The following is a 115343-nucleotide window of genomic DNA, read 5'->3' as shown; positions in this document are numbered from 1 at the left end:
TAAAAATCTATGTAGTCAACGTCCAGTTTTTTTAGTTGTTCATTCAGGTATTTATCCATATCTTCTTTTTCATTAACAAGCCATGACGGAAGTTTTGTAGCTAAATACGTCTTTTCCCTGTATCCGTCTTTTAAAGCTTTGCCTACCACAATCTCACTTTGCCCATTGTGGTACGGATATGCAGTATCAACGTAGTTAACGCCATTATCTATAGCATATCTTATCATCTTTATAGCTTCTTCTTCATCGATCTTGCTGTTGTCTCCGCCTATTGTAGGCAATCTCATTGCGCCAAAACCCAATGCTGAAACCTTAACACCTGTATTGCCAAATTCTCTATACTGCATACAACCCCTCCGTATCTTAAAATTTAAATTTCTTATTTGATTATAACACCATTGCTTTAAATAACAAAATTCCCGTAATCGCATCTATTGCTTTAGCTTTTCAACAATGTTAATCTTAAATTAAGCTAATAGATAGGAGGTAATTGCATATGGAATACATCGATTTAAGAAGCGACACAGTCACGTTGCCAACTCAGGAAATGAGAGATGCCATGTACAAAGCTTTAGTAGGCGACGATGTTTATGGTGAAGATCCCACTGTAAAGAAGCTTGAAGAAATGGCAGCAGATATTATGGGAAAAGAAGATGCAATGTTTGTGACAAGCGGGACACAAGGAAACCAAGTATCTGTCATGACACATACACATCACGGCAACGAAATAATACTGGAAGAAAAATGCCATATAATTACGTATGAAGTCGGTGGAATAGGATATCTATCAGGGGTGCAAGCTAAAACTATACGAGGAATAAATGGTATTATGGACCCGAAAGATGTTCTAAACTCCATCAGGACAGATGACATCCATTTTCCAAAGACAAGTCTTATATGTCTGGAAAACACCCACAATAAAGCAGGTGGTACAGTTATACCACTAAGCAATATGAAGGAAATTTATGAGATAGCAAAAGAACACGATATACCTGTTCATTTAGACGGAGCAAGGATTTTCAACGCAGCCACATACCTAAATGTGGACGTAAAGGAAATAGCAAGATACGCTGACAGCGTAATGTTTTGTCTGTCAAAAGGACTTTGTGCACCCGTAGGTTCCATTGTGGCCGGCAGTAAAGATTTCATTAAAAAGGCCAGAAAGTACCGCAAAATGTTGGGTGGTGGTTTAAGACAAGCTGGGATTTTAGCTGCAGCAGGAATTGTAGCACTTGAAAAGATGACAAAGAGATTAGCAGAAGATCACGAAAACGCAAGGCTTTTAGCAGAAGGCTTAAATAACATAAAAGGCATAAAAGTTGACATGTCGACAGTTCAAACAAATATCGTCATGTCTGACATATCTGCAACAGGTCTTACAGGAGCACAATTATCCTCAAAACTTTTAAATTACGGGATTAAGGTAAACGGCGGCAATGACTACGCCGTAAGATTTGTAACACACTATTACATCAAAAAAGACCATATTGACAAGGTCCTTCACGCCATAAGCACAATATTAAAAGAGCAATAATCTTATTGCTCTTTTTTGCATTTATCTTCAATATCATCATCATCGTGAAGCTGCAGCGGCATGGTCGCAACGACGATGTGTTTGTGTTTTAACAGTTCTTTTTCTATATAAACTCTCGTCTTATTATGAAGAATGTTGTGCCACCTTTTCCTAACTACAAACTGCGGCAATATTACTGTTATCATATCTCCTTTTTTATAGTTGTACTCTTCCGATTCTATAAATTTAAGAAGCGGCTCAACGATTCTCCTAAATGGTGAATATTTGACAATAAGCGGTATGTCCGTATTAAGCATGGCATACCTCTTTTTAATTTTTTCACCGCTTTCCTCATCTATAGACACATTAAAAGCGATGACATGCTCAGATATCGTCCTGGCATACCTTAACGCTCTGATACTGGCCTTATTGATGCTCTCTATAGGCACTATTACTCTGTTTCGATAGTGACTTTCAGAGATCTTTATGCACTGAAGATCTTCTGGACTTACTCTAAGCTGTACAGCCACAGCCCTGTAATGCTTATTTATCTTAAGCATCATAAATACCAAAACAGGTATAACTATTATTACGATCCAAGCACCTTCTCTAAATTTGGTTATTCCTACAATTACGACAACTAAAGCCGTGACAATAGCACCTGTACCATTTATAATCGCCTTTATAACCCAATTTTTGCTTCTCGTTGTTATCCATCTCTTTGCCATGCCTGTCTGCGACAAAGTAAATGATATGAAAACGCCAATTGCATAAAGTCCTATCAAGGAAGTGACATTAGCCCTGAATGCCACAATAAGAACAGTAGCCAAAACTGAAAGCAATATTATGCCGTTTGAATAGCTTAGCCTGTCGCCTCTTTTGTTAAGCTGTCTCGGCATGTGTCCTTCTTTTGCCATTATCGCAAGTAAGAGTGGAAATCCTGAATAAGCAGTATTAGATGCCATTACCAATATGATAAATGTTGTTGCTGTAATGTAGTAGAACATGAAGCCTCTACCAAATATTTCGTTTGCTAACTGTATGATTACAGCTTTGTCTCCTGCAGTAACGTGATACATGCTTATAAGGACAGATATGCCGCCAAATGAAATCAAGACAATAGAAGATAGCAAAATCAAGACAGTAATTGCTCGTTTAACAGATGGCTCTTTAAAATTCGGCACCGCATTGCTTACAGCTTCAACGCCAGTCAAAGCAGAACATCCATTTGAAAAAGCTCTTAAAAGTAAGAACAGTGTGACTGGTTCAACGGCTTTTAAAGGTGTAGTAGGAGGCACATATCCTCCTTTTATCTTTACAATACCTGCAATAAGCATCGCAACTATGCCAAAAACAAAAGCATACGTAGGAACACCAAAAATTCTGGATGATTCACGTATACCTCTCAAATTGCCTATCATCAAAATCAGCACAATTGCGATACATATAAGTATTGAGTAAGGCCTTAAAAATAAAAATGCAGATGTTATCTGATCAACACCTGATGACACACTAACTGCCACTGTCAAAATATAGTCGACAGATAGTGCAGCACCAGCTACTACTCCTGCGGTCTTCCCTAAGTTATCAGACGCAACTATGTAGGCGCCTCCTCCATTTGGGTAGTTTTCTATCGTCTGTATGTAAGAAAAAGTAAGTATCAATAATAGACTGATAATAGCGGCAGAAATATAAAGCAGATTTTTATATGCCATAAAGCCTATTGCAGGCAGCAAAACTAATAAGATTTCCTCGCCGGCATAAGCCACAGAAGAAATCGCATCGCTGGACAGTATAGGAAGTCCCCATATTACGCCGTATTTCTCGTTTTTAATAGCCTTATTTGTCAGTGGTCTACCTATTAAAGCCCTCTTAAGTCTATTAAACATCATAACGCCTCCGCTTATTAATAATAACCTATTATAAATCATTATTAATTATTTATCAATATCAATTTATTTATATATTTTACTATTTTTACTGCCTTTCCTCTCTGTATTTATCCATTACGTGTGAAAATATCTCCGCATTTGTTGGGGGTGTGTACGAAATAGCATTTGCACCAGCTTCTATCGTCTCCATTATCGTCTCATCTGTAGGCCCTCCTGTAGCAATTATCGGTATATTTGGGCAAATGTCTCTTACCCTTTTCACAATCTGCGGCGTCTTTTTTGCGCCTGAAATATTTAAAATCGTTGCCCCTGCATCTACGCGGCCTTTTATGTCTTCATTTTCTGAGACGATGGTTACTATTATCGGTATGTCGATTGTAGCCCTTATCTTTTTGATTATATCATTTGCAGTAGGTGCATTGACGACAACACCCATAGCGCCTTGGAATTCCGCATCAAGTGCCAAATTGACCACTCTCTTGCCTTGTGTAAGTCCACCCCCGACACCGCTAAACACAGGAATGTCTGACGCCATAATTATAGCGTGTGTAATGACAGGCTGTGGTGTAAAAGGATAAACTGCTAATATGGCATTTGCATTTGTGTTTCTTATTATAGCTATGTCTGTAGTAAAAAGTATTGACTTTATAACTTTGCCATGTATTTTTATGCCTGAAACATTTTGTATAACCTCCGGAACTCTAACCATCTTCTGTCTCAAAGGCGACACTATCTCAGGTATTGACAAATTATCCATATATATCACCTCCAAAAATAAAGTTTTAAAGGGCATATTGTAGTATACCACAATATCGATGTCATTTAAACTGGTTTTTCCCGATCGTGTCAAGTATTTTTATGTTTTTTTGAAAAAAGACCTCACCATCGCTCTAAGAATGAGCATTGATAGCTATATAGTATCATTTCAAGCATATTACTGGTGTATATTTGTACATTGTTTCTTCTATCTTTTGACGCCGATGATATATCCCCCTCTCTCTTTAAATTCCATTTCTTGATTGAGCGGATAGCCTCTTTGTTGAGTTGTCTTAAGAACTGCATATCCCTCGCCAAAACCTCCTAATGTTCGGTCCTTCCTTATCTATTCATGACTAGACAAGTACTATGACCTCTGCTGACTTCTCAAGGTTCAGCCATACATCACTGCATGGGTTGTCATTTCAGAGTTCACTTTAATGACTTGTCCTTGAGAACTCCCCGGGTAAGAACGATAACCTTCATCTCATATATCTGCCAGATTTACTGTATGGGGTTCGGGTAGTGTTGGACTTCGTTTTGACTTGCAAACTCGTCCGCCCTAATTCAGCCTCTTATCTGGTTTTTGTTCATCAGACCGAGAGTTTGCCTACCGCTTCCTTCAGATTCCACCTCACGATGGACACGTGGTTCCCACTACCAAGCCCACAGCGGACTTTCCCTGCCAAGTTACCGCCCATGCCGGGCGCACAAAAAAGAGACGGCAAGAACCGTCTCCATAATTATATATAAAAAGGCCCGCAATGATCTTCGCTTCAGCCTATATAAATCTTTGCACACCTGTATTAAATCAAATCTTATGACTTAATACAAGCATCTCAAAACCCATATAGACCTTTGCTCGACCATTATAAATACCTTAGAAACCTAATATAATCTCTCGACCATATTAGACCTCCAGCCTAAGTACAACACTAAGCTATACATCTGGCCTGCGGAACTTATAATGATCTTAGCTCGACTATAATACATCTCTTTTAACCTTATATTAATCTATATGACTAATATAAAGCCTTACAAGACATATCACAGTCTGCCCGCCGACTGATATTGGACCACTTGATCCAATATCAATCTTTGGCCGATCATCTAAGAACTTTCGTCCTTAGATGATCTTGGCTCAACCATTGCGAACCTTACGATATTATATTGTCCCCATTACAACATAATATACCTAAAAATATATGGTAAATTTATGAATTTTCATAATTCAAAGCGACCACATCGCTTCTGCCTTCTAAATAATTTCTGTCAATTTCAATTTCATTAGACTGTACCTTCCGTCCGCCTGTCATCTTCAAGAAATTATCCTCCGTCTCAATTGGCAAATTAACGTTGCTTGTCCTAAAGTGCATTGCAATGGTCAACTTTGGTTTAAGCTGCTCAACTACTTTTACTGCCTGTCTATCATCAATCGTGTAATACCCACCAACTGGCACCATCAATACGTCAACATCTCCTACTTCTTTCACCATATCGTCTGTAAGTATGTGTCCAAGATCCCCTGCATGGCACACTTTCATGCCATCAGCCTCTATTACGAATATTATGTTCTTCCCTCTTTTAGCACCATGCTCGTCATCGTGAAATACACTTACTCCTTTTATGTGAACACCATCTACATCATGTTCACCAGGAGTATTCACGATTTTAAAGTCACCCTTTACAGCTTTAAAGTAATTGTGGTCAAAATGAGAATGAGATGATGTCACAATGTCGGCTTCTGTCTCAGGCAGCGGATATCCTACAGTCTGATCAAATGGATCTGTCACTATGCTTATACCATTTTCTAATGTTATCTTGAAGCATGAATGTCCAAAATACCGTATTTTCATATTAACACCTCCTATGCCATATTATAACACATTATCTTGTCCTATATTAATATCATTGGCACGATTCATAGCTTTATCATAAATTTCCTCCGGATAGCCTGACCTCCATAAAAATATTAGGCGGATAATCCGCCTTTACATTTTCTCTGGTGCTGTTATCTTCAACATATCCAGCACATTCTTTATTACAATTCTTGTAGCATCGATTAGGACTATCCTCGCTTTCATCAGTTCTTCATCAACACCTCTCACCCTGCAGCTATTGTAAAAAGTGTGAAACAATGATGATACATCGAGTATATACCGCGTGATTCTGTGAGGAGCCATGGTATTTGCTGCTATTGTAATTTCTTCAGGCAGATATGCCAGTTTTTTAATCAAACTAATCTCTGTATCTTCACTCAACAATTTTAAGTTGACTTCTTTTAAATTGTCTGTATCAATCCCATCTTCCTTTAATTGCCTCAATATAGAACATATTCTGGCATGGGCATATTGAACGTAAAAAACTGGATTTTCATTTGACTGCTCAACAGCTAAGTCCATATCAAAGTCAACAGCACTATCAGCAGAACGCATGTTAAAGAAAAATCTCGCGGCGTCTTTGCCGACTTCATCAATCAAATCTCTCAATGTCACCATTTTGCCTGTCCTTTTTGACATCCTCACTACTTCTTTGCCCTTCATAAGCCTTACAAGCTGCATCAAAAGCACATCAAGCCTATCAGGGTCAATACCCAGTGCTTTCATGGCACCCTTCATCGGTGCCACATGTCCATGATGATCGGCACCCCATATATCGATGACCCAATCAAAGCCACGAGTCACAAATTTATTCTTGTGGTAGGCTATATCAGATGCTAAATATGTAGGAAAACCATTTGCCCTTACTAATACGTCATCTTTTTCAGCACCAAAAAGCGTCTCTTTAAACCAAAGAGCACCATCTTTTTCATACGTATAACCTTTTTCCTTAAGTTCTTCTATGACTGATTGTACCTCACCGCTTTCATGCAGCGTATTTTCAGAAAACCATACGTCATACTCTATCCCGTACGCTTCAAGGTCCTCTTTAAGTTTAGCTATATTCTTTTTAAGTCCATACTGTATTAATGCTTTTCTCCTTTCTTCAGGATCTGCATCTTTGTACTTATCACCGTATAATTCTAAAAATTCTTTTGCCCTTTCAATTATATCATCGCCGTGATAACCGCCCTCAGGCACTTCGGCATCTTCACCTAATAATTGCAAATAGCGAGCTTCCAATGACAAGCCAAATTTTTCTATCTGGTTGCCTGCATCGTTTATGTAAAACTCTCTCGTGACATCGTATCCTGCATAGTCCAATATAGATGAAAGTGCATCGCCTAATGCACCACCTCTGGCATTTCCCATGTGCATGGGTCCAGTTGGATTTGCCGATACAAATTCTACTTGTACTCTCTTGCCATTTCCAATATTCACTCTGCCGTAATCTGGACCTTTTTCTTTTATAAGCATCAATGCTTCAACGTTATAATCATCATTCAAGTAAAAATTCATAAATCCTGGACCTGCTATTTCCACTTTTTCAATCATTGTACCTTCAAGCTTAAGTCCATCTTTAATTATCTCTGCGATCTTTCTTGGCGGCATCTTTGCAGGTTTTGCCATTATCATGGCTGTGTTTATAGCTAAATCTCCAAATTGTTTTTCCTTAGGTTCTTCTATTTCCACTGATGGAATTTCTTCAATATTTAAAAGGCCATTCTTTTTAGCTTCCTCTATAGAGTTTATCACCATTTCAGTTATCTGATTTTTTACCTTTTGTACAATATTATCCAAATCAATTAACCTCCCGCACCGTTAAATATAGTTCATTATCGCTTAATACTCTTTCATCTAAATCAATGGCATATTTGAGTTTCAACTCTCCACCATTTTCTGTCAAATTTACTTTGATTTCATCAGATTTTACGCCAAGCATTATATTTCCGTAAGGAGTCACATAGTTTGATTCATGCCTTGTGTTCTTTTCAAATACCATCTTTGATTGATTGTCTCCAAATCTCATTAATATTACTGAATCTTCACCAACTTTCAATGTAGTTGTCGTCTTGTCTAAGCCTGAAAGCTCCGATTCATCGTACTTTATATAGTAGTATTCACCTTTTTTCAAAAATTCACCCTCTGTTATAAGTTCTATCGTATCTGTTTCATTTTGAGCATTCTTCTGTGTGCCTTTAACTGTAATCAAAGCTTTTTTCAAGCTAAACTCCCCTTTACCAGTTTGTACATTTTTCATTGTGGACAGATAAAGCCAACTGTATAAGCTCATCAATCAGTTCGCTGTATGGTTTCCCCGATGCCTCCCAAAGCTTAGGATACATGCTGATTTGCGTAAATCCTGGGATCGTATTTAATTCATTCAAGTAGACTTTACCTGTATTTTTATCCATCAAAAAGTCTACTCTGGCCATTCCTCTCACGTCTAACGCCGTATACGCTTTTATGGCTAACTCCCTTATCTCCTCCATCTTAGCATCAGGTATAGGCGCTGGAATAAAAAGTTTTGATGCTTCATCAAAATATTTTGCATCATAATCGTAAAATTCATGTGCTGGAACAATCTCACCAGCGACAGATGCTTCAGGATTGTCATTGCCTAAAACGGAACACTCTATCTCCCTTGCATCAATACCTTCTTCCACAATAATCTTTCTATCATACTTTGCTGCAATTTTCAAGGCATCAATTAGCTCACCCTCATTGTGAACTTTTGATATCCCTACACTTGAACCCATATTTGCAGGTTTTACAAAGCAAGGATATCCAATCTTTTCTGATATTTCACTTCTTATCTTTTCATGTTTATCTACATCATTTAGATTTTTTCTGTATACTACCGTAAACTTCGGCGTCGGTATGCCAGACTCCAAAAATATCCTCTTTGAAAATACTTTATCCATACACAATGATGATGAAAGCACATTAGGTCCAACATACGGCATCTCCAAAAGCTCCATAAGGCCCTGTACTGTTCCATCTTCCCCATTGGGGCCATGCAAAACTGGAAAAACTACATCAATTGGATAAAATTCATAACTTTTGTCTTTAAATGCAATTATTCCTTTGTACATAGTTGAAGGCCCTATCAAAGCAGGCACAGCTTCTTTTTCCCATTCTCCTGTGGCAATCTTGTCAACATCGCCGCTGTATAAATACCATTGACCCCTTTTGGTTATGCCTACCATGTAAACTTCATATTTTTCTCTATCTATATTGTTAATTATAGAAGTGGCTGAAACCCTTGATACTTCATGCTCTCCAGACTGCCCCCCAAATAATACAGCTACTTTAAGCTTATCCATAGAAGAATTCATTCCTTTCAAATAGTATACATATAATTAATTATGTATCATTTATTAATTATATTCTAACCCTTTAGAAATATGGATTCAAGCTAAAGTTTTCAATATGGTAAAATATTAAGGCGGATAAATCCGCCTTCAATAAGTTAATTTGTCATTTCGCTTTTAAAAATTTCTTTGACCACTGTACTGCCTGCTTTTCTCACCAATACAAAAATTGTATTGTCACCGGCCACAGAGCCAACGATGTCATCGCACTTTAATAGATCTATCATCTCGGCTACGGCAGATGCCGCTCCAGACAATGTTTTTATGACAATGATATTCCCATTGCATTTAATATCGACTATGGATTTTAAAAAATTGTTTTGTGGAAGACTACAGTCTTCGTTAAAAGCATATTTGTATGATTTCATATCAGTGCTTGGAACTTTTATCAATCTTAGCTCTTTAATGTCCTGAGAAATCGTCGATTGTGTGGCTATAATTTTATTTAACTTAAGCTCTTCAATAAGCTGTTTCTGGTTTATTATTTCCTTTTCTCTTATTATCTCGATTATCTTTGATTGTCTTAAAGCCTTTTGATTATAAGCCATCATTATAAAAACCACCTTCGTAAGTATCCATAGCACTTTACAATCTTTTAAGCTTTTAAATCGGCAAGTTTTCTTTCGACAACAGGACTTAAGATTATGGAAGTTCCACTTCTACCCATTACTGCCAATTTCGCTTTGCTTAATGATGCTATTATCGACTTTCGTCCCGTCTTAGACTCTGCAAACATTATTGCCGCTTTGACCTTAGGCAACATTGAACCTTCTGCAAAATGTCCTTCTTCTATATATCTTTTGGCTTCTTCTACCGTCAACAGCGATAAGTCTTTCTGATCTGGCTTGTTGAAGTTTATCGCAACTTGTTCTACAGCCGTAAGTATCATGAGAATATCCGCATTTAAAATTTCAGCCAACTTTTCAGAAGCCAAATCCTTATCTATAACTGCTGGAACGCCTTTTAAGCTTCCATCTTCATTTTCAATTACTGGCACGCCACCACCGCCTACCGCAATAACCACATGTCCTGCATTGACAATCGTTTTTATCAATTCCTCTTCAACGATCTTTTTCGGCATTGGCGATGCGACAACTCTCCTATAACCTCTGCCAGCATCTTCTTTCATTACATATCCTTTCTCTTCCATTAATTTTTTAGCCTGTTCTTCAGTGAAGAATGAACCTACAGGTTTTGTCGGATTTTTAAACCCTGGATCATCTTTATCAACCACCACCTGTGTAACCACAGACGCAACGTCCTTATTGATGCCTCTTTTTATCATCTCGTCTCTAATCGCCTGTTGCAGGTGATAACCAATGTATCCTTGACTAAATGCACCGCATTCAGGAAAAGGCATAACAGGTATATTTTTATTTACAGAATTGGCGGTTTCATAGGTTGATACAATTTGTCCTACCTGCGGTCCATTGCCATGAGAAATGATAACCTCATGTCCATCTTCTATAAGATCCACAATTGCTTTTGCAGTGCTATGTGCTGTCTTAAGCTGTGCTTCTGCCGATGTATCTTTTGGATTTTCCTGAAGTGCATTTCCTCCAAGTGCTACAACAATTCTTGCCATGTTACTTTCTCCTCTCTACGGTGTTATTTTTCCTGTCGCAACTTCATAAATCATGATAATCGCTATTAAAATCATTATTATCATAGATATGACTTCAGCTTTACTGACTTTTTCTCCTCTTTCTCTTTTTGCTATATAATAAGGAATTATGCCTATTGCATACATAATGAATGCAAGACCTAAGTAGGATATGCCTACGGCATAAATTACGTATAAAGAATATATAGTAGCTATCAAAGAAATTACCGTATCAGCAACTATAGATTTATCTTCATTACATACTTTTAAAGAAAACAATGCTGAAAAAAGATATGGTACAAGTATCAATGTAGTTGCCATATAATACAATGTGTAGTATGCAGATTGTAATTTGTCAGATAACAATGACACCAAAAATATTTGAGTTAACACATTAGTCAAAATAAGAGAATTGATTGGAACTCCGTTTTTATTTTCCTTGGAAAACCACTTGGGCATTACTCCATCCTTTGCTGCTACATAAGGAATTTCTGCAGCTAACAGTATCCAGCTTAAAGTTGCCCCTAAAAGTGATACTATAAGACCAAGCTTTACGATAACTCCACCAGCGCCTCCTAATATTGTAGCTTGAAGTACATTTGCCAATGGAGTGCTGGCTTTTGCTAAAACCTTTGCAGGCACAACGCCCATTGCAATAGTCGATATAAGCATGTAAATCAAAAGTGTAATTAAAATGCTTAAAACTGTTGCTTTACCTACTATTTTTTGAGATTCAGCTCTTTCAGACAATACTGTTGCGGCTTCAACACCTATGAAGCACCACAATATGGTTCCCATTGCACCTTTTATTTGTCCTATTAAGCTGCTTGCACTGCCATCGGATGCAAGTGTTGTTGTCCAGTTGTGTACATTGAAAATTGGAACCTTGAAAACTATCAATCCAAATATGATGACTAAAATCAATGGAAGCAGTTTTGCAACTGTTACAATCGCATTTACAACGCCAGCATCTTTAATTCCTCTTGTAATAATATAATGTATTATCCAAAGTAAAATTGAAGCAACTATAAAAGTAACTACTGGTTTTAATTCATGTCCTTTTCCAAGCAAACTATTAAATGTTTTGAAAAGTAAAACCAAAAATGCAACATTACCAAGCCAAGCACTTAACCAGTAACCCCATGCAGAATTAAATCCTACAAATTCTCCAAAACCTGCTCTTGCGTAAGAATAAATTCCACCTGTTAAACTGGGCCTTTTATTGGCCAGCATCTGAAACACAAGCGCCAGCGACACTATGCCAATACCACCAATCAGCCATGCAATAAGAGCCGACTGCGGATTTGATACACCAATAAGATCAGTAGGGCTATTGAATATACCTCCACCAATCATCGAACCCACTCCTAATGCTATTAAAAGCATTAGCCCCAACTTTTTTTGCTTCCCAACACTGCCATCCATATATTTCCCTCCTATACATTTATTTTTACAATGGGATAGGTATATAACCTAACCCATTGTAAAATACATTATAGAGTAGCAACCATCACTGCTTTAATTGTATGCATTCTATTCTCTGCTTCATCGAAAACAACTGAATGTTTGCTTCTGAAAACCTCATCAGTAACTTCTCTAATATCAAGATTCATTTTCTCTTTTGCATCCTTAGCCATTTTCGTTTCAAAATCATGGAAAGATGGCAAGCAATGCATGAATATAACTTCTGGATTCTGTGTGGCTTCTAACATTTCCATATCAACTCTAAAAGGTGTAAGAAGTTTTACTCTATCAGCCAGTTTATCTTCTTCTCCCATTGAAGCCCATATATCTGTGTATATGACATCTGCACCTTTAATTTTTTCGATATCATCCGTAACTTCAAGTATAGCGCCCGTTTCCTCTGCAATTTTATTTGCCTCATCAAGAACAGATCTATCTGGCCACAGTTCTTTAGGTCCGTAAGCCACAAAATGCATTCCCATTTTTGCACATCCATACAGCCATGCATAAGACATGTTGTTTCTTGTATCACCTACAAAAACTATTTTTACTTTGTTAAGTGGTTTTGCTACATGTTCTTCTATTGTAAGCATATCTGCCAATATTTGTGTAGGATGATCCACATCTGTAAGCCCATTAAAAACAGGAACTCCAGAATATTTTGCGAGATCTTCAACAACTTTTTGTTCAAAACCTCTATACTCGATTCCATCATAGAATCTGCCAAGAACTTTTGCTGTATCTTCCAGCGATTCTTTCTTGCCCATCTGAGAGCTGTTCATATCCAAATACGTCACATGCGCTCCTTCATCTAATGCAGCCACTTCAAACGCACATCTTGTCCTCGTAGATGTCTTCTCAAACAAGAGAACTATATTTTTACCATCAAGAAGTTTATCTTTTAGTCCATTTCTCTTTTTTGCTTTTAGATCGTGCGATAGATCCAGCAAATACCTAATTTCCTCTGTTGTGAAATCCTTAAGTGTTAAAAAGCTTCTTCCTTTTAAATTTATTGGCATAACAATTCCTCCTTAAATTTTTTTAGTTTTTATCTTAAACTTTCTCTAACGAGAGGCATACTCATGCATCTTGGGCCACCTCTACCTCTTGAAAGCTCTGCACTTGGTATTCTTAGAACTTTTATACCTCTTTTCTCCAACAATTCGTTAGAAACATAATTTCTTTCGTATGTTACAACAACACCAGGTGCTATTGCCAGCGTATTAGATCCATCATTCCATTGCTCTCTCCCTGAGATTATTGGATCACCGCCACCGCATTTTATAAGTTCAACATAATCTAATCCTAATGCGTTGCTTAAAATGTTTTCAAGTGAATTTGTATCATTCCTGTACTTTAGAGTACCATCCATTCCATTTGAAATTTCATAAACACTGAGAGTTCCCTGTATACCTGAATGTATAGTAAATTTGTCGTAATCAACCATTGTAAATACAGTATCTAAATGCATAAAAGAGCGGGCTTTAGGAATTTCAAAGACTAATATTTTTTTAAAACTTGTGTTACCATTCAATAAATTTTTAGCTAAAATCTCAATTGCCTCCGACGATGTTCTTTCGCTGCATCCAATTGCCATCACTTCATCTGATAATATCAGTTCATCTCCTCCTTCGATGGAAAAAGGCATTGTTCTGTCGTACCAAAGAGGAATATTTGCATCTTTAAAAAGATCATGATATTTATGAATGTACTTTATAAAAAGCGTTTCTCTTCTTCTTGCTTCAGTTTTCATTCTGCTTATGGAAAGACCATTTCCAATTGAAGCACCAATGTCTCTGGTAAAATATAGATTTGGCATCGGATCAAGGTAAAACGGGTAATCATCTTTAATTATACCTGAAAGAGAATTGACATTTTTAAGCTTTACATCATCTTTTCGTATTCCAGCAATTATCGTGTCAATCATTTCTTCTGTATTCATGCTAAGAAGATATTCTTTCAAAGCATCCTTTAAAACAGGTAAAATTATGCCGCTTTCATTCAAAAATTCTTCAATGAATTCATTTTTGATATTATCGTCATTTAAGACATCTGCAATCAAATTTTCAACATATAATACCTCTACTCCATTTTCTCGCAATACGTCTGAAAATTTATCATGCTCTTGTTGAGCCACTTTGAGATATGGTATATCATCAAACAAAAGCCTTCCTAAATAGTCTGGAACTAGATTCTCAATTTCTTTCCCAGGTCTGTGTAGTAAAACTTTTTTTAATACGCCTATTTCAGAATAGACGTTTATGCTCAAAGAATCAATACTGACACAGGATTCCATATTGCTACCTCCATTTCTAAATTTATTTATCATCATCTGTTCATCGCAATTATACATCTAAAATGCTTATTCAATAAAGCAGCAATAATCTTAAAATATTTTAATTTTATATGATATGGTTTTCTCTGAGAGAAATAACGGTTTACCTCTTAAATATGCGTATATTCTCTGAAATTTATGTATTTATCCGATTTTTATAAAAAAATATGAATTTTTACTTGCATACTGATTGATTTTTATTCATAAATGTCTTTTAATGTCGCTAATTGTTACAAAATATACAAACCTATACAAACTTTTATACATTCACTGCATAAAATATTAATTCGAATTTTTTACAAAAAAATAACCAGGTTTTAAGCCCGGTTATTCTTATTCAGAAAAATTTGATTTTTAATGATCTTATCTTACATTTAAAGTGCTGTGATATCTGCTGTACGCGAAATAAATGATTAAGCCTACTATCATCCATATCACAAATCTCGCAAGGGTCACCATCGGAAGATTGATGATAAGGTACAAGCTAAATATCATCGTAAGAGGCGCTACAATCCACACGAACGGCACTTTAAACTTTCTTTCAGCATTTGGCATCTTTACTCTTAGCACCAATACGCCAATCGATACAATGATAAAAGCACTTAATGTACCGATGTTGGTAAGCTCAATTATTTCATCTAATGGAAGAAACCCAGCAATAATAGCAGTCAAAACACATGTAATCAATGTATTTATGTGAGGAGTTTTGTACTTTGGATGAACTTTTGAAAAAACCTCTGGCAAAAGACCATCACGTGCCATCACCATAAAAATTCTTATCTGACCATACAAAGTCACTAAAAGCGTCGAAACCATGCCTACAATAGCACCTGTAGCAACCAGTGCAGAACCCCAGTTAATCCCAACACTTAAAAGAGCACCAGGAAGTGCATTGTTTGGATCTATATGTTTGAAAGGTACCATCCCAACCAATGTTATAGCAACAGCCATATATATGACAAGAATCAATACCACCGCTACCATAAGTCCTAAAGGAACATCTCTTGTAGGATTTTTCGTCTCCTCTGCCGCAGTAGAAACAGCATCAAAGCCTACATATGCAAAAAATATGATAGCTGCTGCAGTCATTATTCCCTTAAATCCATACGGTGCAAATGGGGTAAAATTGGCTATCTTAATATGACTAAACCCTAAAAATACAAACAATCCTATGACAGCAATTTTTAGGAGAACTATCAAATTATTTACAGTGGCACTTTCCCTTACGCCAACGTACAAAATCCATGTCACAAACGCAGTAATCAAAATTGCAGGCAAATCCATGATACCGCCAGAAATTGGAGGTGTAGTTATGACTTTAGGCAATGTGATGCCAAGAGTTTTTAAAAATCCGATAAACGTGCCAGACCATCCTGACGCCACAGCGCTTGCAGATATAAGATATTCCAAGAGTAAATCCCATCCTATTATCCAAGCAATTATTTCACCAAAAGCAACATAAGAATAAGTATATGTGCTGCCAGCTACCGGAAACATTGTAACCAACTCAGCAAATATAAAAGCAGCTAATACAGCCGTCACGCCACCAATTATATAAGAGATAATCACTGCTGGACCCGCTTTTAAAGCACCTTCACCAGTTGACACAAACACTCCTGTTCCGACGACAGAACCAATGGCCAATGCAGCCAAATCAATGGCAGTAAGTTTTTTGTTTAAATTCGTCTTCTCAGCAGTCTCAAGCAGTTGATCTGCCGACTTCTTTCTGAATAAATTCATCTAATTTTGCCTCCTATATCGTTTTTAAAATCAGCCTAATTCTTTAATATTTTCCCCAATTTGTGTATCGACTATTTTTCTTAATCTATCTATTACCTCTTTTACATTATCATCTTTATCGATAAGCACAAAAATAGTATTATTTCCTGCAATAGTGCCTACGATTTCACTCCAATTCAATTCATCGATAGCTTCAGCAGCACTGGATGCAGCACCAGACAACGTTTTAATTGCAATTATATTGCCTGAATAATCTATATCTACAATTACTTTAGAAAGAAGCGATAAAAATTTATCCAACGTGATATTTTCATTTACGTCTCTGGTGGAATATTTGTATCTTTTCCCATCACTGCTTAATATTTTTACTAACTTCAATTCTTTTATATCTCTCGATATGGTTGCTTGAGTCACAATGAACCCTTCTTTTTGCAATTCATTGACTAATTCCTCTTGATTCTCAATATCTTTCTCTTTGATGATTTTTAATATTTTGTTGTGGCGATCCAGCTTTGTCATATAACTCACCTCAAATCTCTACAAATTTATTGATTATTTTTAAACATTTTTTACACAATAATTTTATCGCGTTTGCTATTAAATGTCTACAATTTTAGTTTAGCATTAAAAATTTTTTAAGTCATTATAAACGTTAAAAGGCCAGAGAAGAAATTTATCTTCCCCGGCCTTTCTGGGCTTTAAATGAGGAGACTTAGAAGTTATTGTTCTGTACCATGCTTTCCTCGGCTTTCTTGATAGCGAGTTTTACAAGATTGCCGCAGTCACGAGATGATACACTTCCCCAACCTTCAGTCTTTACAATGTCGTAAACGCCTAACTCTTTTGCCAATTCCTCTTTCAGGTTATCTGACATGAGGCTATTGCGACGTCTACTCATTTTCAATTCCTCCTTTTGGGCCCATTTATATTTTTCCTGCTAAACGCTTTTTTATTCTAAAAGAGATTACATCGTCAGATTGCCTTGATTTGTCTTTATGACTTTTAAAATCTTTTCTTCGACGCCATTTTCCGCGTTAATGTACACGTAAAATGTATCACCGCTGTAGGTTCCTTTAAATTCATAAGCCAAAACTTCTTTGCCACCATCTAATGGTATTATGCATAATCGGCTACTTTCAATCTTCAAATTTTTGCTAACTTTGCTTTGCGCTTCAGCTTCAGTAAGATTTGGTTTTTCTATTTTCCTATCAACGTGTGACATATAGTACGATGTAGCGTCAAAACCTACTATGTCGCCATTGTCCAATGCAATTTTTACTTTGACAATGTCAGGATATATTCTTACGTTATCCTGAACAGGAGTAAAATTAAATTGGACCGTTCCATTGGCCTTTATAGAATAAGTATTTTCCATATTGCTGAAACCATGTGATTTTAAAAACTTCGTAGCATAGTTTAGTGCTTGTGTCTCTGATATGTTCACTTTAGAAACTGCCCTTTGATCCATAAGCCATATTACATGCCCGCCCTTCTTGCTTACATTCACATATATAGAAGGAGCATTTTGAGTCAGCTTTAATTCTACTCCATACGCGTCTATCTTTCCATTGTTAGGACTGTATTTAATCGCAGACAATATTGGTTTTCCTAAAAACCTTTTTGCTATTGACACTGCGTTATCGTACGAAACATTGCTGCCAGTCAATCCTTTTGGCGTCAGCTTTGCTTGACTTTCAGAAAAAGGTCCATCGTATATAAGTGTTGGATAGTTAGACATCTGTTGATTTACAGTATTCATATTCACATTCAATATTTTGCTATCTATCTGGCTCATCTTCTGAGTGCCTTTTTTATTTAAATTGTCCAAATCGTACCCGCCTTGTATTTTGCTTCTTAAATCTTGCAAACTTTTGCCAAGATACACTGCGTAGTTGTGTAACTCTGATATTGTCTTTAAATCTTTGTCTGTCAATTTTTTGCCGTCAGCGACGTTTTTTGTAAGGCTGTAAGAATAATCGCCGATTTGAGACAAAAACTTTGAAGTGTTGTCTAATTCAGGCTGGCTTATGGGAAGCTGGCTTAAGTTTTCCTGTGCCTCAAAAGCCTGCCTCCATACATCGCTTAGAATTGGTATTGTAGTATTTTCCTGAGATGAAACCATCAACTTACCTGTTGATGTCTCTATATTTTCTATGCTGTTTACAAGCTGATAAAAAGACCTATCGTACTGTGCCTGTAAATATCTATGGTACGTTACTTTCTGCATGTACTGATTGTATCCCCATGCACCTACTACTAAAAGCAAAAGAAGCATCACGACTGTTGATACTCTCTTCATTTACATCACCTACCTTGCAAATATATGGTTGCCAATCTGAGTTATTATTGGCCTGTTAAAAATCCAGTAATTTTGTACTCTCGATGCATTGTAATAATATAGTGCTCCACCTGTTGGATCCCATCCTGCTATTGCATCCTGAGCAGCTCTTATGCAGTCCTGAGTGGGAGGAAGCCACATTTGCCCATCATCAACCGCAGAAAATGCTCCAGGTTGGAAAATCACGCCTGCAATTGTATGTGGAAACATCGGTGACCTTACTCTGTTCATCACAACCGCTCCAACGGCCACTTTGCCTATAAAAGGCTCACCTCTCGCTTCACCGTTTATAAGCATTGCCAAAAGGTATACATCGTCGTTTGTAGTAGTAGATGTCGTTGGAGTGTATGTACTTGATATTGAAGTGTATTGGCTAATATTAAATCCCAAAGCCACCTTCGTCTGATCGTCTACAATTCCAGTCACATTAAGTCCATTATTGGCCTGAAATTTTCTCACAGCCAGCCATGTTCTGACTCCGAAAAATCCATCTACAGGTCCGTCGTAATATCCCCAATCTTTTAACCTTGATTGGACTCTCGATACGTCTGAACCAGAATTGCCCCAATACAAATTCGCCATTGTCTTCATGGACATGTTTAATGTGCTTAGCTCGACGCAAAAAGTCGTAAATAATATTAATATAAGCAAAACTACTTTTATCCTTGAAATAGAATAGTTTTTCATCTCTTTCCTCCTCTACAAATTAGTATTTGTAGATATTTTTTGTAGAGAATCAAACTTTATACACGTGTCCCAAAACTTTTATATGATCTATGTTTGGATCTTCAGTACCCTGAAGCTGACAATGCTGCCTTTTAAGCAGCTTTACTCTTTCAATTATGTCTTTTGTTATCCTCTCACCTGGGCAAATCATTGGTATTCCCGGCGGATATGCCATAATCATCTCAGCACATATTTCACCCTCTGCATCATCCAAAAGAATTGACCTGCTTTTGCTGTAATACGCATCTCTCGGAGCAACGATGACTTCCGGCCTTATTATGTTTCCTGTTGTTATTTCACCGTTGTTTTTATTCATCTTGGCAAATTCCTTTAAACTGCGTATTAGATGCTCTACATCATCCTTTTCATCGCCAAGGCTTATTATTGCCATTATATTGCTAAGATCCGCCATCTCCAACTGGATGTGATATTTAAGCCTCAATTCTCTCATTATCTCGTATCCCGTCATGCCTGTCTTTGATACATTTATGACAAGTTTAGTTGGATCTAACATATATGGGCTCATTATATCTTTTTGAGTAATGGCTTTTAATCCATCTATCTTGTTGATTTCCTCACGAGCGTATTCTGAAAGTTCTATGACTTTCATGAGCATTTCTTCACCTTTAGTAGCCAACTGTTTTCTCGCCACATCCAGTGATGCCATCAAAACGTATGAAGCAGACGTAGACTGCAAAAGGTTTAAAATTGACTTTATTGAAGACACTTCTACTCTATTGCCCTTAGACAAAAGAAGAGAGCTTTGTGTCATTGAGCCACCCGTTTTATGTATACTAAGGGCACAAATGTCAGCGCCAAGTGTAATACCACCATGAGGCATGTCAGGATGAAAATAAAAATGGCTTCCATGCGCTTCATCGCACAAAACCGCCATATTATTCTCGTGTGCCACATTGATTATCTTTTCTAATTCTGACGTAATGCCGTAATACGTAGGATTCAATATGAGAACTGCTTTAGCGTCAGGGTTGGCTAAAATTGCCTCTTGTACCTTGTCGGCGCTAATTCCTAATGCTATATCCAAATCTTCATCTATTTCAGGATACAGGTAAACAGGTACTGCACCTGATAGAATGAGGGCTGAAAAAGCTGATTTGTGAGCATTCCTCGGCATGATTATCTTGTCACCCGGCTCTGTAGCCGCCATTATCATAGCCTGTATTCCAGACGTAGTGCCGTTGACCAAAAAATAGGCATAATCCGCACCAAAGGCCTTTGCTGCAAGTTTATGTGCTTCTTCTATTACACCTACTGGATTTGCAAGATTGTCCAAATCCTCCATGCTGTTGACGTCAATGCCCATCACTGCACTTCCAACGTATTGGGTAAATTCTCTATTTCCCTTCCCGTGCTTATGCCCTGGAACATGAAAGGCATACACATTTTCCTCTACATAATTTTTAAGCGCCTCAAATAAAGGCGCATCATTCTGTGTGTACTTCGTCATCTAAGTTTTCCTCCTAATCTTTTAATGCCATTCTTATTTCATTAAAATATCTTTCCAACACTTCCACAACTTTAAATTTTACCTGTGGTTTTTCTGTCTCTATCATGGACAATTCATCTTCTGACAAGAACCTGCTTAATTCCTTCTTCGTTTCTTCACTTGTAAGCCCATGTGTTATATCGATAAAACACAGTGGCGGAAACATCACACACCACCAATTTTTCCCCTCTCCTTTGCCTATAACAATCTTAAGTGCATTATAATTTCCTGCAGGCAGTGTGATTGTTCCGTAGTATTTTGTAGGAAAATCAAAGCGACCGTACATGACTTTGACACCATAATTTTTCCCATTGGCGTAAACAGCATCTTGCGCTATCTTTTGTATGTATGGTATGTTCTTCTTTATTATTTCTTCTGACTCCTTTAGATTCGTCACACCGATGAATTTATCGTTCATGCTTTTGATTACAGCATCTCTCACTTTTAGCTTTAGGCTTTGGTCCTCTTTAGAATCGCTGTTGGCTATAACGTGAAATCTGATAAGCTTATTTGAGATATCTTTTTTCATGGCGTATGTGTCATCGTTTTTACTTATCTCAAAGAGGAATACTGTAGAAATTATCAGAACAATTGCAAAAAAACGCTTCATTATGTATAATCCCCCAATTATTTTTATTTGACAATTGCAATTAAAATTGTCTTCGATTTCAATTATTGCCAAACAAAATGGGAATTATACAAAATTTATCTAAATAAACCTATCCGCCTAATGTGCGTAGTCACAATAGGCTCCACCACAACATCCGGAAATTTCTCATTCCAAGTTGGCCCAACTTTGCTCCAAAGCGAAGGATTGTACTTCTCAATGTAGTCTCCTACACCAATCATGTCGACTTTTAAGTCCTTCTGAAATTTTTTAAGTGACTCATTTATCATTTTTTTAATTACGCCGTCAGCTTTTTTCTCCATTGTGCTTAATACATTTGTGTCAAACATCTGTCCATGCTTTTGAAAGCTGTATTCTGTCACTTCTCCTTCAACATCGTATTTTAATTTGTATATTATTTTTCCATTTTGTTCAGTAACCTGTCTCTTCATAACTGTATTTGTGATGTTAAATGGCACCTTTACTTCCTTACCGTCAGTTGTAGGCATGTTAAACGTAATGTCTCCACCTTTTACAAAGCCCATAAGCCACATGTACCCCATGTTTTCCCCATCTGACAGCCATCCCGCCAGTCTGTAATTTTTTATGATGGCAGAACCAGCAATTTTTAGTTCATCTTTTCCCGCTGATATGACTGGAATTATGGCATTTCCATTTGTGTCATGCAACGATTTAGTTATTTTATTGTAATCTATATTAGGAAATATTGACGTCCTGTTGTACTGTTTAAATATATCATCAATATATGCACCAATATCTGGATCAAATTTGTAATTTTTAAGCAGTATATCTTGTGCCTTGCCATTTGTCACCAGCAACCTTAACTTCCTGCTTAATTCATAGCTTCTATCTAAAGTATCCAACACTTCAAGGAATTTATCCCTATTGCTGACTACATCCTTGCCTAATATTACAGCTTTCGTATGACCTAAAAAAAGCCTTTTATCAAGCCTTGTGCTTACATGACGGGATGCAGAAAAAACTGTATCCCCAATTTCTGAAATGGAAAAATTAGGCTGTCCACCACCGCCACCACCGCCACCTGCAGCACTGGACACCTGTTTTACATTTGGAAATTGGAAAGTCACTACGTAATTTTTGGCTTGATTCGACGTGTCAATCCCTATAGCCATCACAAATGCTCTGTCTTCTATTTCTACTTTGTCCCAGCATCCTGTCAAAATTAACGGTATAATCAGTATCAATGTGATAATGAGTTTCTTCATTGCTTTTCACCTCCATGCCTTATTTTCACTATAGCCCACATTAACAAAGGAAGGATGATCACAAAAAACAGAGCTAAATATATGGCGTATGATGCGTATCTGTATACCTCTACGATTGATTCAGGTATAAGTGCCATGAAGTATATGATGGGTATGAGCGGTATAACCAGATATGAATGTTCCCTCGCCTTTATAAGCTTTGACAAGCTCAGTGTAGCAGCATAATGAAAAGCCGATATAGATGTAAACACCGCAAACGTCCAGATACCCATTATAAGGCTTTCAAGATTTTCAATAAAAAAGCCCGGAAAATTTATGGATTTTATGACTGTAAGCAATGGCCATAATTGAACACTTGTTTCCTTGTATCCAAATATGCCTATGGTAAAAAACGTGATGTAAAGATAAAAAAATATTATAGAAAAAAATGATACATTTATGCTTTTTTTTAGCTTGTTTCCTAATTGAATATATGGAAATATGACGTACAATATTTCAAATCCGATAAAACTGTAGGTAGTCTGCAAAACACCTTTTGCAAGCCTTAAAGGTGAAATCCTAAGCACAGGCAAAAAATTGCTTAAATCTATATCTGTAATGGCTGGCAAAAGGATGATAATTGCAGGTATAACCATTATAGGGAAAAGTATCTCTGACATCCTTGCAATGGGTTCTATCCCATATCGCACAATGTACGCTGATGTGAAAAGCAAAGTTATCATTATAACCTCTATAGGGGTGCTATTCAGTAGGTATGACTTTGCAACTTCACCGAATATCCTTAAATTCAAACTGCAAAAAATCAAAAAATACACTATTAAGAATATTGTAAGCAAAATAGACACAGGCTTAGTCAGAAGCTTTTCGGAATACTCTACAAATGTCTCCGTCGGAAATCTTGACGCTACATAACTTATAATCCTGGCAAATACCAATGCCACAAGTCCCCCTAAAAGTATCACAATAAGACCATTGGGTCCTGCTGCTTTAGCCACGTCTGCAGGCAAGCTTAATACGCCAGCTCCCAACATAGTAGTAAAAAGCAATATAGAAAGCTGATTTTCTGAAATCTTGTCATTGTTTTTTATCATTATTATCCCTCCGGTCTACTTCTACGCTTTCGATCTTTTCCGGCCTTAAATCTTTCATCCGCTTCTTATCCTGAGTATCAAGTGTAGGGGGCCTCTTTTTAAAGACCATTAGCGGCGCTCTTATAATTGTGTCTGCCAAATCGCTTAAATTTATCTCTACAAATGGAGATAAATATGGTAGTCCAAAGCTTTTAAGCACAACTAAATGTGTCAGCATAATTATAAAGCCAAGCATTATGCCGTATAACCCCAATACAGCCGCTAATAGCATAAAAGCAAACCTTAAAAGTCTAAAGGCAATGGCAGCGCTGTAACTGGGTATAGAAAAAGACGAAACGGCAGTAACTGCTACCACTATTACCATCAGCGGGCTTACGATTCCTGCCATTACAGCAGCCTGACCGATGATCAAACCGCCTACTATACCTATCGTCTGACCTATTGGAACAGGAAGCCTTATTCCGGCTTCTCTTAAAAGTTCAAAAGTCGCTTCCATTATCAATGCTTCCATAAAGGCAGGAAATGGGACACCTTGCCTTGTTGACGCTATATAAAGAGCTAATTTTGTAGGTATCATGCCAGGATGGTATGATGTAAAAGCTATGTATATAGATGGACCTACAAGGGCAATGATTGCCGCCGTAAACCTTAGTATCCTGAGAAGTGAGGAAATCATCCATCTCTCAAAATAGTCTTCAGGCGATTGGAATAGTGTAGCCAACGTTGTAGGTATTATCAGGGCAAAGGGTGAATTATCTATTAGTATGGCAATCCTTCCCTCCAACACTGACGCAGCCACTTTATCAGGTCTTTCGGTGTTAAGCATCTGTGGAAATGGTGAATGCCAGTCTTCTTCTATAAGCTGCTCAATGTAGCCGCTTTCTAAAACACCGTCTATGTCTATCTGATTAAGCCTTTCTTTTATCAATGACAATAAATCTTTATTGACTATGTCATCTATGTAAAGTAAAGCAATATCCGTCTTAGACCTTTTTCCTATTTGCATCTGCTTTATCTTAAACTTTGGATCCCTTATCCACCTTCTGACAAGAGCTGTATTCACCCTCAAAGTCTCAGTAAAACCTTCTCTTGCTCCCCTTACAACCATTTCTGTCTCAGGAGGTGCAACAGATCTCATCTGCCATCCTCTGCTGGATATAATGACAACTTTAGAATGTCCATCTAAGAAAAGAGCAGTATCACCTGAAAGTATAGATGTTATACATTTGTCTAAATCGTCAATTTCCTTTATGTCGCCGCCAGTTATGGCTGCCTTTTTAATTACTTCGTATATGTTTTTTTTGATCTCATCAATTGAAGGTTTTGCCTGCCTTGAATCAAGCATAAGGGAATGCATCACGTGCTCGTTTATGATGCCTTTGTCCACAAGCCCATCCACAAATACTAACTCTAATTTGTGCTGGAATTCCTCCCCAACCCAAAATTCTCTGTAAATTATGTCATCAGAATCTTTTAACATATCCTTTATGTACTTTATATTTTCTTCAATATCTTCTTTAACCTTTGGACTTTCCACATCTTTGCCTTCCCTATTATCATTGTTTTTATTTTTAAAAAGTTTATTAAAAAATCCCAAAAAAAGCACCCCTTTCTCATCAAATCGGTGAAAATTTAATGATTATGTACATAACAGCATCAATTAAAAGATACGCTATGCCTATATTTCTGCAGATTTTTGAATCTTTATCAAGACCTTTTTTCTTCAAATCTTTAGGCTCAAACACCGATTCATAAAAACCTGTTATGAAAAGTACGGTAACCAGATACACGTTAAAAACTTGTTTCAAAAAAAGAAATACATTCATCATATCCACATCACCTTTTTTAAGTATTTCACAATAAAAAAAATATATACAAAAAAAATAGGCCTTCGCCTATTCTCATGCATATATATTAAGCTATATACTTATTTGCCATTTCCACGTCTTCGTCCTTATCTACATCATTGCCTATCTCAGGGTATTTAGATATTACGGCTTTTGCGTTAATATTGAAAAGCTCTGACACCTTTCTCTCAAGCTGGCTTATAGTTACACGCCCAAAAGCGAACAATATGAGAATCCTAAAGCCCAGCAACTGTCCTAACTTCCACGGTTTTTTTCTAAACGCTATAAATTGTTTTGCCGCTTCAATGCAGGCATCGACAATTTGAGGATTTATATAAAATATATTTCCACCGGTGAAAGTACCTTCTTTGATTTTAGCGTAGGTCCTCTTTGCATCTGGAAATTTCCTCTCGTTGTCCTCTCTTTTAACTATTGGATAACACAAATCCGCATTCAAGGCTTCAGACTGCTCTACAAAATCTATTACTGCTTCTTTTGTAAGCATAGGAATATCGCACGTCAATATCAATACACGCCTATCATTTTTAAAAGGTTCGATTCCCTTGACGACATTTTCTATTATGGAATTTCCTTGATCTATCAATATATCTATGCCATCTATACATTGGAGCTTCTCCCTGTCGCCTACTACAGCAATCTTATCTACTTTCCCAGAACCTCTTAATGCATCAATGACGTACGATATCATGTACCTATCCTTTATCTTAATAAGAGCCTTTTCCGGAAGCTTCTCATCGCCAGTGCTCCCAGCCAGTATTAAAGCATTCATAATTCATTCACTCTCCATTGCTAAAATGCTTCATATCTTTCACTAAATCATTTTGAAAATTCTGTATGTGTTTCTCCGCCCACTTTTGAGCATTGTCAGAACTACGCATCTCCAATGACTCCAGTATCTTCTTGTGCTCCTGATACAGCTTCTTTGATTTTTTAAAATCGCTTATATACCTTACTCTAAACCTATGAACATGCTCCTGAAGATTGTTCATTATTTGCACCAGTTTTTCATTTCTTGAAGCATTAAATATCAAATCGTGAAATTCCTGATCGTATTTAATCAACTTTTCTACGTCGTTTTCTTGTATCCCCTCATAAAATTTGTCCAATATTTCTTTTAGCTTTTTTAGTTCATCGTCTGTTATCCTTTCAGCAGCAAGTGATGCTGCAAGTCCTTCTAAAGACTGCCTGACTTCAAACGCATTGAGCAGATCCTTCGTACTAAGATCTGACACATATGCACCTTTTCTAGGCACCATGACGACAAGCCCGTCCAACTCCAGCTTTCTTATGGCTTCCCTTACAGGAGTCCTGCTAACTCCCAGTTTCTCCGCCAACTGTACCTCCATAAGCCTTTCTCCTGGCTTAAATTCGCCTGTTATAATAGCATTTTTCATGTAATCAAATACGATATCTCTAAGCGGTTTGTAATTTTCTAATGGCAAATAGTTATTCATAAAGTTCTATCCCCTTATCAATAGTATTAGAAATATATGCATAAAATCCATCAGCCACAAAAGAATCATAAGCAACCCCTAATTTTGCGCTATCATCAAAAACACCGAATACCGTTGGTCCACTGCCACTCATAAGAGTACCTAATGCACCTCTTTCAACCATCGTCTTTTTTATATCGCCTATAATAGGATATTTTTTGATGGTTATCCGCTCCAAGTCATTTCCTAGACTCATACATATATTCATGATACTTCCTGAGTTTATAGCATCAACCATATTTTTAGTATAATTATTTTCTATGAAAGAAAGATTATCATATTCAGTATATACATCCTTTGTCGATACAGATATATGAGGCTTTACTATTAGCAATTTCAAATTGGGCGTATGTAAGTCTTGAAGCACGTCGCCTATACCAGAAGCCACTTTAGTACCACCATCTATGCAAAAAGGAACGTCAGCCCCTAAAGAAACGGCCAAATCTTTTAAGACAGACAACTTTATATTGAGATTCCAAAGTTTGTTTAGAGCGACTAAAGTTGCCGCGGCATTTGAGCTGCCACCAGCAAGTCCTGCAGCAATTGGTATGTTTTTTTCAAGCCTAATGTGAACACCGTATCCACCAAATTCCCTTTTTAATAAATCTGCTGCTTTTATGATTAAATTAGATCTATCTGTAGGTATATCCTTCCTATCGCATTCGAGAAATATGTCATCACACATCTCAAATTCTAATTTATCATATAAATCTATCGATTGCAAAACCATCTCAACAAAGTGGTATCCATCATCTCTTTTCCCTTTGACATCAAGTGCCAAATTTATTTTTGCGTACGATTTCGCCTTTAATTTATCCATAACCAGTTCACTTCCACAAAAAATTTACGCTATATTATATATTATACATTATACACGAAAATCCTTCTACATATGTTTAAATCGACAAATAAATTTTCTCCATGAAATAAAATAAAGTTGGAATAAATCATAAATTCCAACTTTAGCTTAAGCCTCATATTTTATTAGGTATTATAAGCTTTGAGCCAGCCAAAATCCTCTCATCTTTTAATTCATTTACTTTAATTATTTCTTCTTTAGAAGTCCTGTACCTTTTAGCTATGTCCCAAAGCTCATCGTCTTTTTGAACCATGTATATCGTAATGCTGTGCCTATTTTCTTCGCTTCTTACATCTTCAGCTTCTTTTGCATCTATAAGCACATCGTACTTGCTAATTTTAAAGGCATCTACAGTCGCATCGACTACAAATTTAAGTTCTGCCTCTTTCATTGCCATAATGTCATAGGTAATATGCGTTACTTTTAGATCAACAAAAAGATCTCCGTCATCCATCGGTACATCTAAAAACGTCTTAAACTGTGCTTCATCTTTATATGACATCGGATTTCCATTATCGCCTATATATATGATATTATAATCAATCACACCCTCTAAGATGGCTTTTCCGTCTTTTAAAGCATAGTCTGAAAGGACAGGATATGCAACAACATCAATTATTCTACGGATATTGTTTTTAAACTCCACATTTTCTTTAAATATGGCTTGTGATTTAAAGCGCCCTTGCTGACTTATGGCTTCTATTTTCTCGATTACAGGCTCAACGTTTCTGTTGATGCCGTATATGTCTACTGGAATTTCAGTTTCATCTTTCTCTGTCACAATAGTATCAGTCTTTAAAACCAATTCTATGTCGATCATCCTGTTATCTCCGCTTTCATCAGGCAATATCTCTATGTTTTTCTCAATTATTCTTTCATAAGTATTGGCATTCATATAGCTTAATGCACCAGGCACGTCTATAAAATTAGCATAGTTTAGGTCACATTCTTCATAGCCGTACTCATCTTTCGAATCGCCTTCGTACACTATATAGACATGGACGCTGCCCTGTATTATGACGCGATTATCTGTTATTTTAGGCTCATCAGGCTTTATAACCATGTCAACTTTCAATACCTTAGAAACATTAGGTTCACCGTCAGAAATTTTAATTTGCTCTTTCAAGAAAGTCTCTGCGCTGTTTTGACCTACGATATTTGCCAATTTGATGGTCTTTTTCAAATATTCTACCCCTTCATCGCCTTGTATTCCCACTATGGCTTCTTTCTTTTCTTTTGCAAATGCCCTTCCGTATACGCTAACTATTGCCTTTACATTCATTTTTCGGCTATTGATAAGAGAAAAATCTACATGTTCTACCCGGCAGTTGACAATTGATTTGCACTTTGAATCAACACCGTCAATCTCTAAAAAATGCGTAAAATCCACCGACTTGTTAATTTTAGCGAGTTTTTTGTCTTTGTCAGCTACGTATATTATGTTCAGCTTAAGCTGCCCATCAACTTGAATCTTGCCGTCGCTTTCAACAACATCATTTATTACAGATTCTCCTAATACTGCAATAACATTTATAGCATCAGGCATGTCTTCCGGTACTATTACGTCGCTTTCTATAAGCGCCTGACTATCTTCCCCTCCTACAAATCTGTCATAGCTTATGGGGTTTGTCAATGCACCTTGTAACATTTTTTTACCTCCTCATATTAAATATATGATCAAATATAGAAGCTATATTTATCTAATATAATAATATAAAAGGAGGTCACAAAATATGCTAAAAACAAAAAACCGACGACAATCGGTTTTTTGTTACATGCATCGTATTTCCTTTTCACCTTTCATAAGTGTAAGCTCAACTGTATCTGTCAAAATGTCAGAATAACTATATGAGACCCTGCGGGTTGTTCCATGTCCATCTATGACAATAATAAAAATACTGGGATATGTTTTTTCTAAAAATCCTTCACGGATTATTGTCTTCTTTCTACCACCGTTAGTTTTTAGCCGGACTCTGGAGCCAACATGGTCATCCAGCTTCTTTTTAATCTCATGTAGGGCTAATCTATCGGCCAATTTTATCACTCCTTACAAAATTCTGAAAATATTATAACACATTTTTCATCTCCTGTCAAATAAAATATATTATTATACCAGTGAAAAAGTAGTTTGTCAACAAATCAATACATGCTTAAAAACACAAATAAATGCGCTAAATAGAGAAATATCCGATATATACCGAGAAAAATTAATAGCGAGTCAGTTGACTCGCTAAAATTTAGCCTTTGGAACGCCATATCTAAACTTTCCCATCGTCTGCAATCCGCCAATCCCTGCCGAACCTGTGATGGTATCCTGAATAAGTTCTTCAATTTTTACTATCTCATTTATATGAGCGTAAGCTACTTTTTCACACACCAAAACAGGATCAAGACAGTGTATCAGCACTCTTTCAGGTGAACTTGCATAATTTGCTCCTGATGATATTAACGCTTCGTAATTAGACTGGCAAGCACCTGCAAAAATCACCAAATCATCCAACGATGGCTCATAGCTTCTGGCTTTTTTTACAGCTTCTACAAAATACTTTGAGTTTCTATAGTTGTTTAGATCTGAATAGTTTCTGGTGTTTTTCACGCCATCATGTCCTGTCAGTACCAATATATCCGGTTTGTATTTATTTAGTAAAGCCACCACTTTATCAGGCTGCTCTTTTTCATCTACTATTTCTCCATAAGCTATTATATTTGCCTTCTTGTATGCATCTAAGCAAATATTTAGATATCCTTCATCGCCATCTATATGGAGAACCGTGCCAGGTTTGCCGTACGGCTCACTTCGGTTTGATCGCATCACATTTGATTTTCTAAAATCTTTTGATTGAGCAATCTTTTTAATTAGATAATTTGCTTTTTTCTGATATGGTTCATCGTATTCGTTAATCCTGGTCAATGAAGCCGGCATAAGATCATCTTCAGGTGCATCAGCAATAATGCGCATATTTAGTCCGTGTAACAGATAATGTCTCGTTCCTCTATTTTCTATGACATCTATAACTTTAAACAGCAAATCAAAACCGTGTGATTTCCTCACTACTATGTCATTGACTTTAAAAGGCATAAAGATCCCCCCACAACATTATAGTCATTTTCATATACTATAATATGCAGGGTTCTATATACTTGTTATATATTATTCTTCCATTTGTTTTCCTAAGAATGTAGCAGCAGTTTCAGCTATTTTAGCCTCAACATCAGTAAGAACAACGCCGCTTTCTCTCGTAAAGATTATTACAGTTCCAATCGTATCACCTCGTGAAATAATCGGAACTATAACCTGTGATACTGGCATAAATTCCTGTCCTTCTGCTATTGCAATAGTGCCTTTATCTTTGCCTTCGCCAAGTATAACAGTCCTCTTTTCCTCCATGTACTTTTCTAACTCTGGACTTATCGGTTTGTCAATCAATTCTTTTTTAGGCATCCCTGCAACAGCAATGACATTGTCACCATCTGTTATGCAAACAGGTTGTTTTGTTGATTGATATATGCTGTCTGCATATTCTTGTGCAAAGTCTCCAAGTTCACTTATAGGAGAGTACTTCTTTAATATTATTTCACCTTCTCTGTCAGTGAAAATCTCTAACGGATCACCTTCTCTAATCCTCAATGTTCTTCTTATTTCCTTTGGAATTACAACTCTTCCAAGGTCATCTATTCTTCTAACAATTCCAGTCGCTTTCAAATTATGTACCTCCATTTCCTGAAATTTTAAGTTCAAGATTAGTATTTATGCATTTCCATAATTTTATACATAAAAAAGACACTTCTTTAAGTGTCTTTTATATTGTTACTTTTATATTCTGAGGAAATTTCTCAATCTTAGCTGCTTTCTTTAAAGCTTCTGATTTCTGATTAAATATGTCTTGCTTTTTGTTGTTTTCCAAGTAGGATATTATGCTGCTTTTTGCTTCATCAAAAGACTTTGTGTACTTTGCTTCTGATTTTATTATGTGATATCCATACTGTGTCTTAACCGGCTTCGATATTTCTCCCGGCTTTAGAGCAAATGCAGCATCTTCAAATTCTTTTACCATTGTGCCTCTTGTAAACTCTCCAAGTTCACCGCCATTGTCCTTTGTGGAAGTATCTATCGAATATTGTTTTGCAAGATCCGCAAAGTTAGCGCCCTTCATAAGCTTATCGTATATTTCATTGGCAGTTTTCTCGTCAGAAACCAATATATGGCTGGCTTTAACAACCTCAAACTGACTTTTATTGTCGTTATAGTATTTTAAAGCTTCACTGTCAGTAACTTTTACATTTTTCGTCCAGCTATCTACAAGCTTATTTATAAGGACATTGTCTTTCGCCATCTCTTTGGTGACTTTGCTGTTTGTGGCTTTTTCCGCACTGTATTCATCGGTTATTTCTTTGTCTTTCGCTGTAAACTTCTCTTTTTCAGCTTCTTTCAGTAAAAGCTTCTCCAGAATCAGATTGTCCAATACAGAATTCTCAACTACGTCAATAAACTTTTGCTCATTGTAGTTTTGATTCCAGATATCTTTAGTGTACTGTGGATCGCTTTCTATCTGCGCCTTAACCTGATTAAATGAATCCTGATATTCTTTTAACGTTATGTCTTGACCATCAACTTTCGCAACAATGTTTTTGTTTACACCGCAAGAAGTCAGTGTAGTAAGGACCAACGTCAATGCTAAAAATGCTCCTAATCTTTTAAGCTTCAATGCATTCATCCTTTCACATTACTATTTATATACTCATTATATATCAGTTTTAATTTATCTGCAAACATTTAATCTTGCTGACCAAATCGATCAATTCCTTCAATAAGTCTTCCTTTTTGCCATATTTATAGGTGATGTATGGCGGAATTTGACCTGAAAACATTATTTTACCTTTAAATTCATTAACTAAAGCATCAACTATGCTTGAATTTATAGACTTATTGTCCTTAAACTTCAAGATTACGGAATTTCCTCTTTCAGTAATCTCCAATATGTTTGCATCTCTTGCCAGCGCTTTTAAATAAGCCACATCTATAAGAGCTTCTACGGCTTTCGGATACTCTTTAAACCTGTCAATAAGCTCGTCCTTTATATCTTCAACGTCTTTTTCGTTTTCGATAGAAGAAATCTTTTTATAAATCTCAAGCCTTTGATTTTCATCTTCAATATACTCTTTATCTATATAAGCGCTAACTTTAATGTCGATTGCTGTATTGGGCTTGTCTTCTTCAGATACCCCTTTTAAGTTTTTGATTGCCTCATCGAGAAGCCTCAGGTACATGTCATACCCTACAGCATCTATATGCCCATGTTGCTCAGCTCCCAAAAGATTTCCAGCACCTCTTATCTCTAAATCTCTCATGGCGATTTTAAACCCTGAGCCAAACTCCGTAAATTCCTTTATTGCCTCAAGCCTCTTTTCTGCCACTTCTGAAATAACTTTATCTTTCCTGTAAGTAAAATACGCATAAGCTAATCTATTAGACCTTCCAACTCTTCCTCTTAATTGATACAATTGCGAAAGCCCCATCTTATCCGAATCATACACTATTATGGTATTTACATTTGGTATGTCCAAGCCCGTTTCAATTATTGTAGTACACACTAATATGTCATATTCCCTGTTTAAGAATCCTATCATGATATCTTCCAGTTTTCCTTCATCCATCTGACCATGTGCAACAGCAATACGAGCTTCAGGCACTAACTCTTTTAAAATCGAAGCAATTCTTTCAATGCCATCAATTCTGTTGTAGACAAAGTAAACTTGTCCTCCACGCCCTAATTCCCTCAAAATTGCATCTCTTATGAGGTCTTCATTAAATTCTACCACATATGTCTGAACTGGATACCTATCTTCTGGAGGATTCTCCAATACGCTCATGTCTCTTATACCGATAAGGGACATGTGAAGTGTCCTTGGAATAGGTGTCGCAGAAAGAGATAATACATCGATGTTTTCCTTAAGTTTTTTAATCTTCTCCTTATGTTTTACACCAAATCTCTGCTCTTCATCTATGATTAAAAGTCCAAGGTCTTTAAACTTCACATCGTTTTGCAAAATCTTGTGTGTCCCCACCAGAATGTCTACGGTACCATCAGCTACCATTTTAATTATTTGCGATTGTTCCTTGTTGCTTCTAAAACGAGAAAGCATCTCAATCTTGACTGGAAAATCTTTAAACCTTTGTACAAAATTATTGTAGTGCTGTTCGGCTAATATCGTCGTGGGACATAAAAAAGCCACCTGCTTCCCATCTGCAACAGCTTTAAACGCAGCTCTAAGTGCTACTTCTGTCTTACCGTATCCTACATCACCGCAAAGCAATCTGTCCATAGGTTTATCGCTTTCCATATCTTTCTTTATTTCTTCTATGCACCTAAGCTGATCTTCTGTCTCTTCATACGGAAACTTTTCTTCGAAGTCTTTCTGCCACGGTGTATCCTTAGAAAAAGCATATCCTTTCATTGTCTGCCTTTTCGCATAAAGCTTAATCAAATCCTTCGCTATATCTTCAACAGCTTTTTTGGCCCTTTTCTTAAGCTTAGACCAATCACTGCTGCCTAACTTATTTAACTTTGGCGGTTTGTCCTCTGGTCCAATGTATTTTTGCACCAAATCCAACTGTTCAACAGGCACAAACAGCTTATCATCGCCAGCGTATTTTATCTTAAGGTAATCTTTCGTGACACCGTCGACAGTTATTTTCTCTATTCCTTCATATTTGCCTATGCCATAATTTACATGGACCACGTATGAACCAACAGTAAGCTCTGTAAAATTCTTAATCCTTCCATCACTTTTAACTTTAACGGATCTTTTAGGTCTCCTTGATTGGCCAAAAATCTCAACATCGCTTATTAAAGCAAATTTAGCATCTACGTACTCAAACCCTTTGCTGATTGTACCTGGATATATTAACACACCGCCTTCTGGTATGTCGTACTCTTCGTCTTCAATGATAGGAACCTCTAATCCATATCCTATAAGGGAATTTCTCAATAATTTTCCTCTCTCTAAATTGCTGGAAAGCATGACAACCTTGTAACCAGAACTTCTGTAAAACTTAAGGTCATCTGCCAAAAGATCCAATTTGCCGTGAAAAGGGTGCATCGTTCTTGATACAAAATTAACGATTTCTTTTGCCTGTATATTTTCATCAGACTTTACAATTGTGTTCATTAAAATCAGCGACTTACCCGAAAGCTTCCTAAGGATGTCATCATAACCAAACAAAAGATTTGACTGCTCAGGTATGACTTCACCAGACAAAAGCAACGACTTAAAATTCTCATTAAACTCTTTAAGAATATTTGAGGCCCTTTCTTTCACTCTCATATTTTCATCGACTATTATAAAAGCATCATCAAAATAATCAACGATGGAATAAAGATTATCGTAAAAGAAGCCTATCAATTCCCCTATATTTGTTATATTCCTGGTTTCAGAAATATTCTCCATTATCTCATCAAATTTCTTCTTGATCTTTTCTGCTCTGCCGCTTTGAGTCTCTTTTATTTTAGAGATGTACGAATTCACCTTACTGCTTAAATTGGAAAGCCCCTTTTTGATATTCTCATCTTCCAAAATAAACTCTCTGGCAGGAAACAACTCAACTTCGTCTACATTGTCCAAAGACCTTTGCGTGAATGTATCAAAGCTTCTTATAGAGTCAATTTCATCGTCAAAAAGCTCTATCCTAAAACCTTCTTCTTCCATGGGAGAAAAAAAGTCAATTATACCGCCACGTATGCTAAACTGCCCTTTCCCCTCCACCATAGGGACTCTTTCATATCCCATGGTGACAAAAAATGATGAAATCTCATTTAAGTCCACCTTATCGCCAATCTTGTAATTCCTTTTATACTTTAAAAACACGTCTTTAGGCGCAACTTTGTTTAGCACTCCATCTATTGAAGCAACAAATGCATAAGGCTTATCATCAATGATTCTCCTAATAGCAGCAAGTTTTTTGCCTGTGATGTCTAAACTGGACGCATCCACTTTGTAAAAAAGCGCATCTCTTGATGGAATCAAATATGCATCGCCATTTAACAGCGAACTTAAATCTTCATGCATCAATTTAGCTTCCACATCGTTGTATGTTATGAAAAGCACCTTCTTATTTAATTTCTTTACAATGTAGTGAGCAATGTGTGCTTTTTGAGAATCAGTTAATCCATATATTAAAAGCGGTAACCTCTCATCTGTGAGAGCCTCATTTATTTCTCCAACCTCTCTCAAATTTTCTATAGGCTTTATAAACAATGCAATCACCTCAACATAATCCAATTCCAGCACCCATGAATGACGGCTGTCATAAAAATAGCTGCATATATATTTACCTGTCTTAAAACGTAAAAAGCAACAACTCCAAAAACAAGGTGTGTGACAATGCTTAAAACTGATGCCTTAAAATTTATTTCTTTTGGTGATGCAACAAAATCCTTAAAGGCTTCCACAACCCCAAATACGAAATGAGCACCAATGACACTGCCAAAGATGTATCCCATGACAGTTTTAGACGATTCCTCAATAAGTGGCACGCCGTATATTATAGCTTTGTCACCGTACATATCTACAACAAGTTTATTCAAAAAGTACGCTAAAATGGCACTTATAAAGCCACCTACGATAAACATATATTGTTGCCATTGTACAAATTCATGGCATGTTCAACTCCATTCTCTATTATATCCAAGACGGCATTTGCGGCATTATCGATAGAATTTGCAACTATATCCATATCCCTTCCCTCAAATTTACCCAAAACATGCTGTATCATGTCGCCTTTAGGCTTTCCTATGCCTAATCGCACTCTTGGAAAGTCCTCGCTATTTAATATATATATAATCGATTTCATTCCATTATGCCCACCTGCACTGCCTTTCTTTCTCACTCTTATTTTACCCACATCAAGGTCTTTATCATCGTATACCACAATCAAATTAGAAAGTGGTAATTTGTAAAAATCAACTATATCGTAAACAGCTTCACCACTGGAATTCATAAATGTCTGAGGCTTCTGCAGCACTATTTTTTCTCCTTTATAAATACCTTCACCAATTAATGATTTGAATTTTATTTTATTTACAGCTATGTCTAACTTTTTAGAAAGACTATCTATCACTTCAAAACCTACATTGTGCCTCGTCTTTTCATACTCTTTTCCGGGATTTCCAAGTCCTACAACAATGTACATCATAACCCCTCCAGTCATGCTATTTTTTATTATATCACAAAAAACTGTGAAAAAAAGTTTAAGTTTAACAATAAAAAAAGTTCCTTACCAGCGGGAGGAGACTGGTAAAGAACTATTTAGCGTTATTTACATTTTATTGTGCATTTGAACTGCTCATAAGCTTTACTTTTGTACTCATTGTCCTGCCATTTCTCCAGAATGTAACAGTAATCGTGTCACCAACTTTATGCTTAGCTATTATGCTTTGCAGTGCATCAAAAGTCTGTACTTTTGTGCCATCTACTGCTGTTATCACATCACCTGGTTGAAGTCCAGCTTCATCAGCACCGCTTCCTTGCTGTACTTGCGCTATATAAAGTCCAACTGGTATATTGTACTGCGCTGCATCTTGTTGTGTTACTTCCTGTACGCTTACACCCATCATTGGTCTTTCTACATATCCGTGTTTTATCAAGTCATCTATTATAGGTTTTGCTTCATTTATCGGAATCGCAAATCCCATTCCTTCAACAGGCGTGCCTTGACTCTGGAACATTCCAAATGGATCTTGAGTATTCGAACCACCTGTAGATGTTAACTTTACACTTGTTATCCCGACAACTTCACCATTGCTATTTACTAAAGGTCCACCACTGTTTCCAGGATTTATAGCTGCATCTGTCTGAATGAGGTTAACCGGGCCATAATCGCTTTGAAGATTTCTGTTAAGACCACTTATTATACCTGCTGTAACCGTACCTGCAAAGCTTTCACCGAGAGGATTTCCTATAGCAACTGCCAGATCTCCCACTTCAAGTTTTGATGAATCACCTAATTTTGCCGGAACCAAATTCGTAGCATTTATCTTCAATACTGCCAAGTCAGTCTTTGAATCCTTTCCTATAAGTTGGGCAGGGAACTTTCTACCATCAGATAAATTTACTGTTATCTTAGAAGCACCATCCACAACATGGTTGTTTGTTACAATATAGCCTTGTGAATCGATGATTATTCCAGAACCACTGCCTTCAGGCACCAGTGCACTTCCAAATCCATTGGAGTATGATACGCTTGTATCTATTCCAACAACAGAAGGACTTACAATTTTAGCTATATTGGCAATCAAGTTAAAATTGCTATTGTCTGATGATGAAAGTGGCAAGTACCTATTTATAACCTGTGTCTGTTGCCCTAAATTAGTGTATTTCATGATTCCTGCGACAGTTCCACCACCGATAAGTGCTGCAATCAATGCAACAGATACAAATGAAACAAGCATCCTTCTTCTGAATCTTTTAACCATCTTGCCTAAGCTTTTTTTGTTGCTTCTAAATTCTACCCTTGGTGTCGTATAGGTTCCGCTTTCCGCGGCGCTATATGTTGCTGGAATTTCCTGAGTGTCATCTATATTTTCGCCTTTTATGTCATCAGAACCTAAGGCATCGTCAGCCTTGAAATTATCTATTTCATTTTCGCCTATATTTTTGTTTTGTTCATTTTCAAAATCCATATTCATCATCCTCCTTATCATCTCTCATGATTACATTATAAATTAGAATTTTTAATAAACTGTGAACATATTGTAAATTATTTTTAATAATTTCATGTCGATGGGTAAAATAAATGCAGCCCGAGGGGTGGCTCGAGCTGCTATAATAAGGGAGGTCAAGGAGAGGCTTTTCTCTCTCTCGATTATTATTATAACCTTAATTTATGAATAAAGTATGAACAAATTGTAAAAATTTTATTTTACTGCTTAACTTTTTTTGACTTAAGTGTAAAAGTAAATGTAGTACCGTCTGCATCGCTACTGGTAGCCCATATATCCTCATTATGAAGATTTATGATGCTTCTCACAATATAAAGCCCTAATCCGACACCGGGACTACCGCTTCTGGCCTTGTCAACTTTGTAAAACCTGTCCCATATATGGTCAATTTCATCAGGTGGTATCGTCTTGCCTTTATTTTGGACTCTTACATGAACTTTTTCTTTCACCTTCTCTGTAGATACGTGTATATAACCACCGGGATTTGAAAATTTAATTGCATTATCTATTAGATTAGTAAGCACTTGTTCTATTTTGTCTTTATCTGCCTCTACAATTTCTTTGTCGCTTTCAAAGTCCACCTTAACCATGAGATCTTTATCGCTTATCCTTGCTTCCATCTTTATTATGGTCAGCCTTATAAGCTCGTTTATATCAAATTCCGATATGTTTAACGGAAAAGCCCCTGATTCCATTTTCGTTATATCTAAAAGTTCAGATATTAATCGAGACATTCGTCTCGTCTCTTTTTGAGCTATCTCCAAATAAAATTTGGATTTCTCCGCAGGTATAGTCCCATCCACTACGCCATCTATATAACCTTGGATCGTTGACAAAGGCGAGCGAAGCTCATGTGAAACATTAGCCACAAACTCTTTCCTTGCATTATCCATCCTGCCCAATTCGCTTGACATTATATTGAAAGACTTAGCCAAATCTCCTATTTCATCGTCATCTACAACGTTTATCTTTGTTGAAAAATCACCTTTTGCCATTTTTTCTGTTGCAATGCTCATCTCTTTTAAAGGATTAGAGATTCTCTTTGATGTATAAGAAATAAGTATAAATGCTATTATTATGGATATGGCTATGGCTAAAAGCATTATAAAAAATATGTCCATCAAGGTTTTCTGCATCTCTACTATAGGAGCATGCATGAATATGGCACCTTGAATCTTCCCAGCCAGTACAAGCGGAAATCCAACAGTCAAAACAGGCTGCGTAAACCTGCCGCCAAAATATCCCCTTCTTACAATTGTCTCACCTTTTAAAATGCTTTTGATGTCATCTTTGCTTAATGTGACACCTGTCCAATTTTTTTCAAAATTCTTAGACTGTATATATATCCGTCCATCTGTACTTACAACCCATATCGATGCGTTTATAAGCCGGTCAATGACATTCAGATCCTGATTGAGTCTGTCGATATCTATATCTCCTATGAGGTAATCGTTCAACACGGTATTTATCTGCTTTCCTTCTTCTACCATTATCTTTTCTTTATCGCGAAAATAGTAATTTTCAAACATGATGTAAAAAAGGACGGAAAGTATCGACATTGTAAGCAGTATTATTGCAATATTTGTAAAAAGCAGCCTTCTAAAGAGCCTATTTCTGCTCAAATCATTTCACCTCGAATTTATATCCCACACCCCATACAGTAGTTAATTTCCAGTTTGGACCATCCCCTATTTTCTCTCTCAAACGTTTTATGTGCACATCGACAGTTCGGCTGTCCCCCATGTACTCGTATCCCCATACGTTTTCTAACAATTGATCTCTCGTAAACACTTTATTTGGATGAGTACACAAGAAGTAAAAAAGCTCCAATTCTTTCGGCGTAAGGTCAACATTTTCGCCTTTGTATTTCACCTTGTACTCGCTTAAGCTTATAGAAAGATCAGGATATGTGACACTGTCGCTGTCATTTTCCTCATGTTCATACCTTCTCAACACAGCTTTAACACGAGCAACCAATTCTTTCCCATCAAAAGGCTTTACGATGTAATCATCGGCGCCTATCTCCAGCCCCAATACCTTGTCAAATGTATCTCCTTTGGCTGTAAGCATTATAATAGGCACATTTGTGAATTTCCTCACCTCTTTGCACAATGTCATTCCATCAATGCCGGGAAGCATCAAATCAAGTATTATAAGCAAGGGGAGTTCCTCTTTTATTTTGTTCAATGCTGTAATCCCGTCACTGATCTTTACTGTTGCAAAACCTTCTTTTTCAAGATAAAGTGAAATTATTTCACATATATTTCTATCATCGTCAACTATATATATTTTTTTGTTTTCGCCCATATAAACACCCCTCTTTTTAAGACTATTATACATAATTGATTTAAAAACCGCAATGATGGATTGTGCATACAAAAAAAGGCACCTCAGTGCCTATACAAACAATTTGCTTACAGACATACCTTCATATATTCGCATTATGGCTTCGGCCAACAATGGAGCTACAGTCCTTACCTTTATCTTGCTTATCTTCTTCTCTTCAGGAAGCGGAATAGTATCTGTTATGACTAATTCTTTTATTGGAGAATCCATCAACCTTTCTATCGCAGGACCTGACAAAACACCGTGTGTAGCACATGCATATACCTCTTTTGCACCGTTGTCAATAAGTGCTTGCGCTCCTTGTTGCAGCGTCCCTGCTGTATCAATAAGGTCATCTACCAATATGGCTATTTTCCCTCTTACATCACCTATAAGGTTCATTATCTCTGCTACATTAGCTTTTGGCCTTCTCTTATCTATTATGGCTATAGGCGCATTAAGTTTTTCCGCAAAATTCCTTGCTCTTACTACACTTCCGTGATCTGGCGATACAACCACCACGTCTCCGCCCAAATCCTTTTCCATGAAATATTTCGCCAGTATTGGACCGCCAAGAAGATGATCAACTGGTATATTGAAATATCCTTGAATCTGTGCCGCGTGGAGATCCATTGTGAGAACTCTGTCGGCACCTGCAACTGTAATAAGGTCAGCTACCAATTTAGCCGTTATCGGATCTCTTGGTTTAGACTTCCTGTCTTGTCTGGCATAACCGTAATAAGGTATGACAGCAGTTATCTCGCCAGCAGATGCCCTTTTAAACGCATCTATCATTATGAGAAGTTCCATCAAATTATCATTTACTGGTGAACACGTGGATTGAACGACAAATACATTTGCACCTCTTATGCTTTCTTTGATCCTTACGCTTATCTCACCATCGCTAAATGTACCAACTTCTGAATCACCTAATGTAAGCCCTAAGTTTTCGGCAATCTCTCTCGCCAATTCAGGGTTTGAGTTGCCACTAAAAATCTTTATTGCTCCTCCGTGTCTTACCACTCCTATAGTCCTCCTTTTTTTCTTCTTTCTTCTACCCATCCTTCTTTGTTAGTCTGGCGACATCTTGCTATCGCCAATGCTCCCTCCGGCACTTCATCTGTTATGGTGGAGCCTGCAGCTATAAAAGCATTATCGTTGACTTTAAGAGGCGATACCAAATTTACATTGCATCCAACAAAAACATCGTCACCTATGATGGTCTTGTGCTTGTTTTTGCCATCGTAATTGACTACTATAGAACCACAGCCCATGTTTACGCGTTTCCCGACTTCTGCATCGCCTATATAAGTCAAATGAGGCACTTTTGTTCCTTCACCTATGACTGATTTCTTTATCTCTATGAAATTGCCAAGCTTAGCATTGTCGTGTATTACGCTTTCAGGCCTTATCTGAGCAAACGGTCCTAATTTTATATTGTTGTGAAGTTTTGATTCAGTGATCATAGAAAAAACTATTTTGCAGCCATTTCCTATTTCCGAATCGATGATGTATGAATTGGGTCCTATTTCACAGTCTTCTCCAATCGTAGTCTTGCCTTCTATTATAGTACCAGGATATATAATCGTGTCCATTCCTATCACGACATCAGGCCCGATGTAAGTGCTATCAGGGTCGATTATGGTAACTCCGTCTAACATAAACCTTTCATTTATCCTTTTTCTCATGACCTTTTCGGCATCTTTTAGCTGTACTCTTGTATTGACTCCCATTATCTCCTCACTTGAAGCTTGATATGCTCCAACTTTTCCACCTAATCTTATCACTATCTCTATGGCATCCGTCAGATAATATTCCCCTTGTGCATTGTTGTTGCCTATATGTTGAAGCGATTTCCTTAAATAGTCAGAATTAAAAATGTACATTCCGGAATTTATCTCATGGATACCTTTTTCCACATCATTGGCATCTTTGTCCTCAACAATTTTTAAAACATTACCATTTGAATCCCGTACAATTCTTCCATACCCATCTGGAACGTCAAAAAAAGAAGATAATATTGTGATAGAATTTTGCTCTCTTAAATGGAAGTCATAGAATTTCTTCAATGTCTCAGACGTTATAAGCGGTGTATCACCAGTCAAGATCATTACGTTGCCTGTATCAGGCAATAAATCCTTCGAAACCATGACAGCATGTCCAGTACCAAGCTGCTTTTCTTGATACGCATATTTAACACTGTCACCCAATACATTCTTTACCTCATTAGCACCGTGTCCTAAAACCACGACTACATCCTGTGAACCAGCTTCTTTGGCACTCCTTACAACCCACTCAACCATAGGCCTTCCACAGACTTTGTGAATCACTTTTGGATGCTTTGATTTCATCCTCTTTCCAAGTCCTGCAGCAAGTATTAGCGTAACAAAATTATCCATCGCGACACCTTCTAATACATTCTTAATATTTTAACTCTTTACTCCTATACTATTTTAACTATAAATTTGACAAAGTTCAACAAAAAAATAAAAAGGAGAAACCTCCTTTTTATTCCTGTCCTTGCGGCTTGTCCTGCTCTTTAGCTTTTTCGTATTCGCTAAGTATAGCAGATTGAATCTTTGCTCTTGTCTCTGAATTTATTGGATGTGCAATATCTTTAAACTCTCCTTCGGGTGTCTTGCGGCTAGGCATAGCTATAAACAAACCATTCTGTCCCTCAATAACCTTTATATCATGAACAACAAATTCATTATCGAAGGTTACAGAAACCACAGCTCTCATTTTGCCTTCCTCGTTTATTTTTCTCACCCTAACGTCTGTAATTTCCATAAGCTCACCACCTTCCTGCAATATAAGCCAATAATTTATGACTTTTAAACATAAGAAAAATTAAATAAAATTTCTTACCTTAATATTATTCGCCATTAAATCAAAATTTCCTCCATAAAAAATTAAAATTTAGAAAAATTTTGATAAAAAAATTCATTTTATGCCACCACACTATTATTTCCATTATTATGCATATTATACATTATTTTAACCAATCGCTTATCTCCATCTTCACAGTTTCTTTCTCTTCATTCATGTCTACAAGTGTAAATATGGAAAAATAGTTTTTCACAACCTTATTCTCAGGCTCTTTTGTAGATATCATGACACCAGCGCCTATCACTTCTGCATCAAACTCATTCATAAGCTCAATCATGCCCTTTATAGTGCCGCCCGCCTTCATGAAGTCATCTATCAAAACCACTTTTGAATTCCTCTCTAAAGATCTCCTTGAAAGAGACATAGCTTTTATCTGCTTTTGAGAACCTGAAACGTAGTTTATCGAAACAGATGAACCTTCAGTTACTCTATTGTCCTGCCTTATAATCACCAATGGAACGTTTAATGCTTTAGCGCACATGATAGCAATAGGTATCCCTTTTGTCTCAACTGTGACAACAGCATCGACATCTTTATCTTGAAATGGATACGATAGAATTTCGCCTATCTTACTGGCGTACTGTGGAGAATAAATAATGTCGGCAGTGTACAAAAAACCTCCTGGAATAATCCTTTTTGGATCTTGAAGCTTATTGCATATATCTATCATAAATTCGCGATAATTATCTATATTATTTATAGGAATGTACTTTATACCACCGCCAGCCCCTGCAACAGTCTTTATCTTGCCTAAGCCGAACTTTTCTAAGATACCTTGTAATATATCCATGTCTTCTGATGCAGTGGACTTTGCCACATTAAATAAGTCCATAAAATAATTCAAGTTATACAATTTATTGGGGTTTTCGGTCAATATCTTAAGTATGACACTGATCCTCTCGTACCTTTTGTATGAATTCATCGAAAAACCTCCAAAGACAAACTTTTAATTAACATTATATTTTAAAGTTCATTAATTTGCAATATGTGATATAATCTTTTTGTATAGTATTTTATCTTCATAAAGAGACCGTTTTTTGGCAATAATAATAACAAAATTTGAAAGAGGTGCTATATTAATGATAATAGACATCGAAAATTTTAAAAGAGTTCATTTCATAGGAATTGGTGGCATAAGCATGAGCGGCCTTGCACATATAATGCTAAATTCTGGACACATTGTAACAGGGTCAGACATAAAGGATTCTCATATAATAAAAAAATTAAGAAATGAAGGTGCAATAATTAATATCCCCCATAGCGCTTCAAATGTAGATGGAGCAGACTTAGTCGTATACACAGCAGCCGTAAAAGAAGACAATCCTGAAATGATAAGAGCGAGAGAGCTTAACATACCTACAATAGATAGGGCAACGCTTTTAGGTGAAATAATGAAAAAATACACGTACGGCGTCGGAGTCGCTGGAAGCCATGGCAAAACCACGACAACTTCGCTTATATCCGTTTTGCTGGAAGAGATGAATTACGATCCAACGGTCTTAGTTGGCGGTGAAGTCGACATAATCGGCGGAAATGTAAGAGTAGGCAATTCAGAATACTTCATAACAGAAGCGTGTGAATACACAGACAGTTTTTTAAAGTTCTATCCGTACATTGCGGTCATTTTAAATGTTGATTCAGACCACCTTGATTACTTTAAAAACATCGACAACATAAAGCAGTCATTCACGCAGTTTGCAAACCTCGTCCCAAATGATGGATTTGTAGTGGCATGTGGCGATGATCCTAATACAATGAGCGTGCTTAAAAATGTAAACCGCAATATCATCACGTTTGGACTTGACAGCAACTGTACATGGAATGCTAAAAATATAAAATTTGATGAAAAAGGATTTCCTTCATTTGATGTGTACCACAATGGTACATTTGTAGAACGTTTTGAGCTGTCCATTGTAGGAAAGCACAACATATTAAACGCATTGGCAACACTGTCAGTGTGTCACCTTTTAGGTGTAGACATAAAAAAGACTCCAGATATCATAAAAAAGTTTAAAGGCACCCACAGAAGATTTGAATTTAAAGGTACAATAGATGGAGCAGTAATAATCGACGACTATGCCCACCACCCAACAGAAATCAAAGCTACGTTATCTTCCGCATTAAATTACCCTCACAATAGAATAATATGCGTATTTCAGCCTCACACATATACGAGGACTTATTCGCTTTTGAATGACTTCGCTGCCTCTTTTGATGATGCCGATATTACGATAATAACAGATATATATGCTGCGAGGGAAAAGGATACAGGAATCGTACGGGCAGAAGATCTGGCCAACCTTATAAAAGATAGAGGAAACGAAGTATACTACATAAAGGAATTCTCTGACATAGTAGACTATCTCAAAGGCACTATAAAAAATGGCGATCTTGTAATAACAATTGGCGCAGGCGATGTTTACGAAATAGGAAACATGCTTTTAAACTTCAACAAAAAAGCGGCAATAGGCGCATAAAAATAAATAGGCATTTAGCCTATTTATCTTTTTATGCATGACTTTCTTTCGATCAATTTTACTGGTACAATTATGTGATCTGCAACAAAGTCTTTATTTTTAATGTTTTTAAGCAACAGCTCTGCAGATTTCACACCTAAATCAAAAGTAGAAATGTCTATCGTTGTAAGAGGCGGATTTGCATAAGCAGAAAGAGGAATATTGTTAAACCCGATAAGTGATACGTCTTGTGGCACCTTCAATCCATAATCTATAGCTGCCCTTATGACGCCAAATGACATTATATCGTCTGTCACAACAACTGCAGTAGGCTTCTTTTGCTTCAAAATCCTCATCATGGCATTGTAACCGCCATCTTCTGAAAATTCATCTTGAGCAACCAATTCTTTGTCAAACGGAATATTATTCTCCTCTAATGCTAATTTATATCCATCAAGTCTGTCTAAACTTACTACGAATTCCAGCGAACCACTTATAAATGCTATCTCTCTGTGACCATGTTTTATAAGGTAATTGGTAGCAAGCCTTGATGCTCCAATATTGTCGTTATCTACCCAGCATACACCCTTAGAATCTAAAGGCTTTCCTATTACAGTAAAAGGAAACTTCTCTTCCCTAAGCCAAGGTATTAGCTCATCTGTAGTCCTTGAACAAAGAAGCACGATGCCATCAACTCTTCTTCCTTTTACCATATCTATGACAGCCTGTTTTTCTTCCTCTTCATTGCCTGATGTCGATATAAGCAAATCGTACTTTTCGTTATGGGCGACGACGCTTATGCCTCTCATGACTTCAGGAAAGAAAGGATTGGAAAACGCATCTTCTGCAGAACGTGGCATTATAAGACCTATAGTATAAGTCATCTTGCTGGCTAAACTTCTCGCAATAGCATTGGGGTAATATCCCAACTCTTCCATCGCTTTAAAAACTCTTTCCTTCGTCTCTTTGCTTATCCTTGGATTATCCGCAATAACCCTTGACACAGTCGAAGGTGCAACATGTGCTCTTTGTGCAACATCTTTTATTGTTACATTCATTTTAACACCACCTTAGTGAAACCGATTGCAGTTACCTATATTTTATATCAATTTAGAATTGTTGTCAACTCGCAAAAGCCTCAATAGATGAACTTGACAATTCTTCCGTAATACTGAGATCCCGATATTCCCAATAGTTCCAAACCTATCATGGCTAAAAAGATAAATAAAGACAAAAAAAGAGGCCATTGAAGCAATATCTTAAGATCATCTTTTAAAGTTGTAGTGCTGTGAATAATGTATGGATCTGTAGTTTTCACGAGTTTTTCAAGAAGCATGTAAAGAATCGTACCTGCCGCTATAGCGATGAATCCATACACCACTACAGATAAAAATGGAATATTCATTTTTACCATGGTTCCAGGCTTAAGCCCTGCCGCACTTGAAACTTTATTTGACGCATATTGCAATATCAGTACCATAGTATTGTTTGTAAAATGTCCTAACATTGAAGCGTAAATTGAATCAGTCCTTTGAACGAGAAAACCCAATAAGCACCCTAAAAAGACTACACTTAAAAAATTCTGCACATTAAGATGCAATGCTGCAAACATTATACCTGATATGACGACAGCCTTTATAGAGCCTCTCATCTCATAACTTCTCAAAATAAGCCCTCTCGTAAGTATCTCCTCACATAAAGCTGCAGTACCTGAAATTATCAATATCTGTTTTATCAATCCTCCAACATCGCTGGCAGCATTTATAGGCGGTATAGGTATTTTCCCAAATTTACTTAGTATGTAATTTGTCAAGATGCTAAAAAAACTGGATACAAACATACCGCATATCATTATAGCTATTATTAAAAACACATGATTTAAGTTAAGTTTATTTAACCTTAATACGTATCTTATGTCGTACTTTTTATAAATCAAAAAAAGAACCACAGGCAGCAAAACAATACCAAACTCTGTTATGATAAGCCCCACGTACAATGATTTCCTTTGAACGTATGAGCCTACAAAAACAAACAGAACTAATATTAACAAGTAGATCTTATTAGCATCTTTTTCAGACGGCCTCATACCAAAACTCCTTTTCATCGTGTCTACAATAGATTTTACCATACATATACTAAAAATGTAAGAATAAAAAAACCTATTTTTCGCAAAATATTTTTGTAAAAATTTTTGGAGGTGTCATTTATGAGCTTGATAAAATGGCGCGGCAACGACATGTGGCCGGATTTTAATTTTGATTTTAACTTACCTGCTCTTTCAAATATATTTGCACGTCCCAGAATAGATATTATGGAATCTGAAACTGAAATTACAGCAACAGCCGAATTGCCCGGCGTTGACAAAAAAGATATAGAAATAAGCGTCCACGATGATGTACTTGAGATAAAAGGACAGACATCAAAAGAAACCGAAAGAAAAAACCAAAGCTATTATTTAAATGAAAGGTATTATGGTTCATTTGAAAGAAGAATAGGACTTCCCGCTGAAGTAGACTCAGAAAGGACGACTGCAAAATTTGAAAACGGCATATTGACCATCGTAATGCCAAAATTGCATCCAGATAAGCCAAAGGGCAGGAAAATAGATATACAGTAAAAAAATAAAGCCAGACGCAGGACACCTGTGTTTGGCTATAATATTATCTTCTTGCTTTCTCTTATAAAAGAATCATTGTGTTGATTAAAGTTATCCACATATTCTACAAGCTCTATATTGCACCCTCTACCAATTGTGACATTTTTACCTCTCACAGCTTTCGCCGTCGTATACTCCAGGTATATTTCATCACCTTCAATGACATCTGTTGTAAGGTTGCCTTTGCACACATCATAAATCATCGATTTGATAAGCTTAAGCCTCTTAAATATTGATTCAGAACCCCTTTTTATCATAATTTTCTCTCCGCCAATTTCTTTGACAAAATTATTGCCATAGATATAGATGTCTATGTCATCAGCGTTCAATAGTCCATTTAATTTCAGGACAATGCTATTTGATTTAAAAACATCAGAATTGCAATTTCCTTCTACTGTAAAATAACCATTTGCATCTATTTTTTCAGATGAAATATTTCCATTAATAGTCATGTTGCCGTGCGTTATTAAATTTTTAATAGATGTATTATCATCTACTGTCATGTTACCTGCAACTTTAAATATACCAGCAGATAAACTGCCTTTTATAGCTATACTTCCTGCAACTACCCCGGAAGCAGTTTTTAAGTCTCCATTTATTGTACAATCCCCGGTAGTTTTGATGTATGCACAGTCAACAGAGCTATTAAAAATCCCATTTCCTACTACCGAAACATGATTAAATAAGCCGCCTGCAGAAGTATTATCGCCAACAATCTTTATATCTTGCCTTTTCTCAAAATCCATGATAAGCACTCCTTTACATCTTTTTAAATTCCTTAACATTCGCATTATCATCTTTTTCAAATTTATCCTTGTATTCTACAATGTCGATATTTGAACCCGGGCCAATTTTGACGTTTTTACCTCTTACAATTTTTGCATTGGTGTACTCTATATAAATATCATCGCCTTCAACAGTGTCCACAATCAATCTTTGTGATGTAGAAAATGTCTCCAAGATTTTTCCAAAGAAATTTATATTGTTTGTATTGTCTTTGTAAACATTGATACTTTGACCACCAATTTCTCTCACTTTACATTTTGCAAAGAGGCTTATATCTATATTTTCCGCATTTAAAAGTCCGTTTATGGTAAAACCACCTCGTGAAATAAATATCTCTGAATTTAAGTCATCATTTACCTTAAGCACACCATATATCTTGACTTTTTCAGCATTTACACCATCAGCCACATTTAATGAGCCTTCGACAGTTAATTCTTGGCACTTAATATCTCCATTTACATTATTGACCCCACTTACAAGGATGCTATCTGCTTTTATGTTGCCATCTACTTTCGAAACACCACTGCATTTAAAATCTGTGCATTCTACATCGCCTTTTATTCCCATAACACCGCTGATTATGACGTTTCGATACTTACCACCAGCAGAGTCTCCTACGCCACTGCCAATTAAATCATTTAAGTTTTCACTACTCATTAAGCTCGCCCCCATTTACTAAATTTATTTTTAATTCTTCAATAATTCCCGCAACATTCAGCCTTTTAATGATTTTCGCACCTGACTCGAAATAAACTTCAGACCCACTTGATACCAAAAAACATGTAGATACTCCAAACTTTCTCACAAATAATAGATCACAATTCTTCCCATTGAATTTATTGTAATTTTCTTTCAAAGTTTCTAAAATAATTTTTCCTTCTTCAAGATTTATATCTCCTGCAATTATCATTTCATCAACAATGTAAATATATAGAATGGAGTTAAATGAAAACTCTTTTTCTTCTCCAAACGTCTTTATATACAGCTCCAAAGATATTAACGAAACAATGTTGCGTTTTTTTATCTCATCTAAGCTTAATACAATCTCTGCTGGATTAGGCGAAAGCATATTTGCAAGATCGTCCAATGATAAATCATCTTTCATGCTTAGAATTTTATTTACTCTTTCAAGAATCTTAGCTTTAGGGAAAAATGTCTCTTGTCCTGTAAATGTAGACTTTCTTATAAACCATTCCTCCGGAATAAGATTTTTTCTTTTCCACCTGTAAAGCTGCCCGTAGGAAATACCAGTAATCTCAAGCAACTCCTTTTTCGATATTAAATCATTGTTATCCACTAACACTCACCTCCACATAAATAGTGTAACATAACACTGTTACGTTGTAAATAGATTCGATAAAATTTTTAAACAAAACACCGATTGTAGTGTATTTTATATTATTGTATAATCAATCTAAAGAACGATACTTGGAGGCATATTATGAAATTAACTTTAGATGATAGAATAATAGATTCAATTAAATTTATAGGTGAAAAATATAATAATATTGATAAAATTGTAATATATGGTTCAAGAGCAAGAGGAGATAATAGAAAGACCAGTGATGTAGATATTGCTGTATACTGCAAAGATAATTCACATAAAGGTGCAATTTATTGCGATTTAGATGATATAAATACTCTGTTAAAACTTGATATAGTTTTTATAGATGATAATACTGACAAAAAGTTATTAGATAATATTAACCGGGATGGTGTTATTATATATGAAAAACAATAATAAACTTGAAAATTTTATAAAGGCATTAGATAGATTAAAAGAAGGCTTGTTACAATATGATGAGGAAGACGAACTTCAAAGGGATGGGATAATTCAAAGGTATGAATTTACTTTTGAACTTGCTTGGAAAACTTTAAAAGAAGTTTTTGAAGATGAAGGCTTAGTTGGATTAAATTCACCAAAAACCGTATTAAGAGAAGCATATTCATCAGGATTAATTGATGATGAAAAAATATGGCTTGATATGCTTGTAGACAGAAATGCTACATCGCACATATATAGTCAAAGTAATGCAATAGAAATATGTAAAAGAATAAATGAAATATATATCGACAAATTAGAAGAGCTAAAAGATAAAATACTTGAGAGGTTAAATCAAATATAGATATTTTGGATTCTACTCATTTGACAACAAAAACCTCAATCCGGTTTTAGAGAAATTTCGAAATTCAGCACATTTTCTTTAATAGGGGCCGAATTTCAGAACTGACATCCAGATGGTGTATCTATGTACAAATATGATTTACTATGAAAACTTATTATATAAGTAGCTAAAAAAGCGCAGACTTCCCCTACAGCTTTAAAAATAGACTTTTAAAGGGAATTAATGGTAATATTTATATTTATTGTGTGGCAATTTCAGGTTCCCATCCTAATGCATATAGTTTTTTTAGGTAGGAATTAATCTTTCGCTCCTTGTTAAACTGATTATAATAATCTTCTCCAAGCTCTTTATACGGTTTATTTTCTTTAAGCATATGGTAAATGGCAATCAACATTGAGTGAGCTACTGCTACAATTGCACGGTTCTTTCCGCGTCTTACAACTAAACGTTGATATTGTGCATAAAAGAATGTTCCTTCTTTTTTTACTGCAGATTTTGCACATTGAATTAGGGTGGTTTTTAATGTCTTATTCCCCTTCGTCGTTTTGCTGTTTCGTCGTTTGCCTGCACTTTCATTGTTGCCTGGGGAAAGCCCTGCCCAACTTGATATATGCGCATCACTCGGAAAGCGCTTCATTTCTAATCCAATTTCCGCTAGAATCGTTTCTGCACTTTGTATTCCTATGCCTGGAACTTCATCAATCTGTTTAATTGCTTTTTGATATTTGTCCAAGTAATTCGAAATTAGTTTATCCATATCTTCTATACGTCTACCCATATCATCTATATGGTCAATGATATTTTTAATTAATTGTTTCTGAAGGGGAGTAAGTACACCATCCACTGCTTTCATAATTTCAGGAATTTTTTTATGCATTGAACCGTGAAGCAATTCTTGAAGTTGTTCTTCATCTAATTTCTTGCCTTCTAAAAGAGCATTTAATATTCTCCTGGAGCTTTTGCCATTGATATCGGAAGTAAAGCTAGATAATTTGATATTAGCTCCTTCTAACATTTTTTGCAGTCGATTCAATTCACGTGCTCGTTCCTCAATTAGGCTTTTGCGATAGCGAGATGCTTCACGCAATTCTCTTTGCTCTCTATCAGGAACATAGCTAGCCTTGAGCAAACCATGCTGGAGAAGATCTGCAATCCATTCTGCGTCTTTTACATCTGTTTTCCGTCCAGGAACAGCTTTCATGTCTCTTGCATTTACTACTATAGCATCTAATCCGGAAAGCTCGAATATGTTGTATAATGGTTTCCAATAAGAAGCAGTGCTTTCCATAGCTATCATTTCACACTTTTCATTAAGTAGCCATGCAGTGAGTTCTCTTAATTCTGCTGTTGTTGTTCCGTACTCACGGATTTCCTGATCATTGCCACGTTTAAAGCAAGCAACTATCATTTTTTTGTGTACATCAATCCCACAACAACGCTCGTATAATCTATCCATAACCTTTCACCTCATAAAGGAAGATTTTACGGCGTGGCTCCCTTATATTTCCTTATTTTACTATGCGTCCTTTTGAACATTTTGTTCTGGACAGATGGTGGTACAAAAAGGAAGCCCGATCAGTTTATTTTACGGGTTTGAAAATCCCAAATAAAACTCGGTATCTGTGCCGTATAATCTAATTATATCACGATTACTGCTGTCTAACGTGATAGTTTTCGTTTATCGTGATGCTGTCAAAGCATGATGTTTATTTTCGATATATTCATGTATATTTTTGACTGGAAAGGCTATAATTATCATTGTGATACCTTTCTTGGGGTGGTAATTAATTTTACCGCCCCATTATTTTTTTCTATAATTGTAGGCAAGATTAACCAATCTTATACATGAATATGAAAATTAATTAACTTTACTATAGATGAGAAAAATTGATAACAAAATATTACCATCAAATAGATGCACTACACCTATGCTAACTGTAGTTCTGCTAAAATTTTATCAATAGATACATTATTATTAGCTCGCTCATACAGCCATTGAACACGCTGCTTTTGTACTTCTTTGCGTACTATTTTTATTCCTTGCCCAAATTTGCAATATTCGTCACCTGAAGTCGTACAATACAGGTATGTCAATGATATAAGCCATAATAATCTATCTATTGATTTTGTTGAGCGTACTTGATATGTATTTAGTCCAAGATTATTCTTTGTCTGCCTAAAGAATATTTCTATAGGCCATCTTTGACTGTAGTAATTTAGAATAGTCTCGGTATCTAATTCAGTATCAGTACAGATAAATGCATGTAGAGCATTCTGATTTTTAAAAGCTTTCTCAGGCCAACACAATACTACTACAGCATTATCTATTCCATTTAAGGCTCCTTCATAGCGATATACCCAGTAATTAGAACCGTTTACTGTAACGAGGCAAACTTCGTTCTTTTCGATATATTGGGCAAAATCTTTTATCTGAATTCTGATACCTTGTGGATAGATAATTCTGTTAGTTTTTAGTGCTCCTATGAGATGGTATCCTCTTTCGAAATGTGCTTCTATTACTTTTTTGTTTATGTACCATGAATCACATAGTCCATATGCTGGTCCTTTAGGTATTGGAAGCATAGATACCATTTCGCATATTCTTTCGATTTTGCTTTTGCCACCTTTTTCATAGCGCTCAATACAGTAAGGTAATACCACATTGCCGCAAGATAGCATCATGGTAAGAAGTTGATGTCCCCAAACTTGCTTCCCTTTTAAATGTGATTGATGGAATCCTGTTGCCTGGATAGTATGTTTAGCCTGTGACGAAGGCTTTGTCTTTTCAGCAATAGTATCATCAAAAATCACAAATATCGGCTTGTTGCTAGTTTGGGATAATTCAAATATAATGCGAATAACTTCTCGCCTTATTGCTCTCCATGCATACTCTATATTCCAAACACCTTGGCTTAAGAATTTGCCAAATGTAGTTCTATGGCAATTAGCAAGGCTTAAATTAACTATATCTGTAACAGTACCACTATAACCTTTTTGAGTGGCAGCAATTATAAATTCTACAATATGACGAATAACAGGTTTAGTAAAATATAATGCAAAATTTAATTTCATTAAGTACTGGATTATTGATGAATTTTCTGTTATTCTTTTATTATGAGACATTTGCTCCACTCCTATGATTAATATTGTTATAGGGTAACAACATATTAATACCATAGAAGCGAGCATTTGTCTCTATTTTTTATTAAATTTTTTCATGTAAGTTTATTATGGTAATTTATGTTAGTGAATTTTCTCATCTATAGTTCATTATATATATCTATGACTAATAATATATTTTGCACTTATGACAATTAAAATTGATAAAGACAAAATTATTAATACTATTAACGAGATTAATTTATCTTTATTTATTTTAATCACCCCATTATAACCCCAAACCCACCTTTTGAGAAGTTCCGAAATTCGGCACATTTTTATGAAATAGATACCGTTTTTCGGCACATCACCCTATAATATATTGCCACGCGTGTCTATAATGCCTATGTTTATGGCTGTCATTATTATTTTATCTACATCACTAATTTTTTCCCTTCATAAATATAAAACAACTTACACTGGATTCCGTTACAGTTTTTTAAAAAAATTTTTTTATCAATTTCAGTATATAAGATTTCATTTAAATATTGTCAATTTAAGAACGAAAATAACATTTTAAGGAACGAAAAAGCATTTTTAGCTCGTAATTTCCCCCCAACTATAATGAATATTCTCGGCAACTTCTGTTGCCTGATATATCTGAATTTCAGGAGACATATTTTAAATTTATCCCCCAAAATTTCATTCTGAAATCATTTTTCGATTTCCAATTCATTTACATCTTTATTTACATTGTAAGATTTTTTCTTTATATTTTCCTTTATTTAACATATATGGTTACATTCTATCTTGACTTTTTTAAATCGCCCCAATAATCGAAATGGATGGTGTTTTTACCATACTACTTGTTATTGAGGTGATTTTATGTTGGGCGCATGGCGTTCGCATTCTGATTATCAGTCTTTCCTTGTCGAAAATATTCAACCCATTTATGCTTCAGATAAAAATCGTGTCATTCAATTTTCTGAAGCTTTATCTAAACTCTATAATTTAGATCTTGATGTTCTTAAACTTGTACTGGAACCTTATTATTCTAATACTGGTTCTCCAGCCAAAAACCAGCCTGAAGTTTTTCGGTCTTTTGTACTTATGTCTCTTCTTAAATGTCACAGTATTACTAAATGGGTTTACACGCTTCATCATGATGACCTTTTGTGTTACATGATTGGCGTGTCTCCTGATAATATTCCTGGTGTTGGTACTCATTATGACTTGATTAACAGGTTATGGCTTGAGGATCCTGATATTGAAAAAGACCGACAGGATTCTCTCCATCCTTTTAAACGCAAACCACGTAAAAAACTTGCTAAAAATCAGAAGCTTCCACCACGCCACCCTGGTATTATACAGAAATTTGTTGATTTGGCTTTACAGGGTAAAATTTTTGAGTCAAGACCTGAGAAGCTTCTTCAACAAATTTTTGCCGATGTTGCTGTTAGGCCTTCCGCCAATGATGGCATCCTCGGTGATATTGAAAAACTTACTATCTCCGGTGACGGTACTTGCATTAAAACCGGCGGAAGTCCTTTCGGTATTAGAACTTGTGATTGTGCTAATAAGGGTATATTTAATTGTGACTGCCATCGCAAGTTCTCTGACCCCGATGCTCGCTATGGTTGGGATAGTTATCATGAGACATGGTTTTATGGTTATTCTGGTTATTTTTTAGTGACATACAACGAAGAGCTTAAATCTGATATTCCGATTTATCTTCGCTTGGTTGAGGCTCCTCGTTATGATGGTGTTACTGCTATTATTGCTTTGTCTGAAGCAAGGGCTTTGTATCCTGATTTCGTTTTTGATAAATTTATTGGTGATTGTGCTCATGATAATTACCCTACTTATCATCTTCTTAATAAGTGGAATATTAAACCTGTAATTCCGCTTAATAAGAAGAATAAAAACAACAGCAAGTACCAAGGTACTATTAAAATCAATGAAAATGGTATTCCTGTCTGTATGGCAGGATTATCTATGGTTTACAATGGTTTTATGAAAGACCGTAACAGAACTCAACCACCACCTGCTAAAGCAGGTGGGTTGGATATGCCGCTTAAGCAGCTTAAAACTCGCCTAAAGTAAAATTATCATTCTTTTGATTTTCTTCTATGTCTTGATTTTGTATATACTCTATTATCACTTCATCTGTTACATTGCCACTACTTGCTGCAAAATATCCTCGTGCCCATAAATGTTGTCCCCAAAATTGTTTGTTAAGCTCCTTATTCTCCATTAGCAGCTTTCTCGAACTATATCCTTTTATATATTGCACTAGCTTACTTACTGACAAATGTGGTGGTGCCGACACTAGTATATGTATATGATCTTTTGATACATGTCCTGATAATATTTCTACTTCATTATTTTTGCATACCATTCTTATTAGTTCTCTTGTCCTTTCAGCTATTTTCCCAACCAATACCGGTTTTCTATATTTTGTTATCCATACTATATGATATTTTAGATCATATGTAGCATGTGACGACTTTCTATAATTTTGCATATTTATCACCTCTAGTTTATTTTTTACTAGAAGTGATTATTTATTTTTATTCGTTGACCTAAAGGTTTCAGCTTAAGCTGAGGGATTTAACCCCATTATACAGACATTAAATGGCGCTGTCCTTTTGCGACTGGTAAAGTTGATTCATGTAATTGTAAAGATAAGTGCTCCTCTTCTGATTATGGTAGAACCGTTTATACGAAGCCTTCATCTGATCCTCGCTTGTTTACCGTCATTCCACGTGGTTCTGATGAATGGAAATGCGAGATGAAAAAGCGAACTTCTTCTGAGCGTGTTAACAAAAGGCTTCTTAATGACTATGAGTTGGAGCTATCTAAAACCAGAGGCAAAAAGCGTTGGTCTTTCTGGATTATGATACATTCTATTAATATCCATCTTGATGCTAGATTGAAAAAATCTAAGTTTGATTTTATTTCTATGCTTGATGGATTATTAGGTAGAGCAGCATAAATATTGAGATTCCATATACTGTTAATTTTTAAACCTATTTTATTAGGCTTTATTTCTTATACTCTTTTTTTAAATTGATTTTCATTATTTTACATTTTCTTTCCTCTTTTCAGTATTTTATCGCAAAGGCTTTGTTATTTTCTGTATCTAATTTTTAATTTATGCCATAGTATGACGTTGGAAATTAGTTTCCGAAATCACTCATAATACAAAGAAATAAGGACAGATTATTTTCTGTCCTTATTAAGAAAATTTTATCTTTATGGTCCTTGTCCAGGTAGATAATCACCTTTTCTTGAAGTTATTTTCCAAACTCCATCTTCTTTAGCTAAATTGTAGTAAAATCTCATCGTTCCTCCCGGAGTAAATGTAACTAATTTTTTGGGAGCATTCTTTATATCTTCTTGTAATTTTGCTTTCATTTCCGGCTTCATTTCTTCTTTTTTATCACTTGTTTTGTATTTGCTCATATCAATGCCTTCCGGAACTAATCCTAATGTTGTTGACTGTTTTGTTACATCAGCTATTACAGTTGCTGTATCACCACTTACATCAACACTGATAAAATTTATTTTTTTAACAAAATGATTTTTATCTCTATAATCTTTACTTTCTATTTCAGCTTTAACAGCCATTTGTAAAACCTGAATTCTGTCAGCCAGAATTCCAGACTTTGCACTATAATACTTTTCTGCTTCTGAAACAACTCTTTTATACATGGCATCTGCAACGTCACTTGGGACATCTATATCTGGTGAAGTTGTATACGCTTCTGGCAAAATATATACAGACGCTTCCATGTTTTCTGCATCACTAATTAATTACTATGAAAACTTATTATATAAGTAGCTAAAAAAGCGCAGACTTCCCCTACAGCTTTAAAAATAGACTTTTAAAGGGAATTAATGGTAATATTTATATTTATTGTGTGGCAATTTCAGGTTCCCATCCTAATGCATATAGTTTTTTTAGGTAGGAATTAATCTTTCGCTCCTTGTTAAACTGATTATAATAATCTTCTCCAAGCTCTTTATACGGTTTATTTTCTTTAAGCATATGGTAAATGGCAATCAACATTGAGTGAGCTACTGCTACAATTGCACGGTTCTTTCCGCGTCTTACAACTAAACGTTGATATTGTGCATAAAAGAATGTTCCTTCTTTTTTTACTGCAGATTTTGCACATTGAATTAGGGTGGTTTTTAATGTCTTATTCCCCTTCGTCGTTTTGCTGTTTCGTCGTTTGCCTGCACTTTCATTGTTGCCTGGGGAAAGCCCTGCCCAACTTGATATATGCGCATCACTCGGAAAGCGCTTCATTTCTAATCCAATTTCCGCTAGAATCGTTTCTGCACTTTGTATTCCTATGCCTGGAACTTCATCAATCTGTTTAATTGCTTTTTGATATTTGTCCAAGTAATTCGAAATTAGTTTATCCATATCTTCTATACGTCTACCCATATCATCTATATGGTCAATGATATTTTTAATTAATTGTTTCTGAAGGGGAGTAAGTACACCATCCACTGCTTTCATAATTTCAGGAATTTTTTTATGCATTGAACCGTGAAGCAATTCTTGAAGTTGTTCTTCATCTAATTTCTTGCCTTCTAAAAGAGCATTTAATATTCTCCTGGAGCTTTTGCCATTGATATCGGAAGTAAAGCTAGATAATTTGATATTAGCTCCTTCTAACATTTTTTGCAGTCGATTCAATTCACGTGCTCGTTCCTCAATTAGGCTTTTGCGATAGCGAGATGCTTCACGCAATTCTCTTTGCTCTCTATCAGGAACATAGCTAGCCTTGAGCAAACCATGCTGGAGAAGATCTGCAATCCATTCTGCGTCTTTTACATCTGTTTTCCGTCCAGGAACAGCTTTCATGTCTCTTGCATTTACTACTATAGCATCTAATCCGGAAAGCTCGAATATGTTGTATAATGGTTTCCAATAAGAAGCAGTGCTTTCCATAGCTATCATTTCACACTTTTCATTAAGTAGCCATGCAGTGAGTTCTCTTAATTCTGCTGTTGTTGTTCCGTACTCACGGATTTCCTGATCATTACCACGTTTAAAGCAAGCAACTATCATTTTTTTGTGTACATCAATCCCACAACAACGCTCGTATAATCTATCCATAACCTTTCACCTCATAAAGGAAGATTTTACGGCGTGGCTCCCTTATATTTCCTTATTTTACTATGCGTCCTTTTGAACATTTTGTTCTGGACAGATGGTGGTACAAAAAGGAAGCCCGATCAGTTTATTTTACGGGTTTGAAAATCCCAAATAAAACTCGGTCTCTGTGCCGTATAATCTAATTATATCACGATTACTGCTGTCTAACGTGATAGTTTTCGTTTATCGTGATGCTGTCAAAGCATGATGTTTGTTTTATTTTAATTATCTCATCATTTTTATTTTTATCCTGTAAGCCTGTCAATGACATGATTGCAATTACAGCAATCAATAATACTGCCAAGCTTATAAAAATGCTTTCTTTAGTTACCAACTTTTTATTCATCAATTTACACCTCCCTTAATTTGGTCTTATTACTTTATATATTATCACTATATCAACATCAAACATATAATGTAAAATACAATAATATATTTTGGAGGTATATATTATGTCAGATGGAGATAAACACTACCATGATTATTTTGGCACTACAAGTACAGTGTTAGAGCACAACCACGATTACAAAGGATGTACCAGCTATGCCATACCATATGGCACAAGTCATATACACTATTATTCTGGGTATACGTCTATAGCCAAAAATCACAAACACTATATAAATGGATACACAGGACCTGCCATAAGGACTAAAGACGGCCACGTCCACAAGATGGATGGTAGAACATCTTACGATAAAGACCACTATCATAATTACAGCAATTGCACTTCAAAGCAAATATACAATTAATGTACTCCCTCTTTTGAGGGAGTACATTAATTGTGAGATATATCACATAAAAATTTTCGATTTTATGATAAAATTTTGTTAAATAAATAACCATTAGCCATGAAAACAGCAATACGAGTGATATGATGGGTACTGAATTAGATGTAAAAAGTTTTGATGATGCCCTGAAAATATTAAGCAAAAATTACAAAATATTCGCTCCTATAAGGTTAAAAGGAAAAGGTGCATTTTCTGATACTGATCTTGTGACATACGGAGATATCTTCATATAAAGACATAGAATTAAAACCTGGAGATTTCTTGTTTATAAGAGGGCCATATGGCTACGGATTTCCTGTAGAATCCTTTAAAAATAAAAATGTAGTGATCGATGCTGGCGGTACAGGTCTCGCACCAGTCAAAAGCATAATAAATAGGTATTGCAAAAATCCTAAAGAAATAAAAAAACTCAATATTTTGGTAGGTTTTAAGTCTCCAAAAGACATACTTTTTGAAGATGAAATAAAAAAATGGAAGGAAAAATTTGATGTTTTATTGACCGTTGATAATGGCGATGAAACGTGGACAGGAAATATTGATTTAATCACAAAATTTATACCAGATTTAAATATCGAAAGCCCCGACGATACGATCGTAATTGTCGTAGGTCCACCTATGATGATGAAATTTACATGCCTTGAATTTTTAAAGCGAGGTATACCAGAGGTAAATATATGTGTATCATTCGAAAGAAAAATGTCATGTGGCATAGGAAAATGTCGCCATTGCAAGATAAATGAAACATACGTTTGTCTTGAAGGTCCTGTATTCAACTATACAAAATCTAAACAACTTCTCGATTAAAGGGGTGAAATCATGATTCTCGATATCGATACAAAACTTTTAAAGAAAAATGCATATAGAGTGACAAAGCAAAGAGGCATAACGGTCTGAGAATAAGAGTTCCCGGTGGAGATCTAAATATAAAGTATCTCGACATAATAAAAGAAGTAGCTGAAAAGTACGGCAATGGAACTGTTCACATTACTACACGCCAAGGCTTTGAAATACCAGGAATATCTATGGAAAAAATCGATAAGATAAATGAACTTATATCTCCTATTATAAAAGGACTTAAAGATGAAGGCGCCCAAATAGAAGGTGAAGAAGGAGGATACCCTGCCGCAGGCACAAGAAACGTGTCGGCTTGCATCGGTAATCGGGTATGCCCATTTGCCAACTACGATACAACAGCACTTGCATTAAAGATAGAAAAGCTAATATACCTAATGACTATCACGTAAAAATCGCAGTCACTGGTTGCCCCAATGACTGCATAAAAGCTCACATGCAAGACATGGGCATCATAGGTCAAGTTGAACCAGTTTACGATCCATTAAGATGTATCGGGTGTCAAGCATGTGTAAAGAATTGCAAAAGAAGAGTAACTGATGCCCTTACTTTCGAAAACTTCAAAGAAGAAGTCCTAAAAGACGTCAAACTGCCTAAAAAAGCTAAATTAGCAAATACCATAGATCACACAGGTTATAGATATGAAAGAAATACAATATATGATTAAGATAAGCCTCTTTCGGCTTATCTTTTTATCCATTTAGTATTGATATCGCTCCCTTTAAACCTTGATTTTAAATTGCCAACTAAATTGAACACACTATGTGATAAATTGTAAATAAATCCAATAGTCTTGTCATCGAATTCATAATTGTAGTTTAAAGAATTTCCCTTATACAAGCCTTTTTCTTTCATATCTCTTTCAACTTCTGTACCTGCTAAAGGCAAAAGTCTACTTACAGGATAATAGTCAAGCCTTTCCTTTCCTATCAATTTTACAGCATTGTTTATAAAAGAGATGTTTTCGCTAAGCTCTTTAAAATTTATATGCGGATCGAACATGATAAATCCCATCGATATATAAAGATCTAAATCATTTAAAATCTTTAAAGCATTTATATTGTCCTCAACCCTTACATCTTTTTTAAAACGGTCAAGTACTGTTTGCGATCCTGATTCGACGCCTAAAAATACCCTTTTAAGCCCTGCCTTTTTTAGAATAGAAAAAAGCTCCTTGTCTACATCGTTTACTCTGCACTGTATGCTAAAATTGATATTCATGCCACTTCGTATGATCTCCTCAGCCAATCTATATGCCCTTTCATAACTTTTACCTTTACCGCCTACAAACTCAGCATCGTTGAAAAATAAATTTCTTACATTGTATTTTTCATATAGTATTTTTATCTCATCAATGACATTCTCTACGCTTCTTTGCCTATATTTTTGACCAAACTGAGAAAAAAATGGTCCAACACTGCAAAAGCTGCATCTTCCATAGCATCCTCTTGATGTTAGTATAGAGGCAAAACCTGACTTTAAGATTACTATTGGAAGCGTATCTCTTTCAGGATACGGCATACTATCAAGGTCATCTATGAGAGGTCTTTTGTCATTTGCCTTTAAAGTATCGCCGTCTTTATAAACTATGCCTTCTAAGTCTTTCCATTCTTCATCATTTAGTATCTTTTTTGCAAGTTCTGTAAAGGTAAGCTCTCCTTCGCCTAAAACAACTGTGTCAATCTGAGGGCACTCCATCAATATCTCATCGTATGAAAAAGTGGGGTATATGCCACCTACAGATAAATGCCCCTTATAGCCCGTTTCCTTTATTTTTTTTATGAACCTTAAAGCTTCAATTGCACCATCCTGAAATGGTATGCTTACACCTATCAATTTTGGCTTGTTTTGCTTTATATCGTAGACAACATCGTCTGGAAATAAATCATAAAGTGGCATATCCACTATCTTTACACTGATGCGCTCTTTTCTTAAAAAAGCTGCTATATATGCAAGTCCTAAATGTTCGTATTTATCTTTCATACTTGACGATGGAGGATTTATAAGAAAAACATCGTACTGCTCCATTATATCAATTCCTTTCAAAGTTCCAACAATACACAACAAATATATATTTCTACACAAATCTTAAAAATCCTCCAAGCATATGTAACAATTTTATATATTTTGCAATTTTTCGTAATCCAATTCAGAAAATGAACGTATCTCCATGTCCGCCATACTTATGTCTTGATTACCTGAATTAGGATTTATAAATCCCACTACTTTCATGCCAGCACTTTTTGCAGCCAAAACTCCTTTATTTGAGTCCTCTATTACTATGCACCTTTCAGGTGCAACATTAAGTTTTTCTGCCGCATAAAGAAAAATATCAGGATATGGCTTACTTCTCTTTACAAAATCACCTGATACAAGCTCGTCAAAATAGTTTTCAAGCTTGAGTCTTTTTACAACAATTTCAATTACATCAATAGGTGATGATGAAGCAACTGCAAGTCTCATGTTTCTTTTATGCAATTCTTTTACAAGCTCGTCTACACCTACTATAGGCTTTACTGCATCATCGTGTTTTGATATATAATCAAAATACCTTTTTCTGTCCATCTCAACGAGTTCCTCTACTGTAAACGGTACGTTGCACTTATTCTTTACGTATTCCCACATATAGTGAGACGTTGTCCCCACAAACGAAATATGCTCCTCAAAAGATATATTGGCTCCTATTTCCTTGAAAATATCTTCTTCCAATTGTATGTGCAGCGTTTCACTGTCGATTAATACGCCATCCATATCAAAAATAACTGCCTCAAACACATTCAGCACTCCTTCTCCCTTTATTTGCTACACATATAGTATATAAATTATTTAATCTCTTGTGAAGCCCTCATATAATTCGAATTAAACCTTAGAATTCGCGTAAATTGTATATTTTTACTGAAATCGCATATGAAAGAGCATAAATGAGAAATGCCATTGTAATCAGTTCACTTGTTACAACTGTATTTGATTGATTCTTAAAAAACATGATTAAAGGATTTAATATTTTAAAAATTTTTTTCTTGACTCTCCATCAAAATAATGTTAGAGTAACTTTATAAAATCGAGTGATTTCGGAAACTAATTTCCAGCGTCATACTATGGCATAAATTAAAAATTAGATACAGAAAATAACAAAGCCTTTGCGATAAAATACTGAAAAGAGGAAAGAAAATGTAAAATAATGAAAATCAATTTAAAAAAAGAGTATAAGAAATAAAGCCTAATAAAATAGGTTTAAAAATTAACAGTATATGGAAACTCAATATTTATGCTACTCTACCTAATAATCCATCAAGCATAGAAATAAAATCAAACTTAGATTTTTTCAATCTAGCATCAAGATGGATATTAATAGAGTGTATCATAATCCAGAAAGACCAACGCTTTTTGCCTCTGGTTTTAGATAGCTCCAACTCATAGTCATTAAGAAGCCTTTTGTTAACACGCTCAGAAGAAGTTCGCTTTTTCATCTCGCCTTTCCATTCATCAGAACCACGTGGAATGACGGTAAACAAGCGAGGATAAGATGAAGGCTTCGTATAAACGGTTCTACCATAATCAGAAGAGGAGCACTTATCTTTACAATTACATGAATCAACTTTACCAGTCGCAAAAGGACAGCGCCATTTAATTCTGTTACGGTCTTTCATAAAACCATTGTAAACCATAGATAATCCTGCCATACAGACAGGAATACCATTTTCATTGATTTTAATAGTACCTTGGTACTTGCTGTTGTTTTTATTCTTCTTATTAAGCGGAATTACAGGTTTAATATTCCACTTATTAAGAAGATGATAAGTAGGGTAATTATCATGAGCACAATCACCAATAAATTTATCAAAAACGAAATCAGGATACAAAGCCCTTGCTTCAGACAAAGCAATAATAGCAGTAACACCATCATAACGAGGAGCCTCAACCAAGCGAAGATAAATCGGAATATCAGATTTAAGCTCTTCGTTGTATGTCACTAAAAAATAACCAGAATAACCATAAAACCATGTCTCATGATAACTATCCCAACCATAGCGAGCATCGGGGTCAGAGAACTTGCGATGGCAGTCACAATTAAATATACCCTTATTAGCACAATCACAAGTTCTAATACCGAAAGGACTTCCGCCGGTTTTAATGCAAGTACCGTCACCGGAGATAGTAAGTTTTTCAATATCACCGAGGATGCCATCATTGGCGGAAGGCCTAACAGCAACATCGGCAAAAATTTGTTGAAGAAGCTTCTCAGGTCTTGACTCAAAAATTTTACCCTGTAAAGCCAAATCAACAAATTTCTGTATAATACCAGGGTGGCGTGGTGGAAGCTTCTGATTTTTAGCAAGTTTTTTACGTGGTTTGCGTTTAAAAGGATGGAGAGAATCCTGTCGGTCTTTTTCAATATCAGGATCCTCAAGCCATAACCTGTTAATCAAGTCATAATGAGTACCAACACCAGGAATATTATCAGGAGACACGCCAATCATGTAACACAAAAGGTCATCATGATGAAGCGTGTAAACCCATTTAGTAATACTGTGACATTTAAGAAGAGACATAAGTACAAAAGACCGAAAAACTTCAGGCTGGTTTTTGGCTGGAGAACCAGTATTAGAATAATAAGGTTCCAGTACAAGTTTAAGAACATCAAGATCTAAATTATAGAGTTTAGATAAAGCTTCAGAAAATTGAATGACACGATTTTTATCTGAAGCATAAATGGGTTGAATATTTTCGACAAGGAAAGACTGATAATCAGAATGCGAACGCCATGCGCCCAACATAAAATCACCTCAATAACAAGTAGTATGGTAAAAACACCATCCATTTCGATTATTGGGGCGATTTAAAAAAGTCAAGATAGAATGTAACCATATATGTTAAATAAAGGAAAATATAAAGAAAAAATCTTACAATGTAAATAAAGATGTAAATGAATTGGAAATCGAAAAATGATTTCAGAATGAAATTTTGGGGGATAAATTTAAAATATGTCTCCTGAAATTCAGATATATCAGGCAACAGAAGTTGCCGAGAATATTCAAATCATATGAGGAGGAATTTACGATAGATATCAATATTAAAAGTTTAAAAATTGGCGATTTAGTAGCAAAATTGCCAATAATTCAAGGTGGCATGGGCGTAGGAGTGTCACTAAGCAATCTCGCTTCTGCCGTCGCCAATGAAGGTGGCATCGGTGTAATATCTGCAGCAGGTATCGGCATGCTGGAAAAAGATTTTGCTACAAATTACATTGAAGCAAATATAAGGGCACTTAGAAAGGAAATTAAAAAAGCCAGAGAGAAAACTAAAGGTATAATTGGCGTTAATATAATGGTGGCACTGTCAAATTTTGCTGACATGGTTAAAGCATCAATAGATGAAGGCATTGATATAATCTTTTCCGGCGCAGGACTCCCATTAAATCTCCCTAAATTTTTGAATAAAACATCTAAGACTAAATTAGTACCTATTGTTTCATCTGAAAGGGCATTCAATCTTATAGCAAAAAGATGGCTGCAAAAATACGATTATTTGCCAGATGCTGTTGTTGTTGAAGGTCCAATGGCTGGTGGTCATTTAGGATATTCAAGTGAGCAAATATCAAGTCCTGACTATTCTCTTGATAAAATACTAAAAAACGTATTAGAAGAAACAAGACAATATGAGAAAATCTCAGGAAGGCAAATACCTGTTATTGCCGCTGGTGGAATATATACAGGTGAAGACATATACAAATATCTAAAAATGGGTGCTGCTGGTGTACAAATGGCCACGCGTTTTGTCACAACCGATGAATGCGATGCGTCAGATGAATTTAAAAAGTCATATCTCAACTGCAAAAAAGAAGATATAGCTATAATAGAGAGTCCTGTCGGTATGCCAGGTAGAGCAATCATTAATAAGTTCCTTAATGATGTAAAATCAGGTGAAAGAAAACCATATAAATGTTTGTATCACTGCATTAAGACGTGTGACTATAAAAAAAGCCCTTACTGTATATCACAAGCACTCATAAACGCTCAAAAGGGGCTAATGGAAAATGGATTTGCATTTGCTGGAGCCAATGCCTATAGAGCGGATAAGATAATACCCGTCAAAGAATTAATTAGTACTCTCATGGATGAGTATAATAAATCACTTTATTTAAGCATATAACTAATTTAAAAGACTGCCATATTGGCAGTCTTTTAAATTAGTTTCTGGGCTTTGAAATCTCTACGTTTATTCTTTTACCATCGATTATCTTACCAGATAATTGGTCAATTATATTCTTTGCAACGCTTTTAGCCACATTTACAAACGAAAATTTTTCAAATATGTCTATATCCTGTATATCATTTTTTGAGATGCGGCAATCTGAAAAAAGCTTAATTGCCGTCCTCTTATTGAATTTGTCTTTTCTTCCTAAATTGATAAACAGCCTTAAATAATCCCGTTCAATATCATTTCTATATACATCTTCCCCATAATACATATCCATCAAAGCTGCCGCAACATCTACAAGATTGTATTCTTCGTCAAGCTCCATTGCCAATGGCACAAACCGTTTATAATCATTTTTCTCCAATGTCTTTTTGATTTCAGCTATCATTTTATTGTACTTGACTTCCAATATGTCATCTACAGTTGGCAGTTCTTTTCGCTTTATTTTGCATCGTGTAGCTTTTTCTATCCTCTTCAATGCTGGATATTCCCTTGATGTTACTAATGTATAAGCAACACCGCTTCTATTTGCTCTTCCCGTCCTGCCAATCCTGTGAACGTACGATTCTACATCTTGTGGCAGATTGTAATTTATGACATGTGTCACATTCTCAATATCTATGCCTCTTGCTGCTACATCAGTCGCTACCAAGAAATCCAAAATACCTTCTTTGAATTTCCTAAGCGTATTTATCCTTTGATTTTGGCTCATATCGCCGTGCATTCCCTCAACATTGTATCCTCTTGACTGCATATTTTCTGTAAGCTCATCAACTTCTTTTTTTGTCTTGCAGAAAATTATCGTGCTTGACGGCTCCTCAACATCTAATATTCTGCAAAGAGATTCAAACCTTTCTTGGTTTTTTACCTCGTAATAAAAATGCTGGACTGTTGAAACAGTCATAGTCTTTTTTACGATAGAAATAAATTTCGCATCGCTTTTCATGTATTTCTTTGCAAGATTTTTTATTTCATCTGGCATCGTAGCAGAAAACATCATTGTCTGTCTTTCTTTATTTGTATGGTTTATAATTTCTTTAATATCGTCTATAAACCCCATATCCATCATTTCATCTGCTTCATCTATGACAAGGTACCTTACACTCTTTAAGTCAAGCACATTCCTCTTTATAAGGTCCAAAACTCTCCCAGGCGTACCTACAACGATGTCTACACCTCTTTTTATTGCTTTAATCTGCCTATCTATTTGCACGCCACCATAGACAGGAAGCAATCTCACTTTAGAATACTTCCCAATGCGGGCCAATTCATCATTTACTTGTATTGCGAGCTCCCTAGTAGGAGTCAAAACAAGGCAAAACACTTTCCCATCATTTGAACTAAAATTGTTTATGATAGGTGCACCGTACGCCAGCGTCTTGCCGGTACCTGTCTCTGCCTGTCCTATTACATCTAAACCTTCTAACAAAACAGGTATTACTTCCGACTGTATTTTGGATGGCTCCTCGAATCCCATATCGTCGATAGCTTTTAAAATTTTTTCATTTAAATGTAGTTCCTTAAAATCCATTAATCTTTTGTCTCCTTAATATTTTTTATTTACCTGGTATTATTTTTTACAAAATCAACTGCAATATGTGAATATCCAGGTATCTATTAAACTTGTAACCTAATTCCTTTAATGTGCCAACAATTTTAAAGCCGTACTTTTCGTGTAAATGAATGCTTACATCGTTACCTTCAGATATTCTGGCTACTATAGTGTGAAATTCATTTTCCTTTGCGTGCTCTATAATCTTCTTGATTAATTTATCCCCAATGCCACGTCCCTTGTACGACTTATCAATGTAAATCGAGTCTTCCGCTACAGCCCTATATCCGCATTTTTCAGACCAAATGGATAAAGATGCCCAACCTACAACAATGTCGTCTTCTATTGCCACAAAAACAGCATATCTGTCATTGTGTGCCTCAAACCACTTTTTATGATACTCTAATGGCCTTGGTTCAGTATCAATTGTTGCCGTAGTGTTTAATACAGCTTGATTGTATATATCATTTATTCTTTTAATATCATCTATATTAGCTTTTCGAATGATCATAAAGACCGTTCCTTTCAATTAAATTGGCTTTAAAAGAATTCGATATAAATACTTTATCACATAATATTGAAATTGCATATATATAATCAAAATAATTTTTAAAAATTCTTATTAAGAAAGCAGGGCAATGCCCTGCTTTTATTTTCAGCATATTCTCGGGAGAAGCTCGCCAATTGGTCTATCAATGATTCTATTTGTGCCATAGACTGTTTCTATCGTTACAAGACCAGAATCATCGATTTCACCTATAATAGCCGCATCTTTGCCGTATTTATCACCTTTCATTATTTCCAATGCCTTATAAGCAAAATCTTTATCAACTACACATATAAGCTTTCCTTCATTTGCAAGATGTAAAAAGTCAATACCTAACATACTGCAAGCCGATTTCACACTTTCTTTCACAGGCAGCTTATCTTCATGTATTTTAATTCCCACATTACTCATGCTGGCAATCTCGTACAGAACTTCTGCGACACCACCCCTTGTAGGATCTCTTAAGATTTTCACAGCATCTTTAAGAGTCATAAGCTTCTGTACCATCTTATTTAAAGGCGACACATCAGAAAAAAGAGGAGGATCAAAGTCAAGCCCTTCTCTGGCACCCATTACCGCCATTCCATGATCTCCAATTGTCCCAGAGACTATCACCACATCTCCAGGTTCCCCGTTTTTAATAGACACATAAGCTCCATCAGGCAAAATGCCTATTCCTGCAGTGTTTATGAAGATGCCATCTGCGCTATTTTTCTCTACAACTTTTGTATCACCTGTCACAATTTGTACACCAGCTTCATTAGCAGCATCTACCATAGAGTCGACTATCTTTTTAATGTCATCAACCGGAAATCCCTCTTCAATTATAAATGATGCACTCAAGAAAAGCGGCTTTGCACCACGCATGGAGATGTCATTTACAGTACCGCATATTGCCAACCTTCCAATGTCACCACCTGGAAAGAAAACAGGTTTTACTACAAAGCTGTCTGTTGTAAAAACAGTCTTACCCGGCAGCAATGCTGCATCTTCCATCTGATTTAGATATTCGTTATTGAACTTTTCTATGAATATTTCGCTTATGAAGCTTTGCATCATCGAACCGCCGCCACCGTGTGACATAAGTACCTTGTCCATATACCGTTCCTCCTCGATTTTACTCACCATACTTGTAGTACGCCGCACACGATCCTTCTGATGAAACCATGCATGGCCCAACAGGATTCAAAGGTGTGCAAGCTTTGCCAAACAAGGGGCATTGTTTTGGCGTTATAATCCCTTTCAGCACATCACCGCACCGACAACCCTTTATCTCTGTGCTGCTATTAGGCTTTTTAATGTTAAATTTTTTTTCTGCATCATATTCACTGTACTTTTCACGTATCTTAAGCCCAGACCCTTCTATCATACCAAGACCTCTCCACTCAGCATCGCTTTCTTCAAAGACTTCTTCGATTAAACTTTGTGCATCAGTATTACCTTCCTCTTTTACAACCCTTTTATACTGAATTTCTATCTTAGGATCTCTTAGGTTTTTTAAAATCATTACGACGCTCATCAATATGTCTGATGCTTCAAATCCAGACACAACACCGCCAATCTTGTATTTGTCAACTAAAAAATTATATATAGTACTTCCTGTTATAGCAGCTACATGACCCGGAAGTAGAAATCCCTGAATGTCTGATCCATTTACAACAAGTGCCTCCAATGCCTTTGGCATTGTCTTATGAAGACAATACACACTGTAATTCTTGATTTTTTTTGTGTATGCTTCTTTTATGGTAAGTGCAACAGACGGGATTGTCGTCTCAAATCCTATCCCAATAAAAACTACCTCTTTACTTGGATTTGCTATAGCATAATCCAGCGCATCAAGTGGTGAGTAAAACACCCTGACATTTCTGCCTTTTGCCCTTTCCTCTTGCAGCGAAGAATTGTTACCAGGCACTCTTACCAAATCTCCAAATGTGGCAATAGTCACTCCTTGACTTGCCAAAGATATTGAAGCATCAATCTCATTTTGTGCCGTCACACAGACAGGACATCCTGGCCCCGATATTAGCTTTATATTTGGCGGCAATATCTGCCTTAAGCCGTATTTCGATATAGCCATAGTGTGAGAACCGCAGACTTCCATTATTTTAATAGATTCTCCAATATTATACCTATCTATAAGCTCTTTGGCTGTATTTATAATGCCTTGCATAGAAATACCTTTCCTTTCTTAATTTTGTTTGAAGCTTTCTCTCAAAGCTTCCTCCATTTCTTCCCAAAGCCTTAGATCTTCTTCAGCCGTTTCTTTATCTACAATGCTTATTGCTACACCTGCATGAACCATCACGTAATCTCCAATCTTCACATCAGGTACCATGGATATAGATACCCTTCTTTTTAGTCCGTTTAATTCAGTCTCTGCCACATCTCCCTCGATTTTTACCACCTTTTGTGCGACAGCAATACACATAATCACACCTCCATCCTATAGTTTGCTATGACTGCTTGACCTAAGGAAATACCACCGTCATTGCAAGGTATCTTGCTATTGGAATAAACAAGAAATCCTTCTTTTGATAATCTATCAATGATATTTTCCAATAAATATTTGTTCTGAAAGCTTCCACCGCTTAAAACCACTTTATCTATATTGTACTTTTCGCCAAGTTTCAATGCTACATAAGCAGTAAACTCTACGATGGTATTGTGAAATCTGGCGGATATTATTCCCTTGCTTACTCCTTTTTTATAGTCAGAATAAACTTGCCTTAAAATATCCGATGTATCCACCACATACTGGTCATCACTTGATACTGTGAAGTCATAATACGATTGATCCTTTTCTATGATGCTTTCAAGCTCCATAGCCGCTTGTCCTTCATATATGACAGTGTCTTTAACACCAATCAGTGATGCAACTGCATCAAACAATCTGCCCATGCTGGACACCAATGGTGCGTTTATTTTTTTGTCTATCTGCGCTTTTATGATCTCCAATTCCTTTGCATCAAACCTTTTAAGATAGTCTTTATAAAAATTCATATCTTCATTTATAAAACCTATTGCAGTTCTGTATATCCTTTTTATAGCAAGTTCCCCGCCCGGAAGCGGATTGTACTTTACATGGCCTGCCCTTACGAAGTCTTTTAAATCAGCTATCAAAAATTCAGCTCCCCAAACATTTCCATCCAATCCGTATCCAGTACCGTCGTATGAAAAGCCTATTACTTTGTCTTCTATGCCGTACTCCGCCATACAGCTTACTACGTGTGCATGATGGTGCTGCGTGTATATTACAGGCAAGCCCAGTGTTTTTGCAAACTGCGTCGACAAGTAGCCTTGATGCATGTCACATGCCACAAATTGCGGCTGGACTTTAAAAAGTCTCATGTACTTCTTTATTTCTTCTACATAGTACATGTACGTCTTGCTGCTATCCAGATCTCCTATGTGATGGCTTAGAAATGCGTAATTGCCTTTAGTCAAGCAAAACGTGTTTTTGTAATACCCTCCGACAGCAAGTATCGGTTTAAAGTCCATTTTAAACACCATAGGCTCTGGTGCATATCCTCTTGATCGCCTTATGACTCTTTCACTTTTACCTTTCCAAGATGTAACCGTATCATCGATCCTATTTACAATGTCTCTATCATTTAGAAGGAAACTGTCTGCTATGTCTTTAAGCCTCTTTAATGCTTCGTCGTTGTCTTTGCACAGAGGCTCTTCACTGATATTGCCGCTGGTCATGACAACTGGAAAATCTATATATTTAAACAAAAGATAATGTATTGGGGCGTAAGGAAGCATCACACCCACGCTGTCAAGGCCATCGCTTACACCTTCAAACTCGTATTTCTTTTTAAGAAGAACTATAGGCCTTCTTTGACTATTTAATAGCTCTATTTCTTCAGGGCTTACATGACAATGCCTTTTTACATCTTCTACATCTTTCATCATAAGCGCCAGTGGCTTCCCATACCTGTTTTTCCTATCTCTAAGCCTTAATACAGCCTCATGGGATAATGCATTTACAGCCAGATGAAAGCCGCCTATCCCCTTTATAGCAACGATTTTCCCTTTTCTTAAATCTTCAGCAACCGCCATAATGGGATCAATATTCGTGCTTTCGCCAACATATTTAAGGGACGGTCCGCAATCATAACATGCCACAGGCTGTGCATGAAACCTTCTATCCAACGGATTTTCATACTCATCATTACATAATTTGCACATGGGGAATTTTTTCATGGACGTCTTTGGCCTGTCGTATGGTATATCCTCAATGATGGAAAATCTTGGACCACAGTTTGTGCAATTTATGAACGGGTAGTTATATCTCCTGTTTTTTTCGTCCATCATCTCACTTACGCATTCGTCGCATACACCCATATCAGGAGAAATCGGCACAAATCCCTCATCCGCTTTGCTTGATTTTATGCTAAAACCTTTATATCCTACGACATCACAATCTTCTATGGATATCTCGTCTATCTTCGAAAGCTTTGGAGGATTTTCTTTTAATTCTGATAAAAACGCATCTATGTCATCCTCATAGCCCTCCACATTAATAGAAACACCAGACGATGTGTTGTAAACAATGCCTGACAAACTGTATCTCAACGCCAAATTGTACACAAACGGTCTAAATCCTACACCTTGGACAATCCCTTTAATATTTATTTGCCTTGCACGTATTCGTCGTATTTCTCTTTCAGCCATTTTGCCAGCACCTCAAAGCCTTCTCCCGTCCTTGCTGATACTTCAAAAATCTCAGCTTCATCATTAAGCGTCTTTACACCATCGTAAAAATACTGCTTATTGAAGTCAAAATACGGCAGTAAATCTATCTTATTTATGACGACCGCTTTCGCCTTTGAGAACAAAAGAGGATATTTGTATGGCTTATCATCGCCTTCTGCAACATTTGCCATAGCCAATTTGAAGTCTTCACCAAGTTCAAAATCTGAAGGGCATATTAGATTTCCTATATTCTCTATGAACAATATGCCGCCTTCAAAATCAAGCGTAGACAATGCTTTGTTTATTGAATTTGCATTTAGATGGCAAGCACCTCCTGTATTTATCTGCACCACCGGTATATTCCTTTCGGCCATCTTGCGAGCATCTATATCTGATGCCACATCGCCTTCTATGACACCACAAGGAATATCCATGTTTTCTATAAGCTTCAATATGAAACTTGTTTTGCCTGTACCAGGTGAACCGATTATGTTTACCATCATGATTTTTCTTCCATCTTTTATGCTTTTGTTTTCTTCTGCAATGTTGTTGTTGGCTTCAAGCACATCTTTAATAATCTTAATTTCCATTTATAATAACACTCCTTATTCAACATCTATGCTATCTATATAAAGTTCTTTGCCTTTCTCAATCAAAACACCGCTGCTACCGCAATATGGGCACTTAAAAGTGAAATTGCCTCTATTATAAATCATGCCGCAACTGCGGCATTTAAACTCTGCTTTTACTTTTTTAAAATCAAGTTTAGCACCGTATAATGGCGTTCCTTCGCTTAAAACATCAAAATAAAACTTTATGCTTTCTTCTTCAAACCCGGTTAATTCGCCAAGCACAATGTTTATTTTGGTGACCTTATTGACATTTCTTTTTTTAACTTCATCAGAAACCATGTTTACAATGCTTTCAGTTATTGACAATTCATGCATTTAAGCACCGGCTTTCTCAGAATCATCGTGTTTTTCCAAGTGAATGTTGTACTTTTTGTCTGTGCAGCTTCTGTAATGCACATCAAGCTTTAAACATTTTTTAGGACACTTTTCTACGCATACGCCACACAAGACACATTCAAACGGATTGTACTCCCAAACACTTGTTTTTCTATCAACACTTATGCAGTTTGATGGGCACACTCTCTGGCACATGCCGCAAAAAATGCATTCATCAATGTTGTTTTCCAAATGGCCCCTGTTTATATCAAAGGGTTTTCTCTCTTCAAAGGGATACATTCGAGTCACTGGCTTCTTTGACAGATTAGAAAAAACGTTTTTAAGCATATCTAACATCTCAATAACACCTCTTCCCTGACAGATTATCTTTCCGTACAACTAATGCAAGGATCGATCGTCAGTATGAGTACAGGGACATCTTGCAGATGAGATCCAGGCAGTATTTTCAAAAGAGCCGGTATATTGGCAAAGGTAGGTGTTCTTATGCGAAGCCTATCCAAAAATTTCGTGCCATTTGACTTAATGTAGTACACTACTTCTCCTCTTGACTGCTCAAGCCTTGATATGACTTCACCAGCAGGTGGATTGCCTTTTACAGGAACACTTATTTCCCCTTCAGGCATCTTTCCTAACGCCTGTCTTACAAGGTCAATTGACTGGAATATCTCCCTCATCCTTACCAAATTTCTGGCATAGCTGTCACCGTCTTTTTCCACGATCGGCTCAAAGTCAAGGTATTTATAAGCAGCATAGCCAGTAGTCCTAAGGTCCAAATCTACACCGCTTCCCTTAGCCATAGGTCCAGTTGCACCAAGCTCATACGCTTCTTCTTTCGTCAAGACTCCTATGCCAACAGTCCTTTGCTTTACAGTATAGTTATTCATGACAACATCGTTAATGTCCTTAAGCTGCCTCTCAACTTCATCTAATTCCTTTAAAATCCACTTAGCTTGTTCGCTATTTATGTCTTTTCTAACTCCGCCTACGATATTGACTGAAATTATAACTCTGTTGCCTGATGTAGCTTCCAGTATGTCCATTATCTTCTCGCGAATCTTCCACGTCTGCATAAAGAGATTTTCAAAGCCAAATGCATCAGCAAAAAGTCCAAGCCATAAAAGATGGCTGTGTATCCTGTGAAGTTCTGCCCAAATAGTCCTTAAATATTCAGCTCTTACAGGAACCTGAACACCCATCAGTTCCTCTATCGCTTCACAATAATCCTCCCCATGCATACAACTGCATATACCACATACCCTCTCTACGACGTAAACCATCTGATTAAAGTCTTTCTTCTGCGCTAAAGTCTCTAATCCCCTGTGTACAAAGCCAAAAGCAGGATATGCTTCTACTACCTTTTCATCCTCTACAACAAGTTTTAAGTGAATCGGCTCAGGTAAAACAGGGTGCTGTGGCCCAAACGGAATCGTACTTTTATCACTCATTCTTACCACCCTTTTCTCTTCTTATAATCTCTATGTCTGCTTGTGGACTTATAGGTGAGCTTTCGCCCAACATAAAGTTTCCTCCAAAGTCAACCGCAAGACCGTCAAACTCAACTCCAAAAAGCTCTTTTATCTCATTCTCTACTGCCAACGCACATGAATAAATATCTGAAACGCTGGGCACATTTTTCCCATCAGTTATGATGTGGATGTTTTCTAAATCATAACCTATGGCAAATGTGTATATGATTTTAAACTTGTCTTCTAAATTAAGGCACGTTTCTGTGACAAATCTATATCCACCATCGTGATATTTCTTCACTTCACTTTTTAGATTGCCAATCTCTACTTCTCTGCTATTTACGATCATAAAATCACTCCTAACCTAAGCTTTTAGCCGAAACTATTACTTCCTTGCGGGAATACTTCTCCTTTAATATTTGCGCCGCCTTGTAAAGGCCATCTATCATGGCCTCAGGCTTAGCCGGACATCCAGGAACATATACATCAACAGGAATCACCTTGTCTATACCGCCTAACACATTGTAGCAGTCTCTAAATATGCCTCCGCTACATGCACAAATTCCGGCTGCCACAACTACTTTTGGATCAGGCATCATATCATAGACATTTTTCAGTACATCTTTATTTTTTTCATTTACAGTGCCCGTTACTATTAAAATGTCAGCATGTTTTGGGTTTCCCACATTTACCATTCCAAATCTTTCCATGTCATATATAGGGGTCATACATGCCAAAACCTCTATATCACATCCATTGCAACTTCCACAATCGTAATGGACTACCCATGGTGATTTTGAGAAGGACTTTTTTACAAATTCTTTTAAACCCATAAATTTATCACCTCGATACATTGCTAAAGTACAGGTAAGCAATATTTAAGACTGTAAAACTTATACCCACAATCCAGCTAAAGCTAAGCATCCACTTAAGCGTCATCCTTGCAGATATATTATCTATAATTATATCTAAAAAGAATACAAAAAGCGATATCAAAGCACCTATTACAAGATTTTGTGACCAGAAAATTGCCAACATTGCTAAAAGCAGCACTAACTCATACCAATCAGCTATTTCTATTAAAGCCAGATACGGCCCTGCGTAATCTGTGAGAATCCCTCTTACAAGCTCCTGATGAGCATGTTCAGATGTGGAAAAATCAAATGGAGATTTCTTTATTTTTATGTCCAGTACAAGGCTTAAAACCACAAAAATAAGCGGCAAATCAAGAAGAAGCCTTCCATGTGACATTATATCGTGTAAATTAAAGCTTCCAGCTACATAGTACATACCAATAAGCACAAATATAAGTAGAGGTTCATATGCCAACATCTGCATAAGTTCTCTCTGAGCTCCTACTTGGCTGTACGGAGACCTTGTAGCCAATGCCCCTATTACATAGAAGACAAGCCCTATAGACATTATAAAAATTATCATAAGAAGGTCAGCTTTTATTGCAAAGAAGCCGACACTTAGTATAGCTGATAGCAAGTATATATACGCTGCGAATATCTGAAAGTCATTTACTATCATCTTCTCTTTAGAAAGCAATTTTACGACATCGTAAAAAGGTTGCAACACAGGCGGACCATATCTACCTTGAATAAGGGCTGTGACTTTTCTGTCTAATCCGGTTATAAATCCGCCTATAAGCGGAGTCAAAATGACCGCCGCCGCAAAAACCAAATAATCTACCCACGTCATAGCAATATCCCTCCGAAAACCGCCAGTATCAAAATAAATGAGATGTAGTTCATGTACTTCGTCAACTTCTCTTCATTTATTATGCTTGGAAGATAATAATTTTTTACATCATAGCCGTTGTTTGAATCATCATAATTAAGTCCAGCTTCGTACGGCTTTGTCTCTACTATGTCACGTGAATTCCTTATTGTCAAGAATGCCAAGATGACAGCTAAGCCTATAGCGAAAAACACTGGATATATGGAAAAACCGCCAAGATTGCTTTCAAGGTATCCTGATGCAGCTTTTACGGAAATAGACATCTTAAGCATGTTTATTTCAGGCTTTACAATTGCATTAAAAAGCTGCGTCACAGCCAAGCTCAATACAATCGCTATCGTAACTAAACTGTATAAAGCAAACTTTATTGTTGACGGCTGCTTTTCTACGAAAAATTTGCTGTTATGCCCTTCTGACAAGATATTGCCTATCCACCTGGTGTAGTACATGACTGTTATAGCGCTACCTAATATCAAAAGCAGTGCGACAAGTAGATTTCTCGATGCCGCTTCTATTGCCATCCATTTGCTTAAAAGCATGCCAAACGGTGCAATCATCAACGACAAAATGCCTATAAAAGTTATGATTGTTGTAACAGGCATTTTTGTAATAAGCCCTTTCATGTCCTCGATGTCGCGGCTGCCGATATTTTGTTCAATTGTGCCAACGCACAGGAACAAAAGAGCCTTTGACACTGCATGGAATATTAAAAGCAAAATTGCCGCTGTTATAGCGCTGGAAGTATTGATACCTATGCTGGATATCATCAATCCTAAATTGGCAATTGTGGAATACGCAAGTATTTTCTTTCCATTGCTTTGACTTAAAGCTAATATAGACGTAGCAATAAATGTGAAAGCACCATACAGTGCTATAAATCCACTTAACGTCGTCCCCCTAAATGTAGGAGCTAATCTCAAGATAAGGTATATAGCAGCTTTCACCATCGTGCTTGAGTGCAAAAGTGCCGATACCGGTGTCGGTGCCACCATAGCACCTAAAAGCCAACTTTGGAACGGCATCTGAGCAGACTTTGTAAATGCACCCAATACCATAAAAGCCACAGGTATCAATAAAATATACGATGTATCAGATTTCAAAACAGCATCTAATGTTATCATGCCAGTATATTTGTATAGAATTATGATTCCAACCAATAGTGAAAATCCACCAAACATGTTAATCCACAAGGCTCTTGATGCATTTTTGATTGCCACTTCTGTCTTATCGTGGGAAATAAGCAGGAAAGATGACAGAGAAGTTATCTCCCAGAAGAAATACAGCCACATCAGATTATTGGAGAATATTATGCCATTCATTGCTCCAAAGAACAAGAGTATGACTGCAAAAAATCTCGATTGCCTTGATTTAACTAATTTCTCTTCTTTTTCATGATGATCCATGTAGCCAAAAGCGTACAAAGCTATTATAGGTCCTACTATCGAAACAACCAAATTCATTATTATTGAAAGATTGTCGATGTAAAATGCACTTACTTCTTGCTCTTTTAGTACAAACAGTTCAAAATACGCAAGAGGCAATATCTGCAATATTGAAAAAATCGCTATCTTAGGCTCTTTAACCTTAAATGATACATAAAGGGTATAAAGCAAAAGTACATAATCACCAACTTTTATCAATTTATCGATGATTCCATAATACGATGTTCCAATCACCGCCGGTAAATTGACAGTTTTAAAAATTGCCAATGAACTTAAAAATACTATAAGCAGTGTAGCCAAAACAAATACCTTTCTCGCTGAAGCCTTACCAATTGTAATTGTTATCAAGCTCATTACAATTGGAACAATAATGCTTATTAAAACCAGATCACTTGCCATTTTTTCACTCCTTCTTTATTTCATTTAATGAATATTATATATTGTATACATTTTTAAATACCCATTTTGATTATAAATCTAATTGCATAATAAGTCAATTGTATTTAATATTAATTAATTTTGTTTATTATTTAACAATATTTCAATGTTTTTTTGCAATTTATCCCACAAAAATAGCAGAGGAATAATCTCCTCTGCTATATCAGCATGCTTTTTGTGCAGTTTCTCCATTCAATATCCTTCTTAAATACTCACCAGATATCGTTTCTTCTTTAACTAATATACTTGATATTTCGTTTAACACATCTATTTTGTCCTTCAAAAGCTCTTTCACCTTTTCTTCCTGCTCCTTTATTATTTTATTTACTTCCTCATTTACCTTATCTCCTGATATGTCGTCTTTACTGATGATGCCCAAGCTTGAAAGCCCTGTATAAACTATTTTCTTTGCGATGTCCACTGCCTGCTCAAAATCGTTGGCAGAACCTGTACTTCTGCTGTTTAGAACGAGAAGCTCCGCAGCCGTTCCACCAAGTGCCACCATTATTTCGTGCTCCAACTGTTCTTTCGTGTATATAAACGTATCGTCTTTCTCAGTCTGCCTTACAAAGCCTAAAGCCTTACCTCTTGGCACTATCGTTACAGTAGCCACAGAATTAGGATTGACCAGTTCTCCGATTATTGCATGTCCTGCCTCATGTATCGATACTCTTAGTATCTCATCTTCTGTAGGCTTTTTGTCTGTCTTTTCGCCAAGTATGACTTTGTCAACCGCTTCCTGCAAATGCTTTTGCATTATCTTAGATGAACCATCCCTCATGGCCAATATAGCCGCTTCGTTGCACAAGCTTTCCAGATGAGCTCCCGAAAAGCCAAAGGTATCTTCTGCAATTGCCTCTAAATTCACATTTTCATCTAAAAGCTTGTTTCTTGTATGAATCTTCAATATCTGCAGTCTACCGCTTTTGTCAGGAAGGTCTACTGTCACCTGTCTGTCAAACCTTCCCGGCCTTAATAGTGCGGGATCTAACATATCAGGCCTATTTGTAGCCGCCACTACAAGAATATTTATATCATTATCGCTTTTTATGCCATCCATCTCAACAAGAAGCTGGTTTAGTGTCTGATCGTACTCATGGTGACTTTCGTTTGTACCTCTTTTTGCCCCAAGTATGTCTATTTCATCTATAAAAATTATCGCGCTATTTTTTTGTTCCTTTTTCGCCAATGCTTTTGCTGATTCAAAAAGCTTTCTGACCCTCTGTGCACCGACACCTGCGTACATCTCTATAAATTCACTGCCAGATGTAGCTACATAGCTAGAGTCAGTATACTTAGCAGCAGCTTTGGCAAGGAGTGTTTTGCCTGTTCCTGGAGGTCCACTTAAAAGTATTCCTTTAAGTGGCCTTATGCCCATTTTTCTAATTTTATCCCTATTTATTACAAAATCCAATGCTTCCTTTAACTCTGATATAGCTGTGTTTTGACCGCCTATGTCATCAAAAGACACGCTTGTGTCAGGGTTTACTACTTTTCCTGACGAGCTTATAAGCCCTCTGCTTTCTAACAAGAAGCTTAAAGCAAAAATCATCATTCCTACTATCACAATAGGAGTTATATCGATGCCCAATATAGCAGCAAAAATCACTAAAGCAATTGAAATACCGATGAGTATTTCTTTAACCATCTGTTACATCCCCCTTTGTATTGCGCGGTATAATCTTGTACAAATAATTTTGACCATCATATATACTTAAATATATATTGCTTTCATCAATATAAACATTGGTCTTCGCACCTTTTTCAATGCCATTTTTGTCAATAATCTTGCTCATATCTATATAATCGCCATTTTGAATGGCCTGATATATGGCAAACTGATCCTCGTAAAATAGATTGTCTAATTTGTCATTAGAATTGTCACCTATCTTTATATCAATTTTAACCGGATATTTCTCAACTATTTTTTCAATATCCTTATACGCTGTCATAAGGTTGTCTACCTTTTTAAGCTTGATACTTGCCGTATAGCCGCTGTTTCCAATGCTTACATCTGCAGATTGAACATTATTGGAAGACTTTATGTCATTGGCTATCTTCTCCGGCAATATGCGGTTCTGATATAAATTAAATCCTCCTAAAAGCACACCCAACGCCAACGTCACCGTTATTATGACTACCTGCCATTTTAATTTTGAAAACATAATATACCCCCTCTCCGGCGACATGATATATCATATTATATCATAAAATATATACTCAGACAACACCATAGTATCTCATTTGACTTCCACAATTCATAAAACTATAATTAACTTAATAATATATAATTATATTACAACTTCTATTCAAAACTTAATGTTTAAAATTTACAGATACAGGAGTGAACGATCGTGAGGATAGCAGCTACAGTGACAAAAGAAGGGTTAATTTCCAAATTGCCAGATGGTCCTTATATAGTCATATATGATAAAGAGAAAAAAGATGCAGAGAAATACGAAAATCCAGGTTTTCCTCTAAAAGACGGAAGGCGAATCGCTACAGTTAATTTTCTCATAGAAAAAAACGTCGATCATGTCATCACAATACCCGAATCATTCTGCGACATATCGTATGGTAAAGCTAAAAATATCGGCATCAAATTCATAAGACTTGATGAAAGTTTGCCATTTGAAAAAGTCATCGAAAATCTTGAAACTTATTTAAATAGCGCAGCGTATGATATACCAGAACAAGAACTATTTAAGAAAAAATAAAAAATTTATAGGAGGCATTGGTAATTTCGATGCCTCCTTTTTAAATAAATTATAAGCTAATAGGCTTTACTTTTTCTGACACTTTTTTAGCCAGTTCTAAATAGTATTTTGCTTGTGGCTCGTTTATAAAAGATATAGGTAAGCCAATATCGCTTTTTTCGCGTATCTTTATGTCAATAGGAATCTTCACAAGAACTTCTGTATTAAGCTCTTTTGCAAGTCTGTCTGTTTCGCCTTCTCCAAATATATTGTACTTTTTATGGCAATCAGGGCACTCAAAGTACGACATATTTTCAGCTATTCCTATAAGCTCTATATTTACCTTCTGAGCCATATATGCAATCCTTCCTGCCACATGTGAAGCAGATGCTTGTGGGGTCGTAACAAGCAAAAATTTCTGCTCAGGTACTTTCTGCATTATTGTAAGAGGTACATCCCCAGTGCCTGGTGGCAAGTCAATTATCATATAGTCAAGTTCTCCCCAGTAAACATCATTCATAAACTGCTCAAGGACGCCTCCTAAAAGCGGCCCTCTCCATATAAGCGGCGTATCTTCATCAGCGAAATTGCCCATTGAAATGACCTTAATGCCGTACTTCTCTATCGGCAGTATCGTGTTTTCATCTAATGCATAGGGCCTTTCGCCAACTATGCCTAATAAGCGAGGTATGCTGAAACCTAAAACATCAGCATCAATTAAGCCAACTTTGTAGCCTAACTTTCCTAAAGCAACAGCAAGATTTGCAGAAACCGTAGACTTGCCAACGCCGCCTTTGCCGCTTCCAATCGCGATAACACGGGTCTTTTCGAATACAGGCACTTTCCCTTGATTCATGCTATTTGCAAGCTTTTGCCTTTCTTCTTCTGTCATGGCTCCCATGTTGACGACCACATCATCAACACCATCTAAGCTTTTAAGCTTATTTATGACATCTTCCTTTATGGTGTTTTGAAGCGGGCAGCCTTTGATCGTCAATTTTATGTCAACTGTGACTGTGCTGCCATCTATATTGATATTATCAACCATATTAAGGTCGACGATGCTTCTTCCTATTTCAGGATCAAAAACATCTTTTAGTACATTTAAAATTTGTTCTTTTGTAATCAACTGTATACCCCCTAATGGTATTTTATTTTTTAACACTTAATATTATAATATACAATCCCAATAAATAGAATACCTATGAAACAAAATTTTTATCATATGTCATATTTAAAATTCATCTTAATGTGGTGAAAACAATTACCAAATTAACGATGAAATTTTTGTTAAATCGGTTGATTGAATAAAATTAGCTCTTAATATATTATTAAAATAAATACAAGTAAGGGGGGATAAGTGTATGAAGGAGTTTCAAATTTCTTTAAATTCAATTGATAAGGTCAAAAATTTTGTAGAGAAGATGTCAAAATACCCTTTTGATATTGACATTGTATCAGGTCGCTATGTCATAGACGCAAAGTCCATAATGGGGATTTTCAGTCTAAACCTCGAAAACTTGCTTACGGTTATACCACACACAGACGATGAAGAAGCACTATCTAAGTTTTCCGATGACATAAAAGAATACATGAAGTAAAAATAAATTTAAAAGCGTAGACTATCTACGCTTTCACTTTTATATTATTGGCGGCGGTGTAGAGCCTTTTGGTATCGCTATTTGTCCCGTCATTGCATCAATGTGCATCAACCAGTACCCCATATCACCAGCACTTCTCATATTTTCCTTTAACGGACACCAATACACAAATCCTGTCATGCCTCCAAAAGGTTGATCAGAAAGTGTAAATAACCCTGGCATACCGTAGACGATGTATTTAAGCTTTCCATTTTCGTCATTTACAAATCCTACTAAATAATGATCGTAGAAGCCATTCCTATATCCCGTATTTATCCTCCACCATCTGTAACCTTCCAGATTATTTTCAAATGGATGAACTTCATCAAGGTAATTCACAATATTATTTACATACTCTTTTAAATATTTTACATAACCGCTGTTTTCCTGTTCATAAACATCGCTTTTAGTTATTGTATCATCGCTTTGATGCTCCGGTTGAACGCTTGTATTCCCTTCATCATCTGAATTAACATCACCCGTCTCCTCTATATTGTCAATTTGTCCATTTTCCACATCTTTTTCAGGCTCAACTTGAATTTCCACTTCTTCTTCGTGGTATTCCTCGTCATTGTACTGTTGCAATGTTGTGTAGCTATCTACACTTTCTTTTTGACTTTCACCTAAATCCTCAATAAAATGAATCTCGCTTTTATCTTTTTCAATATTCTCTATGTTTTTCATAAGCTTCTTATAAGTGGCTTTCCAGTTAAATCTGGACTTGTCTATGACGCCAGACAATGGAATCAGCCTCTGTTGTCCATTATCTGCTTCTACTAATGCTACAGCAAGATCATCAAACTTCACACCCTTATCAAGCACATCGTCTGTATTAAAAGACCATTCTGCACCGCCTCTGCCTTTGTCGTCTACCCTTATTGCCCCAAACTCAACTAATTTAGGGCTCTCTCCGATTTTTAAAAATTTTACCGTGTAAGAATAATTAGGATCGAGATTTTGAAGTGATGCTGTAATTCGGCCCCTTCCGTTCATAGTTTCTATTTTAAGGTACCCTGATATTTCCTTGTCCTTTAAAAGCGACGCTCCCCTCTCGTCAGGTTCCAGCATTATATACATGCGCTTATAAATATCCTTCCTTAAAGGCATTTTATATCCCCCTTATTTCAAATATATTTTAGCAATATATATTATGAAACAGGGGGATTTAATATTACATCTTCATATCATAAATGGTGTTTGCAAGCTCAGCAAACTTTTCTATTGAAAGAGTCTCTCCTCTTTGTTTTAAGTCTATGCCACATTTTGTCAAGGCATCTGCAATTATTGATTGATCAATGCTAAGGGATTTTAAAGAATTTGTTATTACTTTTCTTCTCTGTCCAAATGATGATTTTACTATTCTAAAAAAAAGTTTTTCGTCTTTCACAAATACAGATGGCTTATCAAGGACATGTAATTTTATAAGCGATGAACTTACTTTTGGCTTAGGTGAAAATACTTCCGGAGGAAGATTTAACAGTATCTCCGGCTTTGAGTAATAGTTTACTGCTACTGTCAATACGCCATAATCTTTGCCACCTGGCTTTGCACATATCCTCTCCGCCACCTCTTTCTGCACCATTATAGTTATGTCTTTCATCAAGCGGGACTCTAAAAGTTTCATTATTATAGGTGATGTTATGTAATAAGGCAGGTTTGCAACGACTTTACACTTTTCCCCTCCAAAATACGCATCTACGGTTTCTCTTAAATCAACTTTCATTATATCGTCATTTAATACGATTAGATTATCACGTCCTTTAAAATCTGCCTTAAGTATTTCATAAGCTTCTTTGTCTATCTCATAAGACACTACCATATTAGCCTTCTCTAATATTTTTCTGGTCAAAGTACCTAAACCTGCGCCTATTTCTATCACATTATCATTTTTTGTTATGCCTGATAAATCAACTATTTTTGATAGTATGCCTTCATCAAAAATAAAGTTTTGTCCAAGTCTTTTCTTTGTATTGAATCCTTTTACTTTCATCATCATCCAACCTCGCTTTTTTTCAAAAAACAAGACAGGTTAAACCTGTCTACTTAAGTATATAAACTCTAACAGTTCGTCTTCCCCAATTACACGCTTCTCTATACGATGTAAAGAACAAATCGATGATATTGCCTTTTATCGCTTCCCCAATATCTGCTGCAACCCCAGGACCATACCCCTCAACATAAAGTCTTGTACCTAAAGGTATTACTCTCGGGTCAACCGCAATGATACCACGCCCGACTGTAGCACCAGAATACGTTAGGGATCCAGGCGGTGCATCATACCCTGTCGCATCCATTATTTTCATCTCTCTATATCTGTAGGTTTCTCCCCTTGACGTAGTCAAAAGCCCCAATGTGCCTACCTGCACTATCTTTGTTATGGGATTTTGTACTACGACATCTTTTATAACTTGCCTTGATACTTCTTTCCCATCTTCATATGTAATTTTTATCGTCTTTTCTCGCTTTCCGTTTTGACCTTCTTGCACAACTAAAGTCTGACCTCTTATCATATTGTCATTTTGGATTGTTTGAACGTTAAAAGCTATATCTTCATCTTGAGTTATTACTTTTTCATTTACTCTGGTAATTGTGACATTCATTCCACTATATGTTTTGCTATCTAAAGGAGTGCTAATTTTATCGATGGGACTTAGTATGATTTTTCCTTGAGCTAATACATCTTTTAATGTTGGTTTTACTGTGTATATTGTAATATCTTTTCCATCAACGTGAATTACCATGGGGTAGGCTCTTTTAATGCTAACTTTCATTCCATTTTTCAGCTTCGAATCTATCGATGGTGTAACTTCGTCTTCTTTTCTAAGCTTTATATTTTTCTCCGCCAATAAGTCTTTTACACTGCTTTTAAAAGTGGTCACAGCAACTGTTTTTCCGTTATCTGTGATTGTCACCTGTTTTTTCAAGTTAACGTATACAGTTGTACCTACTAACAAAATGACCAATGCAGCCAATATCAGAATTCCAACCGGTTTTTTGATAAGCTCAGTAAATGCACCCGGCCAAATTCTTCGGTTGCTTGCATCCATTACATAACCTCCTCATTTTTATTGGGAAGACTTTTTATAATTTTAATATAACATATTATTTTTGTCAAATTCATTTCATAATATTTATCTCCACTTCCATAATAAGTTATCACTTATATTATCTACTACATTATTATATTATATACATGAAAATATTATGTTTCTTTTAAAAGAAATACGCCCTTACGGGCGCATCATCTGCATCATTTGTGTCATTATCATGTATGCCATTGAAACATGATTGTAAGCATCCATAAACATTCTCATATGCTCAGGAGGGCACTGCATTGGTGGCATCATTCCCGGCATTCCTGGCATTGGATAAGGCATTGGTCCCATTGGTGACTCGGAAGGGCACGGCATCGTAGGCATACCGCCCATTGGCGGTTGCATAGGACCCAAATACGGTTCTGGATTTACAGGTGGAACATTCATGGGATTTTCATTTACATTTTCTCTATCCATCTTTCAATTTTCCTCCTTTTTTGAAATATCCATTTCAATACAGTATATGTTCCACCTTTTAAATTGCTATAAATTACTTGGACTTATTTTAAATAGCTCTAAGGCGTTAGATGCTGTTATATCACAAACCTCATCAAATGTCATATTCTTTATTTCAGCAATCTTTTGTGCCACGTATTTTACATTAGTAGGCTCATTTCTTTTACCTCTATAAGGCATAGGTGTCAAATATGGGCTATCTGTCTCAATAAGCAATTTTTCTATTGGTATTTTCATAGCCACATCAACAGCCCTTTTTGCATTTTTAAATGTAACTGGTCCTCCTAATGAAATGTAGAAGTTCATCTCAATCAACTGAAATGCCATCTCGCTGCTACCAGAATAGCTGTGAAAAGCCCCTCTTAAACTGCTTGTCCATTCTTTTTTAACAATATCAAGCACATCGCCATGTGCATCCCTGTCGTGGATTACAATAGGCAAATTATATTTCTTTGCAAGCCTTATCTGTTCTATGAAGCACTGCTTTTGGTATTCAACTGGCGGATCGCCGTAATAATAGTCAAGTCCTATCTCTCCTATAGCAACAACTTTTTCTTGTGATAACAATTCCTCAATAACACCAATGTCGTTTATTTCTTTTTGCGAATACTCAGGGTGAATTCCAATGGCGGCATATATAAAATCGTTACTTTTAGCAAGCTCAATCGATTTTTTTGATGCCTCAATGCTGGATCCTACATTTATCAATAATGTAAGCTCATCTTTACATCTTTTTATAACATTTTCCCTATCTTCATCATACTTTTCATCTTCCAGGTGTGCATGTGAATCTATAATCATAAAATCAACTCCTAATCAACGATATAATCTGCAACGTCCTTTTTATTTTAACACATTTTATCAACGGAAAAATAATAATAATCTTATAAAAAAGAGATTTCACATCAAAATTCCAGTAAAAAATTTGTTTTTACAAGAATTTTTATATTTTACATCCAGTTGAATATATGGTAATAACAAATTCCTTGGATGCCCAAAATAGTTACACCTTCCCATTACCCCATGAATTTTAATAATGAATTTGCAGTTTTATTTTTAAGTTACATCTTCACAAACAGTGGGTTACTCCATCCAGTTTCTATTATAAATATCTCATCTTTTATATCTTCAATAATATCTATTTGAAGCATATGCTTTTCCCTAAAATTGAGCTATGTATCTCCTCTATAAATTTTATAAACCTTACTTCTATGTCGGAATTAGGCATTTGAAAATTGTCTTCGTCCCAGGCCTTTATTTTAATATAATTGTTACTTTTTTTCTTAAAAGTCCATTCTTTATCTGCTTCTCGACACTTGAATAAACCAAGTACATCCTTAACTATATTAAGTCTTTCATCTTTAACCCTTACTACTGCATCCATCCCTATTGATAATACTTCTTTAATCCAAGTAGATTTGCAATATAATGCATCAGCTACTATAATGTCTGCAAAATGATGAAATTCTTTATGCAATTTTCTAATTAGACGCTTGCCTGCTGTGATTTCTCCTTCGTCTTTATCTGAAGCATCTCTTTTTGGTTCAAGCATTTCCTGACCTATGATAAGATGTGGATCAGAACCTACAGTTGCACATATTACTGACCTATGAAAGTAATGAGTAATCCCGTCCTTTTGGACTCGTGTAAGACAATTATCACAGCACTTATTAGTGCTTTCAAATAACTCTACACCATCTATTGCAACAACTTTTAGTCCATCTATAGTTCCTTTTCTAAAAACCTTATTTTTTGTACTTGTCTTGATTATACTATTATTAAGTTCATTTAAGCCATCTAAATCAAAATTACTTAAAACACGCCTAATAGTGTCAATACGAGGAATTTTAGTCTTTTTAGGTAATACTTTTTTAAATTTACCTTTTTTAAGCCAATGTTCCAACCTATTAAAACTCCTTATTTGAAGCATAAATCCAAATAATACTACAAAGGTAACTGTTGAAATTTTTACTGAAGATTTTGCTCTTTTATCTTTTAGGGTATTGATTTTTTCTCCAAGATGGTATATCTTAGAGAAGTAAATAAGCATTTGTTTTAAATAACTTTTGTTCATTTTATCAGCATCCTTTCTATTTAGGTTTTCGCAAAACATATTATAGAAAGGATGCTTTTATTTTGCAAATTTTTTTCTTTCAATTCCCAGTAAAAAACGGAAAATCACATATTTCTAGCTGCTCTTAGTTAAATTATATAAATCAACGTGTTTATCACTCTATAAATTTTTAAATGCGAAATCTCTGACTATTTACTTCGTTTTTTTACGTTACAACAAAATCGTAGGCTTTCTTCAAAACCTACGATCTTATCTACAATTTGATGGGACTTTTTCAGTGCCCTCGGAATCACCCCGCCTTCTTTTTATTTTACCTTCGCACCGCTACCCGAATAGACATCCTTTTTATAGATCTATTTTTTTGTCAATAAGATACGATGTCAGAGTGAATAAACCTATATATACAAGTGTTTGGAAAACAAAGCTTGCTACATTTATCGGGAAAACCGCAAAAGACAAAGCAAAATTATCGCTTCTTTGTGCAATTCCTGAAAATAGATTTATATTTAAATTGTATGGAAATAAATTAATGAGAAGACCATTAATTTTACCGATTACATAGAAAATAATCAGAAATAGAACTATTGACAAAACTTTACCAGATTTTTTGTTATAAAACGCTATCTTGCTGATTGTGATAGAAAAATACGACAAAATCAATAAAGCAATAAAACTCAATAAAGTAGATATAAATATATAAAGTATAAAAATTTTATGTTGAAGTACTGCATCTATAAACACTTTAGCTTCATTCACATATAATAGATTTATAAATGCCATCACTCCAGATACTGTTATAAACAATGTGAATTCAATGATCGATATAATTAGCTTTGAAAAAGCTATGTCAAAACCTCTTTGTGGCAGTGTAAACAAAAGATATCCTGTATTGCCGTACATATCTCTCTGATACAACATCACTCCTGATATAAGCACGGCTACAAAGCAGGCAAATCCAGCCATAAAAGATACAACGAGTGGCAAGCCATGTGACCATGTATTATTTTTTGCTATAAAGTATATATTCAATAAAATCAAGGCAGCCAAAAATCCAAGATAATATTTATACCTTCCTAAAAACTCATACTTTATTAGTTTAATCATTATTCATACACCTCCCTGAAGATTTCATCAATAGATTTATTTCTTTCCATCCTTAATTCTTCGGCATTTCCTTTTAAAATAATTTCACCATCTGAGATAAATGCCACATCGTCAAAAAGCCTTTCAATATCTCTTACAAGGTGTGTAGATATAATCATTGAACTATCTTCGCGGATATTATCAATTATTGCGTCAATTATCTTTTCCCTTGTATTAGGATCTATTCCCCCAAGTGGTTCATCAAAAATATATAGTTTCGCATTTCTTGAAAGCACAAGTGTGAGATGCAATTTTTCAAGCATTCCTTTTGAAAGTGACGTTACTTTATCATTTTCATTCAGCATCATAAAATCCAGCAATCTTTTTGACTTTTCAATGTCAAAATCTGCGTAAAAATCTTTGAAGAAATTTATCGCATCTCTAATCTTCATCCATCTATAAAGATAATTTATATCAGGTAGATACGATACAATTGATTTTGTATAGATACCTGGTTCCTGACCGTCAATTAATATTTCACCAGATGTGGGCCTTAATATGCCTGCTGCAATCTTTATAAATGTCGTTTTTCCACTGCCGTTAGGACCTAAAAGGCCTAATATTTTACCTTCTTCCAACTCAATATTAATTCCTTTTAATGCCTTTTTGCTGTAATAATTTTTAGTAAGGTTTGCCGTTTTTAAAATTAACCCCATCAGTTGACCTCCTCTTTAAGATATTCCTTAATAATTTCGAGTATTTCATTTGAATTGAATCCTAAGCTTCTCATCCCTGTTACAAATGACTCAACTATCTCTTTCGCCATTTCTCTTTTTAATGATGCAAGCTTTTCGGTATTTTCGGTTATAAATGTTCCCATGCCTCTTTGTGTATATGTGACGTTTTCCCTTTCAAGTTCTTGATAAGCTCTTTGAACAGTATTTGGATTCACTTTAAGGCTTTCGGCCATCTCTCTTACAGAAGGCAATTTATCTCCTCCATTTAATTTTTTTGTGACTATGTCCCTCTTTATCATATCCATAATCTGGATATAAATAGGCATTTTTTCATTGAATTCGACTTTCATGTTTCACCTCCATCATATTATCATAGTGCACTAATTACATAGTACACTATGATAGCAAAAATGTCAATTTTTTTAAAAATTTATTGTAAGGTAAAAAGCACATAAAAAAATAAGAGGGGCCTATGCCCTCCTATTTTACCTTCGCACCGCTTTCTATGTCTTTATCTAAAGTTACAACAGTCAATTTGCCTTCGTTTGATGCCGCCAAAATCATTCCGTATGATTCTATGCCTCTTAATTTTTTAGGCTCCAGATTTGCAACGAGGACGAGTTTTTTGCCTACAAGCTCTTCTATCTTGTAATGCAGCGCAAGTCCTGATACAACTTGCCTTACCTCATCGCCTACTTTAAGCTTAAGCTTTAATAATTTGTCGGCGCCTTCTACTTTTTCCGCTTCTAATACTTCTGCAACTCTCAAATCAATTTTTGCAAAATCGTCTATTTTGATGTAATTTGTCTCTTCCTTAGCTTCTACTTTATTAGAAGTCTTTTCAGCTTCTTTAAGCTCCTTTTCTACATCGATCCTTGGGAAAATATTCTCACCTCTTTTAACTTTTGTGCCTGATTTCAGTAAGCCGAATTTAAGGCTATCCCATGTCCTTAAATCATCGTCAATCCCAAGCTGTTCATATATCTTGATAGGCGTATTTGGCATAAATGGCGTTATTAAAATCGCGACAAACCTCAGTGATTCTACAAGGTTATAAAGAACAGTTTTAAGCCTTCCTTTTTTACTTTCATCTTTTGCCAATACCCATGGCATCGTCTCGTCAATGTACTTATTGGCGCGACCCACAAGCTTCCAGATTTCCGCAAGAGCATTTGAAAACTGCAGCTTATCCATATAGCTTTCAACAACTTTTGGTAAGTTATTTGCGATAGATATTAACTCATCATCAACGTCATCTTTATCCGATACTTCTGGCACTACACCGTCAAAGTATTTTTCTACCATCGTTACAGTCCTGCTTAAAAGATTGCCAAAATCATTGGCAAGGTCAGAGTTTATCCTGGAAATCAAGGCTTCATTTGAGAATACGCCATCTGCTCCAAACGGAACTTCTCTTAAAAGAAAATACCTTATGGCATCTACGCCGTATTTTGACACAAGTTCTTTCGGGTCAACCACATTGCCCTTTGACTTTGACATCTTGCCGCCTTCTAATATAAGCCAACCATGGCCAAACACTTTCTTAGGGAGAGGCAAATCCAGCGCCATAAGCATTGCAGGCCATATAATGGTGTGGAATCTTACGATTTCCTTTCCAACAAGGTGCACATCTGCCGGCCAGTACTTTTTAAAATCTTCGTCATGGTCTGTAGAATAACCCAACGCAGTTATATAGTTGGAAAGGGCATCAATCCAAACATACACAACGTGTTTTGGGTCAAACGGAACTTTTACGCCCCAGTCAAATGACGTTCTGGATACGCACAAGTCCTCAAGACCTGACTTTATAAAGCTTACCATCTCATTTAACCTTGATTCAGGCTGTATAAAGTCTGGGTGCTCCTCGTAATATTTAAGAAGTTTGTCTGCGTAATTTGAAAGCTTAAAGAAATAACTTTCCTCTTTCACAAGCTCTACAGGTCTGCCACAGTCAGGGCAGTTTCCATCGACAAGCTGTTTCTCAGTCCAAAACGTCTCACAAGGTGTGCAGTACCAACCCTCGTATTCGCTTTTGTATATGTCCCCTTTTTCATAAAGCTTTGTAAATATCTTTTGTACAATCTCTTCATGCTGCTTGTCCGTTGTCCTTATAAACTTGTCATTGCTTATGTCCATAGTATTCCACAAATCTTTTATCCATGCCACAATTTCATCCACATACTGTTTAGGTGTAACGCCTTTTTCCTTTGCCTTTCTCTGTATCTTTTGACCGTGTTCGTCTGTTCCTGTCAAAAACATCACATCATAGCCTGTAAGCCTTTTGAAGCGAGCCATCGCATCTGCAGCAACAGTCGTATAAGAATGACCTATATGTAGCTTATCGCTTGGATAATATATAGGTGTTGTAATGTAAAAAGTCTTCGCCATAAAAATCCTCCTCATCTAAATTTATTTTAAGGCGTAAAAAAACCCGCCTCCCATTAAGGGGCGAGTTTGATCGCGCTACCACCCTTTTCACATACGCCTCACGGCCGTATGCCTCATAAAGTGCTGTCACACTCCTACTCTGTAACGGGAAATCCCGCCAAAGCCTACTTAATTTCAGCTTTGAAGCTCAAGGTCCATGTTCAAAAGTTCATTCCCTACTGGCTTTCACCTTAACCCAGCTCTCTTTAAGAGAAATTCCTTTCTACTCTTCCCTTCATTGCCTTTTTATATATTATTTACATCATTACATAATAATATACTTTACCGCAAATGTATTGTCAACTATATTTTCTCCATCTTCATTCTTTCCTCTACAAATTTTACTGCGTCTTCTCTGCTTTCTATTTCACCGTAAAATTGATTCTTTCTCAATTCGTATAGTATTTGATTTAAAAGCTTATAATCTTTAAGATCGAAATTGACTATTATATCAAGCGGCGTAAGAAGTGGTGTCTTCGTCTTTTCAAAGTCCATGTACCTTCTTAATAGCTTTGTTATAAAATTCCTATAGCATGAAGCTTCATTCAACCTGCCTTGTCCTTTCATAGACGAAGTAATATCAGCTAACGACAAAAGCAAACACCCTATAGCATTTTCTTCAAGGTCAGAAAAAAACTTAAACAATGCTTTGTTTCCAGTCCCATCTATGTAAAGTAAAAATGGATTTACGTGGTACAAAACCATCTTCTTTATCAGAGATGCTTCTTTTTTCGCCAGTTTTAATCTCTTAGCTATATCTGCAACAATTTTTTCTCCTTTTACATCATGATTGTAAAACTGAAGCCTATTATCAGAATCTATGTAAATAGCATCTTTTTTGCCGATTTCATGAAACATTGCAGCAAGTTTCAATACATCTTTTAGCTTGTTTCCTGAGGAAAGATCTTTATCAAGGTACTTTTTGACCAAATTTTCTATATCTGAAGGAAATCTGAGCTCATTTACAATTGTTTCATATTCTTCTATCGTCTTTATGGAATGATGCCATGAGTCCAAAACCTGATAATAACACTTGCCTATCTCTTTCATCTCAGCTATCTCAGGAAAAAGCGCATCGATTAACCCCAGCTCGTCCATCATTTGTAAGTATTTAAATGACTCCTTTGACTTAAGTATAGAATATATTTCACTCATGATCCTTTCTGAAGAAACGTTCTTAATCAAATCGGCTTTTTCTCTTATAAGATTTTTGGAATCCTCATCTATAGAAAAATTGTATTTGGCTGCAAATCTAATAGCTCTAAGCATCCTTAAAGGGTCATCATCGAAGGAACTTTTCCCTACGCATTTTATCTTCTTTTCTCTTAAATCCTTTAACCCTCCTAAAGGATCTACTATCAAGTCTACATCAAAAAAATCATTTAGCCTTATTGCCATCGCATTTATCGTAAAGTCCCTATGAATCAAATCTTCATCTATATTTTCCCCTCTAATTTGCGTGAAATCCAGCACTACATTTTCATATACGACTCTATATGTACCTCTGTCCTCTGCATAAGGCACATAAGAACCTTTTAGCTTATCACATACAAGCTTTGAAACCGAAGCAGCATCACCCAATACAGCAAAATCATAATCGCTTATATTTACATTTAGTATTCTGTCTCTTATGGTTCCTCCTACAATATAGACTTTTTCGGCCTCATCAGATAGTATGCGCTTTAACCTGTTTATCAATATCCCCATATCATGTAAACTCCTCGTTTTTATATTACTGTCTTTAGTATATCAGATTTGAAGTTTCAAAAAAACAATCTGCTGTAAAAAACAGATGACAGTATTGCAGCGATATCAGCAGCAATGCCTGCTATTATGGAATGTCTCATCTTTTTAACTCCAACAGATCCAAAATAAACCGATAAAACGTAAAACGTAGTCTCTGTAGAGCCATACATAACAGAAGCAAGTCTGGCTGTAAACGAATCAGGCCCATGAGATTTAATAAGTTCTGTCACTATGCCTAATGCACCGCTTCCAGATAGAGGCCTTATGAGAGCCAATGGCACTACATCTGACGGCATTCCAATTGTTGCAGTAAGCGGTGAAATCCACTTTGCAAAGATATCTAAAGTTCCGGATGCTCTCAGGACTCCCACTGCCACCAACATTGCCAGCAAAGCAGGAAATATTTTTATTATCGTATTAATGCCTTCTTTTGCACCATCTAAAAAGACTTCATAAATTTTTACATGATTAATTAAACCATATACAGGAATCAAAAACATGATAGCTGGAATTATAAACTCGGAAATTGATTTAAGCAAAAATATCACTCCTTAAAAAGTGATGATTTTTCAAGTGATTTCACGACCACAAGGCCTACGGTTAAAGCTGTAATGCTGGATAAAAGTCCAGCCAACACAAAATCCGCTGGATTTTTCGCACCTAAAGAAGCCCTTAATCCTATCATAACAGCAGGAAGAAGCTGCACTGATGCAGTATTTATAACGAGAAATGTGCACATGGAATTAGATGCAACATCCTTTTTATTTAATTCTTGAAGGTATTCCATCGCTTTTATTCCAAAAGGCGTAGCCGCATTTCCTAATCCCAACATATTTGCTGATATATTCATTATCATAGCACCAATAGCAGGATGATCTTTTGGTATCTCAGGGAATAGTTTTACTATGACTGGCTTTAAAACTTTTGCCAATGCATCCATAAGTCCAGATTTTTCAGCTATCTGCATTATACCTAACCATAAAGACATGATGCCTACGAGTCCTATTGATATTGTAACAGCCGACTCAGATGAATCTATTATAGCTTTTGATACCTCCCCCATCCTACCATTTATCATGCCGACAATTACACCTGTACCAATCATGAAGATCCATATATAATTTATCAATTTTATCTCCCCCATCCCATAAAAATTTATGTTATTTTTAAAAAAAAATGCCATTAAACTATTGACTTATTTTTCAAAACTTGGTATTATTAGAATGCAAAGAATTTGTCGAATTTTGTAGTTTTAGGAGGGGAGAGATATGTTGAAATCCACAGGAATTGTAAGAAAAGTGGATGAGTTAGGAAGAGTCGTCATTCCTATCGAACTTAGAAGGACTCTGAATATTGCAGAAAGAGACGCTTTAGAAATCTACGTGGATGGCGAGCAGATTGTACTTAAAAAGTACGAGCCTGCATGTATTTTCTGCGGCAATGCAGAAAATGTCGTCAATTACAAAGGCAAAAATATCTGCAAGACATGCCTCGATGACATTAAAAAAAGCGAATAATATTAAAAAATAATAGAAGTTTTACTTCTATTATTTTTTTACTCTGTTACTTCATTTTTATCGTAAGGCTCTATATGAACAATGACTTCTGTAACACCAGGTATTTCCTTTTTTAATTTTTCTTCCAACTGATCAGCTATATAATGAGCATCTTTTATATTTTCACTCGGGTCAACCATTATATGCATGTCTATATTTATGTCGTCTTCTCTACCTCTGCTTCTTATTTGATGGCATGAAAGCACACCTTTTACGGATAAAGCGATGTCGCGGATTTTTTCTGAATCTATGACAATCCTATCGCACAAAATGTCGGAGCTGTGCTTTATTATTTCAATACCTGCTTTTACGATGAATATCGATATTGCTATAGACATCAGCGGATCGATGTATGGCGGTATTCCAAGTTTTAATGCAATAAGTGTTATAAGAACAGAGACAGACACGTAGATGTCGCTTTTTGTGTGAAGTGAATCAGATACAAGTATGTCGCTTTTTAAATTTACTCCTTGCCTGTACTCGTAAGCAAATACAAATATGTTAAGCAATAATGTAGTAATCATTATTATGAAGCTGTCTAACGTGATTTTTGGTTCTACAGGATTTAAAAGCCTGCCATAAGCTTCTTTTAGTATAGTATAACTTACTACAAATAGCATCACAGATATAAAAATTGACGAAAACGTCTCAAATTTTTTATGCCCATAAGGATGTTCTTCATCCTGCGGTTTTGACGCCAAATATATGCCTACAAGGCCTACTATATTACCTGAACTGTCTGATAATGAATGAAACCCATCAGCCACCATACTGGCGCTTTTTATATGCAAGCCGTACAAAAGTTTAGCTAACGCCACAGCTATATTTATAAAAAGTATAAGTATCAAAACATTCTTTATCTTTTTAAATGAATTCATCGTAAAACCCCTTTGTATCAATTGATAATTTTTAATATAATACATATTATATGCTTAAACTAAAAATTATGCAATATATTAAGATATTTTTATAGCCGAAATTATTGATTATCATTATCAATTGATACTGATAGGCGAAATCGAATTACGATTCATCCTTCAATGCGAGCTTGTAAATTTCGCTTTTTGGTATTTTTAATTGTTTAGCCGTCAATTTAATCGCTTCTTTCTTATCCATGCCGCATTCAATGTATTTTCTGAGAAGCTCCTTTGGTTCCATCGCAACTTGATTTTTCCCACCTTCTATAAGGACCACAATTTCTCCTTTTACATCATCTCCTAATTTTAATAGAACCTCATCTACCGTTCCCCTTATATACTCTTCGTGCACTTTTGTAAGCTCTCTTGCTATTACAACCTTTCTGCCTTCTATGTATGGCTTTAATTCTTCCAACGTCCTGACAATTCTATGAGGCGCCTCATAAATGATAACCGTTCTCTTTTCTCTCCCTATCTCATCCAAAGCGCTTTCTCTCTCGCTTTTCTTTGTTGGCAAAAATCCTAAGAAAACAAACTTCTTTGTGTCAAGCCCAGAGCCTACTAATGCCGTTGTTATTGCTGTAGCGCCGGGAAGCGATACTACATTTATCTTATCTTCTAAGCAAAGTTTTACAAGGTCTTCCCCAGGGTCAGATATGCCCGGTGTACCAGCATCAGTAACCAGCGCTACATTCTTCCCAGCCTTTAAATCTATTAAAAGTTTTTCGCCTCTTGAAGCTTTGTTATGCTCATGGTAGCTTACTACGGTTTTTTTTATGTCGTAATGATTCAAAAGTTTTAAAGTCTGCCTCGTGTCTTCAGCAGCAATTATGTCCACTTCTTTAAGCACCTTTAAAACTCTTAAGGTTATGTCTTCCAAGTTTCCAATTGGTGTTGGGCACAAATACAATCTTCCAGACATGTTATTCCTCCTCTATCGAAGTTTTCCCGTATATACTTAAAAGTTCTTTTGTATATCCTCCATTTTCTTCGTAGACATAGAGAGGCGGCATTATTACAACACCACTTTTTGCGCCTTTCTTTGCCTCCACCAAGACTAAATTCGGCTTTTCCCCAATATGTGGATGGATGAACCTTATTTTTTTAGGTTCTAAGTTGCAAATCCGCAAATTATAAACAATATCCACAATCCTATCCACTCTATGCACTAAAAAAAACTTGCCTCCAAACTTCAAAAGCCTTGACGCAACCTTTATAAAATCGTCAAGCCCGCCATTTAACTCGTATCGCGATATGTTTTCACTTTCGCTATTTTTGTCAAATCCTGTCTTGTGCCGCATGTACGGAGGATTGGATGTAACAATATCATATTTTTCAATCCCCAATTTATCCACAACATTTCGAATATCATCGTTTATTATGTCTATTCTACCTTCAAAATTATTGAGATATACATTTCTTATAGCAATATTGGCAACTTCACTTTGTATTTCAACACCTACAATACGTGTATCTCTCGATTTTCCTGCTATCAAAATCGGTATGATTCCTGTTCCGCACCCTAAATCTACAATCTTATCTCCTCTTTTTGTGTATACAAAATTGGAAAGCAGCACAGCATCCATTCCAAATTTAAACATGTCTTCCCTCTGTATGAGCTTAAGCCCATTCAAATTCAAATCGTCAATTCTCTCACCATTTTTTAGCATATTACCACCTCGTTACAAATAATTTTACCATATCAATAAATTAATATAAATCGTATTGAAAAATAGATATAAGCAAAGTATACTATATAAAGAGTTTATGCATAGGGAGGAATGTGTTGGTGACGCATCCATTATTAGTACCACATGTATCATCAGAAATAGGAACTTTAAAAGCAGTCGTATTGCACAGACCTGGAAAGGAATTAGAAAGACTTACGCCTCAAAATTTAGCAGAACTGCTTTTTGATGATATTCCATGGGTTAGAAAGATTCAAGAGGAACATGATGAATTTGCCAAAGTATTAAAAGATAACGGTATAACTGTTTTGTACGTAAAAGACCTTCTTCAGGATGTATTAAAAGATGAAGCTATAAAAGAACAATTTATAATAGATCTTCTGAAGATAAATGGCATAACAAATACCGAAACAGAAAGCTACCTTAAAGATTACCTTATGGATTTACGCTGCAATGATATTGCTGAAATTGCCATAAGCGGACTTGAAAAAGGCGATATTGACAATATCATCCCAAAAGGCCTGGCTGAATTCATCTACGAAGAACACTATTTTTACATTAAGCCTGTCCCAAATATGTATTTTACCAGAGATCCCGGTGCAATGATAGATGGAGGATTTATGATAAGCTCCATGAAGTCTGCGGCGAGAAAGCCTGAAACGCTCATAATGAAATACATATACAAAAACCACGATATTTTCAAGAAAAATAACGTTCCATGTTGGTACGACAACACTTACTTTCACTCTTTAGAAGGCGGAGATGTGCTTATATTAAGCGACAAGGTAATAGCAGTAGGATGCGGCGAAAGGACTACGCCACAAGCAATAGAAAGACTTGCCCGCAATCTTTTTGAAGGCAATTCAACAGTAGAACACATCCTTGTCGTCCAGATTCCCATAAACAGATCATACATGCACCTTGATACTGTATTCACCATGGTAGATAAGGAAAGGTTCGTCTTCTACCCTGGAATAAAGAAAGATCTGAGAGTTTTCAGCATAATAAAGGATGACAAAGGTTTTTCAATTCAAAAGGAAAAAGATCTCCAAGATGCATTGAAATTTGCATTAAATCTCAGAAATATTGAAATAATACCTACAGGTGGTTTTAATGCCATAACGTCAGCACGGGAGCAGTGGAACGACAGCACAAATACGCTTGCTATAGCGCCAGGCAAAGTCATCACATACTCCCGAAATGAATCATCAAATAAAATCATGAGAAAAGAAGGCATCGAGGTAATCGAGATCGAAGGTTCTGAACTATCAAGAGGCAGAGGCGGTCCAAGATGTATGAGCATGCCACTTTTGAGATATTAGAGGGTTTTACCCTCTTTTTAATAATTTCTTAACATTTATGTTGTATAATAAATAAAAAACTATAGAGGGTGTGTTTCACTTGAAGAAATTTATCACTGCTTTTATGCTTTTATTGATGACTTTGACTTTTATGCTGCCACAAAAAAGTTACGCTGATACAAGCAACAATAAAAAAGTAGTGCTTGTAATAATCGACAGGGTTAGCCTAAGCGACTATATTAAGTACGACGCAAAAAATATTCAAAAGCTAATCGACAACGGTTCAGTCGGTCTCATGAATGTCAGAAATGCTGATGGTTACGTCGATGCATCTGGGTATTTGACATTTGGAACCGGCACAAGGGCAAGTGCTCATGACATCGGTCAAATAAATCTTAATGTGAACGAAAAATATTCTTTCGGTACTGCAGGGGAAATTTACAAATTTAACACAGGATATGACTATGGAAATGCAAACATAGTAAATATAGGTATATCAAACCTTATACAAAGCAGCAAAAACGCCGACTACAAGATTACACCTGGCCTTTTAGGACAACTGCTAAAGAATAACAACATTCCTACATACGTCTTTGGAAATTCTGATATAATAACTGACAACACAATTTCATATAGAAGGTATGGGGCACTAATCGCCATGGATGAGAAAGGTACAGCATTTGGCGATGTCAGTGAAAATGTATTGAAGTACGATAGAAATAGCCCCTATTTTATTAGCACTGATTACAACAAAATCTTTGACTATTTTCAAAAATACGATAAAAATGGTGGATTCTTTGTAATTGACACTGGTGATACATCGAGAGTAGATAGCTATTCTTCCAACGTATCAGACCAATTAGCATCAAAATATGAAGAATACGCCATAAAAAACGCTGATGCATTCATAGGAAAGCTTCTAAAAAACTTGGATCCATCGAGGGATTTGCTTATAGTGGCGACGCCTTACCCTTCAAAAAGCGATATGTCTACTAACAATCTACTATCGCCAATAATAATCTATGGTCCCGGATACAACGGACTTACAACATCTATCACAACAAAAAGAGATGGAATTATTACAAATTTAGATTTGGCGCCTACAATACTTAATTATTTCGGCATAAAGGCACCTGTAGAAATGTTAGGACATCCCATAACAAACATAAAAGCCCAAGACAAAGTCAACTACTTGGAAAATCTAAACAGCAAAGTTGTATCTATCTACACTGCACGACCTATTGTCTTAAAAAGTTACGTAATTTTTCTTATCATAATTTTAATACTTTACCTTGTTACACTATTTCTAAAAATAAACTACTTAAAATACTTGAAACCTATAGTTTTAGGTGTGATGATCGTTCCTCTGTCGCTTTTGATTTTATCCCTTTTTGGACCTTTGACAGTGTATTCAAGCATGATCGCTTTGATACTGATAACAATAGCTTTACTGCTTATAATAAAACTTTTTGCTAAAGATGAACTTAATATGCTAATAGTGATAAGCCTTTTAACTGCTTTGACAATCACGGTTGACATTTTTACAGGAGCACATCTGATGAAAGGCTCTATTTTAGGATATGATGTCATAGCAGGTGCCAGATTTTACGGAATAGGCAATGAATACATGGGTGTGCTGATAGGGTCCACAATAATGGGAATCATGACATACATTCAAAAGTACGATACAAGAATAAATAAATTATTAGGCGTATTATTCTTCGCCGTAGTATTCATGTTAATGGTGCTGCCCCAATACGGTGCAAAAATTGGCGGATTTATAACAGGGTTTATGGCATTTGGCGTAACGCTTTTGCTTATGTCAGAAATCAAAATCAACTACAAAAGTTTATTGATTTTGTTCATAAGCATGGCTGTCCTTCTAACGCTTATGTTTATAGCGTCAATGTTTATGGGCACTGTAACACACATGGCGCAAACTGCTTTGATTGTTAAAAACGAAGGAATAATAGCTTTATACAAGATATTTGCCCGCAAATTAGACATGGAATTGACATTAATAAGATACACAATATGGTCATGGGTTCTAATCATAACTATAATTAGTTTATTTATCTTGTCATATAAGCCTACAGGAATACTAAAAAACATATTTAAGAAAAATAAATATATCTACTATGGCTTTTTTGGCAGCATTGTAGGAATGCTTTTTGCGTTGGCATTTAACGATGCTGGAATCGTGGCGGCTTCCACAATGTGCATATACGCATTTCCTCCAATACTGATAATGTTGGAAAGAGAAATAAAACATAATGAAATTTAGGAGATGATAAAGTGATATTGACATCATCAATTATACTTCTCATATCAATTGTGGCTGGAGTATTTGGAGCTCTCTTAGGGTTAGGAGGCGGTATAATAGTAATACCAATGCTTACACTTCTCTTAGGAGTAAACATAAAATACGCCATTGGCGCCAGCATCGTATCAGTCATTGCTACATCCAGCGGTGCTGCTGTAACGTATGTAAGAGACAAGATTACTAATATAAGGATAGGAATGTTTTTAGAGATAGCTACAACCACAGGTGCTTTGACAGGTGCTTTTATCGCAGGGCTTATAAGTTCAAAATACCTCTATATTATCTTTGGGCTTCTTCTTCTATATTCGGCATTCACTATGTTAAAAAAGCGAAATGAAGAACTTCCTGTAGGTGTAGTATCACAGCCTATAGCAAAAAAACTGAAACTAGAAGGATCTTACTACGATAAAGTCCTTAAAAAAGAGATAAAGTACAATGTCACCGGAGTAAACAAAGGATTTGGCATGATGTACATAGCAGGTGTAATATCTGGACTATTGGGTATAGGAAGCGGTATCTTCAAGGTTATGGCAATGGATCTATTTATGAGACTTCCAATGAAAGTCTCAACTGCCACCAGCAATTTTATGATTGGTGTTACTGCAGCCGCCAGTGCTGGAGTGTATCTTGTAAGAGGCGATATAGACCCAAAGATAGCTGGTCCTGTGGCACTTGGAGTACTTATAGGTGCAACAATGGGTACAAAAATCATGACAAATATGAAAAGCACAACCATAAGAAAAATATTTATACCTGTCTTAGCTTATGTTTCCATCGAAATGCTTCTTAAAGGATTGGGGGTATAGCCGTGGAAGACAGAAAAAATCAAAATGAAAAAATAGAAAATATGGAGATAATAATAAGCAAAACATTGAGAGCAGGAGTTTTATTAAGTGCTTTAATAATTCTCATCGGTTTAATTCTATTTTTTGTGACAAAAAACAGCGGTTACCCTGCAGGCGTATATCCTACTTCTATAATAGCAATAATTAAAGGGCTAATGTCTCTAAAGCCTTACGCCATAATCATGACAGGACTTTTAGTGCTGATTCTAACTCCCGTATTTCGCGTGGGAGTATCTATCATCACATTTCTTCATGAAAAAGACTATATGTACGTATACATAACATCGGCAGTGTTTATTATTCTGATATTAAGCTTTGTACTGGGCAAAGTAGAATAAAAAAATAGAGGTAAAACCTCTATTTTTTTATTCTACAAAATCACTTCCCAATATTTCTTCATAAATTTCAGAAATCTCATCTTTTTTATCGTCTTGGCTTTCTTCTATGACTACGACATCTTCTGGGTCGTACTCTTTCGTTATCTCTATTCCTTCAGCATTTTTCATCTTTACTTTAAGTTTCTTTCTTACAACATCAACCTCCGCTATCCTCATCTCTTTGTCATCGACTTTTATAAGGCTTCCTACAGAAGGCAGCTCTGATCTAACTTCTTCGTAAGTATCCTGCTCATATTTTAGGCAACACATTAATCTGCCACATAATCCTGAAATCTTAGTAGGGTTAAGTGAAAGATTCTGATCCTTTGCCATCTTAATCGATACAGGCTCGAAATCCCCTAAAAATGTCACGCAACAAAGAGGTCTGCCACAAGGACCTAAACCGCCTACAATCTTTGACTCATCCCTTACACCTATTTGCCTAAGCTCTATTCTCGTTTTAAAAACTGCAGCAAGGTCTTTTACAAGATCTCTGAAATCTATCCTGCCATCAGCAGTAAAGTAGAAGATTATCTTGTTGTTGTCAAAAGTGTACTCAACATCTATTAACTTCATGTCAAGGTTATGCTCTTTTATCATGTCCAAGCAAACTCCGAATGCTTCCGCTTCACAGGCTCTATTCTCCTTGTAATGCTCATAGTCCTCATCTGTCGCAATCCTAAGAACCATCTTAAGGGGAGCTATAATCTCATCGTCGTCAACCTCCCGTTTGCCTACCACGACTTCACCAAACTCTACTCCCCTGGCTGTCTCCACTATGACATTATCACCTACATTTATAGGCAAATCACCTGGATCGAAGTAATATATCTTACCGGCTTTTTTAAACCGAACTCCTACAACTGTATACAAAATAAAACCTCCTAAATGCTTAAGAGAAATTTTTCAATGGCCATTTGATAATTGACGTTTGACTTAAGATTAAATATAAGATCTTCTATCTCATTTATTATATTATTAAGCTTAGGCCCTGTCAAATCATTTGAAATTGCTTTAAGTTTATCTATCATATCTTTGTTTATAACGCTTCTTTCATCACTAAAGTTTAAAACCATAATATCCCTTACGTAAGAAAGCATTATATCAATTACATCATCAATCATTTCTCTGTTTTCATCGAAAAATCTAAATCTATCGAGCCTTAAAGCCCTGTCGCTTTTTAATAAGCTTTCCAATACATCCCAGACTTCATTCCTTATAATTGAATACTTCTCATCAGTCAACAAATCCGCCTTGCCATAGTTGCCGCAAGCAACAGATGAAATTTTTTTAGCTTCACTTGCATTGACGTTTTTCTCATTTACAAGATAATCCTCTATAACATCATCCGACTCTCTATTAAACCTTATTGTCTCACATCTTGATACAATTGTAGGTAAAAGGCCATCCATTTTAGACGCTGTCAATATGAATAAAACGTGCAAAGGAGGTTCCTCTAAAGTCTTGAGAATGCTATTTTGAGATTGCTCTGTCATTTTCTCTGCTTCTTTTATTATGAAAATCTTTTTGTATGAATTATACGGTTTAATATAGGCATTGCTTATGACAGTATTTCTCAATGTATCCACTTTTATTGAGCTTCCATCAGGCTCTATAAAGAAAATATCAGGGTGATTGCCTGATACAAATTGAACGCATGAATGGCAACTGAAGCATGGCTTGGGACTTTTAACACAATTTACCATCATGGCAAAATACTTTGCCATGTATTCTTTGCCCAACCCACTTTCTCCAACAAAAAGGTATGCATTTGCTATTTTCCCTGAATTTATAATTTTATTAAACAATTCTAAAATGTTTTTGTGACCGTAAATTTTGTGCATGAAGCTTCACCTACGAATATATATCTATCAACAATCCCCTGATCTCCTCAATAGCGCTTAAAATATCAAGATTCTTCTTGTTTCCCTCTAAAAACTCCTTCGTCATAATCTCAAGTTTATCATTTACTTTTTCAACAATAGTGTAGATTTTTTTTCGTCCGTTTAGATTTATTGATTCCTTCTTGCTTTTTTGAAACATGCCATTTAAAGACTTCTGCAAGAACTCTTTAACTTTTCTCTTGTAAACCATAAGGTTATCCAAGTTCATTTCCTCTTTCAATTTTTCAGCAGCATCATCAATATCATTAAGCATCTTATTTAACATGCTTTCTTCTACTTTGCTTATTTCGCTGTCAAAGATGTCTTCAAATTTTAAGGCAGAAGTCCTTTCACTTCTATCATCTTTTTCATAGCCTGTCATTATTTTATTGGAATTTATCTCTTGTATCTTCATAAAAAACACCTATATCCTGAAAAATTTTTCTACATCGATGACAAAAACTGTAGCTCCACCGATAGAGACTTCAACAGGCTGCGGTATAAATATATCAGTGGCTCCTCCCATAGGAGTCGGAGATGTGATTATTCTGTCCCTCGTTTTACACTTCTTTTCAATCACTTCAATAGCATCATCCAGCTTATCATCCTCTACACCTATCATAAGTGTCGTATTGCCAGATCTTAAAAATCCACCCGTAGAAGCAACTCTTGTAAAGCTGAACCCTTTTTCTGTAAGTCCATCCATAAGTCTTCTTACGTCTTCGTCTTGTACTATGGCAAAAATCAGTTTCACTTTTTTCCCCTCCTTAAATAATTTTGCTTACTTCATCAATTATAACCTTTTGTATATAGTAAATATCATGCGTAGCATCTACAATAAAATACCTGCCTGGTTTTGACTTAATAAGCTTCATATATCCCTCATAGACTTTTTCATGAAATTCTGCATCTTCTATCTCCAAGCGATCCTTGTCTTTTCTTCTGTCGATTCTCATTAAGGTATCTTTAGGCTTTATATCTAAGTACACAGTTAAATCAGGTACAAGTCCATCTATGGCAATACTGTTAATCTCCTCTACAACCTCTACACCAAGTCCTCTCGCATATCCTTGGTATACAATTGAGCTGTCAACAAATCTGTCCAAAATCACTATTTTCCCATCATTTAATGACGGTATTATGACTTCCTTTACAAGCTCTGCCCGAGATGCTGCATAAAGAAGTGCTTCCGCAGATGGGACTATATTGTTTTTTTTGTCAAGAAGTATTTCTCTGATTTTCTCGCCTATTGCTGTACCTCCAGGCTCTCTTAAAACAACAATATCTCGTCCAATCTCCAAAAGGTATTTTTTAAGCAGATTTATTTGCGTAGTTTTCCCACTGCCATCTATTCCTTCAAACGTTATGAGTTTTCCTTTGTACATTATTTACACACCCGTATTTTTAAATTATCAATGCCAATAACCTTTATACCTATATTATATAGTAATTTTATATATTGTACCATATCTTTTTTTATGAGTTCACCCGGACATAAAAGCGGAACACCCGGTGGATATGGAATTACATAATCAAGTGAAACCATGCCTACAGCATCATCCATGCTTACATATCTATACTCTTTATTTACCGCATCTTTTGGCTTCATAGCCATTTCAGGAATTTCTGGGCAACCGTTGCCATCAAAATAGCTTAATTTTTCGTTCCTTTTGTACTCTGAAAGACCTTTGACAGACTCTATTAGCTTGTCAAACGATGCTTCATCATCAGCTACAGTCATTATGGCAAGTATATTTCTGTAGTCAGACATTTCCATCTGAATGTTGAATTTTTCTCGCAGTATACTTTCCGCCACACTGCCGGATATGCCAAGTCCACTTACATTGATAGTAAGCTTTGTAGCATCGTAATCGTAAATTCCGTACTTGCCTATGACATCATCGCCAATACACCTTACACCGTCTATCTCATTGATAAGCCTTCTTGCTTGAATCGATAGATCTAAACATTTATCAAGCAATGCTTTGCCTTCCCTCTCCATAAAATCTCTGGCTAAATCAATTGATGTCATCAAAATATAAGAAGGAGATGTTGATTGATAAAGGCTTAAGTAAAACCTTAATCTATCAATATCTATCCTATCTGTATTCACATGCAAAATTGAGCTTTGCGTAAATGCAGGCAAAGTTTTGTGAACACTTTCAATCACAATATCTGCACCAGCTTTAGATGCCGATAATGGCAATCTATCAGAAAATGCAAAATGGGCCCCATGTGCCTCGTCTACTATCAATACCTTGTCGTATTTATGAACCAAATCCACCACTTTATTTATATCGACACAAAAACCATAATAATTTGGATATGTAATGACCACTGCCTTTACGTTCTTATGTTTTATAAGGAGCTTTTCAAGTTCATCTATGGATATACCCATAGCTATGGCATCTTCATCGTCCATAAGCGGTTCTATATAAATTGGTATAGCACCAGTAAGTATCAATCCATTATAGACAGATCTATGAGAATTCCTTTGAACAACTACCATATCACCATCATTCAAGACTGATGACATTGCTGCATATATTCCACACGTAGTTCCATTGACAAGAAAGAAAGATGATTTAGCTCCAAATGCTTTGGCAGCAAGTCTTTCTGCTTCTAAAATCGGTCCATGTGGATCGTGAAGATTGTCTGTCCCAGGAACTTCTGTCACATCTATTTTAGCAATGTTTTCTATGTATTTCCGGGAAATAATTTTCCCTTCTTTGTGGCCCGGCATATGATATGGCATTGTACCGTCTTCAACATATTTAATCAATGCTTCATAAAGCGGTGCTGTCAATTTTATCACCTTTTCACGTATTATACATATATAATACCATATAACACTAATTATTGCCTATAAAAAATATGAGGACATATTTCAACAGTCCTCATATTCAAAATCTTTTTTGTAGTTGCGCCAGATATCTATCATCTTTTTTCTGTAATATTCGTACTTTGCATCATCTGGAGATATGTGAGCGATTATTTTCTGGCAGTCATTGCATAAAAATTCTCCCAATACATCGATACCGTCTGTCTTTTCATGATTGCATATAAAGCATTTTTTAGTTTTTAACATGCTTTCCATATGCTACACCATCTTTCATAATATTCTAATATAATTATTTCCATAGTAACCAGTATCTATACGCTTTCTTATTAACATTATATTATTTTAAGAATAAAAAAAGGCAGGTCTAAGTGCATTTTGCACCAAGCCCTGCATGTATTTTTTTATGAGTTAAATTGCAATAGCTCCTTATGTCTGAAACACGATGTTATATGGTCATTTACAATTCCAATCGCTTGCATGTGTGAATATATTATTGTGGATCCCACAAATTTAAACCCTCTTTTTTTAAGATCATTACTTATCTTATCAGATAATGATGTTTTAGCAGGTACTTCGTCAATGCTTTCCCAATAATTTATGATAGGCCTTCCATCAGTGAAACTCCAAATATACGTATCAAAACTACCAAATTCTCTTTGAATTTCTAAAAAGGCCTTAGCGTTTGCTATAGATGATTCTATTTTTCTTTTATTTCGAATAATGCCAACGTCATTTAAAAGCTCCTGCACTTTTTTCTCATCAAAGAGCGAAACTTTTTGTGGATCAAATTCGCTATATGCCTTTCTATAATTATTCCTTTTCTTAAGTATTGTAAGCCAGTTTAGTCCCGCTTGAGCCGATTCCAATACTAAAAATTCAAAGTGAATCCTGTCGTCATGTACTGGTACGCCCCACTCTGTATCATGATATTTTATGTATATTTCATCTTTAAGACACCAAGGACATCTATCCATTTTTTCCTCCTTATAGTACCAGCGATGCTGCACCTATAAGTCCCACATTACCACCAAGTTTTGCCTTAACAACTTTGCAAATCTGCCTATTTGGCTTTAATGCTCTTTCATCAACTGTCTTCATCATTTTGTCATACAAGACATCCCATTGACTTGACAATCCGCCACCTATTATTATAATTTCCGGGTTATAAAATGCCATTATGTTTACAATACCTATTCCCAAATAAAATGCTTCATTCTCAATAAGCTCTAAAGCCAATTTATCACCAGATTTTGCAGCATCAAAAATATCTTCTGCTTTTAATTCACCTGAAGGTTTGTCTTTGAGAATAGTATCTCTTCCAGATTCTATATGCTTTTTTGCAAATTTAACTAATGATGTGCCAGAAGCATACGACTCTAAACACCCAGGATTGCCACAGTTGCACCATCTAGGCCCGTCAAAATTTATAGTGTGATGTCCAATCTCAGCAGCATTTGAATTTGCACCATTGTACAATTTCCCATCAATTATCGCACCACCACCGATACCTGTGCTTACAGTCATATAAACAATATTATTTATTCCTTGTCCAGCACCAAATAAATATTCAGCAAGTGCAGCAGCATTAGCATCGTTGTTAAGTTTTATCTCCGTATCAAAATCTCTCTTTAATATGTCCACCAATGGGATGTCAATCCATCCTGGTAGATTAGGAGGACATTCCACCACGCCTCTATCTGCATTCAAAGGTCCTGGAGCACCTATCCCAATACCTTCAATCTGACTGACATCTATATTCAATTTATTAAGAGATTCTATTATGCTTATCTTTATGTTGTTTATAACATGTTGCGGTCCTTTATCTGCCTCTGTAGGTATTTTCACATTGCACAAAATATTTCCGTCCACATCCATAATGCCTGTATTTATCTTTGTACCACCAAGATCTACACCGCATACAAACTTTTTCACAAACACTCCTCCTAAGCAAACTAAATTTATCATACTTCTATATTCATATAGGTTTTCTAATTTGTCAATATAAAAATTAAAAACTCCTTAAATAGGAGTTTTGCTTAGGGGGCTAATATATGAAATTTTTACCGGCAGCGACCTACTCTCCCGAGTAATCAGTACCATCGGCGCTGGAGGGCTTCACTTCCGTGTTCGGTATGGGAACGGGTTTTTAACCTCCGCTATTGCCACCGGAAATCTTTCGTTCATTTTTCTTAAATGAACTTTGAATACTGCACAATGCTAAAGGTCAAGTCCTCGACTTATTAGTACCGGTCAGCTGAAAGTATTTCTACTCTTACACCTCCGGCCTATCTACCTCGTCTTCTTCAAGGTGTCTTACTCTGGCACTCAACTCTACCTACTGTAATCTATTTTATTCCCTAACATTTGTACATAGTGCTTTTTCCCTTCAGTAAGTATAGTTGAGTGCCAGATGGGAAATCTTATCTTGAGGTGGGTTTCACGCTTAGATGCTTTCAGCGTTTATCCCTTCCAAACTTGGCTACCCAGCTGTGCAAATGGCTTTGCAACTGGTACACCATCGGTTTGTCCACCCCGGTCCTCTCGTACTAAGGGCAGATCCTCTCAAATTTCCTGCGCCCGCGACGGATAGGGACCGAACTGTCTCACGACGTTCTGAACCCAGCTCGCGTACCGCTTTAATGGGCGAACAGCCCAACCCTTGGGACCTACTTCAGCCCCAGGATGCGATGAGCCGACATCGAGGTGCCAAACCTCCCCGTCGATGTGGACTCTTGGGGGAGATCAGCCTGTTATCCCCAGGGTAGCTTTTATCCGTTGAGCGACGGCAATCCCATTCTCTACCGCCGGATCACTAAGCCCGACTTTCGTCCCTGCTCGAATTGTCTTTCTCGCAGTTAGGCTACCTTCTGCCTTTGCACTCTTTCGCGCGATTTCCTTCCGCGCTGAGGTAACCTTTGGACGCCTCCGTTACTTTTTAGGAGGCGACCGCCCCAGTCAAACTGCCCGCCTGTCAGTGTCCATATGCCGGTTTACGGCTCCTATGTTAGAATTTCGGTAATATCAGGGTGGTATCCCAACGTTGGCTCCATATAGGCTGGCGCCCATATTTCTCTGCCTCCCACCTATCCTGTACAGATATTACTAAAATTCAGTGACAAGCTGCAGTAAAGCTCCATGGGGTCTTTCTGTCCTGTCGCGGGTAACTCGCATCTTCACGAGTACTACAATTTCACCGGGTCCCCCTTCAAGACAGCGCCCAAGTCGTTACGCCTTTCGTGCAGGTCGGAACTTACCCGACAAGGAATTTCGCTACCTTAGGACCGTTATAGTTACGGCCGCCGTTTACTGGGGCTTAAGTTCAGAGCTTCTCCGGCACTCAACTCTATCTACTAAGAGTTTATGCTTTTGGCTATTCTTTCTTTTAACCATCTTCTTGCATTATGAGATTTTTTTAATTGCTTTTCTCTCTTTTGGGCATCTTCTTTTGCTTTATATGCTTCATAGTAGATTAGTTCCCATTTATGCCCTTTTGTGTATTTGTTTAGTCCTTTATTATGAGCTTCTACTCTTTTCTTTATATTCTCTGAATAGCCTGTATATATGCCTCCATCTTCATTCTTTATTATATAGACATAATACATTTCTTTCACTCCTAATAGGTATAGTTGAGTGCCGGATGACCCTTCCCCTTAACCTTCCAGCACCGGGCAGGCGTCAGCTCCTATACTTCGTCTTTCGACTTAGCAGAAACCTGTGTTTTTGGTAAACAGTCGCTTGGGCCTCTTCTCTGCGGCCTTTCGGCACTCCTTCTCCCGAAGTTACGGAGTCTTTTTGCCGAGTTCCTTAATGAGGGTTCTCCCGCTCGTCTTTGGATTCTCTCCTCGCCTACCTGTGTCGGTTTATGGTACGGGCACCTTATCCTCGATAGCAACTTTTCTTGGCAGCCCCTTCGAAACTTCGCCTTTCGGCTCCCCTTCACAGCTCTTATGAGCTTTGGTACTTCACTCAAAGCTCTTTTCGTCGCTGCTTGGACGTGCTCTACCAACCGCACGCTTTTCTTATCTCGCTGCGTCCTTGCTTCTCTTTTGACGGATTTCGGTGGTACCGGATTTATTACCGGTTCTCCATCGCCTACGCTTTCGCCTCGGCTTAGGTCCCGACTTACCCTGGGCGGATTATCCTTCCCCAGGAATCCTTAGGCTTTCGACGGTAAGGTTTCTCGCCTTACTCTCGTTACTTATACCGGCATTCTCTCTACTGTACTGTCCAGATTCGCTTTCGCTTGTCCTTCGTCCTGTACAGTACGCTCCCCTACCATTCTTTCTTTAGAATCCGTAGCTTCGGTGGCATGTTTTAGCCCCGTTTATTTTCGGCGCGGGATTTCTCGACCAGTGAGCTATTACGCACTCTTTGAATGTATGGCTGCTTCTAAGCCAACATCCTGGTTGTCTTGGAAATCCTACTTCCTTTTCCACTT

General features: G+C 36.2%; 116 protein-coding genes, 2 rRNA genes, 4 pseudogenes and 1 other annotated feature (2 of these 123 only partly in view). Of the genes and pseudogenes, 22 read left to right on the top strand and 100 right to left on the bottom strand.

Going from position 1 to position 115343, the window contains the following annotated elements; all coding sequences use genetic code 11:
* Positions 1 to 347, bottom strand: the start of a protein-coding gene (locus tag THEXY_RS00990; protein ID WP_013787006.1) for an aldo/keto reductase. Its footprint begins 793 nt before the window's first position; 347 of the gene's 1140 nt are visible here — the first part of the coding sequence; it begins with the start codon at positions 345 to 347; its stop codon lies off the left edge, out of view.
* Positions 348 to 496: 149 nt separating this feature from the next.
* Between THEXY_RS00990 and ltaE the strand changes: the two genes are divergently transcribed.
* Complete coding sequence (gene ltaE, locus THEXY_RS00985) at positions 497 to 1534, top strand: low-specificity L-threonine aldolase (protein WP_013787005.1); 1038 nt, start codon at positions 497 to 499, stop codon at positions 1532 to 1534.
* A gap of 2 nt (positions 1535 to 1536) precedes the next feature.
* Here the strand turns inward: ltaE and THEXY_RS00980 are convergent, their stop codons facing one another.
* The 41 genes and pseudogenes from THEXY_RS00980 to purR all read right to left on the bottom strand — a co-directional run bounded on the left by THEXY_RS00980 (position 1537) and on the right by purR (position 45147).
* On the bottom strand, positions 1537 to 3402 hold the full coding sequence (locus THEXY_RS00980) for an APC family permease (protein WP_013787004.1): 1866 nt from the start codon (positions 3400 to 3402) through the stop codon (positions 1537 to 1539).
* An 88-nt stretch (positions 3403 to 3490) separates the two neighbouring features.
* Positions 3491 to 4162: a beta/alpha barrel domain-containing protein gene (locus tag THEXY_RS00975; RefSeq protein ID WP_013787003.1), complete on the bottom strand. Its 672-nt coding sequence runs from the start codon at positions 4160 to 4162 to the stop codon at positions 3491 to 3493.
* 158 nt (positions 4163 to 4320) lie between these two features.
* Positions 4321 to 4507 (bottom strand): annotated as a pseudogene (locus THEXY_RS12995) (hypothetical protein); the annotation flags it as partial.
* Positions 4508 to 5375: 868 nt separating this feature from the next.
* Positions 5376 to 6017 (bottom strand): MBL fold metallo-hydrolase, encoded by a 642-nt coding sequence (locus THEXY_RS00965; protein ID WP_013787002.1) that lies wholly within the window; start codon positions 6015 to 6017, stop codon positions 5376 to 5378.
* Positions 6018 to 6152: 135 nt separating this feature from the next.
* Complete coding sequence (gene argS / locus THEXY_RS00960) at positions 6153 to 7841, bottom strand: arginine--tRNA ligase (RefSeq protein WP_013787001.1); 1689 nt, start codon at positions 7839 to 7841, stop codon at positions 6153 to 6155.
* Between the two features lies 1 nt (position 7842).
* Complete coding sequence (locus THEXY_RS00955) at positions 7843 to 8265, bottom strand: YwiB family protein (RefSeq protein ID WP_013787000.1); 423 nt, start codon at positions 8263 to 8265, stop codon at positions 7843 to 7845.
* A 13-nt stretch (positions 8266 to 8278) separates the two neighbouring features.
* Positions 8279 to 9367, bottom strand: coding sequence for a D-alanine--D-alanine ligase family protein (locus THEXY_RS00950; RefSeq protein ID WP_013786999.1), 1089 nt, complete (start codon positions 9365 to 9367; stop codon positions 8279 to 8281).
* 146 nt (positions 9368 to 9513) lie between these two features.
* Positions 9514 to 9966 carry an arginine repressor gene (locus THEXY_RS00945; protein ID WP_013786998.1) on the bottom strand — a complete coding sequence of 151 codons (453 nt, stop codon included), beginning with the start codon at positions 9964 to 9966 and terminating at the stop codon, positions 9514 to 9516.
* A gap of 44 nt (positions 9967 to 10010) precedes the next feature.
* A complete protein-coding gene (gene arcC, locus THEXY_RS00940) occupies positions 10011 to 11000 on the bottom strand; it encodes a carbamate kinase (RefSeq protein ID WP_013786997.1) in 990 nt (329 codons plus the stop codon).
* A gap of 15 nt (positions 11001 to 11015) precedes the next feature.
* Entirely contained in the window at positions 11016 to 12443 is a 1428-nt protein-coding gene (locus THEXY_RS00935; RefSeq protein WP_013786996.1) for a basic amino acid/polyamine antiporter, read from the bottom strand.
* Between the two features lie 68 nt (positions 12444 to 12511).
* Positions 12512 to 13501, bottom strand: coding sequence for an ornithine carbamoyltransferase (gene argF / locus THEXY_RS00930; RefSeq protein ID WP_013786995.1), 990 nt, complete (start codon positions 13499 to 13501; stop codon positions 12512 to 12514).
* 29 nt (positions 13502 to 13530) lie between these two features.
* On the bottom strand, positions 13531 to 14778 hold the full coding sequence (gene arcA, locus THEXY_RS00925; RefSeq protein ID WP_013786994.1) for an arginine deiminase: 1248 nt from the start codon (positions 14776 to 14778) through the stop codon (positions 13531 to 13533).
* 402 nt (positions 14779 to 15180) lie between these two features.
* Positions 15181 to 16557 carry an amino acid permease gene (locus THEXY_RS00920; RefSeq protein WP_013786993.1) on the bottom strand — a complete coding sequence of 459 codons (1377 nt, stop codon included), beginning with the start codon at positions 16555 to 16557 and terminating at the stop codon, positions 15181 to 15183.
* Positions 16558 to 16587: 30 nt separating this feature from the next.
* Complete coding sequence (locus THEXY_RS00915) at positions 16588 to 17076, bottom strand: arginine repressor (RefSeq protein WP_013786992.1); 489 nt, start codon at positions 17074 to 17076, stop codon at positions 16588 to 16590.
* 193 nt (positions 17077 to 17269) lie between these two features.
* Complete coding sequence (locus THEXY_RS00910; RefSeq protein ID WP_013786991.1) at positions 17270 to 17455, bottom strand: small, acid-soluble spore protein, alpha/beta type; 186 nt, start codon at positions 17453 to 17455, stop codon at positions 17270 to 17272.
* Between the two features lie 66 nt (positions 17456 to 17521).
* On the bottom strand, positions 17522 to 18856 hold the full coding sequence (gene ypeB / locus THEXY_RS00905; protein WP_013786990.1) for a germination protein YpeB: 1335 nt from the start codon (positions 18854 to 18856) through the stop codon (positions 17522 to 17524).
* A 9-nt stretch (positions 18857 to 18865) separates the two neighbouring features.
* Complete coding sequence (sleB, locus tag THEXY_RS00900) at positions 18866 to 19582, bottom strand: spore cortex-lytic enzyme (RefSeq protein WP_013786989.1); 717 nt, start codon at positions 19580 to 19582, stop codon at positions 18866 to 18868.
* Positions 19583 to 19631: 49 nt separating this feature from the next.
* The gene (locus THEXY_RS00895; RefSeq protein ID WP_013786988.1) at positions 19632 to 21089 is read right to left on the bottom strand and encodes an aminotransferase class I/II-fold pyridoxal phosphate-dependent enzyme; all 1458 of its coding nucleotides are present in this window, start codon (positions 21087 to 21089) and stop codon (positions 19632 to 19634) included.
* Between the two features lie 13 nt (positions 21090 to 21102).
* The gene (spoIIR, locus tag THEXY_RS00890) at positions 21103 to 21738 is read right to left on the bottom strand and encodes a stage II sporulation protein R (RefSeq protein ID WP_013786987.1); all 636 of its coding nucleotides are present in this window, start codon (positions 21736 to 21738) and stop codon (positions 21103 to 21105) included.
* A gap of 95 nt (positions 21739 to 21833) precedes the next feature.
* Entirely contained in the window at positions 21834 to 22982 is a 1149-nt protein-coding gene (locus THEXY_RS00885; protein WP_013786986.1) for a Ger(x)C family spore germination protein, read from the bottom strand.
* Positions 22979 to 24073 carry a GerAB/ArcD/ProY family transporter gene (locus THEXY_RS00880; protein ID WP_013786985.1) on the bottom strand — a complete coding sequence of 365 codons (1095 nt, stop codon included), beginning with the start codon at positions 24071 to 24073 and terminating at the stop codon, positions 22979 to 22981. The genes THEXY_RS00885 and THEXY_RS00880 overlap by 4 nt, the downstream gene beginning before the upstream one ends.
* Entirely contained in the window at positions 24057 to 25670 is a 1614-nt protein-coding gene (locus THEXY_RS00875) for a spore germination protein (protein ID WP_041592043.1), read from the bottom strand. The genes THEXY_RS00880 and THEXY_RS00875 overlap by 17 nt, the downstream gene beginning before the upstream one ends.
* Positions 25671 to 25689: 19 nt before the next feature.
* Positions 25690 to 25902, bottom strand: a complete 213-nt coding sequence (locus THEXY_RS00870; protein ID WP_013786983.1) for a CLC_0170 family protein — start codon at positions 25900 to 25902, stop codon at positions 25690 to 25692.
* Positions 25903 to 25987: 85 nt separating this feature from the next.
* Positions 25988 to 26710, bottom strand: coding sequence for a nucleotidyltransferase family protein (locus THEXY_RS00865; RefSeq protein ID WP_013786982.1), 723 nt, complete (start codon positions 26708 to 26710; stop codon positions 25988 to 25990).
* Positions 26711 to 26717: 7 nt separating this feature from the next.
* Positions 26718 to 27395, bottom strand: coding sequence for a GntR family transcriptional regulator (locus THEXY_RS00860; RefSeq protein ID WP_013786981.1), 678 nt, complete (start codon positions 27393 to 27395; stop codon positions 26718 to 26720).
* On the bottom strand, positions 27388 to 28254 hold the full coding sequence (gene ispE, locus THEXY_RS00855; protein ID WP_013786980.1) for a 4-(cytidine 5'-diphospho)-2-C-methyl-D-erythritol kinase: 867 nt from the start codon (positions 28252 to 28254) through the stop codon (positions 27388 to 27390). Before ispE ends, THEXY_RS00860 begins: the two co-directional genes overlap by 8 nt.
* 154 nt (positions 28255 to 28408) lie before the next feature.
* Positions 28409 to 29941, bottom strand: coding sequence for a DUF3794 and LysM peptidoglycan-binding domain-containing protein (locus tag THEXY_RS00850; RefSeq protein WP_013786979.1), 1533 nt, complete (start codon positions 29939 to 29941; stop codon positions 28409 to 28411).
* Between the two features lie 123 nt (positions 29942 to 30064).
* On the bottom strand, positions 30065 to 30328 hold the full coding sequence (locus THEXY_RS00845; RefSeq protein ID WP_013786978.1) for a Veg family protein: 264 nt from the start codon (positions 30326 to 30328) through the stop codon (positions 30065 to 30067).
* Positions 30329 to 30523: 195 nt separating this feature from the next.
* Positions 30524 to 31372, bottom strand: coding sequence for a sporulation peptidase YabG (gene yabG, locus THEXY_RS00840; RefSeq protein ID WP_013786977.1), 849 nt, complete (start codon positions 31370 to 31372; stop codon positions 30524 to 30526).
* A gap of 72 nt (positions 31373 to 31444) precedes the next feature.
* Positions 31445 to 31996 (bottom strand): stage V sporulation protein T, encoded by a 552-nt coding sequence (spoVT, locus tag THEXY_RS00835; protein ID WP_013786976.1) that lies wholly within the window; start codon positions 31994 to 31996, stop codon positions 31445 to 31447.
* 97 nt (positions 31997 to 32093) lie between these two features.
* Positions 32094 to 33008 (bottom strand): peptidylprolyl isomerase, encoded by a 915-nt coding sequence (locus tag THEXY_RS00830; protein WP_041592042.1) that lies wholly within the window; start codon positions 33006 to 33008, stop codon positions 32094 to 32096.
* A 40-nt stretch (positions 33009 to 33048) separates the two neighbouring features.
* Positions 33049 to 36549 (bottom strand): transcription-repair coupling factor, encoded by a 3501-nt coding sequence (gene mfd / locus THEXY_RS00825; RefSeq protein WP_013786974.1) that lies wholly within the window; start codon positions 36547 to 36549, stop codon positions 33049 to 33051.
* A gap of 5 nt (positions 36550 to 36554) precedes the next feature.
* The gene (locus THEXY_RS00820) at positions 36555 to 36923 is read right to left on the bottom strand and encodes a hypothetical protein (RefSeq protein WP_013786973.1); all 369 of its coding nucleotides are present in this window, start codon (positions 36921 to 36923) and stop codon (positions 36555 to 36557) included.
* Positions 36911 to 37483, bottom strand: coding sequence for an aminoacyl-tRNA hydrolase (gene pth, locus THEXY_RS00815; protein ID WP_013786972.1), 573 nt, complete (start codon positions 37481 to 37483; stop codon positions 36911 to 36913). Before pth ends, THEXY_RS00820 begins: the two co-directional genes overlap by 13 nt.
* A 133-nt stretch (positions 37484 to 37616) precedes the next feature.
* On the bottom strand, positions 37617 to 38972 hold the full coding sequence (locus tag THEXY_RS00810; RefSeq protein ID WP_013786971.1) for a S1C family serine protease: 1356 nt from the start codon (positions 38970 to 38972) through the stop codon (positions 37617 to 37619).
* Positions 38973 to 39211: 239 nt separating this feature from the next.
* Positions 39212 to 40633 carry a sensor histidine kinase gene (locus THEXY_RS00805; protein WP_013786970.1) on the bottom strand — a complete coding sequence of 474 codons (1422 nt, stop codon included), beginning with the start codon at positions 40631 to 40633 and terminating at the stop codon, positions 39212 to 39214.
* Between the two features lies 1 nt (position 40634).
* Positions 40635 to 41318: a response regulator transcription factor gene (locus THEXY_RS00800; protein WP_013786969.1), complete on the bottom strand. Its 684-nt coding sequence runs from the start codon at positions 41316 to 41318 to the stop codon at positions 40635 to 40637.
* A 90-nt stretch (positions 41319 to 41408) separates the two neighbouring features.
* Positions 41409 to 42398 (bottom strand): ribose-phosphate diphosphokinase, encoded by a 990-nt coding sequence (locus tag THEXY_RS00795; protein ID WP_284700607.1) that lies wholly within the window; start codon positions 42396 to 42398, stop codon positions 41409 to 41411.
* Positions 42362 to 43735 (bottom strand): bifunctional UDP-N-acetylglucosamine diphosphorylase/glucosamine-1-phosphate N-acetyltransferase GlmU, encoded by a 1374-nt coding sequence (gene glmU, locus THEXY_RS00790; protein ID WP_013786967.1) that lies wholly within the window; start codon positions 43733 to 43735, stop codon positions 42362 to 42364. The genes THEXY_RS00795 and glmU overlap by 37 nt, the downstream gene beginning before the upstream one ends.
* 109 nt (positions 43736 to 43844) lie before the next feature.
* On the bottom strand, positions 43845 to 44126 hold the full coding sequence (spoVG, locus tag THEXY_RS00785) for a septation regulator SpoVG (protein WP_013786966.1): 282 nt from the start codon (positions 44124 to 44126) through the stop codon (positions 43845 to 43847).
* Positions 44127 to 44284: 158 nt separating this feature from the next.
* Positions 44285 to 45147, bottom strand: a pseudogene (gene purR, locus THEXY_RS00780) (pur operon repressor).
* A gap of 157 nt (positions 45148 to 45304) precedes the next feature.
* Between purR and murC the strand changes: the two are divergent.
* The gene (gene murC / locus THEXY_RS00775) at positions 45305 to 46702 is read left to right on the top strand and encodes a UDP-N-acetylmuramate--L-alanine ligase (RefSeq protein WP_013786964.1); all 1398 of its coding nucleotides are present in this window, start codon (positions 45305 to 45307) and stop codon (positions 46700 to 46702) included.
* Positions 46703 to 46725: 23 nt separating this feature from the next.
* On the opposite strand, the gene THEXY_RS00770 is transcribed toward murC, so the two are convergent.
* The gene (locus tag THEXY_RS00770) at positions 46726 to 47739 is read right to left on the bottom strand and encodes a LacI family DNA-binding transcriptional regulator (protein WP_013786963.1); all 1014 of its coding nucleotides are present in this window, start codon (positions 47737 to 47739) and stop codon (positions 46726 to 46728) included.
* 80 nt (positions 47740 to 47819) lie between these two features.
* A complete protein-coding gene (locus THEXY_RS00765; RefSeq protein ID WP_013786962.1) occupies positions 47820 to 48767 on the bottom strand; it encodes a CPBP family intramembrane glutamic endopeptidase in 948 nt (315 codons plus the stop codon).
* Between the two features lie 120 nt (positions 48768 to 48887).
* Here THEXY_RS00765 and THEXY_RS00760 point away from each other — a divergent pair, with 120 nt between their 5' ends.
* On the top strand, positions 48888 to 49298 hold the full coding sequence (locus tag THEXY_RS00760) for an Hsp20/alpha crystallin family protein (RefSeq protein ID WP_013786961.1): 411 nt from the start codon (positions 48888 to 48890) through the stop codon (positions 49296 to 49298).
* 35 nt (positions 49299 to 49333) lie between these two features.
* Here THEXY_RS00760 and THEXY_RS00755 read toward each other — a convergent pair whose 3' ends face one another.
* Genes THEXY_RS00755 through THEXY_RS00745 form a run of 3 tightly spaced genes read right to left on the bottom strand, consistent with a single transcriptional unit; the run spans position 49334 to position 51420 of the window.
* On the bottom strand, positions 49334 to 50083 hold the full coding sequence (locus tag THEXY_RS00755) for a hypothetical protein (RefSeq protein WP_013786960.1): 750 nt from the start codon (positions 50081 to 50083) through the stop codon (positions 49334 to 49336).
* Positions 50084 to 50096: 13 nt separating this feature from the next.
* Complete coding sequence (locus tag THEXY_RS00750; protein WP_013786959.1) at positions 50097 to 50780, bottom strand: polymer-forming cytoskeletal protein; 684 nt, start codon at positions 50778 to 50780, stop codon at positions 50097 to 50099.
* A complete protein-coding gene (locus THEXY_RS00745; RefSeq protein ID WP_013786958.1) occupies positions 50773 to 51420 on the bottom strand; it encodes a YhbD family protein in 648 nt (215 codons plus the stop codon). The genes THEXY_RS00750 and THEXY_RS00745 overlap by 8 nt, the downstream gene beginning before the upstream one ends.
* Before the next feature lie 144 nt (positions 51421 to 51564).
* Here THEXY_RS00745 and THEXY_RS00740 point away from each other — a divergent pair, with 144 nt between their 5' ends.
* On the top strand, positions 51565 to 51864 hold the full coding sequence (locus THEXY_RS00740) for a nucleotidyltransferase domain-containing protein (protein WP_013786957.1): 300 nt from the start codon (positions 51565 to 51567) through the stop codon (positions 51862 to 51864).
* Positions 51851 to 52249 carry a nucleotidyltransferase substrate binding protein gene (locus tag THEXY_RS00735; RefSeq protein WP_013786956.1) on the top strand — a complete coding sequence of 133 codons (399 nt, stop codon included), beginning with the start codon at positions 51851 to 51853 and terminating at the stop codon, positions 52247 to 52249. The genes THEXY_RS00740 and THEXY_RS00735 overlap by 14 nt, the downstream gene beginning before the upstream one ends.
* Before the next feature lie 238 nt (positions 52250 to 52487).
* On the opposite strand, the gene THEXY_RS00730 is transcribed toward THEXY_RS00735, so the two are convergent.
* Both THEXY_RS00730 and THEXY_RS00725 read right to left on the bottom strand, forming a co-directional pair.
* A complete protein-coding gene (locus THEXY_RS00730) occupies positions 52488 to 53705 on the bottom strand; it encodes an IS110 family RNA-guided transposase (RefSeq protein WP_013786951.1) in 1218 nt (405 codons plus the stop codon).
* Positions 53706 to 54175: 470 nt separating this feature from the next.
* Positions 54176 to 55372 (bottom strand): IS701 family transposase, encoded by a 1197-nt coding sequence (locus THEXY_RS00725; RefSeq protein ID WP_013786955.1) that lies wholly within the window; start codon positions 55370 to 55372, stop codon positions 54176 to 54178.
* An 861-nt stretch (positions 55373 to 56233) separates the two neighbouring features.
* Here THEXY_RS00725 and THEXY_RS00720 point away from each other — a divergent pair.
* A complete protein-coding gene (locus THEXY_RS00720) occupies positions 56234 to 57451 on the top strand; it encodes a hypothetical protein (RefSeq protein WP_013786954.1) in 1218 nt (405 codons plus the stop codon).
* Here THEXY_RS00720 and tnpA read toward each other — a convergent pair.
* Positions 57432 to 57872, bottom strand: coding sequence for an IS200/IS605 family transposase (gene tnpA, locus THEXY_RS00715; RefSeq protein ID WP_013786953.1), 441 nt, complete (start codon positions 57870 to 57872; stop codon positions 57432 to 57434). The two genes, THEXY_RS00720 and tnpA, sit on opposite strands and share 20 nt — an antisense overlap.
* Positions 57873 to 58094: 222 nt before the next feature.
* Here tnpA and THEXY_RS12490 point away from each other — a divergent pair, with 222 nt between their 5' ends.
* Positions 58095 to 58343: a hypothetical protein gene (locus THEXY_RS12490; protein ID WP_230197609.1), complete on the top strand. Its 249-nt coding sequence runs from the start codon at positions 58095 to 58097 to the stop codon at positions 58341 to 58343.
* Between the two features lie 260 nt (positions 58344 to 58603).
* On the opposite strand, the gene THEXY_RS00705 is transcribed toward THEXY_RS12490, so the two are convergent.
* The 3 genes from THEXY_RS00705 to THEXY_RS00695 all read right to left on the bottom strand — a co-directional run bounded on the left by THEXY_RS00705 (position 58604) and on the right by THEXY_RS00695 (position 60867).
* Entirely contained in the window at positions 58604 to 59143 is a 540-nt protein-coding gene (locus tag THEXY_RS00705; RefSeq protein ID WP_013786952.1) for a hypothetical protein, read from the bottom strand.
* Between the two features lie 121 nt (positions 59144 to 59264).
* Positions 59265 to 60482: an IS110 family RNA-guided transposase gene (locus THEXY_RS00700; RefSeq protein ID WP_013786951.1), complete on the bottom strand. Its 1218-nt coding sequence runs from the start codon at positions 60480 to 60482 to the stop codon at positions 59265 to 59267.
* A 193-nt stretch (positions 60483 to 60675) separates the two neighbouring features.
* Complete coding sequence (locus tag THEXY_RS00695) at positions 60676 to 60867, bottom strand: hypothetical protein (RefSeq protein ID WP_013786950.1); 192 nt, start codon at positions 60865 to 60867, stop codon at positions 60676 to 60678.
* 106 nt (positions 60868 to 60973) lie between these two features.
* Here THEXY_RS00695 and THEXY_RS00690 point away from each other — a divergent pair, with 106 nt between their 5' ends.
* From THEXY_RS00690 to THEXY_RS12975, 7 genes and pseudogenes are all read left to right on the top strand, one after another.
* Positions 60974 to 61273: a YmaF family protein gene (locus tag THEXY_RS00690; protein WP_013786949.1), complete on the top strand. Its 300-nt coding sequence runs from the start codon at positions 60974 to 60976 to the stop codon at positions 61271 to 61273.
* A gap of 125 nt (positions 61274 to 61398) precedes the next feature.
* Positions 61399 to 61545 (top strand): hypothetical protein, encoded by a 147-nt coding sequence (locus THEXY_RS12605; protein ID WP_230197608.1) that lies wholly within the window; start codon positions 61399 to 61401, stop codon positions 61543 to 61545.
* Between the two features lie 28 nt (positions 61546 to 61573).
* Positions 61574 to 62116 carry an iron-sulfur cluster-binding protein gene (locus tag THEXY_RS00685; protein ID WP_230197607.1) on the top strand — a complete coding sequence of 181 codons (543 nt, stop codon included), beginning with the start codon at positions 61574 to 61576 and terminating at the stop codon, positions 62114 to 62116.
* 86 nt (positions 62117 to 62202) lie between these two features.
* A pseudogene (locus tag THEXY_RS12990) lies at positions 62203 to 62307 on the top strand (sulfite reductase subunit C); the annotation flags it as partial.
* 27 nt (positions 62308 to 62334) lie between these two features.
* A complete protein-coding gene (locus THEXY_RS12985) occupies positions 62335 to 62556 on the top strand; it encodes a hypothetical protein (protein ID WP_230197606.1) in 222 nt (73 codons plus the stop codon).
* Positions 62535 to 62582: pseudogene (locus THEXY_RS12980) on the top strand (hypothetical protein); the annotation flags it as partial. The gene THEXY_RS12985 and the pseudogene THEXY_RS12980, both read left to right, overlap by 22 nt.
* Positions 62583 to 62600: 18 nt before the next feature.
* On the top strand, positions 62601 to 62831 hold the full coding sequence (locus THEXY_RS12975; protein WP_230197605.1) for a 4Fe-4S binding protein: 231 nt from the start codon (positions 62601 to 62603) through the stop codon (positions 62829 to 62831).
* Between the two features lie 17 nt (positions 62832 to 62848).
* Here THEXY_RS12975 and THEXY_RS00675 read toward each other — a convergent pair whose 3' ends face one another.
* The 3 genes from THEXY_RS00675 to THEXY_RS00665 all read right to left on the bottom strand — a co-directional run bounded on the left by THEXY_RS00675 (position 62849) and on the right by THEXY_RS00665 (position 66942).
* Positions 62849 to 64249 carry a B12-binding domain-containing radical SAM protein gene (locus tag THEXY_RS00675; RefSeq protein WP_013786948.1) on the bottom strand — a complete coding sequence of 467 codons (1401 nt, stop codon included), beginning with the start codon at positions 64247 to 64249 and terminating at the stop codon, positions 62849 to 62851.
* A gap of 33 nt (positions 64250 to 64282) precedes the next feature.
* Positions 64283 to 64939: an HAD family hydrolase gene (locus THEXY_RS00670; protein ID WP_013786947.1), complete on the bottom strand. Its 657-nt coding sequence runs from the start codon at positions 64937 to 64939 to the stop codon at positions 64283 to 64285.
* 491 nt (positions 64940 to 65430) lie between these two features.
* The gene (locus tag THEXY_RS00665; protein WP_013786946.1) at positions 65431 to 66942 is read right to left on the bottom strand and encodes a hypothetical protein; all 1512 of its coding nucleotides are present in this window, start codon (positions 66940 to 66942) and stop codon (positions 65431 to 65433) included.
* A gap of 244 nt (positions 66943 to 67186) precedes the next feature.
* On the opposite strand from THEXY_RS00665, the gene THEXY_RS00660 reads away from it, so the two are divergent.
* On the top strand, positions 67187 to 68317 hold the full coding sequence (locus tag THEXY_RS00660; RefSeq protein WP_013786945.1) for an NAD(P)H-dependent flavin oxidoreductase: 1131 nt from the start codon (positions 67187 to 67189) through the stop codon (positions 68315 to 68317).
* A gap of 37 nt (positions 68318 to 68354) precedes the next feature.
* Here THEXY_RS00660 and THEXY_RS00655 read toward each other — a convergent pair whose 3' ends face one another.
* The 16 genes from THEXY_RS00655 to THEXY_RS00580 all read right to left on the bottom strand — a co-directional run bounded on the left by THEXY_RS00655 (position 68355) and on the right by THEXY_RS00580 (position 83384).
* The gene (locus tag THEXY_RS00655; RefSeq protein WP_013786944.1) at positions 68355 to 69896 is read right to left on the bottom strand and encodes a DEAD/DEAH box helicase; all 1542 of its coding nucleotides are present in this window, start codon (positions 69894 to 69896) and stop codon (positions 68355 to 68357) included.
* A 46-nt stretch (positions 69897 to 69942) separates the two neighbouring features.
* Positions 69943 to 70428: a GNAT family N-acetyltransferase gene (locus tag THEXY_RS00650; protein ID WP_013786943.1), complete on the bottom strand. Its 486-nt coding sequence runs from the start codon at positions 70426 to 70428 to the stop codon at positions 69943 to 69945.
* A 144-nt stretch (positions 70429 to 70572) separates the two neighbouring features.
* Positions 70573 to 71562 carry a hydrogenase expression/formation protein HypE gene (gene hypE, locus THEXY_RS00645; protein WP_013786942.1) on the bottom strand — a complete coding sequence of 330 codons (990 nt, stop codon included), beginning with the start codon at positions 71560 to 71562 and terminating at the stop codon, positions 70573 to 70575.
* Positions 71563 to 71581: 19 nt separating this feature from the next.
* Positions 71582 to 72634 (bottom strand): hydrogenase formation protein HypD, encoded by a 1053-nt coding sequence (gene hypD / locus THEXY_RS00640; RefSeq protein ID WP_013786941.1) that lies wholly within the window; start codon positions 72632 to 72634, stop codon positions 71582 to 71584.
* 18 nt (positions 72635 to 72652) lie between these two features.
* On the bottom strand, positions 72653 to 72892 hold the full coding sequence (locus tag THEXY_RS00635) for a HypC/HybG/HupF family hydrogenase formation chaperone (RefSeq protein WP_013786940.1): 240 nt from the start codon (positions 72890 to 72892) through the stop codon (positions 72653 to 72655).
* Positions 72893 to 72894: 2 nt separating this feature from the next.
* Positions 72895 to 75141: a carbamoyltransferase HypF gene (gene hypF, locus THEXY_RS00630; protein ID WP_013786939.1), complete on the bottom strand. Its 2247-nt coding sequence runs from the start codon at positions 75139 to 75141 to the stop codon at positions 72895 to 72897.
* A complete protein-coding gene (hypB, locus tag THEXY_RS00625) occupies positions 75099 to 75752 on the bottom strand; it encodes a hydrogenase nickel incorporation protein HypB (RefSeq protein WP_013786938.1) in 654 nt (217 codons plus the stop codon). Before hypB ends, hypF begins: the two co-directional genes overlap by 43 nt.
* 15 nt (positions 75753 to 75767) lie before the next feature.
* Positions 75768 to 76109, bottom strand: a complete 342-nt coding sequence (gene hypA / locus THEXY_RS00620) for a hydrogenase maturation nickel metallochaperone HypA (protein ID WP_013786937.1) — start codon at positions 76107 to 76109, stop codon at positions 75768 to 75770.
* The gene (locus THEXY_RS00615) at positions 76110 to 76466 is read right to left on the bottom strand and encodes a 4Fe-4S binding protein (RefSeq protein ID WP_013786936.1); all 357 of its coding nucleotides are present in this window, start codon (positions 76464 to 76466) and stop codon (positions 76110 to 76112) included.
* Positions 76467 to 76492: 26 nt separating this feature from the next.
* Positions 76493 to 77575 (bottom strand): hydrogenase large subunit, encoded by a 1083-nt coding sequence (locus THEXY_RS00610; protein ID WP_013786935.1) that lies wholly within the window; start codon positions 77573 to 77575, stop codon positions 76493 to 76495.
* Positions 77568 to 77945 (bottom strand): NADH-quinone oxidoreductase subunit C, encoded by a 378-nt coding sequence (locus THEXY_RS00605; RefSeq protein ID WP_013786934.1) that lies wholly within the window; start codon positions 77943 to 77945, stop codon positions 77568 to 77570. The genes THEXY_RS00610 and THEXY_RS00605 overlap by 8 nt, the downstream gene beginning before the upstream one ends.
* 10 nt (positions 77946 to 77955) lie before the next feature.
* The gene (locus THEXY_RS00600) at positions 77956 to 78429 is read right to left on the bottom strand and encodes an NADH-quinone oxidoreductase subunit B family protein (protein ID WP_013786933.1); all 474 of its coding nucleotides are present in this window, start codon (positions 78427 to 78429) and stop codon (positions 77956 to 77958) included.
* 7 nt (positions 78430 to 78436) lie between these two features.
* Complete coding sequence (locus THEXY_RS00595; RefSeq protein WP_013786932.1) at positions 78437 to 79300, bottom strand: respiratory chain complex I subunit 1 family protein; 864 nt, start codon at positions 79298 to 79300, stop codon at positions 78437 to 78439.
* Positions 79297 to 81180 (bottom strand): NADH-quinone oxidoreductase subunit 5 family protein, encoded by a 1884-nt coding sequence (locus THEXY_RS00590; RefSeq protein WP_013786931.1) that lies wholly within the window; start codon positions 81178 to 81180, stop codon positions 79297 to 79299. The genes THEXY_RS00595 and THEXY_RS00590 overlap by 4 nt, the downstream gene beginning before the upstream one ends.
* 202 nt (positions 81181 to 81382) lie before the next feature.
* On the bottom strand, positions 81383 to 82867 hold the full coding sequence (locus THEXY_RS00585; RefSeq protein WP_013786929.1) for an AAA family ATPase: 1485 nt from the start codon (positions 82865 to 82867) through the stop codon (positions 81383 to 81385).
* The gene (locus THEXY_RS00580) at positions 82860 to 83384 is read right to left on the bottom strand and encodes a hypothetical protein (RefSeq protein ID WP_013786928.1); all 525 of its coding nucleotides are present in this window, start codon (positions 83382 to 83384) and stop codon (positions 82860 to 82862) included. Before THEXY_RS00580 ends, THEXY_RS00585 begins: the two co-directional genes overlap by 8 nt.
* A 189-nt stretch (positions 83385 to 83573) precedes the next feature.
* Here THEXY_RS00580 and THEXY_RS00575 point away from each other — a divergent pair, with 189 nt between their 5' ends.
* Positions 83574 to 83936 (top strand): NifB/NifX family molybdenum-iron cluster-binding protein, encoded by a 363-nt coding sequence (locus THEXY_RS00575; protein WP_013786927.1) that lies wholly within the window; start codon positions 83574 to 83576, stop codon positions 83934 to 83936.
* Positions 83937 to 83985: 49 nt separating this feature from the next.
* Here the strand turns inward: THEXY_RS00575 and THEXY_RS00570 are convergent, their stop codons facing one another.
* Positions 83986 to 85044 carry an Mrp/NBP35 family ATP-binding protein gene (locus THEXY_RS00570; protein WP_013786926.1) on the bottom strand — a complete coding sequence of 353 codons (1059 nt, stop codon included), beginning with the start codon at positions 85042 to 85044 and terminating at the stop codon, positions 83986 to 83988.
* 235 nt (positions 85045 to 85279) lie between these two features.
* On the opposite strand from THEXY_RS00570, the gene THEXY_RS00565 reads away from it, so the two are divergent.
* Positions 85280 to 85516, top strand: coding sequence for an HPr family phosphocarrier protein (locus THEXY_RS00565; RefSeq protein WP_013786925.1), 237 nt, complete (start codon positions 85280 to 85282; stop codon positions 85514 to 85516).
* A gap of 39 nt (positions 85517 to 85555) precedes the next feature.
* Here the strand turns inward: THEXY_RS00565 and THEXY_RS00560 are convergent, their stop codons facing one another.
* The 13 genes from THEXY_RS00560 to THEXY_RS00495 form a co-directional block, all read right to left on the bottom strand.
* Complete coding sequence (locus THEXY_RS00560; protein ID WP_013786924.1) at positions 85556 to 86662, bottom strand: hypothetical protein; 1107 nt, start codon at positions 86660 to 86662, stop codon at positions 85556 to 85558.
* Positions 86663 to 86726: 64 nt separating this feature from the next.
* A complete protein-coding gene (gene rsmA / locus THEXY_RS00555; protein ID WP_041592040.1) occupies positions 86727 to 87545 on the bottom strand; it encodes a 16S rRNA (adenine(1518)-N(6)/adenine(1519)-N(6))-dimethyltransferase RsmA in 819 nt (272 codons plus the stop codon).
* A gap of 49 nt (positions 87546 to 87594) precedes the next feature.
* Positions 87595 to 88602 carry a resuscitation-promoting factor gene (locus THEXY_RS00550; protein ID WP_013786922.1) on the bottom strand — a complete coding sequence of 336 codons (1008 nt, stop codon included), beginning with the start codon at positions 88600 to 88602 and terminating at the stop codon, positions 87595 to 87597.
* A gap of 183 nt (positions 88603 to 88785) precedes the next feature.
* Positions 88786 to 89067, bottom strand: coding sequence for a hypothetical protein (locus tag THEXY_RS00545; RefSeq protein WP_013786921.1), 282 nt, complete (start codon positions 89065 to 89067; stop codon positions 88786 to 88788).
* Positions 89068 to 89133: 66 nt separating this feature from the next.
* The gene (locus THEXY_RS00540; protein ID WP_013786920.1) at positions 89134 to 89907 is read right to left on the bottom strand and encodes a TatD family hydrolase; all 774 of its coding nucleotides are present in this window, start codon (positions 89905 to 89907) and stop codon (positions 89134 to 89136) included.
* Positions 89908 to 90244: 337 nt separating this feature from the next.
* Positions 90245 to 91180, bottom strand: coding sequence for a DDE transposase family protein (locus THEXY_RS00530; protein ID WP_013786919.1), 936 nt, complete (start codon positions 91178 to 91180; stop codon positions 90245 to 90247).
* A gap of 345 nt (positions 91181 to 91525) precedes the next feature.
* Positions 91526 to 92284 carry an ABC transporter permease gene (locus tag THEXY_RS00525; RefSeq protein ID WP_013786918.1) on the bottom strand — a complete coding sequence of 253 codons (759 nt, stop codon included), beginning with the start codon at positions 92282 to 92284 and terminating at the stop codon, positions 91526 to 91528.
* On the bottom strand, positions 92284 to 92979 hold the full coding sequence (locus THEXY_RS00520; RefSeq protein WP_013786917.1) for an ABC transporter ATP-binding protein: 696 nt from the start codon (positions 92977 to 92979) through the stop codon (positions 92284 to 92286). Before THEXY_RS00520 ends, THEXY_RS00525 begins: the two co-directional genes overlap by 1 nt.
* Positions 92979 to 93350, bottom strand: a complete 372-nt coding sequence (locus THEXY_RS00515; protein ID WP_013786916.1) for a GntR family transcriptional regulator — start codon at positions 93348 to 93350, stop codon at positions 92979 to 92981. The genes THEXY_RS00520 and THEXY_RS00515 overlap by 1 nt, the downstream gene beginning before the upstream one ends.
* 130 nt (positions 93351 to 93480) lie before the next feature.
* Positions 93481 to 95388, bottom strand: coding sequence for a methionine--tRNA ligase (metG, locus tag THEXY_RS00510; protein ID WP_013786915.1), 1908 nt, complete (start codon positions 95386 to 95388; stop codon positions 93481 to 93483).
* 53 nt (positions 95389 to 95441) lie between these two features.
* Positions 95442 to 95675, bottom strand: a binding site (T-box leader).
* Between the two features lie 55 nt (positions 95676 to 95730).
* Positions 95731 to 97134, bottom strand: coding sequence for a CCA tRNA nucleotidyltransferase (locus THEXY_RS00505; RefSeq protein WP_013786914.1), 1404 nt, complete (start codon positions 97132 to 97134; stop codon positions 95731 to 95733).
* A 56-nt stretch (positions 97135 to 97190) separates the two neighbouring features.
* On the bottom strand, positions 97191 to 97712 hold the full coding sequence (locus THEXY_RS00500) for a spore maturation protein (RefSeq protein ID WP_013786913.1): 522 nt from the start codon (positions 97710 to 97712) through the stop codon (positions 97191 to 97193).
* Between the two features lie 5 nt (positions 97713 to 97717).
* Entirely contained in the window at positions 97718 to 98302 is a 585-nt protein-coding gene (locus tag THEXY_RS00495; RefSeq protein WP_013786912.1) for a nucleoside recognition domain-containing protein, read from the bottom strand.
* Positions 98303 to 98441: 139 nt separating this feature from the next.
* Here THEXY_RS00495 and THEXY_RS00490 point away from each other — a divergent pair, with 139 nt between their 5' ends.
* On the top strand, positions 98442 to 98690 hold the full coding sequence (locus THEXY_RS00490; protein ID WP_013786911.1) for an AbrB/MazE/SpoVT family DNA-binding domain-containing protein: 249 nt from the start codon (positions 98442 to 98444) through the stop codon (positions 98688 to 98690).
* Between the two features lie 38 nt (positions 98691 to 98728).
* Here the strand turns inward: THEXY_RS00490 and THEXY_RS00485 are convergent, their stop codons facing one another.
* From THEXY_RS00485 to THEXY_RS00475, 3 genes are all read right to left on the bottom strand, one after another.
* Positions 98729 to 99607 (bottom strand): cation diffusion facilitator family transporter, encoded by an 879-nt coding sequence (locus tag THEXY_RS00485; RefSeq protein ID WP_013786910.1) that lies wholly within the window; start codon positions 99605 to 99607, stop codon positions 98729 to 98731.
* 145 nt (positions 99608 to 99752) lie between these two features.
* Positions 99753 to 100568 (bottom strand): 16S rRNA (cytidine(1402)-2'-O)-methyltransferase, encoded by an 816-nt coding sequence (rsmI, locus tag THEXY_RS00480; protein WP_013786909.1) that lies wholly within the window; start codon positions 100566 to 100568, stop codon positions 99753 to 99755.
* Between the two features lies 1 nt (position 100569).
* Complete coding sequence (locus tag THEXY_RS00475; protein WP_013786908.1) at positions 100570 to 101316, bottom strand: tRNA1(Val) (adenine(37)-N6)-methyltransferase; 747 nt, start codon at positions 101314 to 101316, stop codon at positions 100570 to 100572.
* 119 nt (positions 101317 to 101435) lie between these two features.
* On the opposite strand from THEXY_RS00475, the gene THEXY_RS00470 reads away from it, so the two are divergent.
* The 4 genes from THEXY_RS00470 (at position 101436) to THEXY_RS00455 (ending at position 106141) form a co-directional block, all read left to right on the top strand.
* Positions 101436 to 102656: an arginine deiminase gene (locus tag THEXY_RS00470; RefSeq protein WP_013786907.1), complete on the top strand. Its 1221-nt coding sequence runs from the start codon at positions 101436 to 101438 to the stop codon at positions 102654 to 102656.
* Positions 102657 to 102735: 79 nt separating this feature from the next.
* Positions 102736 to 104919, top strand: a complete 2184-nt coding sequence (locus tag THEXY_RS00465) for an alkaline phosphatase family protein (protein ID WP_013786906.1) — start codon at positions 102736 to 102738, stop codon at positions 104917 to 104919.
* A gap of 11 nt (positions 104920 to 104930) precedes the next feature.
* Positions 104931 to 105764: a sulfite exporter TauE/SafE family protein gene (locus THEXY_RS00460; RefSeq protein ID WP_013786905.1), complete on the top strand. Its 834-nt coding sequence runs from the start codon at positions 104931 to 104933 to the stop codon at positions 105762 to 105764.
* A gap of 41 nt (positions 105765 to 105805) precedes the next feature.
* Positions 105806 to 106141: a DUF1634 domain-containing protein gene (locus tag THEXY_RS00455; RefSeq protein WP_041592158.1), complete on the top strand. Its 336-nt coding sequence runs from the start codon at positions 105806 to 105808 to the stop codon at positions 106139 to 106141.
* A gap of 27 nt (positions 106142 to 106168) precedes the next feature.
* Here the strand turns inward: THEXY_RS00455 and THEXY_RS00450 are convergent, their stop codons facing one another.
* The 11 genes from THEXY_RS00450 to THEXY_RS00400 all read right to left on the bottom strand — a co-directional run.
* Positions 106169 to 107053, bottom strand: coding sequence for a PSP1 domain-containing protein (locus tag THEXY_RS00450; RefSeq protein WP_013786903.1), 885 nt, complete (start codon positions 107051 to 107053; stop codon positions 106169 to 106171).
* 11 nt (positions 107054 to 107064) lie between these two features.
* Entirely contained in the window at positions 107065 to 108024 is a 960-nt protein-coding gene (holB, locus tag THEXY_RS00445; protein ID WP_013786902.1) for a DNA polymerase III subunit delta', read from the bottom strand.
* A gap of 10 nt (positions 108025 to 108034) precedes the next feature.
* A complete protein-coding gene (locus THEXY_RS00440; RefSeq protein WP_013786901.1) occupies positions 108035 to 108478 on the bottom strand; it encodes a YaaR family protein in 444 nt (147 codons plus the stop codon).
* Between the two features lie 9 nt (positions 108479 to 108487).
* Positions 108488 to 108817, bottom strand: coding sequence for a cyclic di-AMP receptor DarA (gene darA, locus THEXY_RS00435; RefSeq protein WP_013786900.1), 330 nt, complete (start codon positions 108815 to 108817; stop codon positions 108488 to 108490).
* A 13-nt stretch (positions 108818 to 108830) separates the two neighbouring features.
* Positions 108831 to 109448, bottom strand: coding sequence for a dTMP kinase (tmk, locus tag THEXY_RS00430; protein ID WP_013786899.1), 618 nt, complete (start codon positions 109446 to 109448; stop codon positions 108831 to 108833).
* The gene (locus THEXY_RS00425) at positions 109448 to 110869 is read right to left on the bottom strand and encodes an aminotransferase class I/II-fold pyridoxal phosphate-dependent enzyme (RefSeq protein WP_013786898.1); all 1422 of its coding nucleotides are present in this window, start codon (positions 110867 to 110869) and stop codon (positions 109448 to 109450) included. The genes tmk and THEXY_RS00425 overlap by 1 nt, the downstream gene beginning before the upstream one ends.
* Before the next feature lie 81 nt (positions 110870 to 110950).
* On the bottom strand, positions 110951 to 111160 hold the full coding sequence (locus tag THEXY_RS00420; protein ID WP_013786897.1) for a sigma factor G inhibitor Gin: 210 nt from the start codon (positions 111158 to 111160) through the stop codon (positions 110951 to 110953).
* A 146-nt stretch (positions 111161 to 111306) separates the two neighbouring features.
* Positions 111307 to 111879 (bottom strand): DNA-3-methyladenine glycosylase I, encoded by a 573-nt coding sequence (locus THEXY_RS00415; RefSeq protein WP_013786896.1) that lies wholly within the window; start codon positions 111877 to 111879, stop codon positions 111307 to 111309.
* A gap of 10 nt (positions 111880 to 111889) precedes the next feature.
* Entirely contained in the window at positions 111890 to 112837 is a 948-nt protein-coding gene (locus THEXY_RS00410; protein WP_013786895.1) for an ROK family protein, read from the bottom strand.
* A 129-nt stretch (positions 112838 to 112966) separates the two neighbouring features.
* Positions 112967 to 113075: ribosomal RNA gene (gene rrf, locus THEXY_RS00405) — 5S ribosomal RNA — on the bottom strand.
* Positions 113076 to 113125: 50 nt separating this feature from the next.
* Positions 113126 to 115343: ribosomal RNA gene (locus THEXY_RS00400) — 23S ribosomal RNA — on the bottom strand (it continues 1152 nt past the right edge of the window).

The sequence above is a fragment of the Thermoanaerobacterium xylanolyticum LX-11 genome (assembly GCF_000189775.2).
GTDB classification, from domain to species: Bacteria; Bacillota; Thermoanaerobacteria; order Thermoanaerobacterales; family Thermoanaerobacteraceae; genus Thermoanaerobacterium; species Thermoanaerobacterium thermosulfurigenes.
The sequence above is the reverse complement of the archived record's forward strand: the minus strand, read 5'-3'. Positions and strand labels throughout refer to the sequence as shown.

What these genes read in the sequence shown, in the direction of transcription:
- ltaE (WP_013787005.1), top strand. Translation starts at nt 497, where the DNA reads ATGGAATACATCGATTTAAGAAGCGACACAGTCACGTTGCCAACTCAG.
- THEXY_RS00980 (WP_013787004.1), bottom strand. Translation starts at nt 3,402, where the DNA reads ATGTTTAATAGACTTAAGAGGGCTTTAATAGGTAGACCACTGACAAAT.
- THEXY_RS00975 (WP_013787003.1), bottom strand. Translation starts at nt 4,162, where the DNA reads ATGGATAATTTGTCAATACCTGAGATAGTGTCGCCTTTGAGACAGAAG.
- THEXY_RS00965 (WP_013787002.1), bottom strand. Translation starts at nt 6,017, where the DNA reads ATGAAAATACGGTATTTTGGACATTCATGCTTCAAGATAACATTAGAA.
- THEXY_RS00950 (WP_013786999.1), bottom strand. Translation starts at nt 9,367, where the DNA reads ATGGATAAGCTTAAAGTAGCTGTATTATTTGGGGGGCAGTCTGGAGAG.
- THEXY_RS00945 (WP_013786998.1), bottom strand. Translation starts at nt 9,966, where the DNA reads ATGATGGCTTATAATCAAAAGGCTTTAAGACAATCAAAGATAATCGAG.
- arcC (WP_013786997.1), bottom strand. Translation starts at nt 11,000, where the DNA reads ATGGCAAGAATTGTTGTAGCACTTGGAGGAAATGCACTTCAGGAAAAT.
- THEXY_RS00935 (WP_013786996.1), bottom strand. Translation starts at nt 12,443, where the DNA reads ATGGATGGCAGTGTTGGGAAGCAAAAAAAGTTGGGGCTAATGCTTTTA.
- argF (WP_013786995.1), bottom strand. Translation starts at nt 13,501, where the DNA reads ATGCCAATAAATTTAAAAGGAAGAAGCTTTTTAACACTTAAGGATTTC.
- arcA (WP_013786994.1), bottom strand. Translation starts at nt 14,778, where the DNA reads ATGGAATCCTGTGTCAGTATTGATTCTTTGAGCATAAACGTCTATTCT.
- THEXY_RS00920 (WP_013786993.1), bottom strand. Translation starts at nt 16,557, where the DNA reads ATGAATTTATTCAGAAAGAAGTCGGCAGATCAACTGCTTGAGACTGCT.
- THEXY_RS00915 (WP_013786992.1), bottom strand. Translation starts at nt 17,076, where the DNA reads ATGACAAAGCTGGATCGCCACAACAAAATATTAAAAATCATCAAAGAG.
- THEXY_RS00910 (WP_013786991.1), bottom strand. Translation starts at nt 17,455, where the DNA reads ATGAGTAGACGTCGCAATAGCCTCATGTCAGATAACCTGAAAGAGGAA.
- ypeB (WP_013786990.1), bottom strand. Translation starts at nt 18,856, where the DNA reads ATGAAGAGAGTATCAACAGTCGTGATGCTTCTTTTGCTTTTAGTAGTA.
- sleB (WP_013786989.1), bottom strand. Translation starts at nt 19,582, where the DNA reads ATGAAAAACTATTCTATTTCAAGGATAAAAGTAGTTTTGCTTATATTA.
- THEXY_RS00895 (WP_013786988.1), bottom strand. Translation starts at nt 21,089, where the DNA reads ATGACGAAGTACACACAGAATGATGCGCCTTTATTTGAGGCGCTTAAA.
- spoIIR (WP_013786987.1), bottom strand. Translation starts at nt 21,738, where the DNA reads ATGAAGCGTTTTTTTGCAATTGTTCTGATAATTTCTACAGTATTCCTC.
- THEXY_RS00885 (WP_013786986.1), bottom strand. Translation starts at nt 22,982, where the DNA reads ATGAAGAAACTCATTATCACATTGATACTGATTATACCGTTAATTTTG.
- THEXY_RS00880 (WP_013786985.1), bottom strand. Translation starts at nt 24,073, where the DNA reads ATGATAAAAAACAATGACAAGATTTCAGAAAATCAGCTTTCTATATTG.
- THEXY_RS00870 (WP_013786983.1), bottom strand. Translation starts at nt 25,902, where the DNA reads ATGATGAATGTATTTCTTTTTTTGAAACAAGTTTTTAACGTGTATCTG.
- THEXY_RS00865 (WP_013786982.1), bottom strand. Translation starts at nt 26,710, where the DNA reads ATGAATGCTTTAATACTGGCTGGGAGCACTGGCGATGAGAAGCTTCCG.
- THEXY_RS00860 (WP_013786981.1), bottom strand. Translation starts at nt 27,395, where the DNA reads ATGAATAACTATTTGCCATTAGAAAATTACAAACCGCTTAGAGATATC.
- ispE (WP_013786980.1), bottom strand. Translation starts at nt 28,254, where the DNA reads ATGGATAAATTAAAGGCGAAATCGTACGCAAAAATAAATTTGGCACTT.
- THEXY_RS00850 (WP_013786979.1), bottom strand. Translation starts at nt 29,941, where the DNA reads ATGTTACAAGGTGCATTGACAAACCCCATAAGCTATGACAGATTTGTA.
- yabG (WP_013786977.1), bottom strand. Translation starts at nt 31,372, where the DNA reads ATGCCTTTTAAAGTCAATGACATAGTAGTGAGGAAATCACACGGTTTT.
- THEXY_RS00830 (WP_041592042.1), bottom strand. Translation starts at nt 33,008, where the DNA reads ATGAATGCATTGAAGCTTAAAAGATTAGGAGCATTTTTAGCATTGACG.
- THEXY_RS00820 (WP_013786973.1), bottom strand. Translation starts at nt 36,923, where the DNA reads ATGTTTATCGTAGGTGGCTTTATAAGTGCCATTTTAGCGTACTTTTTG.
- pth (WP_013786972.1), bottom strand. Translation starts at nt 37,483, where the DNA reads ATGTACATTGTTGTAGGACTTGGAAATCCCGGAAAAGAGTATGAAAAG.
- THEXY_RS00810 (WP_013786971.1), bottom strand. Translation starts at nt 38,972, where the DNA reads ATGGATTTTGAAAATGAACAAAACAAAAATATAGGCGAAAATGAAATA.
- THEXY_RS00800 (WP_013786969.1), bottom strand. Translation starts at nt 41,318, where the DNA reads ATGGGCGAAAACAAAAAAATATATATAGTTGACGATGATAGAAATATA.
- THEXY_RS00795 (WP_284700607.1), bottom strand. Translation starts at nt 42,398, where the DNA reads ATGGGTAGAAGAAAGAAGAAAAAAAGGAGGACTATAGGAGTGGTAAGA.
- glmU (WP_013786967.1), bottom strand. Translation starts at nt 43,735, where the DNA reads ATGGATAATTTTGTTACGCTAATACTTGCTGCAGGACTTGGAAAGAGG.
- spoVG (WP_013786966.1), bottom strand. Translation starts at nt 44,126, where the DNA reads ATGGAAATTACAGACGTTAGGGTGAGAAAAATAAACGAGGAAGGCAAA.
- murC (WP_013786964.1), top strand. Translation starts at nt 45,305, where the DNA reads ATGATAATAGACATCGAAAATTTTAAAAGAGTTCATTTCATAGGAATT.
- THEXY_RS00770 (WP_013786963.1), bottom strand. Translation starts at nt 47,739, where the DNA reads ATGAATGTAACAATAAAAGATGTTGCACAAAGAGCACATGTTGCACCT.
- THEXY_RS00765 (WP_013786962.1), bottom strand. Translation starts at nt 48,767, where the DNA reads ATGAGGCCGTCTGAAAAAGATGCTAATAAGATCTACTTGTTAATATTA.
- THEXY_RS00760 (WP_013786961.1), top strand. Translation starts at nt 48,888, where the DNA reads ATGAGCTTGATAAAATGGCGCGGCAACGACATGTGGCCGGATTTTAAT.
- THEXY_RS00755 (WP_013786960.1), bottom strand. Translation starts at nt 50,083, where the DNA reads ATGGATTTTGAGAAAAGGCAAGATATAAAGATTGTTGGCGATAATACT.
- THEXY_RS00750 (WP_013786959.1), bottom strand. Translation starts at nt 50,780, where the DNA reads ATGAGTAGTGAAAACTTAAATGATTTAATTGGCAGTGGCGTAGGAGAC.
- THEXY_RS00740 (WP_013786957.1), top strand. Translation starts at nt 51,565, where the DNA reads ATGAAATTAACTTTAGATGATAGAATAATAGATTCAATTAAATTTATA.
- THEXY_RS00735 (WP_013786956.1), top strand. Translation starts at nt 51,851, where the DNA reads ATGAAAAACAATAATAAACTTGAAAATTTTATAAAGGCATTAGATAGA.
- THEXY_RS00730 (WP_013786951.1), bottom strand. Translation starts at nt 53,705, where the DNA reads ATGGATAGATTATACGAGCGTTGTTGTGGGATTGATGTACACAAAAAA.
- THEXY_RS00725 (WP_013786955.1), bottom strand. Translation starts at nt 55,372, where the DNA reads ATGTCTCATAATAAAAGAATAACAGAAAATTCATCAATAATCCAGTAC.
- THEXY_RS00720 (WP_013786954.1), top strand. Translation starts at nt 56,234, where the DNA reads ATGTTGGGCGCATGGCGTTCGCATTCTGATTATCAGTCTTTCCTTGTC.
- tnpA (WP_013786953.1), bottom strand. Translation starts at nt 57,872, where the DNA reads ATGCAAAATTATAGAAAGTCGTCACATGCTACATATGATCTAAAATAT.
- THEXY_RS00705 (WP_013786952.1), bottom strand. Translation starts at nt 59,143, where the DNA reads ATGGAAGCGTCTGTATATATTTTGCCAGAAGCGTATACAACTTCACCA.
- THEXY_RS00700 (WP_013786951.1), bottom strand. Translation starts at nt 60,482, where the DNA reads ATGGATAGATTATACGAGCGTTGTTGTGGGATTGATGTACACAAAAAA.
- THEXY_RS00695 (WP_013786950.1), bottom strand. Translation starts at nt 60,867, where the DNA reads ATGAATAAAAAGTTGGTAACTAAAGAAAGCATTTTTATAAGCTTGGCA.
- THEXY_RS00690 (WP_013786949.1), top strand. Translation starts at nt 60,974, where the DNA reads ATGTCAGATGGAGATAAACACTACCATGATTATTTTGGCACTACAAGT.
- THEXY_RS12605 (WP_230197608.1), top strand. Translation starts at nt 61,399, where the DNA reads ATGGGTACTGAATTAGATGTAAAAAGTTTTGATGATGCCCTGAAAATA.
- THEXY_RS12985 (WP_230197606.1), top strand. Translation starts at nt 62,335, where the DNA reads ATGGAAAAAATCGATAAGATAAATGAACTTATATCTCCTATTATAAAA.
- THEXY_RS12975 (WP_230197605.1), top strand. Translation starts at nt 62,601, where the DNA reads ATGCAAGACATGGGCATCATAGGTCAAGTTGAACCAGTTTACGATCCA.
- THEXY_RS00665 (WP_013786946.1), bottom strand. Translation starts at nt 66,942, where the DNA reads ATGTTGGGCGCATGGCGTTCGCATTCTGATTATCAGTCTTTCCTTGTC.
- THEXY_RS00655 (WP_013786944.1), bottom strand. Translation starts at nt 69,896, where the DNA reads ATGGATTTTAAGGAACTACATTTAAATGAAAAAATTTTAAAAGCTATC.
- THEXY_RS00650 (WP_013786943.1), bottom strand. Translation starts at nt 70,428, where the DNA reads ATGATCATTCGAAAAGCTAATATAGATGATATTAAAAGAATAAATGAT.
- hypE (WP_013786942.1), bottom strand. Translation starts at nt 71,562, where the DNA reads ATGGACAAGGTACTTATGTCACACGGTGGCGGCGGTTCGATGATGCAA.
- hypD (WP_013786941.1), bottom strand. Translation starts at nt 72,634, where the DNA reads ATGCAAGGCATTATAAATACAGCCAAAGAGCTTATAGATAGGTATAAT.
- THEXY_RS00635 (WP_013786940.1), bottom strand. Translation starts at nt 72,892, where the DNA reads ATGTGTATTGCTGTCGCACAAAAGGTGGTAAAAATCGAGGGAGATGTG.
- hypF (WP_013786939.1), bottom strand. Translation starts at nt 75,141, where the DNA reads ATGGCTGAAAGAGAAATACGACGAATACGTGCAAGGCAAATAAATATT.
- hypB (WP_013786938.1), bottom strand. Translation starts at nt 75,752, where the DNA reads ATGGAAATTAAGATTATTAAAGATGTGCTTGAAGCCAACAACAACATT.
- hypA (WP_013786937.1), bottom strand. Translation starts at nt 76,109, where the DNA reads ATGCATGAATTGTCAATAACTGAAAGCATTGTAAACATGGTTTCTGAT.
- THEXY_RS00615 (WP_013786936.1), bottom strand. Translation starts at nt 76,466, where the DNA reads ATGTTAGATATGCTTAAAAACGTTTTTTCTAATCTGTCAAAGAAGCCA.
- THEXY_RS00610 (WP_013786935.1), bottom strand. Translation starts at nt 77,575, where the DNA reads ATGAGTGATAAAAGTACGATTCCGTTTGGGCCACAGCACCCTGTTTTA.
- THEXY_RS00605 (WP_013786934.1), bottom strand. Translation starts at nt 77,945, where the DNA reads ATGATCGTAAATAGCAGAGAAGTAGAGATTGGCAATCTAAAAAGTGAA.
- THEXY_RS00600 (WP_013786933.1), bottom strand. Translation starts at nt 78,429, where the DNA reads ATGGGTTTAAAAGAATTTGTAAAAAAGTCCTTCTCAAAATCACCATGG.
- THEXY_RS00595 (WP_013786932.1), bottom strand. Translation starts at nt 79,300, where the DNA reads ATGACGTGGGTAGATTATTTGGTTTTTGCGGCGGCGGTCATTTTGACT.
- THEXY_RS00590 (WP_013786931.1), bottom strand. Translation starts at nt 81,180, where the DNA reads ATGGCAAGTGATCTGGTTTTAATAAGCATTATTGTTCCAATTGTAATG.
- THEXY_RS00585 (WP_013786929.1), bottom strand. Translation starts at nt 82,867, where the DNA reads ATGGTTAAAGAAATACTCATCGGTATTTCAATTGCTTTAGTGATTTTT.
- THEXY_RS00580 (WP_013786928.1), bottom strand. Translation starts at nt 83,384, where the DNA reads ATGTTTTCAAAATTAAAATGGCAGGTAGTCATAATAACGGTGACGTTG.
- THEXY_RS00565 (WP_013786925.1), top strand. Translation starts at nt 85,280, where the DNA reads ATGAAGGAGTTTCAAATTTCTTTAAATTCAATTGATAAGGTCAAAAAT.
- THEXY_RS00560 (WP_013786924.1), bottom strand. Translation starts at nt 86,662, where the DNA reads ATGCCTTTAAGGAAGGATATTTATAAGCGCATGTATATAATGCTGGAA.
- rsmA (WP_041592040.1), bottom strand. Translation starts at nt 87,545, where the DNA reads ATGAAAGTAAAAGGATTCAATACAAAGAAAAGACTTGGACAAAACTTT.
- THEXY_RS00550 (WP_013786922.1), bottom strand. Translation starts at nt 88,602, where the DNA reads ATGGATGCAAGCAACCGAAGAATTTGGCCGGGTGCATTTACTGAGCTT.
- THEXY_RS00545 (WP_013786921.1), bottom strand. Translation starts at nt 89,067, where the DNA reads ATGGATAGAGAAAATGTAAATGAAAATCCCATGAATGTTCCACCTGTA.
- THEXY_RS00540 (WP_013786920.1), bottom strand. Translation starts at nt 89,907, where the DNA reads ATGATTATAGATTCACATGCACACCTGGAAGATGAAAAGTATGATGAA.
- THEXY_RS00530 (WP_013786919.1), bottom strand. Translation starts at nt 91,180, where the DNA reads ATGAACAAAAGTTATTTAAAACAAATGCTTATTTACTTCTCTAAGATA.
- THEXY_RS00525 (WP_013786918.1), bottom strand. Translation starts at nt 92,284, where the DNA reads ATGATTAAACTAATAAAGTATGAGTTTTTAGGAAGGTATAAATATTAT.
- THEXY_RS00520 (WP_013786917.1), bottom strand. Translation starts at nt 92,979, where the DNA reads ATGGGGTTAATTTTAAAAACGGCAAACCTTACTAAAAATTATTACAGC.
- THEXY_RS00515 (WP_013786916.1), bottom strand. Translation starts at nt 93,350, where the DNA reads ATGAAAGTCGAATTCAATGAAAAAATGCCTATTTATATCCAGATTATG.
- metG (WP_013786915.1), bottom strand. Translation starts at nt 95,388, where the DNA reads ATGGCGAAGACTTTTTACATTACAACACCTATATATTATCCAAGCGAT.
- THEXY_RS00505 (WP_013786914.1), bottom strand. Translation starts at nt 97,134, where the DNA reads ATGGGGATATTGATAAACAGGTTAAAGCGCATACTATCTGATGAGGCC.
- THEXY_RS00490 (WP_013786911.1), top strand. Translation starts at nt 98,442, where the DNA reads ATGTTGAAATCCACAGGAATTGTAAGAAAAGTGGATGAGTTAGGAAGA.
- THEXY_RS00485 (WP_013786910.1), bottom strand. Translation starts at nt 99,607, where the DNA reads ATGAATTCATTTAAAAAGATAAAGAATGTTTTGATACTTATACTTTTT.
- rsmI (WP_013786909.1), bottom strand. Translation starts at nt 100,568, where the DNA reads ATGTCTGGAAGATTGTATTTGTGCCCAACACCAATTGGAAACTTGGAA.
- THEXY_RS00475 (WP_013786908.1), bottom strand. Translation starts at nt 101,316, where the DNA reads ATGCTAAAAAATGGTGAGAGAATTGACGATTTGAATTTGAATGGGCTT.
- THEXY_RS00455 (WP_041592158.1), top strand. Translation starts at nt 105,806, where the DNA reads ATGGAGATAATAATAAGCAAAACATTGAGAGCAGGAGTTTTATTAAGT.
- holB (WP_013786902.1), bottom strand. Translation starts at nt 108,024, where the DNA reads ATGCACAAAATTTACGGTCACAAAAACATTTTAGAATTGTTTAATAAA.
- THEXY_RS00440 (WP_013786901.1), bottom strand. Translation starts at nt 108,478, where the DNA reads ATGAAGATACAAGAGATAAATTCCAATAAAATAATGACAGGCTATGAA.
- tmk (WP_013786899.1), bottom strand. Translation starts at nt 109,448, where the DNA reads ATGTACAAAGGAAAACTCATAACGTTTGAAGGAATAGATGGCAGTGGG.
- THEXY_RS00420 (WP_013786897.1), bottom strand. Translation starts at nt 111,160, where the DNA reads ATGGAAAGCATGTTAAAAACTAAAAAATGCTTTATATGCAATCATGAA.
- THEXY_RS00415 (WP_013786896.1), bottom strand. Translation starts at nt 111,879, where the DNA reads ATGGATAGATGTCCTTGGTGTCTTAAAGATGAAATATACATAAAATAT.